Raw genomic sequence first — 88,017 nt, 5'->3', positions numbered from 1 at the left:
ACACGGGTTCGAATCCCGTACGGGTCATACAAAAAAGAGTCAGCATTATGCTGGCTCTTTTTTATTTTGTTAATCCTTTTTATTGCGTTACTTTCCAGAAATAAATAAAGGAATTTTGGAAAAGCTATGGTATGTATAAAAAGGAGGAAATAAATAATGACACGAGTTAGAGACTTAATGAGTACCCATATTGTACATTGTACACCGCTAGACAATGTATATGAGGCAGCTGTTAAAATGAAGGAAGAATCAGTTGGATTAATTCCAGTTGTTGAAAATGAGCAAGTTGTTGGGCTTGTTACTGATCGTGATTTAGTCGTTCGAGGGATTGCTGAAAAACATCCTGGATCTAATAAAATTACAAATGTAATGACAACAAATATTATCTCAGTTTCTCCAAATGATTCTATTGAAAAAGCTACAGAGCTAATGGCACAGCATCAAATTAGACGATTACCAGTAGTTGATAGTGGTCAACTTATTGGCATGTTAGCACTAGGAGATTTAGCTATAAGGGAATCAGCAGATGATCAAGCTGGATTTGCCTTGAGCGAAATCTCAGAGCATACAGAGTAAATTGAAACTTTTATTAACCGAGAGTCTAATGGTCACTCATAAAGAGCTAAATTATATATAAAGTTCAGATACATTATTCTAGTATATATGGATTAAACTAATATGTTAGCGTGATGTATCTGAGACATTATATAATAAGGATACGGTTAATAATTTCGACAGTTTTTTTTAATTTGTTATTCTTTATTTTTAATAAGAGAAAAGATGATATACTGATAGATATAAGTATTATGAGGGATTTTGAATATAACAATATTAATTTTTAGTGGTGCGATAATAAATTAATATTTCCTACATAGATGAAAAGGGAAGGGGAATTATATGAAGGCTGTACAGGGCGATCCAAATTGGAATTTGGTTACAGATACATATATAGAACCAAATAATTTCGCTGAATTATTTTCTTTGCTTGTACCTTGTCACCCAAAAGGTCAGGGGAAAGAACGAACTATATTAGTATGGAAAGAAAAAGAATTTTATAAAGAAGAAAATTTAGCGGCATTTATCGTATATGGCATGAATAAAGCAAAGAAATTACCGCAGTTTCATAAAGATGAAATTCCAACTTTAGTGCGTATCCTTCGCTTATGCCAAGAGATTGGTTGGTATGAAGAGGCAAATGATTTTATGATAGCGCAAGGATTAGCTGAGTTTGTTCATACTTCATTGGAATATGAAACATGGGATCTTTTGACGCAATCAGTTGCTTTAAATTATTTAATTATTAAATATCGTATAGGTGAATTGACAGATAGGGATATTGAAATTTGGGATAGAGTTAAATTTAATGAGAAGTGTATAACCGATTGTAAACATTTATTATCTCATAAAGAAGTATTGGAATTTACATTCTTTTATATGTGCAAGAGAGCGAAATCATTATCAAAAGAGCAATTAAATAGTGATATGATGAGTTTAGCAATGTATTGTAATACTTTTGTATATGATTTGTATACACATGATTTATTACGGAAATATCGTAAGTGTACAGATTTCCTATCATATTATGGACCTAGTCAGGCAGTTTTAGCATGTCAAAGAGCTGTATTATCTCAAATTTCCGATCGCTTAGACCCATTAAAGACAACGCATGTAGATGATTATTTATATGTGATGAAAGAAATGATGGAGCATATGACGATAGGAGTAATGGATCGATACGGTCATTTTATTGGAAAGCTACTATCTTATGTGCCATTTTTCGAAATGATACAAGTTCCACAGCATGCATATTATTGTGAAGAATTACTGTATATTTGTAAGGGAATTGAATATAAAGAAGAAACACTACGCAATTATATATTTATACAATTACATGATTGTTTACCATCATTCTTTAGGCTATTTCTTAAAAATAAGCGTTACGCAACGATTCATGATATTCTTTTCTATTGGTGCGATGACGAACAACGAATGAGCTTAGAGAAAAAATATAATCTGAGCTTTATTTATGAAAAATATGCTTGTGGATAAACAATATTTTCGATATGAAAAATTAATATAAATTAAAAAGGATCTCCAGTTTATGTGAGATCCTTTTTTGTTAGTAAAACAAGGAGAAAGTGATTAAGACAAGAAACAACATTCCATATAGGAGAAGTTGTTCAGTATAACTTCCTTGTATACCAAAAAAATTATTGGCTTTCTTATACAAATTCAATATGTATTTTATTGGAGTATCTTTGAAAGATTGGTACACAGTGTCTCCTCTTTCTAAGCTTCTTGTTCTTGTTTTTGTTTATAAGGGACATTAATATATCTAGCTACAAATAATAAAACAGCCATAAAGAATACTGGAAATACAGTAGATAAATAAAAGCCATTACTAATTATATTTGTTATGAGAGCACTCAAAAGAAATATAGCATTATAAATATGGGCAATTTTTTGTTTTAGTTGCACTTGAAATGATTCCATCATAATTTCTAATGCAACAAAAGCAATAATAATAGATAAAAATACAATGTTTGTATTGTAAATGATTAAACAGCAGATTAAACCTAAAAAGGCTACGTATTCAATTATAAGAGGTATATTGCGTGGCATACAATTTACCTAACTAAATATGGCAGTGGATTTACTGCATTTGTTTTTTCAAAATTCCATTCTCCATTATGTAATTCAAAATGAAGATGTTGCCCGTATGAATGACCTGTGTTTCCCATATGACCTATTAATTGTCCAGTTTGTACTTGATCACCAGCTTGTACAGTGCGATCCTTCATATGAGCATAAACAGTTGTATATAATTTCCCATTGATTTGATGCGCAATGAAAACAACATTGCCATAGCTAGCTGAATAATAAGATTTCACAACTTTACCTGCAGCAGCAGCTTGGATAGAGACGTTTCCTGGAGCAGCAATATCTATACCATAATGCATTTGTTCCCAGCGTATATCAAAGGTTGAGCTAATTCTTCCTTGAGCAGGGAATTTGAAAGCAGCTGGAATTGATGAAGGTTGATCTGTTTTAGCTTGTGGTTGATTTTGTACTACATAGTGTTTTGCTACATATCCGTATCCTGTGCCAAAACGAATTTTATACCAAGTTCCTACAGTTTCTACTACTTGTACTTGTGTACCGTTTTGTAATGAACCGAGTAGAGCGCTACTTGTACTAGCGTTGCTACGTACATTTAGATTAGGTGTTGCAACAGTATATTTTGTATTATTTTGAACGGTGATTCCTTTTACTAAGGGTTGTGAACCATTAGAGATGAATGCTTTTTGTACGTAACCTGTTTGGCCATTATGCGATATTTTATACCATTCGCCTTGATCTTCTTGAACGGTAATAAACTTGCCATTTGGTAATACATCTAAAATGGAAGATTCTAAATTAGGTTCAGAGCGAACGTTTAATGCATTAGCATTAACGATGTATTGATCATTAGAATGAAGTTTGTTTTTTAGTAAAATAGTATCTTTTTGTACATAACCTACTTTATTATGAACAGATACTTTATACCACTCATTAGTTGTTTCAAGGATGTTCACTTTTGTATTAAAGCGAATTGTATCAATTGATGTGCTTTTTACGTTATCTTCTGTATGTAATGCTACTTGATCGACTTTGACATACCCAGTTTTAATATTAGATAATTGTTCAGCGTTTGCTTTTTGTACATTTGTTTCACCCATAGAAGGAAGTAAAGAAGCAATCGCTACAGTAGTTGCTGTTAAAGCAGTAGCTTTCATATTCATGGAATAGAGACCTCCTCTAGTTGTATAGTTGTAATTTTATTATAGTATAAAGATATAATATAGTGGGTGTATTCACATAAATGTAATATGAAATCAATATAAAAATAAATTTTTTGAGGATAATGATTCCTTCTTATGCAATTAATTGGGGTTTTATTTTCTAAAATAGAATGTATGTATTGTATAACTTTGATATTATGTTGATAATTAAGAAAATTAAAAAAGTTGATGATGTCTTATTAGGGTGTTATACTGACAGTGATAATTTTATAGTTTGCTAGGAGAGCTGGTGTTGCCAGCTGAGAGTAGGCCGTAAGCCTTTGATCCTTTTTATTACCTGATCTAGATTATGCTAGCGTAGGGAAGCAATTCGGACACTAACAATGAGTCCCCGTTTCTTTGCGTATAGAAACGGGGCTTTTTTATTTAAAAATTTCATATTGAAACCACTAGGGGTGCTTGATTTGCTGAGAGAGGAATAATCCTTAACCCTTACAACACCTGATCTAGGTAATACTAGCGAAGGGAAGTGGAACATCGAATAAATGTATAACTTTATTTGCTGTAACCACTTCTTATATATAGAAGTGGTTTTTTATTTAGATACATATATTGAAAGGGGATAGAGAAATGAAATTTTGCGATAGATTATTAGAAACTGTGCAACCGGTTTGGGAGATGAGTCATAATCATCCGTTTGTAGTGGGTATGGGAGATGGCACGTTAGAAAAAGATAAATTCCAGTATTATATTATTCAAGATTATTTATATCTGCTAGATTATGCAAAGTTATATGCGATTGGTGTTGTAAAAGCAACGAATCCACAAGTAATGGGAAAGTTCGCTGAACAAATTGATGGAATATTAAATGGCGAAATGACAATCCATAAACAATATGCAAAAAGACTTGGAATTTCTATAGAGGAGATAGAGTCTGCGAAACCATCTGCTAAAAATTTAGCTTATACAAATTACATGATGTCTGTATCTCAAAATGGCACACTTGCGGAATTAATAGCAGCGCTTCTTCCATGTATGTGGAGCTATTGGGAAATTGGAAAGCGTTTAAATGATATTCCTGGAGCAAGAGATCATGAGTTTTTTGGTGAGTGGATTCAAGGATATAGTTCGGAAGAATACGGTAATCTGTGTATTTGGTTAATAGATTTATTAAATAAAATGGCAGTTGGAAAGTCTGAGACAGAACTAGAAAGATTAGAGGAGATTTTCTTATATTCCAGTCGATTTGAATATTTATTCTGGGATATGTCCTATCGTAAGGAGATGTGGGGATTTGAGGAGCAAGAACATACTACAGTTTCATAATGTTTCTTTTCATTACGATGAGAAACCAATCATCCATGAATTAAATGCTTCTATACATGAGAAAGAGTTTGTCAGTATTATCGGACCGAGTGGATGTGGGAAAAGTACTTTATTTCGCCTTATTACAGGTCTAGAAAAGGTAAGTACTGGACAGATAGAACTGACAGAAACAAAGCACCATCCTGTAGGATATATGCCGCAAAAAGATATGCTTTTGCCGTGGAGAACAATTATTGAGAATGCTGCCCTGCCGCTAGAGTGCCAAGGTGTACAGAAGAAAGAAGCACAAGTAAAGGCAAAGGAACTGTTACATAAATTTGGTTTGCAAGGGTATGAGAAAAAATATCCGAAAGATTTATCTGGTGGTATGAGACAACGTGTATCTTTTATTCGAACTTTATTAACAGGCGGGGAAATATTGCTGTTAGATGAACCATTTAGTGCGTTGGATGCTTTAACGAAGACCTCTTTGCAAGAATGGTTGTTTGAACAATGGCAAGAGTGGGAAAAAACAATTTTATTCATTACTCATGATGTTGAAGAAGCGTTATTTCTTTCAAACCGAGTTTTAGTAGTGGAACAGCAGCCGATAACGACTTTGACTGAGCGGACTGTACCGCTTGATCATAACAGAACACGAAAAGATTTATATAAACCGGAAGTATTAGCGCTGAAAGATGAGCTTCTTAGTATGTTACAAAGGCAGGTACTTGTGTGATGAACCGATTGAAAGAATTAGTTCCTGCTATTACACTTTCTAGTATTTTACTAGCAGTGTGGGAAATAGGAGCAAGAATTGTAGATGAGATGTACATTTTACCGTCACCTTCTGCGATTGTAATGAAGATATGGAAACTAAAAGACATATTATTTACAGTTCATTTACCTGCAACGTTATACGTCGTTTTAATAGGTGTTGTTATCTCTATCGTATTAGGTGTAGGGCTAGCGATGTTAATGAATGCGAGTACATGGATGGAGAGAGCATTTTATCCATTATTAGTTGCTTCACAAACGATTCCGATTACTGCGCTTGCTCCGCTATTTGTTTTATGGTTTGGATACACAATTTGGAGTAAGGTTGTTGTCACAGTTTTAATTACGTTTTTCCCAATTGCGGTCAATACGTATGATGGACTGCGTAGTACGAAAAAAGAATGGGAGGAGCTCTTAGTTACATATGGAGCAACAAAAAGAGATATTTTTCTCAAATTAAAGTTGCCATCTGCTCTTCCTTATTTTTTCTCAGCTTTAAAAATTGCAGTTCCGCTTAGTGTTATCGGAGCAGCAATTGGAGAATGGCTCGGTGCACAAGCTGGGCTTGGATATTTCAGTAAGAGAATGATGACGCAGTTAGATGGAGCTGGCGTATTTGCACCTATTGTATTGTTATCATTATTAGCTATTTTCTTCGTCGTAATTATTTCCATATTAGAAAAGAAATTCATTAGTTGGAGGAAGTATTCATGAAATTTTTAAAGCGCATCTTTGTGTTTACATTATTAATTGCAATAATTGCAGGATGTTCGAGTAATTCAGCATCAGACAAAAGTAAAAAAGAGAAAGAAATAACAGTCATGTTAGATTGGTATCCAAATGCGGTACATAGCTTTATCTATGCAGCAATTGAAAAAGGATACTTTAAAGAAGAAGGTGTAAAGGTAAATATTAAATTCCCTTCTAATCCGACTGATCCATTAACGCTGGCAGCAGCAGGGAAGGTGACAGTTGGCTTGTATTATCAGCCAGATGTTGTTATGGCGAGAGCGAATGAGCAAATTCCAGTGAAATCAATTGGAGCTGTCGTACGTTCACCATTAAATCATGTTGTATCACTTAAATCAGCGGGCATTCGATCACCGAAAGATTTAGAAGGAAAAACAGTAGGATACTCTGGAACACCTTTAAGTGAGATGTATTTAAAAACGATGGTAAAAGAAGCTGGTGGTAATCCTGATACAGTGAAAGTAGTTGATGTTGGCTTTGATTTAGTACCAGCATTAATTACGAAGAAAGTAGATGCGGTAACAGGGGCATACATTAACCATGAAGTACCTGTTATGCGTCATGAAGGCCATGAACCAGCGTACTTTAATCCAGCTGATTACGGAGTACCAAACTACCATGAGCTTGTGTTTGTAACAGGTGATAAAACGTTGAAAAAAGATAAAGAAGCGTTGCAAGCTTTCTTACGTGGTACGAAAAAGGGCTATGATTTCATGAAGAAAAACCCAGATGAAGCATTGAATATTTTATTAAATCATCAAGAAAAAGAAAACTTCCCACTTGTGCCAGAAGTTGAAAAGGAAAGTATGAAAATTTTATTAGAGAAGATGGAAACGAAAGATGAGCCATTTTTATCAGATTCAAAAGAATCTTGGGAGAAACAAAATAAGTGGCTGAAGGACAAAGGAATGACGAAAGAAACCGTCCCAGCCGATGAACTATTCGAAAATATTTTAAAGTAGGCGAATGAATATGAAAAATGAGCTCCACGTAATCTCAAATGGCCATATGCCATTCGAAGAGTTAGTGAATGTAGCGATGCAAATTGAGAGTGAGATTGATTATTTGCATATTCGTGAGCGTGAGAAGAGTACGAAGGAATTATATGAAGGTGTGGAAAGTCTATTAATGGAGGGCTTTCCGGCTTCTAAAATTGTCATAAACGATCGAATTGATATTGCAATTTTATTAAATATACCTCGTGTTCAACTAGGATATCGAAGTACAGATGTAAAGTCAGTGAAAGAAAAGTTTTCGTATTTGCATGTCGGTTATTCTGTGCATTCGCTAGATGAAGCAATAGTAGCTTTTAAAAATGGAGCGGATTCACTCGTTTATGGCCATGTATTTCCGACAGATTGTAAAAAAGGTGTGCCAGCGAGAGGGCTTGAAGAAATTTCAGACATTGCAAGGTGTTTATCTATACCGATTACAGCAATTGGAGGAATTACCCCAGAAAACACAGTGGATGTTCTTACTAACGGTGTAAGTGGTATAGCAGTTATGTCTGGGATTATAAGTAGTAGTAACCCGTATAGCAAAGCGAAATCTTATAAGGAATCAATAAGAAAGTGGGCGGAAAAACATGTGTAAGAAGTATGATGTAGCGATAATTGGCGGTGGTGTAATTGGTAGTTCAGTTGCACATTTTCTAGCAGAAAGAGGACATAAAGTAGCGATTGTAGAGAAGCAACAGATTGCATCTGAAGCCTCGAAAGCAGCCGCTGGTTTACTTGGGGTGCAGGCAGAATGGGATGAATATGACCCGCTATTTGACCTTGCTAGAGAAAGCCGTGCTATATTTCCACAACTTGCAGCAGTTTTACGTGAAAAGACGGGTATTGATATTGGATATGAAGAAAAAGGAATTTATCGTATTGCTCAAAATGCAGATGAGAAGGAAAGAATTCTTCACATTATGGATTGGCAGCAGAAAACAGGTGAAGATTCTTATTTTCTAACGGGAGACCATGTGCGGGAAAAAGAGCCATATCTATCCGAATCTATTATAGGAGCAGTATATTATCCGAAAGACGGTCATGTTATTGCACCAGAGCTTACGAAAGCATTCGCACATTCTGCGGCAATTTCCGGTGCTGATATATATGAACAGGCAGAAGTATTTGATATCCGTATTGAAAATAATAAAGTGACTGGAGTTATTACAAGTGAAGGTATTGTCACATGTGAGAAAGTCGTTATTGCAGGTGGTTCATGGAGCACGAAGTTACTAGGTTATTTTCACCGTGATTGGGGTACATATCCAGTTAAGGGAGAAGTGGTTGCGGTAAGAAGTAGAAAACAACTTTTAAAAGCACCTATTTTTCAAGAAAGATTTTACATTACTCCAAAGCGCGGTGGACGTTACGTAATTGGGGCAACAATGAAGCCACATACGTTCAATAAAACTGTGCAGCCAGAAAGTATAACTTCTATATTAGAGCGTGCTTATACAATATTGCCAGCTTTAAAAGAAGCAGAATGGGAAAGCACGTGGGCAGGATTACGACCACAATCGAATCATGAAGCTCCTTATATGGGAGAGCATGAAGAAATAAAAGGTTTATATGCTTGCACGGGCCATTATCGAAACGGTATTTTATTAAGTCCTATTTCTGGTCAATATATGGCCGATTTAATAGAAGGAAAGCAAGAGAATCATTTGCTAGATTCATTGCTTTCTAGAAGCGTTTAGAAAGGGGATGGAAGTTTGAATTTAAAAATTAATGGTAACCAAATTGAAGTGCCAGCGAGTGTAAAAACAGTAGCTGAGCTACTTACACATTTAGAGTTAGATAACAGAATTGTTGTAGTAGAGCGTAATAAAGATATTTTACAAAAAGATGATCATACAGATACATCTGTTTTTGATGGAGACCAAATTGAGATTGTAACTTTCGTAGGAGGCGGTTGATTATGTTAAACATTGGACCATTTTCATTTCATTCTAGACTTTTATTAGGAACAGGTAAATTCCCTGATTTTGACGTACAGCAAAAGGCAATTGACGTTTCTGAAGCTGAAATTTTAACGTTTGCAGTGCGTCGTATGGATATCTTTGATGCAAAGCAACCTAATTTATTAGAGAAACTTGATGTGAAAAAATATACGTTATTACCAAATACAGCAGGAGCAAAAAACGCTGAAGAGGCTGTTCGTATTGCAAAATTAGCAAAAGCCTCTGGGCTTTGTGACATGATAAAGGTAGAAGTTATTGGTGATGATAGAACGTTATTACCTGATCCGGTAGAAACGTTAAAGGCATCTGAAATGTTACTGGAAGAAGGATTTATCGTACTTCCGTATACATCTGATGATGTTGTATTAGCACGTAAATTACAAGAGCTTGGCGTGCATGCGATTATGCCAGGAGCATCTCCAATCGGATCAGGACTTGGTATTGTAAATCCATTAAATTTGAGCTTCATTATTGAACAAGCAACAGTACCAGTTATCGTTGATGCCGGTATTGGTAGCCCAGCTGATGCAGCATTTGCAATGGAATTAGGAGCAGATGGCGTGTTATTAAATACAGCTGTATCAGGAGCAAAAGATCCTATTAAAATGGCACAAGCAATGAAATTAAGTATTGAAGCAGGTCGTTTAGGATTTGAAGCAGGTCGTATTGCACGCAAGCGTTGTGCAACGGCAAGTAGTCCTTTAGAAGGAATGAGCGTAGTTGAATAATCGATATTCTCGCCAAGAACTATTTTCTCCAATTGGAGAAGAAGGACAGCAAAAGATAAGAGAAAAGCATGTGCTTATTATCGGTGCAGGTGCATTAGGTAGTGCAAATGCAGAGATGTTTGTAAGAGCAGGTGTTGGCAAGATAACAATTGTTGACCGTGATTATGTAGATTGGAGTAATTTACAAAGACAACAATTGTATGCAGAGAGCGACGTAAAGAATAATCTTCCAAAAGCTATAGCGGCTAAAAAACGTTTAGAAGAGATTAATAGTGATGTAACAATAGAAGCTCTCGTTCAAGATGTAACAGCTGAAGAGCTAGAAGAACTTGTTACAAATGTTGATGTAATTATTGATGCGACTGATAATTTTGAAACACGCTTTATTGTGAATGATATAGCACAAAAATATTCTATTCCATGGATTTACGGTGCATGTGTAGGTAGTTACGGTCTTTCTTACACAATCCTTCCTAGTAAAACACCATGTTTATCATGTTTATTACAGTCGATTCCGCTTGGCGGGGCAACATGTGATACAGCGGGTATTATATCACCTGCTGTATCTCTTGTCGTTTCTCATCAAGTAACAGAAGCTCTTAAACTGTTAGTAGAAGATTACGAATCACTTCGAGATGGGCTTGTATCGTTTGATATGTGGAAGAATGAGTATTCATGTATGAATGTGCAAAAGCTTCGCCAGCATAATTGTCCTTCATGCGGAGAGAATGCATTATATCCGTATTTAAATAAAGAGAACACATCAAAAACAGCAGTTTTATGCGGGCGAAATACAGTTCAAATTAGACCACCTCATAAAGAGGAAATGAATTTTGAACAATATAAAGAGTTGTTGGAAGGTCGTGTGAATGATTTAAATATAAATCCATATTTACTATCATTTTCTATTGAAGACAAGAGGTTAGTCGCCTTTAAAGATGGCCGTGTGCTCGTACATGGAACGAAAGATATAAGCGAAGCAAAAACGATTTATCATCGCTATTTTGGATAGAAAAGGATGAGTGGGATGAAAGTGAATAAAGCTTTAACAATTGCAGGGTCTGATAGCGGCGGCGGTGCTGGAATTCAGGCAGATTTAAAAACATTCCAAGAGCTTGGTGTATACGGAATGACGGCTATTACGGCAATTACTGCTCAAAACACGCTTGGCGTTCAAGGGGTATATCCTGTTCCGTTAGAAGGTATTACAGAACAGTTGAATTCAATTGGTACGGATTTAACACCAGATGCAGTGAAACTAGGAATGTTATTTAGTAGTGAAATAATTCAAATTGTTGCAGAACAAATTAAAAAGTTTGGCTGGAATAATATTGTGCTAGATCCCGTTATGATTGCAAAAGGCGGTGCATCATTATTACAGCAAGAAGCAGTTCAAGCATTAAAAGAATATTTATTACCAGTAGCAACTGTTATAACACCGAATGTCCCAGAAGCAGAAGTGTTAACTGGGATGGAGATTCATAATGTTGAAGATAGTAAGGAAGCTGCAAAAGTATTGCACGAATTAGGTGCTAAATATGTGCTTATGAAGGGCGGACATGCAGAATATCAAGGTAATGAAGTAATTGATTTCCTCTTTGATGGAGAAGAAATTATTGAGTTTAGAAGCGAGCGAATTCCTTCAAAGCAAACGCATGGAAGTGGGTGTACATTTGCTTCAGCGGTTACAGCAGGACTTGCGAAAGGATACTCAATTCAAGATGCTGTTCAAGAAGCAAAACGATTTATTAGTATAGCAATTGAAGAGCCATTGAATATTGGTAGTGGCCATGGACCGACGAATCATTTTGCATATAAAGTGAATAGAACGCGTGCATAGGTAAGTGAAAAGCCAGTTTTATAACTGGCTTTTTTTCTGTTTACTTTTTCAAAATACAGGAGTAATATATCAGCCAGAATACATTTTTTTGTAAACGCTGAGTCCAATTATATGGAGCGGAGGAACCAATTTGTGCGTAGGCACTAGGGGTGAATCTTTCAAGTTTGAAAGTAGGGCTACTCTCAAAGTCCGAATCCGACAGCTAACTTCGTAAGCGTCTTGAGAGAGGACGGTGCCATGATGGATACATCACTTCATCGATCTGATTAGTATAGGGGAATATCAATCTATGTTTGATTTCTTTTATACTAAGGAGGATGAGGTACATGGAACTAACACTTATTTGTGTTGGAGAAGAAAGTAAGGTAGATAGTTTAAGAGATCTAGTATCATTTCAACATGAGTTAATTATTTTTACAGCAAATGAAGAGATAGCGGCTGAAGTTAGGAATTGTGGGTTTGATTGGACTTATAGCTGCAGTAAGGAGCAGGACTTTACTAGTATTTGTGAGTGTATTAAGAAGGTGATTTTACTAGGGGATGAGCTTCCAATCGTTAGTTTTTTCACAGAACACATTCGCTTTTCTTTTCAAGCACCTATTACTGTTGTTACAAGGAATAAACGATATCCAGCGAGGCTCTATGAAACAATTGGAGCTAAGTTTGTCGTGTTTACAAATTGTGATAATATTTCTTTTTTATTTTTTGAATAGGGCGGGGGAAGAAATGATGAAGGTATTATTACTTGGAGATATAGCAAATCGTTGGGCAGTATCGGTAGAGCGAGTTCAAGAATTGGTTCAGATCGATCCCCTTTTTCCAGGGCCGTATATTATATTACCATCAAAAGATGCTTTGTATTTAGAGGTGGATATTACCGAGTATGAGCAGCTACATGCAGAATTGACACAAGTTTATATTCGCGGGAGAAATTTACGTGCATTTTTACGAGGAGAATAAAGGTTGAATAAAAAGAGCGAATGCTGAGTGCAACAAGCTATGCACTTCATCTCATTCGCTCTTTTTATTTCATATTTAAAAGGTCATTTTTAAGAAAAGAGAAGAGAAATAAAGAAAATAGATGAAATAATAGTAATAATCTTCAATGTAAGCGTTTAAATGAATGTAAATATTATTATTTTCAGTAATTTACCCCTTTACAAGTGAAATATAGAGGAGTATATTTACTCTCATAAATCATTCATAAAATTTCCAAAAAAACCTAAAATCGCTGAGTTCCAGAAATGGAGCGGGGGAACCAATTTTGTGCATCGTCACTTGGGGTGAATCTTTCAGTTTTGAAAGTAGGGCTACTCTTTAGGCCCGAATCCGACAGCTAACCTCGTAAGCGTTTAGAGAGGAGGTTTACTTTTTGTTGTTCATTTTTTGAACACTGAGTAGAGCTCAGTGTTCTTTTTTAATATTCAGATGGTAAATTTTAACAAAAACAAAGCGAGGGATAGCTATGTTAGATGTTGTAATGGTCGGGATTTTTATTTTATTAGTTGCATCAATGGCAAGTCTTGCAAGTTGGTCAGATAAAGTTGTGAAAGAAGGAAAGCAATCATGATGATTGTCTTATCAGTTATTGTCGCAGCAATTACAGTGTATTTAGTGTATGCATTATTAAATCCAGAGAAGTTTTAATTAGGGGGGAATCATTCATTATGATTTGGGTTGCAGTCATTATTACAATGCTCTTGTTTATTTTAGTAGCAAAGCCAATGGGGATTTATTTAGAAAAAGCTTTTCAAGGTAGCAAAATGCTAGATAAAGTATTCGGGCCTTTTGAAAAACTTATTTTTAAAATTACGGGTGTAAAAGAATACAATCAAACGTGGAAACAGTACGCATTATCATTAGTTTTACTCAACGGATTTATGATTGTTATTGTATATTTCATTTTCAGATTACAAGGTGTGTTGCCGCTAAATCCAGCGCATATTGAAGGGATGGAGCCTACGCTCGCTTTTAATACAGCGATTAGTTTTATGGCTGATACAAATTTACAGCATTATAGCGGTGAAAATGGTTTATCCTATTTATCACAATTAATCGGGATTACATTTTTAATGTTTGCGGCACCAGCAACGACATTAGCGCTCGTTATGGCTTTTATAAGAGGACTTGCTGGAAAAGAACTTGGTAACTTTTTCGTTGATTTTACGAGAGCGTTAACGAGAGTGTTTCTTCCTATGGCATTTATTGCGGCACTAGTTTTTGTCGCACTTGGCGTACCGCAAACGTTAGATGGAGCGGTTACAGCACAAACGATTGATGGGGCAAAACAAAGTATATTACGTGGACCTGTTGCATCATTTGTTTCCATTAAGGAACTTGGAAATAACGGCGGTGGATTTTTCGGAGCAAACTCTACGCATCCTTTTGAAAATCCAGGGCAAATGAGTAATATTTTGCAAATGATGCTTATGATGTTATTACCAACAGCACTTCCATTTACGTACGGACGAATGGTAGGAAATAAAAAACAAGGTCGCATCCTTTTCGTGTCACTATTTATGGTATTTTTACTAGGGTTTATAACGATTACGACATCTGAACTAAACGGGAACCCGGCATTAAATGGAATGAGTATCGAACATGTACAAGGAAGTACAGAAGGGAAAGAAGTACGATTTGGAACAGTATTTTCTTCACTATACGCAACAGTAACGACAGCTGCTGAAACTGGGGCTGTTAATACGATGCATGATACGTTAACACCAATTGGCGGTCTAGTTCCACTTGTAAATATGATGTTAAATACAGTGTATGGCGGCGTTGGAGCAGGCTTTGTAAACATTATTATGTATGCAATTATCGCGGTGTTTATATCTGGGTTAATGGTTGGACGGACACCAGAGTTTTTAGGTAAAAAGATTGAAGGTAAGGAAATGAAATTAATCGCGGTCACGATTTTATTTCATCCATTGCTCATTTTAGGATTTTCGGCATTAGCTCTTTCAACAAATTTAGGGACGGATGCTATCTCTCATTCCGGTTTTCATGGTTTAACGCAAGTTGTATATGAATATACATCGTCAGCTGCGAATAACGGATCTGGATTTGAAGGATTAGGAGATAATACACCGTTTTGGAATATTACGACTGGTTTAGTTATGTTTTTAGGACGCTACTTCAGTTTAATTACGATGCTAGCAGTGGCAGCTTCGCTGAAAGAAAAAACGGTAGTGCCAGAAACAGTCGGAACGTTCCGTACAGATAATAGTTTATTTGGTGGCATCTTCATCGGAACAATTGTAATTGTCGGTGCATTAACATTCTTCCCGATGTTAGTACTCGGTCCAATTGCAGAATTTCTTACATTGAAGTAATGGAGGGTAAATGATGAGACCGGTAGTAGTAAAAGAAAAACAATTAAATGAGTCACAAATACATGCTGTAGAAGATGAAGTTAGACAAGCGAAAACGATGGATCGTGATATCGTAACACATGCGATGAAGCAATCCGTTGCGAAATTGAATCCGAAAGTCATGATAAAGAATCCGATTATGTTCGTTGTGGAAATTGGATTTATCATTACGTTCATTTTATCTTTTCTTCCAAGTAGTTCTAGTAGTATACCAGGTTGGTTTAATATAACAGTTTCTCTCATTCTATTATTTACAGTTTTATTTGCGAATTTTGCAGAAGCATTAGCAGAAGGTCGTGGTAAAGCGCAAGCCGATTCTTTAAAGCAGTCGAAGAAAGATGTGTTTGCAAATGTAGTAAAAGAAAATGGAGACATTGTCCAAGTTTCAGCAACTGATCTTAGAAAAGGTGACGTTGTTATCGTAAAACAAGGAGAAATGATTCCGAATGATGGCGAAGTAATCAAAGGATTAGCATCTGTAGATGAATCTGCAATTACAGGGGAATCAGCTCCTGTTATAAAAGAAGCAGGCGGTGATTTTTGTTCCGTAACAGGTGGAACGATGGTCGTAAGTGATGAAATTACAATTGTCATTACGAGTAATCCTGGTGAATCATTTATCGACAAAATGATTTCTTTAGTAGAAGGAGCTGCTCGTCAAAAAACGCCGAATGAGATTGCTTTAAATACAGTATTAACGAGCTTAACTCTTATTTTCTTGATCGTCGTTGTGACGTTGCCGATTTTTACAAATTATTTAGGGTTTCAAATTGATACTGCTGTGCTAGTTGCATTATTAGTTTGTTTAATTCCAACGACAATTGGTGGGCTATTATCGGCAATTGGTATTGCTGGGATGGACCGTGTGACAAAGTTTAACGTGTTAGCGATGTCGGGGAAAGCAGTAGAAGCTGCTGGCGATATTAATACAATTATTTTAGATAAAACAGGTACAATTACTTTTGGGAACCGGATGGCTCATACATTATTGCCTGTAGGAAATGAAACGATTGAGCAAGTTGGAAAGTGGGCCGCTATTAGTTCTGTTTTAGATGAAACACCAGAAGGTCGATCTGTTATCGAGTATGTGCAGGGAAAATCTATATCATATAATAGAGAACTTGCAGAACAAGGTGATTTTGTTCCGTTTAAAGCAGAAACGAGAATGAGTGGTGTTGATTTACAAGACGGAACGAAAGTGAGAAAAGGTGCTGTAGGTGCCGTTATTGAATGGGTTGAGTCACAAGGCGGAATAATTCCGAAAGATGTAAATCAAAAAGCAGACTTAATTTCAAAAGAGGGCGGAACACCACTTGTAGTTGCAGTAGATAATCGTATTTACGGTTTAATTTATTTAAAGGATACAGTAAAACCGGGTATGCGTGAGCGTTTTGAACAGTTACGCCAAATGGGGATTAAAACGGTTATGTGTACAGGTGATAATCCGTTAACGGCAGCAACGATTGCAAAAGAAGCTGGAGTAGATGAATTCGTTGCTGAGTGTAAACCGGAAGATAAAATTGCTGTTATTAAAGCAGAGCAAGATAAAGGGAAACTTGTAGCGATGACAGGTGATGGTACAAATGATGCTCCGGCATTAGCGCAGGCCGACGTTGGATTAGCGATGAACAGTGGTACGACAGCAGCGAAAGAAGCGGCCAACATGATTGATCTAGACTCGAATCCAACGAAAATTATTGAGGTTGTAGGAATCGGTAAGCAATTGTTAATGACGCGAGGTGCGTTAACGACGTTTAGTATTGCGAATGATATAGCGAAATATTTTGCAATCATTCCAGCAATGTTTACACTTGCGATTCCGCAAATGGAAGCATTGAACATTATGAAATTAACATCACCATTGTCAGCGATTTTATCAGCATTAATATTTAACGCTGTTATTATTCCATTACTCATTCCGTTAGCGATGAAAGGTATTGCATATAAACCGATGAGTTCTAATGCATTGCTTAGCCGAAACTTACTTATTTATGGGCTTGGTGGAGTTATCGTTCCGTTCATTGGAATTAAGGTAATTGATATGATTGTCGGCTTGTTTATATAAGGAAGAGGGGAAAAAGATGGAGAAGAAACAAAGTATACTATCACCAATTATCCGTATTACTTTTACATTTCTAGTATTGTGTGGACTTGTATACCCACTTATTGTTACTGGTATTGCACAAGCAGTGATGAAGGATAATGCGGATGGAAGTCTAATATATAATGATAAAAATGAAGTGATTGGTTCTAAATTAATTGGTCAAAACTTCACGGATCCACGTTATTTTCAAGGGCGTGTTTCTAGTATTGAATATAAGGCTGAAGCATCTGGTTCAAATAACTATGCACCATCTAATCCAGATTTAGCAAAGCGAGTAGAGAAAAGTATTGCGGACTGGAAGGAAAAAAATCCAGCTGTTCCAGTTACAGAAGTACCGATAGATTTAGTGACAAATTCAGGTTCAGGGCTTGATCCTGATATTAGTCCAAAGGCGGCCTCGGTGCAGGTGAATCGCATCTCAAAATTAACGAATATTCCGAAAGAAAAACTTAATCAATTGATTAAAGATCAAACAGAAGGTGCTGCGCTTGGTTTATTTGGAGAGACCCGCGTAAACGTCTTAAAGCTAAATTTGGCATTACAGAAATTAATGAAATAGTAACAGTGCTACCTCAATCTAATGGATTGAGGTAGCGTTGTTTCGAATGAAAGGTAGTGTTTATTTTGTATGCAGATGATTATGAACCGAAGTTTCAAAGGCGAACGCCAGAGGAATATTTAGAATATATTCGTCAGCAAAATCGCGGAAAGTTAAAGCTATATGTCGGAGCAGCTCCAGGCGTAGGAAAAAGTTATAAAATGCTCTTTGATGCAAGAGAAATGAAAAAAGATGGAATTGATATTGTAATTGGTTTAATTGAAACGCATGGAAGAAAAGAGACGGAAGAAGCAATTGCTTATTTAGAAAAAGTTCCTTTAAAAGAAATACAGTATAAAGGAAAGGTATTTTATGAGCTTGATGTGGAAGGAATAAAAAAACGCGCGCCGCAAGTAGTCATAGTGGATGAACTTGCTCATAGTAATGTTCCTGGTTCTAAATATAAGAAACGTTATATGGATGTGCAGGAATTGTTAGAGGCTGGTATATCGGTATTATCAGCTTTTAATATTCAACATTTAGAAAGTGTTCATGATATTGTAGCTCAAATTACGAATGTAAAAGTAAGAGAACGAATTCCAGATTTTATTTTACAAAAAGCAAATGAAATTCAGCTCGTTGATGCAACGCCTGAGGTATTAAGGAAGAGACTAATAGACGGAAAGATATATAAAGAAGAAAAAATTCAGCAAAGCTTACAAAACTTCTTTACACTTAATAATTTAGGAGCACTTAGGGAATTATCACTTCGAGAAGTTGCTGATGATATGGACGAGAAAATTAGCCAAACAGTAATAGAACCAATTGGCGTAAAAGAAAAAATTCTCGTTTGTGTACAATACAGTTCAACAGCGGAGAAATTAATAAGACGGGGATGGCGCATGGCTGATCGGTTAAATGCTGAATTGTACGTATTAAACGTTGAGAGGGAAAATATAGATTCTATTTCAGCTGGAAAAAAGCAGACGATTGAAGAGTGGAAATCGTTAACCAATCAATTTGATGCGAGTTTTGTATTAGAAGAGGCGAAAGGGAGAAAACCAGCGGATGTTATTATTGAAGTCGCAAGAAGATTACAAGTGACGCAAATTTTACTTGGACAATCTGCAAGAACAAGGTGGGAAGAAATACGAAAAGGCTCTATTGTAAATGAAATTATGAGACAAACAAAGTATATTGATATTCATATTGTTGCGGATCAAAGAGGGTAAAATAGAGCCGACATTTTGGGGGCTCTATTTTAATTTTTGTACAGCATGAAAACTTAGCATTTTCATTGCATATAAGATTACAAGTAAAAACATAATTGCGCCTAGGAAGAAAATCCAAAAGTAATTTTGGTTAAATAAAAGAAATCCACCTATAAGTGGCCCTGTACCCATACCAAGATAGCGGATGAAGTTGTATATACCGATAGCTGTTGCACGTTCTTGTACGAATTCTTCTGTTAATAAAGTAGTGTGAGTTGGCATAGAAAGTCCCATACTAAAACCGTACAAAGATGTAACGATAATGATGAAGGGGATATTGATGCTATATGTGAAAGAGAATAAAACGACACATATAATATTGAAGAAACTCGTAATAAATAAAGCTTGCTTTGTTGTGAGGCGTTTTTGCAAAAACTTGTAGCAAAAACTTCCTAGCATGATAGAAAGAGACATTGGTACAAACATAAGACCAATTTTATTTACAGTTAAATGAAATGAATTTGTTAAAATACTCGGTAAAAAAACGAGAAAGCAAAAGTAAATACAAAATTGAATGAAGCCAATAAGAGTAATAGAAAATCCAGTTTTATTTTTTAAGATAAGAGAGTAATTCTTTTGTGCTTTAGACTGCTTAATTACACTTGGCTTTGTTTCTGGAAGTAGTGAAATGTTTATCATTAATAAGATAATGCCAAGTGTAGATAAAAAGAGAAATACAGATAAGTGACCATTTATACTGCCAAGATAACCACCTATGAGAGGAGCCATTGCAGGTGCGAGGGCAAGTAACATTTGGTATAGGCTCATCGCTTCTCCGCGTTCTTTTCCTTCAAATAAATCGCCGATAATCGTTGCTGAAACTACAGGTATAGCCGCTATTCCTATAGCTTGAACAGCTCTAAAAAAGAGAAATAAATAAATGTTTGCCGAAAAAGCACATCCGATTGAAGCAATCGTACTAATAATTAAACTAGGAATAAGGACAGATTTTCTCCCTTTTGTATCAATTAAAGGGCCATATATGAGCTGCATAATCGCAAGAACGAATGTAAAAAGTGAAACTGTTACATTTACAAGATAAAGAGAAGTATGAAAAGAATTTTGAATCATCGGTAAGATAGGTGTGTAAATATTTTGAGCGAAGGAACCGAATAAGGCACTAATACAGATAACATATAAAATGAAATTTAGTTTAGATTTTTTCATCTTGTTAACCCCCTTGTAATTTAGTTTCCTAGGAAACTAAATTTATTTTAACATGATTTTCTCACTTGTAAAGATGAAAAAATAATTTTAAAATGGTATATAGTTAAATTGTTTCTTCGGAAACTTAGGAGGCGAACGGATTGAAGCATGCAACGAAGCAAATGGAAATACTGTCGGACATTCGTACACTTTTGCATAAAAAAGAAGAACATTTAAAACGACAAAACGAGAAGTTTCTTCGTGAGACAGGTGTAAGTAGTATGTCTTTATCTGAGTTACATGTAATCGAATGTATCGGAAAAAATGGTTTGATGAATGTAACGGCAATTACGACAGAAATGGGCATGACGAAGGGAGCAATCTCTAAAATTTGTACAAAGTTGTTTCAAAAGCAATTCGTTGAGAAGATGCAAATGTTAGATAATCAAAAAGAAATCTTCTTCCGCTTAACGGAAAGTGGGAATGAAATATATAAAGCTCATGAAAAATTGCATAAGCAAGCTGAAGAAAAGTGGTTGTTACTTTTAGATGGATATACGAAAGAAGAGCAAGACTTTATTCAAAGGTTTATAAAGGATGTCTCCAATCATTTGGAAATATAATTGGAAGAAAAAACTCCTTCTTCTCAAGTCTTTTAAATATAATTTCTGAAAGAACTCATATATAATAGAAAAAGATACTTAACATGGTGAATAATTAAAGAGTCAATATATATAGAGGAGAGAGTAACATGCTTGAAAATACGGGGTTAGTATTAGAAGGCGGCGGTATGCGTGGTGTGTACACGGGCGGGATATTAGAATACTTTATGGAACAAGATTTATATTTTCCATATGTAATCGGTGTATCAGCTGGTGCTTGTCATGCAGCGTCGTATCTTTCCAGACAAAGAAATAGAAATAAAACGGTCAATATTGATTATGCATCACATCCGAAATATTTATCGTATAAAAACTTATGGAGAAAACGTCAGCTATTTGATATGGATTTCATTTTTCATGAAATTCCAGAAAAGTATGTGCCGTTTGATTTTGAAACATACTTTAATAGCCCGGAACGTTTCCTTGTAGGAACGACGGATTGTGAAACAGGGCAATCTGTTTATTTTGAAAAAGAAGGAACGAATGATGATGCGCTAAATTTATTACAAGCGTCTAGTTCATTGCCTTTCATTGCACCGGTAGTAAATTACCGCGGTAAACAACTGTTAGATGGCGGGATTTCTGATCCAATTCCAGTTCGTAAAGCGCAAGAGGATGGATTTAAAAAATCAGTCGTTATTTTAACGAGAAATCATGGCTACGCGAAGAAAAAATCAAGGTTTGGATGGGTTGCAGCGAAAGCTTATAAAAAATATCCGAACCTTGTTAACACGATGCTGAATCGTTATGAAGTGTATAATGAAACACTTCACTATATTGAAAAAGAAGAACAAGCTGGCAATTTATTTGTTATTCGCCCAGAAGTGCCGCTTCAAGTAGATCGTATGGAAAAAGATACAGCAAAACTACAAAATTTATACGAGCAAGGCTATGAAGATGCAAAGAGACAGTTTGCAGATTTAAAGGCGTTCTTGCAAAAATAAGTATTAGGCTGCGGAGAAGAGTTTCTCCGCAGCTTTTTTATATTGCTACTTATACGTTACTTTTTAAAAATGTATGAATGTTTAAGTGTTTAAAGAGTTTGTAAAACACCGGGGTTTCTTGTTGAGGAGAATTTATTTGAAGGATATTATGATGATGTAGCGCTACTAAACTATTAAATTTATGAGGTGATTGTTAATGAAAGGAAAAGTTTTTTCAATTACGACTTTAGTATTATTAGCAACATCAACCTCAACAAGTGCATTCTATCCAACTCTAAGCGGTAACCTACTATATTAGATGATTATACAGTTGTTGACAATGTAATGCTTCCGCTTATATATAGAAGAATTTCTCATAAGAAACGTATGCAAATATCAAAAAAAATGCTGAAAATGGTAGGGCTTGAGAGGCATATTAACAAATATCCTTACGAGTTATCAGGAGGAGAACAGCAAAGAACAGCAATAGCAAGGGCTTTAGCACAAGATACAAAAATTATACTTGCTGATGAACCGACTGGTGCTCTTGATCAAGAAAATGGGGAGAAAATTATGAGTATTTTACAAGAGATTAATAAAGAAGGAAAAACAGTGCTAGTTGTTACACATGATCAAAAGGTAGCTGCATATTGTCAGAGGACGATACGGTTACTTGATGGTTGCATGGTATAATATGGATAATGTTATGTGAAGAGGTGATACATATGGAAAATGTCTATAAAGGACTTAGGCATATTGGGTTTATTATGATGTTTATTTTTGGTAGCGTATTTTTACTTCGCTGGTTTATTCATGATGAAATGTTAATAGATCAACTTATTGGTTTTAGTGTGGGCATAGTAATGGTTATTTCATCAGTTTTCATTCAAAAGTATAGTAAAGAATTAAAGGTAGAAGAGAAGTATTAAAAGGTTATAACCTTCTTCATATTTTGAATGATTGTTGTAAAAGAAAAGTAGAGCATCGGATTTCGATGCTCTACTTTTTTAATGTGGTAAGAATATCAATTGATAAGCAAACAAAATTCCAAATACATATACAAGTGGGTGAACAGCACGGAATTTACCTTTTGCCACTTTCATAAGTGGATATGAAATAAATCCAAGTGCGATACCTGTTGCGATACTTGATGTAAGAGGCATGCTTAAGATTACTAAAAATGCTGGGAATGCTTCATCAAATGCGTCCCAATCGATGTGGCGAACTGAACCCATCATAAGACTACCAACGATAATTAATGATGGAGCAGTAATAGCTGATACACCAGAGACAGCACTTACTAATGGTCCGAAGAATGCTGCTAGTGCGAATAGAACAGCTACTGTAACAGTTGTTAAACCAGTACGACCACCAGCTGCAACACCAGCAGATGATTCAATGTAAGCTGTTGATGGTGTCGTTCCGAACATAGAACCAATAGTTGCTGAGAATGAGTCAGATAGAAGAGCTCGTCCAGCTTTTGGGAGTTTTCCGTCTTTCATAAATCCACCTTGTTGAGCTACCCCAAGTAATGTACCTGTTGTATCAAATAATGTAACAAGGAAGAATGAAAATACAACGCCGTATAATCCATAGTTAATTACGTCAGATACAGCAGTAATTGGATTTGAAACGATAATTCCTTCTGGTAATCCAGGCATTGATGTAACACCGTTTGAGAATGTTAATTGTCCTGTGAGGAAAGCGATAATACCAGTTAATAGCATACCGATAAATAGTGCGCCATTTACATTTAAAGACATAAGGATAATAGTAATTCCAAGTCCAGCTAATGCTAGTAGAACTGGAGCAGAGTGAAGATCACCAAGTCCAACTAAGTTTGCATCATTTTTTGTAACGATACCAGTTAATCGTAAACCGATAAAGGCGATAAATAACCCGATACCAGCAGTAATTGCATGTTTTAAGTTTTCAGGAATTGCTTCCATTAATTTTGTACGGAAAGATGTAAATGATAGCAAAATTAAAATCATACCTGCTACGAATACAGCAGAGAATGCAATTGCGAAAGTCATGCCTTCATGCGCTTTTACAACAGAGTAAGAGAAGTAAGCATTTAATCCCATACCTGGCGCGATTGCGATTGGTAAGTTTGTAAAGATTGCCATAAATAATGTTCCGACAACAGCAGCAATAATTGTTGCTGTAAATGCTTGTTCAAATGGAACACCTGCATCTCCAAGGATAACAGGGTTTACGACAATGATATATGCCATTGTTAAGAAGGTAATAATACCTGCCATAATTTCAGTTTTAATAGAAGTTTTATGTTTTGAAAGGTTAAACATATAAACATCCTTTCTGTTTACGAATAATTTTCACAACAGTTATATATAATATTCGTTTTTTATCTATTTTGCAATAGTTTTGCATAAAAAGTTTATAACAATTCATATTTTGTGTCTTAAATTCGAATATTAATCGTAAACCGATGTGTGAATTTCAGCTTTTTATTGTGCACATGCTAAGGAAAAGGAGTTGAAAGCAGCTATGCCACAGCAAAAAAACTTTATAACAATGCCTGCGCAACATCAAAATAAGCAGCCTGGTATTGAATCATTAATGAATCCTCTACCACAGTTTGAAGATCCCAATTATAAAGGTAGCGAAAAGTTAAAAGGAAAGAATGTATTAATTACAGGGGGAGATAGCGGAATTGGACGAGCAGTTTCCATCGCTTTTGCAAAAGAAGGAGCAAATGTTGCGATTGCTTATTTAGATGAGGAAGAAGATGCTAATGAGACGAAGCAATATGTTGAGAAAGAAGGTGTAAAGTGTGTATTGTTGCCGGGTGATTTAAGTGATGAACAGCATTGTAAAGATGTTGTTCAAGAGACCGTCCAGCAGCTAGGTAGTTTACAGGTTTTAGTAAATAATGTCGCGCAGCAATATCCGCAGCAAGGACTAGAGTATATTACAGCAGAACAGCTAGAAAAGACTTTTCGTATTAATATTTTTTCTTATTTTCACGTTGCGAAAGCAGCCCTTTCTCATTTGAAGAAAGGGGATGTCATTATAAATACGGCATCTATCGTTGCATATGAAGGAAATGAAACGTTAATTGATTATTCCGCGACGAAAGGAGCAATCGTAGCTTTTACAAGATCACTTTCTCAATCGTTAGTGCAAAAAGGGATTCGGGTAAATGGTGTTGCACCAGGACCGATTTGGACACCGCTTATTCCATCGAGCTTTGATGAGAAGAAAGTCTCTCAGTTTGGGAGCAATGTCCCAATGCAAAGGCCTGGTCAACCATATGAGTTAGCGCCGGCATACGTATATTTAGCGTCTGGTGATTCTTCTTATGTTACTGGACAAATGATACATGTAAATGGGGGCGTTATTGTAAATGGATAGTTTTCATTTATAAGAGCAAAGTAATGTTAATTCCACTTATTATAGTGAGCGCTAGGGGGGATATAGCTGAAAAAGTTATGTTTCGTCATACTATTATTTTTCATCCTACCGGTTAGTGCTTTTGCTAATACAGATCATTTAATATTAGTGAATCTTACGACAAATCAGTTGTCTTTTTTTGAGAATGGAAATTATACAAAAACATTTCCAGTAACGACTGGAAGAGATCGTACACCTACGCCTGAAGGTAACTTTTGTATTATAACTAAATTTAAAAATAAAGAATACCATCGAAAAAAAATACCTGGGGGTGCACCGAATAATCCTCTCGGTACGAGGTGGCTTGGACTAGATAAGAATGAATATGCAATTCACGGGACAAATCGGGAATGGACGATTGGAAGTAGGGAATCAAATGGTTGTATTCGCATGCATGACAGGGATATACAATGGTTATATGACAGAGTACAATTACAAACAAAAGTAATCATTTCTCGTTTTCATACGAGCCCCGAATATGAAGCGAATAAGCTTGGTTATCGCGTTGTGAGCTGGAATAGTCGGAAAATAGAAGAAGAACAAATTGGAGTACTTACGCTAGTAGACCGCGCGGATATATATTGGCAAGAACCAAATGGACAGTTAACAAAAGTGAAAACGGTATTGCCAAATGAAAGATATCCAGTGTACTCAAAACGAAAAGATGGAATATATTATATAGGAAACAATTTGTATATTATAGATGAAACAGGAGAGAAAATTCGTTACGAGCAAATTCCTTCTTCGATTTTAAGTAATATATATAAACGAGAATACAATGTTCCGTAATGGCTACCGTTTTATAGACGGTAGCTTATTTATACTTGGAGTTTAACTGCAACTATTATATTTTGCTGAATATAATACAGTACAGATAGGGGGCGGTTATATTATGAAAAGTGAATTTGCGTTTAAAGTTTTTTTAGTAACGACCTGTTTATTTATCGTGTATTTATATGCGTTTCTCGTCTTTTCTTTTTATGTTCCATATGTTGATTTAATATTGTTCTTCGGATTTATTTGGGCGTTTGTGAAAGCGAGGGAAGGAGAGAAGAGTATATATCGGCGCATTACCTTATGCGGGACGGCCGTTCTCGTTATTTTGTACTTTTTTATTATGCATGATTTTTGGAGGGGAATGTAAAAAAGCATACGATTAATCGTATGCTTTTATATCTGTTAATGATGGAAGAGAGGCAATTGCACCGTAATTTGTACATGTGATAGCACCTACTTTATTTGCAAAGGAGATAAACGCTGTTAAGTCTTTGAAATGATATGAAAGTGTATGTTCACTTTGGGCAATCTGATATAACATTGCTCCAACGAAAGCATCACCAGCACCAGTTGTATCGACTTGTTGAATGGAAATAGAAGAGACAATGGTTTGACCTTCATTTGTCGCAAGAAGTGTACCGTCTTTTCCAAGTGTAATAGCTACTACTTTTGCGCCATAATTTAATAATTTGAGTGCAGCTTGTTGTAAATCACTCTCTTTAGAGAGCATAGTAGCTTCCTCTTGACTTACTTTTACGAAGTGTGCATGTTTTATAAAGGTTAGACAATCTTGAGAGAATTGTTCTGTATTTGTAATGAGTGCACTTCGATAATTTGGATCAAAAGAAATAAAATGGCCGTTATCTTTCGCATATTGTAACAACTGAAAATACGTTTCTTTTAATGGGCTTGATAGTAAAGCTGTCGCTGAACCGAAATGTATTAAATCATTCGTTTGTATTTTTGATAAATCAATGCTATTGAATTGATATTCACCATCTGCACCACGCATAAAAGTAAAATCACGTTCCCCATCTTGATTGATGGATACGAATGCAAGTGTTGTTTGTTTATCTTTTATGAGCATGGATGTATCGACTTGCGCACGCTGTAAAGTTTGTTCAAGAAACTCACCAAATGGGTCATTTCCTACTTGCCCCATAAATGTAGCGTGTCCACCTAATTTTGTAATCGCAGCAGCAACGTTAGCGGGTGCTCCACCAGCTTTTTTTTCGAAATCTGAACCGTTTACTAAAGAAACGTTAGTATTTCGGCACACAAAATCAATTAATAGTTCACCTATACAAAAGACATTTCTCATACAATCCCTCTTTTCAGCTTATATTGTGTGATGATAAAGTTTAGTTTTGCATCTGAAAAGATTGCGATATGATGTTTCATGTCTTTTCGAGGAAAAACTCGGGACGTAAAGACTGTTGAACCATCGTATAAGAAAATTTCCACGATGCTTTTATCTACAAATATTTGTAGTTCTATCGTATCTTGAATATCGATTTTTTTACAGCGTTCAAATCCATATTCTCCGCCAAATTGATGGTAGAAGTTGCCCCTGTCTATAGAAATAGTACCTTGTGCCCGATTAAATGTAATGGGGAAACATTCCTCCTCATTGTGGAAGAGAGAAAGCCCAAAACGCTTTGCATCTTCTGTTTTAAGTGTAACAATTAATTCATAGGAGCCTTTATCATCAAGCGTTGATAATACATTTAATCCAGCTGTTATATCTCCTGAAATTTCTTTTTTTGTTGTTCGTAGTTTTGTTAATTCTGAAACTGGTTTTTGTTTTAAGATGTTATCTTCTAATGTTAATTCACGTGGAAGTGTTAGGCAATGAGCCCACATATAATCATCAGAAGGATATGTGATTTCACTTGATCCTGCCCAAGCAAACAATAGGCGACGACTAGTAGAGTCTTCTAAAGTTTGAGGGGCATAAAAATCGAATCCTTTATCAGCTTCGTAATAGGAATCAACATGGAAATATAAATTTTTAATATCGAAATGGCCTATGGCATAAACGACATTGTATATATTGTGAAAGTTTTCGCCGTCTTTTTCAATTCCTTGCGGTGAAAAGAGAAGTACATCTTTCCCTGATAATTGGAAGTAATCGGGGCATTCCCACATAAATCCGAATTCTTTTAAATTTGTTGTAATTTCACCTTGGAAATGCCAATTGTATAGGTCTTGTGATTTGTATAGTAATAGAGTTCCTGTTTTATTTTCACGTTGGGCACCGAGTAACATATAGTACATATCATTATGTTTCCAGACTTTTGGATCACGTACATGTTTTGTATATCCGTCAGGAATTATATCAATAACAGGATTATTACTATATTTCGTCACCGTATATTGTGAATCCATTGTTGCCATACATTGTTTTGCATCACGGGAATCATTAGGCTTTTTTATATTCCCTGTATAAAGTAAATGAAGAAGGCCATCTTTTACGATAGCACTACCAGAATATGCACCGTGTGATTCATAGCTTTCAGTAGGGATGATGGCTACAGGCATACGCTCCCAGTTAATAAGGTCTTTTGACTTCACATGCCCCCAATGCTTTATTCCATGAATGGGACCAAATGGATACCACTGATAAAAAACGTGATATTCATCATTGTAGTAGGATACACCGTTAGGATCATTCATTAATCCAAATGGTGGGTGGATATGATAAATTGGTTTCCATGAATCTTGGTTTGCAATTTCATATAAAGAATGTAATTCGTCTTTATTAGATTGCAGTATTGTTTTATATTTTGACATAGGTTTTCACCCCGTTATTATTTACTTTCTTTATATAAAATGAATGTGGCAACAAAAGCAGTGATAACTGCAATAGCGAAACCAATTATATAGTGAATCATGTTCATCATGCCAAGAGGTGCAACAATTGTAAGCATCGGAATACCTGTTAAACCGTATGCATTAGCCGCCACTTGCATCCAAACAACGTAAGCGCCTCCAATTGCGCCGCCAATAGCTGCTGCAATAAATGGTTTACCAAGTTTTAAATTGACACCAAAAATAGCTGGTTCTGTAATTCCTAAAAATGCTGAAGCTGCGGCCGGAATTGCAATTTCTTTCGTTTTTTTGTTTTTTGTTTTGAAATAGACAGCTAAAGTAGCACCGCCCTGTGCAACGTTCGCCATTGACCAAATAGGGAGTAAGAAATTGACACCGATATCTTTATTTGCGAGTAAGCCTGCTTCAATAGCGTGGAAGCTATGGTGTAAGCCAGTAAGAACGATTGTTGAATACAATCCGCCGAATATAAGTCCAGCTACTGGTCCTGCAAATTGATAGATTGTATTTAAAAGGTACGTAATGCCGTCACCGATTTTATATCCAATTGGTCCGATAATAATAAGTGATAAAAAGCCAGTTATAATAATTGTTAAGAATGGTGTAACTAATAAATCTAAAGAGTTCGGAACACGTTTTCGAAGTTCTTTTTCAATTGTACTCATAACATATACGCATAATAAAATAGGTAAAACAGTACCTTGATAGCCAATCATATCAATATCCATACCAAAGAAATGTAAAACAGTTGGTTTTGCATTTGAAAGAGTCCAAGGATTTGTTAAGCTTGGGTGAGTTAATATACCACCAACAACTGCACCTAAGAAAATGTTACCACCAAATTCTTTAGCGGCACTAACTCCAATTAAAATAGGTAAAATAATGAAAGCTGCACTTGAGAACATATCAAGTAATTGGATAAGTGAGTGATCTCCAGGAACTAATTTAAACGCTTTCAACATTCCGAGTAGACCCATAAGTAAACCGCTTGCGACGATAGCTGGAATAATTGGAACAAAAATATTAGATAGTGTCTTTGCTAGGCGGGCGATAGGGTTCATTTTTTTCTTAGGTATATCGTTTGATGTTGTAGAATCTAGTTCGGCTATTCCAATTAGTTTTGAGAATTCATCATATACTTTGTTTACTATGCCAGTTCCAAAAATAATTTGATATTGCTCGGTCGTTGCGAAAGCACCTTTTACTCCATCGATGCTTTCGATTTCTGCAGAGTTTATTTTCGTATCATCCTTTAATATAAGACGAAGGCGAGTCGCGCAATGTGTGGCACGAACAATGTTTTCCTTTCCACCAATGTTCTGTATTACTTGAGTTGCAATTTGCTTCATATCCATAAAAATTCCCCCTTACTATAAATTCTCTTTTATGGAACCGGTTCCGTAATGAGTTAAAATAAAAAACAGGGAAATGATGTTGAAAATCCTGTTTTTAAAATGTGGAACCGGTTTTAATTTTATTATAGAGCGCCTTTATATTTTGTCAACGCTTTCTTGGATTTTTAATGTATAACGAGAGTGTAATATTTTTGGTATAGTTTTGTTTTCAACAAGCTGTGAAAGAGAAGTGGCAGCAAGCTTTCCAGCATACTCATAGTCAAACGCAATTGTCGTTAAACTAGGGTGTACCATTTCTGAAATATCATATCCACCGAATCCTGTTACAGAAATATCACCTGGTACAGAAAGGGAGTGGGAGTGAATGACTTTCATTGCGCCAAGAGCGATGTTATCTGTAGCACATACGATAAGAGTTGGGCGATTATTATCTAAAATATGTTGTACTTGTTTCATGGCATCTTCTATGCGGAAAGTTGTTTCGTAATATGAAACGTTGCAAGTCGGTTCTAAATTTTCAATTGCTTTTTGAAAACCATTTTTTCGATGTATTCCAACAGAAATATCATCTTTTTCTATCCCTAAATAGGCAATATGTCGATGGCCTTGGGATAAAACGTATGCCCCTAACTCATAAGCTGCATCATAATCATCGTGAACGAGGCAATATTGATCTTTATATTCTTGCCCGACGAATAAAATAGGGATGTTTGAATTAGCCATAATTTTTTGATGTTCATTCGTTAATGTTTTTGTTAATAAAATAATGCCAGCTACCTTTTGTTTTATAAAGTTTTCAATTGCTTGTATTTCAGTTTCGGTTGTTTGATTTGCATTTGCTACAAGCATTTGATAGTTATTTTCCTGTAATGTTTTATCGATCCCGATAAGTGTTTTCATTGTAGCGAAGGAGTCTAATCGGGGGATGATGACACCAATTAAATTTGTTGTTTTTGCTTTTAAACTTTGAGCAAATGTATTGGGAGAGAAATTTGTTTCCTGAATAATACCTTCGATTTTAAGTTTTGTTTTATCACTTACATATCCGCCGTTTAAGTAACGAGAGACTGTGCTTTTTGCAACGCCAGCCAATTTGGCGATATCTGCAATTGTTTTAGCCATAGTATTTCACCTTCGTATTCATAAAAATGTTAACTTTATTATAGGGAGAATTAGAGATGACGTAAACAAGAAGAGAGAAAGAAAAAACCACCTCACGTATATGAGGTGGAATAATTGTTAATATTTAGGCTTAAATGTATGACAACAAGTCTCTACACTCGTTGCTACAGAACTTTCTAGCGTCTCGTTTGTTAAAACAGCAGCTGTATATGAATCATTTTCAGTTTGACCAGTTTCATCTGCATCAGGCTGAACGATGATCGCACTTGCTTGACAAAAGTTACCTTGTCCCCAAAAAGAACAGTTGGAAACAGAACATCTTACTTCTGGCATAAAACCCCCTCCTTATACATTAGTGTGGGATTTTACACCCATTTCATGTGTAGAAGGAGTTTCCTTTTCTCGTTACTTTTTCGTTTGCTCAAGCCATTCTTTTAATTTATCTTTCGGCTGTTCACCGCTAATACGGCTCACTTCTTTGCCATCTTTAAAATGAATGATTGTTGGTGTTCCTTGAATTTTATATTCATCCCAAGGAGCATCTAATTTTTCAATATCCATAACTTTCATATCAACGTTTAAGTCTTTAGCCATTGGCACTAGGACAGGAGATAATTTTTGGCAATGAACGCAAGATGTTTGATAAAAGTATACTGTTTCTTCTTTTTTCTCTTTTAAGTTCTTTTGAAGATCTGAAAGAGAGATTTTATTTGTGTAGTAGTCAGGACCGTTTGTCTTACTTTCAGTAGGATTATCAATCTTTTGGCTAGTAGCATTTTTTTCTTCCATTTGTGTGACAGCGAAAATTGCTACGAACAAGGCGATAATAATACCACCAAATATAAGCATTTTTTTCATTCTTTCATCTCCTTATTTGTTTTTGATGACAATAAAGCTACAAACAGCGATTGTAATAAAGCCGATAAGTGCTAAAAACGGGATTGTAATAAAACCAAACCAGTTTATAAATTCTCCGGTGCAGGGTACACGACCGCAAGCTGCTCCAGCAGCTGAAAACGCTGGGACTTTTTGAATTGCATAGTGATATAAAGAAATACAAGCACCAATACTTGCAATTGGTAAAGAATAACTTGCGATGCGATAATCTTTTTTTGCTACAGCGATACCGAGCCATAAAACGAATGGATACATAAAAATACGTTGATACCAACAAAGTACACAAGGCTCAAATTTCATGATTTCGGAAAAATAAAGACTTCCCAGTGTAGCGATAAAAGAAGCTCCCCATGCGGTAAGTAAAGCATATTCTTGCTTTTTTTCTCGTCCCATATTTTATACCTCTCTTATAATAGTTACATACTAAATTATAGTATGAAGTGGTATGGAAAAGAAAGAAAAAATATGTTTATCAATAAAAGTTTTATGAGGAGAAACTTTTATTGATATAAAAATTTAAAAAAAGCGCCATTCTCCGGAAGAGAATAGCGCTATAGTTTACATTTGAATTTGTTCTACTTCTTCTACATGCGACTTTTGGGATGCGTGGTCAATATATTGAAATAGGAGCTGCAATTGTTTATCAACTTCTGGCAGTTCCTTGCTGTATTGATAAGCGTGTAAAAAATGCTCAATACGCTTAGAAAATAATTGATCGTTCGTTTGAACCATGAGAACGAGTAATTTATCCCAATTACAGCAATACGTGTAATAGAGAGCTTTATCATAGTCGTTATATGTTTGCACTGTGTACCCTCCTTACCGAGAGTTATATATAGTGTGTGATAAGTAAGGAGAAATACACTTGAAAGAATTTGTTAAGAAAAAATGAGAATGAAAAGAAAAAACGAGGAATTCCCTCGTTTTTTAAGCTTTTGGCATTGGCGTAGGTGTTGGTTTGCCATAGCCTTCTTTGTATTTATTATCGATATAGTTACGAATTTCAAGCGTTGATTTTCCTTTTTGTTTCATGGAAGCAGATTCAACTGCAATTTCTAGGCAATTGACGCAAGTCGTTGCATGGGAGTCCCAAACAACTTCACCATTCTTTTTAATTTCACGAATAAAGCAGTTTTTATTATTTTTATGTCCTACACTTTCACCGCAACCACAATAGCATGGAATCCAATCTAATAGCTCTGCATTTTGTCCAGCGACGGTGTAGATATCTTTCATTTGTGGATCAAGCTTATCTAGGAAGGTTGGAAGTGTGTCGACTCCTTTTGTTTTCTCTTGAATGTCAGCTTGCTGAGTGTGCGATGCGTGGTCATGTTCTTCTTGTTTTGATTCAGAAGATTTTTGGTCATTTGTACCAGTACTTCCGCATCCAGCAAGAATTAAGCTTAGTACTGCAAGTAAAGAAAATACATACTTTTTCATTCGCTTGTCCCCTTTACAAATGTATTAATCAAATTGTATCAGAGATTACGGTGTATCGGTTGAAGATTTTTTTGACTGATTTTTGAAGCGACATCTTAGCGAATGGAATAGAAATAAAATTGGGATATAAGCGTATACAATATATAAACCCGCTTGAGATAGTACGGTATTTAATGTGTTGATACTTTCACGGTTTGTGAAAAGTAGAGAAGCTGAAAATATGATGAAAATAAAAAACGGTAATGTAAATTTAAATGAAATATGAAAGGAACGCTTCATCGTTTGACATGATGACCAAATGGTTAAGCAAAGGTTTGGTAAAATAATTAAAAACCAAACGAAAATAATAATATATTCAAAGCGCTGAATAAAAGGAACTTTAATTATTTTTAACATCGTTAAAGTAGGCCAAATAGTACGGTTTAATTGTCCCTCGCTGTAATACATAAAAGATACGATAGCTAAAACTACATAAATTAAGGTGCTAAAAGCAATTCCAGCATGGGCCCATCTTTTTAAAGATTTTCCTTTTTCAATAAAGGGATAAAAGATAAGAATTGTTTCAAACCCTAGAAATTCCAATGCAGAGTGTTTTGCAGATATAAGCATGTCAAAAGGTGAATGTGTAAAAATGGGTAAAATATTACGAAAATGTGCATACTTCATCGGATAGACTAAAAAGAATACAACGAACATAGGAAGAACAATCCCCCAAAAACATATCCCTGTCACAGAACGGAAGCCACCTTTTATAATGTAGTAAGTGACTAATAAAAACATAAGCGTAAGTTTCCATAACTTAATGGTAGGGAAAATCCAAACTTGTATCACTTCTATATATGTACGAAGAACAGTAAGGCAAAATAATAAGCAATAAAGAGTGAAAATTACAGAAAATATAGAGCCAACCCATTTTCCAAAGGTTGTTGTATGAATACTAATTAAATCTCCGTCTTTTTCAAGCATTTTTAACATACAAAACAGTACAATATGAGTTGCAATACCTGCAATAATAAGAGAAATCCAAGCATCATAACCTGCATTTTTCAAAATTACACGTTGATATCCGAGAATTCCTATACCAACCTGGAGAGAATGCAATAAAATAAATGCAAAATATGGAGATACGGTCTTTGTTTTATTCATTGTATTCATTGCTTATTTCACCTCACTATTCTCCGATTCCAGATTGTACAATATTAAGATCTAAATTTATATCTACCGCTATATTTTTATACATATTTCGAAGTTGTTTTATATTCCATTTTCTCGTATGGCTTCTAATTTCATCTCGTATTCCTAAAGGATCAATTTCTTTTTCTTGAAATTGTTTTATTAAATCTTCACAGTCTTTTTCGACATTTCGTTCAATTTGTTTTTTTATATAGTTGATATTTGTTTTTTTTCTTAGATCAATCCCATTAGGAGAGTTTTTAATTAATCCATTTAGTTTTAAATGGATTTTTACTTTTGGTATGTCGCCAGTTTGATCTATATCATACTTATTTTCCCCAGCTAAGTTTTGTATAACAACCATACCTTTATGTTTATCCTTTTTTATTGCTGCTTCGTAACGTCCATTTTTCGTAGGATTAATAAGTAATTTTGCTAAAACAGAATGTCTTTTATCCGTATACATGACGACTTTATCGCCTTTTAAAAAGGCAAGTCCTTTGACAGCGACAGAATGATTATCGTCCATTTTAATATAAGGAACATAGGCATCACATACAGAAGAGTAATAATTATATAAAAAAATGTTTAATTCAGTTTGTGGAATGTTCTCATTTCTTATATTTTGCTCGAGTAAATCAGCAATATATAAAGACCCATTTTTTTTCCCGTAATTTAAAAGCTCTTCAGCCGATCCATCTACAATTGCTAGTTGTACATCACGCCCGATATTTGGGTCACGTTGTAAGTTAGTAATAATCTCTCCCATTCCGCGTTCCCCTAGAGCCTTTCCAAATAGGACGACACGCATTTGACCTACAACAACATTGTGAGGAGATTTCGCATTTAATCGTGAAGCAATTGTTTCAAGTGAACGGGCAGATGTTGTTTGCGTCTCTGGTTTAGACTTTACACCATGTGTGTACTCTGGGAATAGAATAGTTCCTTGGAATTTTTTGTTTTTTGTGATGTCAAATCCAGCAATATGAATAATACGCTGTGCATCCACTATATACGTTTGTGTACAGCCAGTTTGTAAAACGAAGAAGATAATGATAAGGTGCAATAAAATTTTTTTCATTCATTCTCACCATCACGTTTTTGCTTCGATTTGTTTGGATTGTAGCGCCATTTTGATTTTGGTCTAAGAAAAGAAGGTCTTTGTGCCGTTTGACTAAATGGTAATCGAAGAAAACCTTCTGCTGTACCTAAACCACGAAATGGATATAAAGGTAACAAATAAGGTGATCCAAGCGATTTTAATTTAATTAAATGAGCTAAAATAAATACAAATCCGACAGCGAGGCCTAATCCTCCGAATGCACCGGCTAAGAGAATAAGCGGAAAGCGTAACAACCGGATAGTAGAAGACATCTTTACAGTCGGTGTTGTGAAAGATGCAAGGGCGGATAAAGCAACTGCAATTAATAAAATTGTACTTGTTAAAGCTGCTTCAACAGATGCTTGGCCAATTACAATCCCCCCAACAATCCCGATCGTTTGTCCGACTTTTGTTGGTAAACGCGCCCCTGCTTCACGAAGCAATTCGATTGTAATTTCTAAAAAGAGTGCTTCTAGAATAGGAGGAAAAGGTACGTTAGCTCTTGAGAAAATAATAGGACCTAGTAGATCGGCAGGGATCATTTGATAATGATATGTTAAAGCCGCTGTATAAATAGCGGAGGAAAAAAGAGAAAATATAGCTCCGAAAAAACGAATAATACGAAAGAACGATCCAATCATCCACGGTAAATAATAATCTTCTGGTGAAATGAAAAAATCCAGTAACGTTGTTGGTCCTGATAAAGCATATGGAGAGCCATCTGTTAAAATTAAAACTTCCCCGTTAATTAATGCAAATACAGCTCGATCTAATCGTTCTGTAGGTAATAGAACAGGAAAAGGTGAATTGCTATTATCACTAATAAATTGCTCAATCATAGTTGCATCAAATGGGACATCAAAGTCAATGTCTTCTAGCCGTTGAATTGCGGTGTTGACAAATTGTTCATTTGTAATTCCTTCTATATAAGCAACTGCTACTTTTGTTTTTGATATAGATCCGACGGTAACTTCTTTAAAAATGAGTTGCTCCGTTACGATATTTCGGCGTAATAAGTGGATATTTGTATCAAGGTTTTCAACGAAACCGATTTTAGGCCCGATTACGCTATACTCATTTTCTGTATCGTTATATAATCGTTTTCCTAAAACAGTACTTTCGGCACGAATTAAAGCATATTGATCAGGATTCGAATTGTTTTTTAAGCGTATTAAAATATATCCACCTAATAATTTTTCACGAATATCATCAATAGAAGGGGAGGTAATAATGTCTTCAATAGAGATAATATTACATAAATCAGAGATGTTTTGGATTTGTTCCGATTCCTTTTTTATAGGAGTTAAAATGAATTGTTTAATAATAAGTGCTTCCACGACAGATTTATAATAAAACAAGCACAACGTTTCATCTTTAAGTATGTTATAAGAGACAAAATCGCTTGATTCTTTCATGGTTTGTATAAATTCTGGGATAGAACAAAGTGTTTTTGTATTAGTCTTTTTTGATTTCTTAGATGATAAACCGAACATTTTCTCACCCCTAACTTACATCATTTACTTGTGTTAGTTTTTGGGAAAGACGGGAATTTATACTTAAAAATTGAAAGTTCATAAAGAAAAGGAAGAGTAGTGAAAGCCTCTTCCTTTTTAGCAGTTTAATTTGTTTTTTGTTCTTTAATAGACTTCACTAATTTCATCATTTCCGCTCGTATATCTTCTCTTTTTACATTTAATTTTTCGGCAATTTGTTTAATGTCCATTCCATCTTTTTTCATCTTTAATACATCATCAAGAGGGGTATTGCTTTTTTGAGAGATGATTGTTAACACAGTAAGATGACGCAATTTGATGTTATATTCTTTCATTTTTTGCTTTAGCTGATCCGGTGTGGATTTTTGCATAGTTGCTAACTGTTGTAGCAGTGCTTGCTTTGTTTCTTTATTCATATGATGCTTTTTCAGCTTACTTGGATCTACACCGAAATGCTCGGCTGTTTTCTCCCAAGATTTATTTTGCTTATAGTAAGCTAAAACATCTTTTATTTCTTTATTACTAATTCTTGCAATATGAGCAGCTTTCCAAATTTCATGTTTGTTATAGCCGAGTTTTTCTAGCGATTGCACTTCTTCTTCTGGAATTGGTTTATGGTGATGCATTGTTACTTCTTTTGGTGTGGCAGCGGATGTAGGGAAGGTGGATATCCCGCATAATAATGCTGCCATAGTCATACAAACAGCGATTTTTTTGTACATGTAAACTCCTCCTAGATGGATAATGTAGAAAACTGTACACATATCATTTCCATAAAATGTGAAATACTTGTGAACAAATCAAGTTTTTTTATTCACAGTATGAAATGACGTTTTTAGAAGTTTTCCAACATAAAACATTGATTAATAGTAAAAAACTAAGGTATAATCGAAATTGAAAATCAATATCAATGATGACGATAAACTTATACATATAGATAAAAATAAGGGAGAGATAAATATGACTACATATACTTCCATCGCTAATGTGATTAAAGAAAGACGCTCTGTTCGTACATTTACAGACAAAGCAGTAGAAAAAGATTTATTAATTGAACTATTAAACGATGCAACATGGGCACCAAATCATAAGCACCGTGAACCATGGAATTGTAAACTATACATCGGAGAAGGCCGCAAGAAATTAGTAGATGCAGTATTAAACTCTTTCACGGAAGAAGAAAGAGCGAAACGCGGTAAAATTTTATCAGATCGTTTTTTAAGCACGCCTGCACAAATTGTTGTATATATAAATGAAGATCCGCGTCAAATTCAACGTGATGAAGATTATGCTGCAACATGTGCATTCATGCAAAACTTCCAACTTCTTGCTTGGGAACGCGGATTAGGTTGCGTTTGGAAATCAGGCGGATTAAACTACAATCCATTATTTATAGAAGGAATCGGTTTAACAAGAGGCCGACGTATCGTTGGAATTCTTCATATCGGCTATTTCGATAAAGCGCCAGAAGGAAAAGCACGTACTCCGATTACGGAGAAGATGGAGATTATTGAAGGTTAATAGATGAGACATTCTCGTTTTTGCGGGGGTGTCTTTTTATTATGCAATCAATCCTCATGAAAGCTTGTTCTTCATCATACACTTTCTTAAGGGAAAGTGTAAGGAGGGAAAATAATGAGAGCAAGTGACGATAAAGCACTGCAATATGCGATTGCGGAAATTACGGAAATTGCGACTGGATTTGGGCTTGATTTTTATCCGATGCGTTATGAAATATGTCCAGCGGAAATTATTTATACATTTGGTGCATATGGGATGCCGACAAGGTTTTCACATTGGAGTTTTGGAAAACAATTTTTCAGAATGAAATTACAATACGATTTAGGACTTAGTAAAATATACGAACTCGTTATTAACTCTGATCCATGTTACGCCTTTTTATTAGATACGAACTCTTTAATTCAAAACAAATTAATTGTCGCGCACGTTTTAGCACACTGTGACTTCTTCAAAAATAATATTCGTTTTTCAAATACGAAGCGAGATATGGTAGAGAGTATGGCCGCAACAGCGGACCGTGTGAAAGCTTATGAGCATAAGTATGGAAAAGCAGAGGTAGAAACATTTTTAGATGCCGTACTTGCCATTCAAGAGCATATTGATCCGTCGCTTATGCGTCCGAAGCTCGCATGGAGTATTGATGATTTAGAAGAGGAAGAAGTAGAAAAGAAAAAGGTATCGCAATACGATGATTTATGGAATTTAGATAACCGAAATAAAAAACAAGAGCGCTCTAATATACGTAAAAAGAAGAAAATCCCACCGCAACCAGAGAAGGATTTACTTCTCTTTATTGAAGAATATAGCCGTGAGTTAGAAGATTGGCAGCGTGATATATTAACGATGATGCGCGAAGAAATGTTATATTTTTGGCCGCAGCTTGAAACGAAAATCATGAACGAAGGCTGGGCATCCTACTGGCATCAACGCATACTTCGTGAAATGGACTTAACCTCTGATGAAGCAATTGAATTTGCGAAACTAAATGCAGGTGTCGTTCAGCCATCAAAAACAAGTATTAATCCATACTACCTCGGTATTAAAATCTTTGAAGATATTGAAGAACGGTACAACAATCCGACTGAAGAAATGAAGCGACGGGGCGTAAAACCAGGATCGGGCCGTGACAAAATGTTTGAAGTACGCGAAATTGAATGGGACGTATCGTTCTTAAGAAACTACTTAAATAAAGATCTTGTTATGCGAGAAGATATGTACTTATTCCAGCGCCAAGGAAAAGAATATAAGGTAATAGATAAAGAATGGGAAAATGTACGTGATCAACTCGTAAATATGCGTACAAATGGTGGGTTCCCGTACTTAGTAGTAGAAGATGGAGACTACTTAAAGAACGGAGAATTATACATTAAACATAGTTACGAAGGAATCGAGCTCGATTTAAAATACTTAGAAAAAGTATTACCATATCTTCATCAACTATGGGGAAGAACGGTGCATATGGAGTCCATTGTGGAGAGTAAGGGCGTTGTGTTTTCTTATGATGGTAAGATGGTGCATCGGAAGTATGTGTGAGGGGAAGAACGGACATAGGATACTGTGTCCGTTCTTTTTATTTGGAACCAAGTTAAATATGCTATTCTTGAAAAAAGGGAGTTATATAGAGAAATGGAGTGATTTAAATGAGCAAAATAGGGGTATGTAAGGTTGATATTACGCCGCCTGTAGGTATTGATTTTGTCGGATATCATAGAGAGACAGGAATAAATAATATTGAAGAGCGTATTTATGGGACAGTTTTTGTATTTGAAAAAGATGAAATGAAAACTGTGTTTATAAGTATCGATAATATTGGGATGTTAGTAGAAGATACGAATATGATTCGTGAGCGAGTAGCAAGTAGGCTTCATGTGCCATTTGAGCGAATAACGGTTGTTTATACTCATACGCATTCCGGTCCAGAGACAGTCGGTGATGATCCGCTAGTGCAGTCGTATAAAATGATTTTAGTAAATAATGTAGTACATGGTGCTGTTACTGCAAATAACAATTTAAAGCGATGCGAAGTTGGATGGGGTGTTACGACAGGTGATATCGGTGTAAACCGACGAGAGAGAACATCTGATGGAAGAGCAAAGATGGGAACAAATATTGAGGGTGTTGTAGATAAACGAATTGGCATGTTGGCAATCAGAAATGCTGAAACGAAGGAGCTATCTGGGATTATAGTATTTTGTACTGCGCATCCGAATGTTTTAAAAGGTGATAGCGATGAATTATCAGCAGATTATCCTGGAATAACGAGAGAGATTCTAGAGCAGATAGTGAACTGCCCTGTTATTATTGTTCAAGGTGCCGCTGGAAATGTGAATGCGAAATATCGCGGTTCAAGGGAAGCGTTAAAACAAATGGCTTACATACTTAGTGGACATGTATTAACGATGTTACCAACAGTTACATATAGTCCAATTGTAAAATTAAGGACAGTTTCAAGTATGATGCAAATGAAGTTGAAGGATATTCCTGAAATTGATGAGATACGAAGCATGGCTCGATTAGCCGAGAAGCAGTGGGGCGTGAATACGGATGAATGGCTTGCTATCGTATTAGAGAAATATAGGCAAGGTATTCGGAAGTTACGTATAGATTTAGAAGTTCAACTGTTTCAAGTTAATGATGGTATGTTTTCAGGTATACCGATGGAACCTTTTTCAGAAACTGCCTTAGCAATGAAAGAGAGCCTTCAAAATGAATTGGCTTTCTTTGGTGGATATATGAACGGATATCTTGGTTATTTACCGACAAAAGACGAATATGCATATGGCGGATATGAAGTAGAATTAAGTCCTATTGTGTATGGAACAGTTACAAATTTGTTAATGCCACCGGGAGAGAATACTGCGGAGTTGATTGTGAAAAAGGTTATGGATTTATGTAATATGGTGAAACTTTAATGAGACAGGTTTTTGAACGCAGAGTAAAGAATATGACTTATTGTTTGATTTTGTTAAGTCAATGTAATTAATGATGATAATCATTATTAATTACATTGACTTCTAAAAAAAGAAAAACTAGAATTTATAAAGGGATCTTCAATTGTTCGCTATCATTTGTATAGGAGGTAAGTTATGTTGGATAGCTTTATTTCTATAAGATGTAGGTTGGCTCTTTATAGTTTTGGTGTTCTTTTTATCTTTTTTTGTACAGTATTTTTGGTGAATCAGAAGGTGTATGCAGAAGATGTACCGTGGACATCAGTTTCAAATGAGGGAGAACGTGTACTTTTTCAAGAACAATCTTTGTATAGTAATGATCGAAGGGGAGAAGATCTTGTTTCACCTTCATTTGAAGGGCGTAAACATGGTGGGGAAGATTGGGGATACTTATTAAGAGACAGTAATTTTAATTATCCATCTAATATCCTTACACATTCTGTAATAGGAAGAGATGATCGAATTAGAGTTACTAATACAACTTTGTATCCTTATAGGGCTATAGTACACTTAGTAATTCAATTTAATGGACAAGAGGTTTATGGGTGTACAGGAGCGCTAATTAGTAAAGATACAGTATTTACAGCTGGGCACTGTGTTTACAATAAAAAGCTTGGTGGATGGGCAAAAAATGTTATTGTGACTCCTGGTAGAAATGGAGATCAAGCACCGTATTTGCCTTATAGTTGGACAAAGCTTTATTCAGTAAGTGGATGGACTGATGATGGAGATTCAGAATTTGATTATGGAGCCATTAAATTAAATGGATCTCCTGGAGATTATACAGGTTGGTTAGGATATAGAACTACTAATGTAGAGTCTCCAAAGGGGTTACTCGCAGTAGTTCCAGGGTATCCGTGTGATAAAGTAGGAAATGAAAAATATACTATGTGGACAGATTATGGACCAATTGAAGGCACTAGTCCTAGAATTTTAACATATAGGATGGACACTTATGGATGTCAAAGTGGAGCACCTGTATATCATGACTATTCTCGTACGGGTGTAACAATAATAGCTACCCATACAGTAGGAAGTAATTCTTGGAATTCTGGAAACCGGGTGACAGACGATGTTTTTAATAATCTTAAAAAATGGTCTGAATAAATATAATAAGCTTTTATGGATTTTATTTTGTGTATTGGTCATAATCGTAATGACTAGTTATATAGTAAATAATGAAAAGAAGTTTAGTAAGGTTGTTAATTCTGTAACTTTTCACGTGAAAAATAAAGAAAAACAGCCAATAAAAGATTTTGAAATTATACTTATGAAAGACGAATCACCTGAACCCAGTAAAGAAATTGGGATCTCAATAGGGAAAACAGACGAAGAAGGAAAAGTTATTTGGAGGAATGTGAGAACGGGAAAATATATCGTATTTTTGCCAAATAACGAGACGCAGATGGTTATGATTAATGATAGAGATGCAACGAAAAAAATAAATATATCATTGTAGAAAAAGAGTCCATTGGGATTCGTTTTCTCAGGTTGTGGCATTAAAGAATTTTACGTGGAATGGATTTAACCTTATGTGAAGAAGCTATTGATTTTGAAAATTTAAATACAGGTGTATTTAAATTTTCAAAACACGTATTTATACATTGGTTTAATCGTGCAGAAAGTTATAGAACTATACGCAAAAGAACTTGGAGGTATCTAAGTTCTTTTTTATTTGTTTCAAATTTGTGAAAGAAAGACATATTGATTGAAATTAAATTTTTTATACTCTATCATATACCCGTACAGGTATAGGTTTTTGTTTAATGCATGAGGAAATTAAATAATAAATAACATGGAGGTTTGAAATATGTCTAGAAAAATTGTTGTAGTAGGCGGAGTTGCTGGCGGGGCATCAGTAGCTGCAAGGCTTCGTCGTTTAAGTGAGGAAGATGAAATTATTATGGTTGAACGCGGTGAATACATTTCGTTCGCAAACTGTGGATTGCCATATTATATTGGCGGTGTCATTACAGAAAGACAAAAGTTATTAGTACAAACTGTTGAAAGGATGTCAAAACGTTTTAATTTAGAGATACGTGTATTGAGTGAAGTTGTAAAGATTAATAAAGAAGAGAAAACAATTACGATAAAGAATGTAACTACAGATGAAACATATAACGAGGAATATGATGTTTTGATTCTTTCACCAGGGGCGAAACCAATTGTTCCACCTATTCCGGGCATTGAAGAAGCGAAGGCGTTGTTTACGTTACGAAATGTACCTGATACAGATCGTATAAAAGCGTATATTGATGAGAAGAAACCACGTCATGCGACGGTTATTGGTGGAGGATTTATTGGAGTGGAAATGGTTGAGAATTTAAGAGAACGCGGGATTGATGTTACTCTTGTAGAGATGGCGAATCAAGTAATGCCACCAATCGATTATGAAATAGCAGCATACGTACATGAACATATGAGAAATCACAATGTTGAGCTTGTTTTAGAAGATGGTGTAGATGCGTTAGAAGAAGACGGGGCTATTGTACGTTTAAAAAGTGGCTCAGTTATAAAAACAGATATGATTATTTTAGCAATTGGTGTACAACCAGAGAGTAGTTTAGCGAAAGAGGCAGGATTAGCATTGGGAGTTAGAGGAACGATAAAGGTAAATGAGAAATTTCAAACATCTGACCCATATGTATATGCAATTGGTGATGCGATTGAAGTGAAAGATTTTGTTACAGAAATAGAAACGATGATTCCTTTAGCGTGGCCAGCTAATCGTCAAGGTCGCATGTTAGCAGATATTATTCATGGTCATACGGATTCTTTATATAAAGGTACGATGGGAACTTCTGTGGCTAAAGTTTTTGATTTAACAGTTGCTTCGACTGGAGTGAATGAGAAAATATTAAAACGACTAAATATACCCTATGAGGTAGTACATGTACAGGCAAATTCTCATGCGGGATATTATCCGAATGCTACGCCTGTGCTAATAAAATTAATTTTTAATAAAGAAAGCGGAAAAATTTATGGAGCGCAGGCGTTAGGGCGTGATGGTGTAGATAAGCGTATTGATGTTATTGCAACGGCAATGAAGGCAAACTTAACTGTAATCGATTTGCCGGATTTAGAATTATCATATGCCCCGCCCTATTCTTCTGCAAAAGACCCAGTAAACATGGTGGGGTATGCGGCAAGTAATATAGTAGATGGTTTTGTGGACACAGTGCAATGGCATGAAATAGATCACATTGTTAAAAATGGTGGATATCTTATTGATGTTCGAGAGCCTAATGAACTAAAACAGGGAATGATTAAAGACTCTATTAATATTCCGTTAGATGAATTACGTGATCGATTGGATGAAGTGCCAATGGACAAAGAAATATATATCACTTGCCAACTTGGTATGAGAGGGTATGTTGCAGCGCGCATGTTAATGGAAAAAGGATATAAGGTAAAGAACTTAGATGGTGGCTTTAAATTATACGGAACAGTAGTACCAGAACGTGTTGTATATTAATATTTTTTCATCTTCCACTTCAAAATTTGGTGGAAGATGAAAGCCTATATAGTAAGGTTTCACTTCTTGTTTTGTGAACATATAAGATAAATATTAAAAATAGGGGTTTACAAAATACCCTATAGGGTATAATATATTGTCATAGGTTATAAATAGTGACATAATGGTAATGAGGTGATTATAGAATGGAATATAATCAAGATATGAAAAATAGATTGAAACGTATTGAAGGTCAAGTTCGTGGTGTACTTCGTATGATGGAAGAAGGAAAAGATTGCCGAGAGGTTATTACACAGTTAACGGCATCTCGTTCTGCACTTGATCGTACAATTGGACTTGTTGTTGGGACAAATTTAGAGCAATGTTTGCGTGAGCAGTTTGAAAGCGGTAATGCTTCAAATGAAGAGTTAATTAAAGAAGCTGTTCAATTACTTGTAAAAAGCCGATAATCTGTCAGACATAATTGTTGACAGATTTTCAAAAACATTTTAATATACCCCTATAGGTATATGTATATAAGTTGTGGAGGAATCAATTATGAGTATAAAAGTGGATATGAGTTTAGATTGTAAAGGGTTGGCTTGTCCGATGCCGATTGTGAAAACGAAGAAGGCGATAGAAGGATTAGCACCAGGGCAAGTAATTGAAGTTCAGGCAACAGATAAAGGATCTACGGTAGATATAAAAAGTTGGGCGGGTAAAGTAGGACATCAATATATCGGGACGAAACACGAGGATAATGTATTGGTGCATTATGTTAGGAAAGCAAACGAGCATGAAGTGAATGAAATTGTGAAATATCCACATACAATTACGAATGCAGAATTACAGTCTATATTGTCTCATGGAGAAGAGAGCATTGTATTAGATGTTCGCGAAGCAGCGGAATTTGCTTTTGGTCATATTCCATCCGCCATTTCGGTACCATTAGGTGAATTAGACAGCGCAGTATTAGATAAGACGAAGCAAATTTATGTTATTTGCCGAACTGGTAATCGCAGTGATATAGCTTGCCAAATGTTGAAAGAGAAAGGTTATTCAAATGTGAAAAATGTCATTCCAGGTATGTTAGAGTGGCAAGGGAATATAGAGAAATAAATTTTTTGAATAAAAATATACCTATGGGGGTAATAGAGTGAGTGTTAAACCGTTACAAGCAAAAGATGTGGCAGAGAAAGTGTTATTCGGAGAGTTATTCATTTTAGATGTTCGTAATGAGGCGGATTATGAAGATTGGAAAATTGAAGGGAAACAAGTTTCTTCTATTAATAAACCTTATTTTGACTTGTTAGATGGTGTAGATCATATTGTCAGTGAACTACCTAAAGATAAAGATGTTTTAGTAGTATGTGCAAAAGAAGGGTCTTCTATATTTGTGGCAGAGCAATTAACAGAGGCTGGATTAGAAAATATTTACTATTTATCTGGTGGTATGAAGGCTTGGAGTGAATATGTAAAGCCTATAAAAGTGGGAGATTTAAAAGATGGCGGAAGTATGTATCAGTTTAACCGTCTTGGAAAAGGTTGCTTATCATATATGGTTATTTCAAACGGTGAAGCAGCAGTTATTGATGCAGTAAGAACAGTTGAAGCGTACGAAGAGTTTGCGAAAGAGCATGGCGTTACGATTACGAATGTAATGGATACACATTTACATGCAGACCATATTTCCGGAGGACGTAAGTTAGCAGAAAAGGTAGGTGGTACGTATTGGTTACCACCAAAAGATGCAGAGGAAGTTGTTTTCTCATACGAACCGCTTGTTGAAGGATCTGTTATTACGGTGGGGGGTACTAAAATTGTAATTGACGCATTATACTCACCAGGGCATACGATTGGAAGTACGTCATTCATTGTAGATGATTCTTATTTATTATCAGGCGATATTTTATTTGTAGATTCAATTGGGCGTCCTGATCTTGCTGGTAAGGCTGAAGATTGGGTGAGTGATTTACGTAATACTTTGTATAGCCGATATAAAGAGCTATCTCAAAATTTAGTTGTGTTACCGGCTCATTATTCAAAAATAAGTGAAATGAACGAAAGTGGTATCGTTAGTGCAAAATTAAAAGATTTATTTGAGCATAATGCAGGATTAAATATTGAGGATGAGGGAGAGTTCCGTAAAGTTGTAACAGAAAACTTACCACCTCAGCCAAATGCATATGAAGAAATTCGTCAAACCAATATGGGTAAAATTCACCCAAGTGTGGATAAAGAGCGTGAAATGGAGATTGGTCCAAATCGTTGTGCAGTGCACGAATAATGAAATAAATAAAAAATGGAGGAATTGATGATGAATATAAAACAAGTGTTAGATGCGAAAGGTTTAGCATGTCCAATGCCGATTGTAAGAACAAAGAGAGCAATGGATGCTCTACAAACTGGAGAAGTGTTAGAAATACATGTAACGGATAAAGGGTCAGTTAAGGATATTCCAGCGTGGGCAAATAAAAGTGGTCATGACATCGTAAAGCATGTAGAAGAAGCTGATGTGCTGAAGTTTTGGATTAAGAAGGCGTAGGAAAAAATATTGTTATAAATGCAGAGAGGTTGGTTATATGAACACAATATTAAGTACGCTTTTCATTGTACTTGTTGCATGGTTTGTTATCTCACGATTTTTACCAGTGAAAGGTGTTCAAAACATCAGTGGAAAAGAATTAAAGAATATAGTGGAAAAAAAGGGGAAACAACTTATCGATGTTCGTACAGTTGGTGAATATAGAGGAAATCATATGAAAGGATTTCAAAATATCCCCCTAAATGATCTAGCAAGTAAGGCGAATCAATTAGATAAGAATAAGGAAGTAATCGTTATTTGCCAAAGTGGAATGAGAAGTAAGCAAGCAGCAAAGGTATTAAAGAAATTAGGATTTCAGCACGTTATCAATGTTTCAGGCGGTATGAATGGTTTGTGAGGAGGGGATTTAAAATGAAAGAAATGACAGTAAAAGAATTGGAAGAAAAATTGTTACGTAAAGAAGCAGTAAATATCGTGGACGTACGTGAAGTAGAAGAAGTAGCCGAAGGGAAAATTCCAGAAGCGTGTAATATTCCACTAGGACTATTAGAGTTTCGTATGCATGAGTTGGATAAAAAGAAAGAGTATATTATCGTTTGTCGTTCTGGCGGAAGAAGTGCACGAGCAGTTCAGTTTTTAGAGAGCTACGGTTTTCAAGCAATTAATATGGTAGGTGGTATGTTAGCATGGGAAGGTAAAGTCGTATAGTACAGAGATACATGATTTGAGCCTTTTTATAAATGATAAAATACCCCTATAGGTAATCGGAGGGAGAACAACATGGAACAACAGAAGAAAACAACAATCGTTTTATTTAGCGGAGATTATGATAAAGCAATGGCTGCTTATATTATTGCAAATGGTGCAGCGGCGTATGATCAAGAGGTAACTATTTTTCATACTTTTTGGGGATTAAATGCTTTAAGGAAAGATGAGCATGTGAAGGTAAAGAAAACTTTTATAGAAAAAGTGTTTGGAAAAATGATGCCACGCGGTGCGGATAAGATGGGATTATCAAAAATGAATTTTGCAGGTATGGGACCAAAGATGATTAAAGGTATTATGAAAAAACATAATGCGATGCCTTTACCAGATTTAATCGATTTGGCGAAAGAACAGGGGATTAAACTTGTCGCTTGTCAAATGACAGTAGATTTATTAGGGTTAAAAGAGGAAGAGATTATGGAAGGGGTAGAGTTTGCAGGAGTAGGAGCTTATTTAGCAGATGCTTCGGATGGGAATGTAAACTTATTCATTTAATTCATCTTCTTTCTAGAAGGGAGGGGATGTAAGATGAGCTTAGTCGTATTACTTTTTATAATTGGATTTATAGGATCGTTTATATCAGGAATGGTTGGAATTGGCGGTGCGATTATTAATTATCCGATGATCTTATACATTCCGGTATTGCTGGGGTTTTCTGGATATACATCACATGAAGTGAGCGGTATTACAGCGGTACAAGTATTCTTTGCAACTTTTGCAGGCGCTTGGGCATACCGGAAAAGTAATGACATGAATAAAACGTTAGTTATGTATATGGGAGCTAGTATATTAATAGGAAGCTTCATAGGGAGTTTCGGTGCTAACATATTAGAGGAACATACAGTCAATGTTGTTTATGCAGCATTAGCTACAATTGCAGCTATTATGATGTTTGTACCGAAACAAAATAATAGTGGAGATGTGAAGTATAATAAATGGTTAGCAAGCTTGTTAGCGTTCGTTGTAGGGGGAGCTTCAGGCATTATAGGAGCTGGAGGTTCGTTCCTTTTAGTTCCCATTATGCTAGTTATTTTAAAATTACCACTGCGCATGACGATCGCAACATCTATCGCTATTACGTTTATTTCCTCAATAGGGATTACTACAGGAAAAATGGTTACTGGGCAAGTAGTTATCATTCCAGCTCTAATTATTGCGGTTGCCAGTATATTTGCTGCGCCACTTGGAGCACGAGTCGGGAAGAGGCTAAATCAAAAAGTACTGCAATATGTATTGTCCACTTTAATTGTAGGCACTGCTGTTAAAATGTGGATCGATATGATATCAAAATAAAAGGATGGTGCTGCTTACAGCCCATCCTTTTATTTATTGCCCGTAAACCTAACGGATTATAGTTTTACTTTATGCCCAAATAACTTTCATTAAGTTTTTATATTCGTCATTTGCTAATTTATATAGCATTCTCGTATGTTCAAAGACAAGTGCTGGATTAAAGTTTGGTTCTGAGAATGCAAGAGATGTTGAAATATCAATTGCATTTTGCTTATTTAATGTGAATTTTGCAAAGCGATAAGATGTATTTAATTCATTGATGACATGTAAAATATCATTTGTTGATGTTGCATCAGGCACGTGAGCAACATTGAAGCAGTATATATCCACCGTAGGATGTTCGTTTTGGAAAGCAGCGATAAGTTGAATCTTTGCGCCAGCTTCAGTCTCTAATCCTACTGAAAAATGAACAGAGCCATCATTTTCATCTATATTTTCTTCCATGTATATATCGTTAGATTTTAAGTAGTCTTTAAAATCTGAGATGTTATGTTTTACTGCAGCTTTCATATGTATGAGCCCCCTGATAATTGGAATAGATTGCTACTATTTATTATAATTTAAAAATATTAAAAAAGATAGTTAGAAAGTTCTGATTTTTATATTTGGAAGAATAAAAAGAAGCGGTTCTCTACCTCCATAGAGAACCGCTTCTATATTATTCATTGTCATTAGACGATGTTTCTGTATCTTCACTGCTATTTTTGTTCTTATTTTTCACTTCATTGTTATTTGATTCGCGTTCACTTGAATTTTCAGACTTAGATTCTTTTGTCTTTTTCGAATCAGAGTTTGAGTCAGACTTTGTATATGCAGGTAGCCCAAGATGAGTACGAAGTTCATTTGTAACATTAGCTAATTCTTTTTTATCTGGATTGTAGTAGTAAGTTCGACCACCACCAGCAGATTTGCTACAAGTATCGTCACCTTTTGCCATATAGCAATCATCACCTTGGATTTGTAATTTCTCAATTTCCGAATCCGATCCATATTTATAGAATGAAAGCATATCATCAAATGTTAAGTTTGTAACGAATTGTCCGTTAATATCATCAATGATGTTGCCAACTTTTGTTACAGAACCAACACTTGTTAGTTTCTTTAAAATAGCTTCGATAACGAGTTGTTGACGTTGTCCACGCATTGCATCACTATCGATGTGTCTTGTTCTAGCAAGAGCAAGAGCTTCTTCGCCATTTAACTTTTGAACACCTTTTTCTAGGTGAATTGCCTCTGCATTATCATTGCTATCTTGCTCAGTAAATTCAACTGGTACATCAACTTCAACACCGCCCAAGTCATCGACGATTTTTATAAATGATTTAAAGTTGAATTTTACAAAATAATCGACAGGAACATTCATTAATTTTTCAACTGCATCAATGCTTGCTTGTGGTCCACCATTTTTTCCGTTTTTAGCAGAACCGAATGCATGAGCGTGTGTAATTTTATCTTTTTTCTTTTCTATTGGAATATAAGTATATGTGTCACGTGGGATACTTAATAGTTTAACAGTTTTGCTATCTTTATTAAATGTTGCAAGTAAAAGCGCGTCTGTTCTTATAGCTTCACCATATTCTTTTCCACGGACATCGCTTTCATCGACACCCATTATTAAAACAGAGACATTGTTTGTAATAGGTTTTACAGCCTTATCACGTAAATCAGATTTATCACCGCGTGCTAAATCGTGTGCGGCATTTCGAACAGCAGAAGATGCTTTATTTACTAAAAACCAAGTATAACCGCCGCCTATTAATAAAACGAATAGTATAGCGCTTATAATAATTTTTATTTTTTTCTTATTTTTTTTCGGTTTATTGCGTGTATTTTCTTGCAAAGATGGGTTTTGCTCCATTTCCTGTACTCCTTCATTTGGATTGAAATACGACACTCATATCCACTTATTATAATGAAATTTAGCGAAAAAAAACATTACAAAACATTTACATTTCGTAAAAATTCAATATATTTATAAAAAGTCAGATTTTCTATATATTATTTGTCAGATGTAGAATAAGTATAAGGGCTTTTAGTAGAAATGAAAATATATATTATGAGAAAGTGATAGGGAAGTAAGATTTGTTGAAATATAGCCAAGAAGAAATGAGTAAGCTTACTTATTTTTTCTATATAATAAGGAAGAATTTGACGGATAAAGGAGAGAGCATAATGAATCATACATTATTCCGAGCAATCGTTGTGAATGAAACGGAAAATCATCAGTTTGTAAGTAAAGTTGTTGAGAGAGAAGTAAGTAGTTTACCTGAGGGAGACGTAATCATACAAGTTCATTATTCTTCATTAAATTATAAAGATGCTCTTTCAGCTACTGGTAATAAAGGTGTTACGAGAACATATCCTCATACGCCGGGAATTGATGCTGCAGGAGAAGTTGTGAGTAGTGAAGATAACTCTTTTAAGGTAGGAGATCAAGTTATTGTAACGGGATATGACTTAGGTATGAATACCTCTGGTGGTTTCGGAGAATATATTCGCGTGCCATCATCTTGGGTCGTGCCTTTACCAGAAGGAATGTCATTAAGGGAAAGTATGATGTATGGGACAGCAGGTTTTACTGCGGCTTTGTCGGTATATAAGCTTATTGGAGCAGGAATCAAGCCTAATATGGGAGATGTTTTAGTAACGGGTGCTACAGGCGGCGTAGGGAGTGTAGCTGTTAGTATATTAAGTAAGTTAGGGTTTAACGTAGTAGGAGCGACAGGAAAAATGGAAGAGAAAGATATGCTACTACGTCTAGGAGCAAAAAAAGTAATTCATCGCGCGGAATTGAATGATGAATCAGGAAGACCGATGTTAAAAGGGATATACGCCGGAGTTATTGATACTGTAGGTGGACGTATGTTAGAAACAGCTTTAAAAACAGTAAAGTATGGTGGTTGTGTAACGACATGCGGTAATGTGGCAGGTCAGGAACTACAAACAACGGTATATCCGTTTATTTTACGGGGCATAAGCCTTTTAGGGGTAGATTCCGTGCAATGTCCAGTAGATGTGAGAAGAGATGTTTGGACGCTTTTAGCGAATGAATGGGGAAATAAAGAGTTACTGTCTTATACAGAAGAATGTACATTAGAAGAATTAGAGAAGAAGTTTACACTTATATTGCAAGGAAAGTTAAAAGGAAGAACAGTTGTTAAAATATAATAAGAAAGAGACGCTTACGTTAGCGTCTCTTTCTTATTATAATGATTGTTTTAAATTGATTTTTCCTTGTTCGCCTAAAACACCGTCAGCGATATTTACAGCGTGATCGCCAATGCGCTCTAAGTTACTTACCATATCGACGAAGATGATACTTGCATCACCTGAACAGCTGCGTTCGTTTAGACGTAATACGTGACGTTTACGAAGAACACGTTCCATTTGGTCGATTTTGCGTTCTTTTGCAATAACAGTTTGAGCTAGTTCAGTATCGAAGTTTGTTAAAGCTTCAACTGAGTCTTGCAGTGTTGAAATTGTTAACTCAAGCATTTCGTTTAATTCAGCTAATGCTTCATCTGATAGTGAAACACGGTTTGAAATTTGGAAATCTACAAGTTCTACAAGGTTTTCTACATGATCACCGACACGTTCAATATCTCCAACAACACCTGCTAAAACAGAATGTTTTTCAGAATCCGTAGGTGAAAGTGGCTTTTCTGATAGTAAAACTAAATACTCGGTAATTTTTTTATCTAAATTGTTAATAGCTCCTTCTAATTGAGTAGCCATGTTTGCGTGTTTTTTGTCTTGTGTATTTAAAAATTGATTTGCTTCTTTTAATCCATGTAATGAGAACTCAGCCATACGGATAATCTCTTTTTGAGCTTCAGTTAAAGCGATGGCTGGAGATTGTTCAATAAAGATTGGATTTAAATGTTGTGGTTTGAAGTCAATCGCTGCATCTTCACCACGAATAATTTTTGTTACGATCCATGCTAACACTGCAATGAACGGGAATTGAACGATTGTATTTGTTACGTTAAATGTTCCGTGTGCAAATGCAATAGTCATTTCTGGATTCAAGTTTAATGATGTTTGGAAATATTGAATTAAACTTGTAAATGGTACTAATAAAATTGTAAAGATAATTGTACCGATAATATTAAAGATAACGTGAACTAATGCTGCACGTCTTGCGGCAATAGAAGTACCGATTGCTGCTAATACAGCTGTAATTGTTGTACCGATGTTATCACCGAATAATACAGGAAGAGCTGCTTGTAAATCGATTGCACCTTGACCGAATAGTTCTTGTAAAATACCAATAGTTGCACTTGAACTTTGTACAATTAAAGTAAAGACTGTACCAACAACAATTCCTAAAATTGGATTATCACTCATGCTAACTGTTAATTCTTGGAATGATTCTAAAGAACGAAGAGGTTTCATACCTGCGCTCATTAATTCTAAACCGAAGAATAACATACCAAAACCGAATACAACTTGACCTACAGAATGTACTTTTTTATTTTTAAAGAAGAATAGTAAGATTGCTCCAATTGCCATAACTGGGAGAGCATATTCTCCGATTTTAATTCCGATAATAAATGCAGTAACTGTCGTACCGATGTTTGCACCCATAATAACACCGATTGCTTGTCTTAATGTCATAAATCCGGCACTTACAAGTCCGACTGTTAAAGCAGTTGTTCCTGAACTGGATTGGATTAATACCGTAACTAACATACCTGCTAGTACACCCATAAGTGGATTTGTTGTAAAACGATCTAGAATATCGCGAAGACGATCTCCAGCTGCTTGTTGCAGTCCATCGCCCATGTATTTAATCCCGAATAAGAAAATACCTAATCCACCAATGAACTGGAAGATCATATCTTGAACATTATATTCCACGCATTCCACTCCTTAAATTTCATGTACGATGTAATTATTAACTGAACCTTGAGGCACTGTAAACGGTTTGCTAGTAAAATTTACACTAAATTTACAAAGAGAAGAAAAGTTTACAATCCCTTAAAGAAACAGCTGTGTTTTATTGGTTTTCATCTTGTATAAATCTTAATTTTGTAAAGAAATCACACTTTTTAGAATAATATTGTTCAGTCGAATATTAAGGAAAGCGTCTGCGAGTTCATCGTATATTTTTTGATGAAAGTTAAAAAAATATGTAGGAAAATGCATGTAGTTTTATAACAGCAAAACGAGGGGAAATAATTCTTTTAACACGATAAAAAAGCCACTGAATTATCCAGCAGCTTTTTCCGTGTTTTTATCGCCATGCTTTTGTTTTCTTATGCTTGTAATGTAAATGAAGAGAAAAGCAATAAGTAATAGAGAGGAGTAACGATATACAGTTGCATAGTTTGTAAAATGAGCAATAAATCCAAATATAATCGCTCCAGCGCCGATTCCAAGGTCAAATGCGGAGAAGAATGTAGCCGTTGCTACGCCGCGTCGATGCGGTGCTACGCGGTCAATCATCCATGCTTGTAGTGCAGGTTGGATCGCTCCAAAACCACTTCCGTAACATGCTGCAGCAATAATTAAGCTCGGAATTGTCGTCGTATACGACAATAAAATAATGCCTGTAAAAGTTATAATAACTCCCGGAATGATGACGAATGTATGGCCTTTCGCATCATATAGCTTTCCAGAGAATGGACGCGTTACAGCGATTGCTAGTGCGTTACATAAAAAGAAGAGACTAATATCAGCTATGCCGACTTCTGTAGCAAATAGAGTGATAAAACTTCCGATTCCTCCGTACATTAATGTAATACATAATATTAATAATGAAGGAAGTAAAGCTTTACGCTCAATAAATCCATCGAGAAAAGTACTAGATGATTGTTGTGGAGGCTGTTTCGATTTTTGGATTTGAAGTAGTTTCGTTAATATTAATGAAACAATTGTGCACGATAATGCACATAAAAAAAGAATTGTGAAGTTATATGTTTGCATAAGCCATAGTCCGATAAGTGGACCGAGGGCCATTGCAATTGTTCCAGAAAGGCCAAAATATCCCATGCCTTCTCCGCGGCGAGCTGAGGGAATTAAATCAGAAACGACAGTTCCATATGTAGTCGTTGTAATACCGAAACCAGCTCCGTGTAAAATACGAACAGCAAGCAAGAGAAAGATAGTTGAGGCGAAAAGGTAACTGCCCATAGCGAGTAAACAGATAGCAGTGCCGATCATTAAAATGATTTTTTTATTGAATTTTTGCAAGGCGTTCCCAGTTAGCGGTCTAACAAAAAGTGCCGCAACGGTAAACATGCCGACAACAAATCCGATATTGGAACTTGTGCCACCAATTTCTTTCACATAAACAGGTAAGGTTGGAATTAACATTTGAAACCCTAAAAACATACATAAGTTTGCAAAAATTAAAGCAACAAACTCTTTTGTCCATAACGGTTCTCGTTTTACGAGTATTGCTTCTCCCATATATTCATCCCCTATATAAAGTTTTCTCTTTTCTTTCGAGTATATGTATTGGCCAATGCAACAGTCAAGGAAGGTGTCTTGAAAACGGATAACAATTTTTAAGATGAAAAACTGACAAATTTGTGTAAAAGCTACACAACTATGAAAAAAAGATGTAAAGTATAGATGTATAGACTTGTAGGTGTTAAGAATGATAGAAATTGTTTTTTCTTTAAAGAAAGCGGATTTAAAAGAGTAGTGAACAAGAAGGGGATATATACTTTTTCACTATATATATTTGAAAGGGTTTACAATATGATGAAGAAAGAGGCGTGTACATATGAGACGATTAGGTATTTCTATTTATCCAGAACATTCAACAGTAGAGAAAGATAAGGAGTATTTAACATTAGCAAGTAAATATGGATTTACACGTGTGTTCACATGTTTATTATCTGTGGATGGAGAAAAAGAGAAAATTATAGAAGAATTTAAAGAAACGATCTCTCATGCGAATGCATTAGGGTTCCAAGTATTAGTCGATATTAGTCCATCTGTTTTTGAACAATTAGGTATTTCGTATAATGATTTATCATTCTTCCATGAATTAGGTGCGTACGGTATTCGTTTAGATGTCGGTTTCTCAGGATTAGAAGAATCAATTATGACTTATAATCCGTATGGTTTGAAAATTGAGATTAATATGAGCAATGGTACGAAGTATGTAGATAACATTATGAGTCATAGACCAAATCGTGAAAATTTAATTGGTTGTCATAATTTTTATCCGCATCGTTATTCAGGATTATCATACGATCATTTCATTAAATGCTCGAAACAATTTAAAGATTACGGTATGAGAACGGCAGCTTTTATTTCATCATTTGATGCAACATACGGACCGTGGCCAGTAACAGAAGGGTTATGTACATTAGAGCAGCATCGTGAATTACCGATGACAACACAGGCGAAACATTTATTCGCGACGGAATTAATTGATGATGTTATTATTGCAAACGCATATGCGTCAGAAGAATTACAAGCACTAGGTGCATTAAATAAAGAGAAACAAACATTTGATATAGAAATATATGATACAACGACAGAACTAGAAAGAATTATCGTATTAAACGAACCACATTTTTATCGCGGAGATGTATCTGAATATATGATTCGTTCTACACAAAGTCGTGTGAAATATAAAAAAGAAGAGTTTAAACCTCATAATACGCGTGAAATTAAGCGTGGGGATTTATTAATTGATAATGAACAATATGGCCAGTATAAAGGCGAATTACAAATTGCATTAAAAGATATGGTGAATACAGGAAAAACAAATGTAGTTGGTCGAATTGTAGAAGAAGAGATTTTCTTACTAGACTATTTACAAGCATGGGATAAATTCGGATTCACATTAAAGAAATAGAGAGAATATAAAGGGGAAAAACTACTGATTTCAGCAGCTTTTCCCCCTTTATATATAAAGAGCGAGAGGAAGAGCTATGACAAAGGTGCATCAGCGATTAATTTCTATTTTAGAGGAATTTTTAGAAGAGAAATCGATGTTAAATCGAGCTTTTTTAGCGGGCCGTTTACATGTATCAACGAAGACGATTCAAAAGGATATAAAATTATTAAATGATATATTGGAAGAAAATGGAGCGAAAATCGAATCGCAAAGAGGGACTGGGTACGAATTAGAAATTATACAAAAGAAGAAATTTGAAGACTTTTGTGTGAGTCTATTTCAAAAACAGACGGAAAAGATCCCAACTTCTTATGAAGAAAGAATAGCGTACATTCTGCAGCGTGTTTTAATGACAGAGGGATATGTGAAGCTTTCAGAATTAGCGGAAGAGATGTATGTGAGCAAATCAACGGTCAATTTAATTATGAAAGATGTTACAGATATATGTGGTTGCTATGAATTACAAATTGAGAAGAGACCGTATTATGGTATACGTATTGTTGGAGAGGAATTTAATATTCGTTCTTGTTTATCACAATATGGTTTACCGCGTTATGACCATACTCCGTTTCATGAGCAATTTGAGCAGACGGAGACATATTTATCGCTACCTCATATATCACTCATTCGTTCAATTATATTAAAGTATATTGAAGGCGGAACAATATATTTATCTGATATAGAAATTGATAATTTAGTCATTCATATTGCAATCGCATTAAAGCGTTGTCAAAGTCAACATTATATAAAAGGACTGCATGCGGAGCAATCAGAACTTATACTAAAGAAAGAATATACAATTGCGAAGCAGATTTTAGGAGATTTAGAGAAAGAGTTGAAATTTTCATTTCCAGAAGAAGAAGTATTATATGTGACGATGCATTTATTAAGTACTGCTGTTACAACGAGAGATCGCTATGAAAATGTAGAAGAGCTATTAGGAAAAGATATATATGCATTTATGCAACATATTCTTTTTAAAGTAGCGGAAGAACGGAATCTTATTTTTTATTATGATGAAGAATTATTATTTGGATTTGGTATTCATTTAAAAACGTTATTAAATCGTTTGAAGTATAAGCTAAATACGAGAAATCCTCTTTTGGCAGAAGTGAAAAAGAATTATCCGTATGCTTTTGAAATTGCTGTTCTCGTTGGAGATATCATTGGTGAATATACGGGTGAATCGATCCCTGAAAGTGAAATTGGTTATATTGCAATTCACTTCGGCGGAGCGATGAGCCGTTTGCAGGAGCAAAATCAAAAGAAAAGATGCTTATTAGTTTGTGCGACTGGTCAAGGAAGTGCACAACTATTAAAATATAAAATTTTATCACAGTTCCGAGATAAATTAGAGATTGTAGGTATTACAGGCTATTATCAATTGAAAGTAGAAGATCTTTATAAAGAAAAAATAGATTGTATTATTAGTACGATTCATATACCGAGTGGCTTGCCTGTTCCAGTTATAAAAGTGAATTCAATATTTGATGATAAAGAGATTAAATCGATTGGTCAGCGGTTGTTTACGCATGTGAATACTAGTGTGCAGCCTTATATTAAGGAAGATTTAATCTTTTTAAATCATAATGCTTCTACGAAAGAGGATGTTATTCAGTTTTTATGTGAGAAAGCTGCTGAGAAACGCTATGTACCAGAAAACTTTTATGCTTCTGTTATGGAAAGAGAAAATACGTCTCCGACAGCGGTTGGGAATTCAGTTGCAATCCCGCATCCGATGCAGTTATTAAGTGAGGAAACTTTTCTGATGTTTTGCACACTTGAAAAGGCTGTTGATTGGGGAGATAAAAAAGTACAAGTAATTATTTTATTTAGTGTAAAGCGCAATAATAATGAAGATTTGCAAAGGCTTTATGATTTTTTATATGATATTATGTCTAGTCAAACTACGATAGAGAAACTTACTCAGACCGAGGTAATTGAAGATTTTCAAGAGATTTTATTATCATTTTGAAAAAGTATATAAAAACTTCCGTTACATAACGGAAGTTTTTTATGTTTAATTGTATGCGTTTTCATAATAAGATAAAAATATAGAAAACATATAGCTTGGGGGAATTTAAAATGGCTGATATGCAAACTCCATTTGCGTTAATTTTACATGGTGGTAATGCGAGAAGCGCGGCGCTTGAAGCAATTGCTTTTGCAAGACAAGGAGATTTCGGGAATGCCGGTGAAAAGATGAAACTTGCTAGTGAGGAAATTTCAGCAGCGCACCGTATTCAAACGGATTTAATTCAAGAAGAGGCAAGAGGAAATCATGCAGAAATTAGTTTACTGTTAGTGCACGCACAAGATCATTTAATGAATGCAATTACAGTGAAAGAACTGGCTGAAGAATTTATTGCTCTTCATAAACGAGTAGAAGAGAAAGTGACAGTATAAGATGTACATTTTATTATGTTGTGCAGCAGGTATGTCAACGAGTATGGTCGTAAGAAAAATGCAAGAAGAGGCAAAGAAACAGGGGAAGAATTATAAAATTAAGGCGGTTGATTCAGAACTTGTGAAACTTGAAATAAAGGAAGCCGATGTCGTTTTAATCGGTCCACAAGTGAAATATTTATTTCCAGCTGTAGAGTTTCTTGCGAACTCATACAACATACCAGTTGCGATTATAGACCAACGAGATTATGGTATGTGTGATGGTTTGAAAGTGCTTAAGCAAGCAGAACAATTAGTTTTAGCATAATTATATCTTTTTAAATATAAACATTATAATGTTATAAAGTTTATTTCATTCTTTTATAGTAGAGAGAAAGAGGAGGGCTATTGATGAATGGGTTTATGAGTTTTATGGAACAAAAGATTATGCCAACAACGCAAAAGATTGCAGGACAACGACATTTATTAGCAATTCGAAATGGGGTTATTTCTACATTACCGTTAACGATCGTCGGATCATTTTTCGTTATCTTTTTAAATTTACCAATTGATGCATATATGGAATGGATTGCACCGTTTCGCCATATTTTAGATATTCCATTTCGATTTACAGTAGGACTAATGGCATTATACGCAGCGTTTGGTGTAGGGGCTTCGCTCGCGAACTTTTATCAGCTCAATCAGTTAAGTGCAGGGTTATTATCTGTACTCGCCTTTTTACTAGCATCAGTTGAACCAATTCAAATTACGAAAGCTGTACCAGGTGTTATTGATGCAGGTAGATATATTTCAGTAGGAACATTAAGTGCAACGTCTTTATTTGGCGCAATTGTTACAGCATTAATTGCAGTAGAAATTTATCATTTTATGATTAAGCATAATATCTCGATTAAATTACCAGATAGTGTACCACCAGCAGTTTCAAATTCGTTTGCAGCATTAATTCCAACGTTAGCAGTTATTCTTTTATTCTGGGGCATTCGCTACGGTTTGAAATTCGATGTAAATACAACAATTACATATTTAATCGCACCATTAAAATCAGTATTAGTAGGAAATAATTTATTCGGTGGTTTATTAACAGTATTCTTAATCGTGTTTTTCTGGTCATTCGGTATACATGGACCAGCGATTTTAGGACCAATTATTCGTCCGATGTGGGATTCAGCAATTCTTGAAAATATGGAAGTATTCACGGCTACAGGAAATGCACATCAGTTACCAAACTTATTTACAGAGCAGTTCATTCAATGGTTCGTATGGATTGGCGGATCAGGCTCAACGTTAGCTTTAGTTATTATGTTTATGTTCTCTAAATCTAAGTTCTTAAAAGAGTTAGGTAGATTATCATTCGTGCCAGGCTTATTCAATATTAACGAACCAATTATTTTCGGTGCACCAATTGTAATGAACCCAATCTTAATTATTCCGTTCGTTATTACACCGTTAGTGACAACGACAGTATCATATTTCGCAGTTGTTTCAGGTATGATTCCACTTATGATGGCGAAACTGCCATTTACGATGTTAGCACCAATTGCAGCGGTGATTAGTACGGACTGGACAATTATGGCTGGTGTACTTGTACTTGTTAACTTTGTTATCTCGTTCGTTATTTACTATCCATTCTTCAAAATGTATGAGAAACAACAATTAGCAGGAGAGGAGAAAACAGAATGCTCGGAGCAATTATCATCTTAATTACATTCGTGGTCGGACAGTGTATTGCCCATTATTCGAAATGGGTACAAAGTAAATCTTTATTAGTGTTACTATTAGTATCAGTTTTATTTATCGGTTGTTCAATGGGTGCATATGTAATGTTAGGATTGCAATCACCGTACGTAATTATTGTACCGACAATTTTATGTGCAACGTGTTTATCTGCAAAATATAGATTTACGAGCATGGCATTAATACAACGTGTGAAGGAGATGCAAAAGCATGGAGCGTAAATTAGGAATTTCACTTTACCCAGAACATTCAACGAAAGAAAAAGATATGGCTTATATTTCCGCAGCGGCACGACACGGTTTTTCAAGAATATTTACTTGTTTGTTATCTGTGAATCGTCCGAAAGAAGAAATTGTAGCTGAATTTAAAGAGATTATCAATCACGCAAAAGATAACAATATGGAAGTTATTTTAGATGTAGCTCCGGCTGTGTTTGATCAGCTTGGTATTAGTTATAGCGATTTATCATTCTTCGCGGAGTTAGGCGCAGACGGTATTCGTTTAGATGTAGGCTTCGACGGGTTAACTGAAGCGAAAATGACGAATAATCCGTACGGTTTAAAAATTGAGTTAAATGTAAGTAACGATATTGCGTACTTAGAAAATATTCTTTCGCATCAAGCGAATAAATCAGCTTTAATTGGTTGCCATAATTTTTATCCGCAAAAATTCACTGGTCTTCCGTACGATTATTTCATTCGCTGTAGTGAACGCTTTAAAAAGCATGGTATTCGCAGTGCAGCTTTTATTACATCACATGCCGCAAACATCGGTCCATGGGATATTAACGACGGATTATGTACGTTAGAAGAGCATCGTAATTTACCAATTGAAGTACAAGCGAAGCATTTATGGGCAACAGGGCTAATCGATGATGTCATTATCGGAAATGCTTATGCGAGTGAGGAAGAGTTAGAGAAACTAGGAAACTTAAATCGCTACATGTTACAGCTAAAGGTACACTTTGTAGACGAAGCGACTGAAGTAGAAAAGAGAGCCACGCTGCAAGAATTACACGTAAGGCGCGGTGACATAACAGAATATATGGTACGTTCTACAGAAGTGCGTAAAAAGTACAAAGACTATGACTTCCCAGTGCGCGAAAGTGTGCTGCAGGAAAGAGGGCAAGTTGTAATTGGAAACAATTCATTTGGTAAGTATAAAGGTGAACTGCAAATCATTCTGAAAGAAATGCCGATAGATGAACGGAAAAATATCGTCGGTACAATTGCGGAAGAGGAGTTATTCTTACTAGATTATGTAGGAGCTTGGACGCAGTTTACTTGTGTGGAATAGGGAAGAGAAGGAGAGGATGCTGTGGCATTCTCTTTTTTCTGTTGATATAGTAGTCTATCGTATATAGAATGCAAAGAGATAGATTTGATTTTGACGGGAGCGAAGGAGATGGAAGAGTATATAGATGGTTTATTAAGGCGGATGGCTGATGAAGATACAGAGGTTAGGCACCGTGCTTATGATGAAGCAAAAGAGCTAGATGACCTATTAACGTTTCCTTATTTACAGCAGAAGGTAACCAAAGCAAAAAAAATAGCAATGAAGAAAGATATGTATTATGTAATGACGAAACTTGCTATTAATACGAAAGAGATCAGTATTGCTGATTATCTTATAGATTGTTTGGAATGTGAACAAAACCCGACTTTGTTAAGTGAACTGCTTAGTAATATTTATACACTGCCAGAAGTAAGTGATACAAATAAAATTATTCCGTATATTTACCATAAAAACGATAGTGTTCGTTTTTGGGCAGTTTCTTCCTTAAAGTTATGTAAATCATTAGAAGCGGAGAGTGCTTTACTAAAGTTGCTGGATACTCAAGAAAATAAAGATGAGATTACAAATATTTGTTATACCTTGCTTGAGATTGGAACAAATCAATCGATTCTGCCGTTAACAAAGCTTTTATATAGTAATAGTGCCTATGTTCGTTCAACTGTTATTGAGGTGTTAGAAAAAATAGGGGGATCGGACTTACAAATAGTTTATATTGAAGCTTTACAGGATAGAAATGTGATGGTGAAATATGAAGCTGTTCGAGCTATTTATACGTATGGCGACGAAATGGCAATGAGACCAATTTGCGAACGTGTGAATAAAATTGTTGCTAGAAGACGGAAAAATGAAGCAGAGCCTACGGATGAAGCAGAGATTATCATTGCTCTTCGTTTCTTACATAAGTTTGCTAATCATGAAGAAGTTTTAAAGATATTTGATAAAGTGTATAAAAAACGTGGAAACTTGTTTGTGTCGGAGAGGAAGTGGCTTCGAGACAATATTACTTACTTTCAAGAGAAAGAAAGAATGTAAGAATCATAAAAAAAGAGCCAGCCTCAACGATGAGACTGACTCTTTTTTACTAACTAGTTTAATACTTTAACTGTAACTGTTTTACGTCCCCAGCTACTTGATGTACCTTTATCTGGCATTAAAACGTCGATTTTATTACCTTTAATAGCTCCACCAGTATCACCAGCGATTGCTACTCCGTAACCTTCAACCCATACTTTTGAACCTAATGGAATTACACTTGGATCAACTGCAATAAGTTTCATGTTTGGATTAGCTGTTAAGTTATGACCTAAAGCTGATTTTACTTGGTCGCCTGCTTTATAACCATTTTCAAGTGGATCTGCTGTGTAAGCTGTTGCTACAACACGTAACTCACGAGAAGATGATGGTGCACTTGTTTCAGTTTCTTTTGCAACAGGTTGTTGTGTAGCTGGTTTTTGAGCTTTAGCCGCTTCACGAGCTTTAGCTGCTTCTTGAGCTTTAACTTCTGCTTGAGCTTCAGCATCTGCCTGAGCCTTAGCCGCTTCACGAGCTTTAGCTGCTTCTTGAGCTTTAGCCGCTTCACGAGCTTCAGCTGCTTCTTGAGCCTTAGCTTCTTGAGCTTTAGCCGCTTCACGAGCTTTGGCTGCTTCTTGAGCCTTAGCCGCTGCTTGAGCTTCAGCATCTGCTTGAGCCTTAGCAGCTTCACGAGCTTTAGCCGCCTCTTGAGCTTTAACTTCTGCTTGAGCTTCAGCATCTGCCTGAGCCTTAGCCGCTTCACGAGCTTTAGCTGCTTCTTGAGCTTTAACTTCTGCTTGAGCTTCAGCTGCTTCGCGAGCTTTAGTTGCTTCTTGAGCTTTAGCTTTTGCTTGAGTTTCAGCTACTTCCTGAGCTTTAGCAGCTTCACGAACTTTAGCTGTATCTTGAACTGTAGTCGTTTTTTCAACTTTAGCTACTGGTTGAACTTTAACTGGTGCTTTACCTGTTAAGTAAGGAACATGAACATAAGCTGTTTTCCCGTTATATTCAAATTGAATCCAATCATTTTGTACTTGGTGTGTTGTTTCAATTATATCATCTTTTTTCAACTTACCAAGAATCTCTGAGTCTGTGTTTGCTCCAGCACGTACGTTTAATACGTTTGCTGTTACGTAGTAAGTGTCTTTTGTATAGTCAGCGCTTATGAAAGCTTCTTTACCGCTATTCAATTGAACTTTTGACCAACCATTTTCTGTATGTAAAACATTTACTTTATATCCATCTAATAATTTTCCTACAACTTTTGATTCAGTAGTTGGGTTTTCTCGTACGTTTAGTACGTCAGTCGTTACGATTGTTTCTGCTTTAGCAGATGTTGTGAAAATCCCAAGACCAAAAACCGCTGCTGTTGCTATACCCATAAATTTTTTCATAATAGCCTCCATTGCATTTGTTTTCGTTGACCTCATTATAGCAACCATTATTTTCTTATTTGCGAAAAACATAAAATTACAAAGCTTTCGTAACGGGGCATTAATATTCTGTAACAATTCCATAAATATCCTGATAGCGCTTCCTTGTTGTTTTTTGGCGTATCAGGGCATATGAAACACAAAATGAGTAGTATTTCAATTACTGTAACGTTAATAATGTTACAGTAATATTTCTATGTGATATCTATAGTGTTGCAAAAGTAGCGTATTTTACTGTTTGAATGGAAATTTAGTTATAAAACGATAATATTTTTAGGCGTGAAAATATATAAATGAGGTGAAATTTAATAAAATATCGATATAATTGTTACAAAATCAGTCGAAGTATGGAAAAAATTACGCCTTGATTTTCGTCTGTTACATAGTATTTTTGCAATAATAGAATTAGATAATAGCCTTATTACCTATAAATAATGAAGAGTATGAGAATGATAGTTGTAACGTGAAACATATATAATAGAAGAAACTCAATTTAGTAGATAAATAAAAAACGCAGGAGTGTAAACTCCTACGTTTTTGTTTATTCATATCGTAAACATTCAATTGGATCCAGTTTGGCAGCTTTGTTAGCTGGTAGTAGTCCGAATGCAATACCGATTAGCATTGAAATACCTACTGCAAGAAGTCCAAGTTCTTTTGAGACAACGAGTGGCCATCCAGCAAAGATTGAGACGATCCAAGCGAAGAAAATACCGAGCATGAATCCGATGAAACCACCAAGTCCTGTTAAAATACAAGATTCGATTAAGAATTGTGTTAATACTTTACCACGTGTTGCACCAAGTGCTTTACGAATACCAATCTCACGTGTACGTTCTGTTACAGATACGAGCATGATGTTCATTACACCGATACCACCAACAAGTAAGGAGATAGCAGCAATACCACCAAATACCATTTTCATCATACCGATTGATTCGTCTAGTTGTTTCGTAAATTCACCTAAGTCTTGTGCTTCGAATTTGTGCTCAAATTTAGGAGCTTTCATTTCGTTTAAGACAGAAACGGCTTGTTTTTCTACACTTTTACGTTCTGTCGGAGAGGTCATTGTTAATCTTACAGAGTCATACTCATTTACTCCTGAAATGACAGGCGCATTTTCAAGTGATGTATAACCTTCAGGCATAGGCATTCCAAAGTCGTTTTTCGTTTCGTATACACCAACTATTTTATACGGCTTTCCTTTTATATCTGTGTATTGATTTGATTCCCAACCACTGCTAAATAATTTGTTGAAAGCTTCTTCATTTAATATAACAGCAGGGATTGCTTGGTTTAATTCACTGTCATTTAATTCACGACCGTGAACTAATTTTATTTTCGAATCTGTCATAAAGGCGCCTGTTCCACCTTTTAAATCAAGATTTACATCTTTTGAACCAGCAGATGCTTTTACTTTCATACTTACGTCTGGATACACATCTTTAACGCCTGGTACAGTTTGCAGACGGTTTAGCATATCAGGTGTGATTTTGGCACTATCTGTTCCGTAATCAGGATTGTTGTAGTAAATCGTTACTTCGTTATCTTTTCCTTGGCCTAATTCTTTTTTAAACTTTGCGTTTGTACCATCACCCATTGAAATGATAGTAATAATGGCACTAATACCGATAATAATACCTAACATCGTTAAAATAGAACGCATTTTATGAGCAAAGATAGAGGAAAGGGCCATGCGTATATTTTCACTCGTATTCAAAATTAACCTCTCCAATCTTGGACGATATTTCCGTCACGAATTACAATTTGACGTGCTGCAGCTTCCCCGATTTCACGGTCATGAGTAATCATAATGATTGTTGAGCCTTGTTTATTTAATTCGTAAAAGAGGTCCATAATTTGTGTGCTTGTTTTCGTATCAAGTGCTCCCGTCGGTTCATCGGCTAAAATGAATTTTGGGTTATTTACGATTGCACGTGCAACAGCGACACGCTGCTTTTGTCCACCTGATAATTCGTTCGGTAAGTGAGTAGCGCGATCAGCTAAACCGACTTTTGTTAAAGCAGCTAATGAGCGCTCGCGTCTTTCTTTTTTATCGACTCCAGCGTAAATAAGGGGTAGTTCTACATTTTGAAGCGCTGTAAGTCTCGGTAATAACATGAAGTTTTGGAATACGAATCCGATCTCTTTATTACGTACGTGTGCAAGTTCTGTTTCAGTCATGTTTGAAATATTTTGACCGGCTAGTTCGTACGTACCTGTCGTCGGTTTATCTAAGCAACCGATAATGTTCATTAATGTTGATTTACCAGAACCAGAAGGTCCCATAATAGAAGTGAATTCTCCTTGGTTCAGTGTTACGTCAATTCCGTGTAATATTTGAACGGATTCTGCACCATTTTGGAAGGATTTCGTGATGCCTTTTAAGTTAATCACTGGGCGACAACCTCCATACCATCTTTTAAGTCTTTTTCAGGTTTAGAGATAATTTCCTCTCCTTTTTTCACTCCAGAAACTTTTGCTTCGCTATCAGTCTCGAATTCAACAGTAACTGCTTGTTCTTTCGCCTTACCGTCTTTTACAACGAAGACAACATTTTTGTCACCTTTTTTCACGATACTGCTTTTCGGAACAATTGTACCAGTTGCTTCGCCAGATTTACTTGTTACGTAAACGTGGAAGCCGTTTTGTAATTCGTCACTATTATCTAATGTGACAGTGAATTGATAGTTAGAAACAGTTTTATTTTCATCCATGCTCTTTAATGGTGTAGAACCGATTTCTGTTACTTTTCCTGTCCAAGTCTTACCAGCGACAGTTTTTGATGAAACAGTTACTTCTTGCCCAACTTTCATACTAGCAAGCTCATATTCAGAAAGTTGACCTTTTACTTTAAATTGACCAGCGTGACGAAGAGTAATTCCGCTCATACCTGTTTTTTCGTCAGCAGTTTTTACGATATCATCAATTACGCCATCAGCAGGACTTGTTACAGAAAGAGTGTTTACTTTCTCTTTTGCTGCTTTAATCATTTCATCAGCTTTTTCAACTTCAAACTTTTTCATTTCAAGTTGTGATTCTAATTGCCCAACTTCAGCTTCTGATGCTTTTAATGCTTCAGCGGGAAGGCCTGCATTTTTATCTTTTTGTAATTTTTGTTTCGCCGCATCAATTTGTTTTTGGAACAACGTTACTTCTTTTTGTGCGATTTTCTTTTGCATTTCTGCTTCTGTTACACCTTGTTTAGCAGTCGGGTCATTGTATTTAAATAGAAGCTGACCTTTTTTCACTTCATCGCCTTTTTTTACAGCTAATTCATATGTTCCTTTTGTTGGATCGAATGAAATAGTTTCAATTCCATTTGGAATAACTTCGCCACCAAATTTTTGCGCGTTTTGGATTTGTTTTTCAGTTACTTTATATCCGCTATATGCCATTGCTACTTCTGAACCGCCCCCAGCAAATGCAAAGTATGATCCAGCTGCAATTCCGATTGCTACTACACTAGTAATTAACACCTTATTTTTCTTTTTCATCTATTTATCACCTTTTCGTTCGTTTTAGTATCTACATTAAGTATAGAAGAGGTGAAGAATCTGACAAATCGTTTTAGCTTACAATAACCTTACAGTTTTGTAAGGTATGAATATGTAAATGTAAGGTAGAGGTTGTCCTATTGTAAGCAAATGAATTGACTCGTTGTTTCTTTCTTACAATAATATTGTATGAAGGAGAGGAGGAAGGAAGATGGAAGCTTATTTTAGTGCGCATCCATTAAAACCGTTTATTCCATACTCAAGGCAACATGCCATTATATTATTTATTATGTTGGTGGGGATATTTTTTCTGTATCAATACCAAGATTTATTACGTCAAAATGAGTGGAATATAACGGTTCGATATGCGATTGCATTTTTATTTATAGGTAGTGAAATTGGGCTTCATATGTGGGAGTGGAAAGCGGGGATTTTTGAGCTAGCTACTTCATTACCGTTTGAGTTATGTACAATTAGTTTGTTGTTAGCGTCGATTATGATTGTAACGAAAAGTTATCGAATATATGAGATTGTATTTTTTACGGGAATTATTGGTGCATCACAAGCCATTTTAACACCAAATTTGCAATATGCTTTTCCGCATTTTCGTTTCATTGAATATTTTATCGCGCATGTATTGCTTATTTGGGCACCACTCTTTATGACTTGGGTGGAAGGCTATAGACCGACCTTGCAATCTATTAAGCGTACGATGATATTTTTAAACATATTGATTCCGCTTGTTTCGTTTGTGAATTATAAAACAGGTGGTAATTATATGTTTTTAGCTCATAAGCCAGAAACAGCTTCATTACTCGATATGTTAGGACCGCATCCTTACTATATTATTTCATTAGAACTCGCAGCGCTTATTGGGTGTTTTATTTTATATATTCCGTTTGCGAAAAGAGAAAGGCATGCGCATAAAGAATCACTAGGATCATAGCTTAGTGATTTTTTGTCTTTGAAATATTTACAATTCAGAAAATTAAGAATAAAATTAGGGGGTAAATTATAGAGAGAGAAGGGTGAAAATGGTCAAAAAGGTATTTTTGAATGGGATGGAAGTGACGATTCAATTTCTTATTTCGATTTTGGGGATTATTTGTTTAGGAGCACTGCCGAAATTATTTTATGGATTTGAGCTGCATGCATCAGAGTACATACAGAGTTTAAAAGAAGTGTTTGTGAACTTAATGGATATTTCCAATTTGCAATATGTGAAAGGTAAATTTTTATTTCCGCAGCTGTTCGTTCATTATAAAGAAACGATTATTATTTTTTTAGCTGCTTTTTTTATTTCATTATTTGTAGCATTTTGTATTGTTTATGTAATTATGAGTAGTTCACCGCGTATGCAACAGCGAATTAAATCATTTCTTATCTTCCTAGAATCCATTCCAGATATCCTTCTTATTTTAGTATCACAAATTTTAGTTGTATGGTTTTTTAAACAAACAGGTTTTTTACCTTTTCAAATTGCTTCAATTGGAGGCGAGTCGATTAGGGGGTTGCCAATATTGTGTTTGAGCATCCCGACTACGATTATGTTTGTAAAAATGGTCGTGCTTCGTTTTGAAAATGAACTAGAAAAAGATTATGTACTATTTGCTAAGGCGAAAGGGCTGGGGCGCTTTCATATTTTAAATCGTCATATTTTACGAAATGTGTTGCTTAGTACATTATTCTTTGCGAAAACGAATATCTTTTTTATGTTATCTAATTTATATATTATAGAATGGATTTTTAATACGGGTGGTATTTTTATGTTTTTGAAATCGTATTTTGGTATTAGAGTTGAGGTTTTCATCGTTAGTGTGCTTCTTATATATATCCCGATTTTTATTTTATTTAAATTGTTTCATTATCTCATTCCGGCTGCGATGAAGGAGAGATTATAATATGTGGACGTATATAAAACGTGATAAAAGATTTTGGATAAGCATTGGGTTTCTTCTCCTATTAGTTCTTTTGAGCATCGGAAATACGTTATGGAATGATGGACATATTAGACAAATTACATTGCAATATGATGCGGATGAAAATCCACAAGTGCCACCGTTTCCACCTTCATTCCAATTTTTACTCGGGACAGACCGGAAAGGGTATGACCTGTTACATTTAGTCATTGAGGGCGCGAAGTGGACGATTGGTATATCTATTTTAATTGCGGCACTTAGAATGGTAATAGGTGTGTTTTTCGGTGTCGTACTCGGAACGTATATAAAAAGAGGATTTTCAAAAATTGAGGCTTTCTTTGATAGTTTTACAGTTATTCCAACAGTTATGATTGCGTATTTTTTTCTTCAATCTGCAAATGCATTTGGAAGCGGAGAGGAGACAACAACCTTTTTTGAAAGGGCTTCGTTTCAAGTGGTATTACTTGTACTGCTTGTAATGCCAGTTATTGCACTGTATGTTGCGAAGGAAGTTCGTAAATTGCGAACGGAAGAATTTGTTGATGCCGCACGCATATTAGGTGGATCGAGAAGACATATTGTTATAAAACATATTTTTCCGCATCTCTATATGACTTTTATACTCGTATTTCTTCAGCAGTTTACGCAGACTCTTACTATTTTACTGCACTTAGGATTACTTGAAGTGTTCTTTGGTGGGACTGTTACGTTTGGTGGACCTATAAAAGAGGTGGAATCTTATACGCATGAATGGTCAGGTTTAATTGGAGTATACTTTAGGGCATTAACAGTGAATCCGTGGATTCCTCTCGTTCCGATTACATTTTTTGGGCTTACTATTTTTTCAGGAAATATGATTGTAAAAAGTATCGAAGAGGCGATGATGAAAGTAAGGTTAGGAGGAGAGCTAAAGAAGGATGTTGTAGAAGAGGAACAATCTGTTGTGCAGTCGAAAGAAGAGTTATTTACTTTTAAACATACGATGTGAAGAGAAAGAAGAAGCAAGCATGGATTTCATGCTTGCTTCTTTTCTTTATTTTGTAGAAACTTCACCTGCAGCTTCTGTTTGCGGAATAAAGTATCCAATTATACCACCGATTATTGCTGGAATGATCCAGCCAATTCCTAAGTTATAAAAAGGAATGGTGTGTACGATATTAGCGATAAAATCTGGTATCATTTCCACATTATCAAGTGCATGAATACAGCTAATAATAAACGCTGCGATCATCGCTCCAATGTAGACAGAAGGTTTACGTTTCGTATATTTATCGATAAATGATACGAAAACTAAAATGATCGTAATTGGGTACAAAATAATTAATACAGGTAAAGTAATTTTAATTAATAAGCTTAATCCTAAGTTTGAAATAACGAAACTAAAGATACAAACGTATAGTACAAGCTTTTTGTATGAAACATTTGTTAGCACTGTTGTGAAGTAATTTGCAAATGCACTTACAACACCAATTGCCGTTGTTAAACAAGCGAAGATAATGGCGATACTTAATAAAATATTACCGCTTGTCCCAAAAAATTGATACATAACAGTAGCTAATAGCTGCCCACCATTTTCGAATTGTCCTAAGTTTCCGTTTGAAGCTCCGATATAACCGAGTAAGAAGTAAACAATTGTTAAGAATAGAGCAGCGATACTTCCGCAAATGATTGTATATTTCGCGATAGATTTCTTCTCTTGTATACCGTTTTGACGAATTGCATTTACAACAATTGTTGATAGTACGAGAGCGCCAATTGCATCTAACGTTAAAAATCCTTCAAGAAATCCTTTGAAAAACGGGATGTCTTTATAGTCACCGATAGGCTCTGCAAACGTTCCTGGTGAAAGAATCGCTTTTGTTGCCATAATTGCAATAATTACAAGTAAAATTGGCGTTAATATTTTACCGATATGATCTACTAGCTTGGATGGATTTAATGATAAGAAGTAAACGACTGTAAAGAAAATCGCACTAAAAACTAACATAGAATACCATTGATCTGGGAAAAGTGGTGCAATCCCGATTTCATAAGATACAGATCCAGTTCGTGGAATAACAAATAGTGGGCCGATTGAAAGATAAATAATGATAGCGAATACTGCTGCGAATTTTGGATGAACACGGCTCGCTAAAGTGTTAAAACTACCACCAGCAAGGGCAACAGCAACGATAGCAAGTAAAGATAAACCGACGTCTGTAATAATAAACCCTGTAATGGAAACCCACATATTTTCTCCGGAAGAAAGACCGAGAAGGGGCGGGAAAATCATATTACCAGCACCGAAGAAAACTGCGAATAGTAATAAACTAATCGAAAGTATTTGCGCTGGTTTTAAAGTTGTATGCATATAAAGAAAATCCTCCTAATGAGTGTTTTTGTCGAAAATTCAAATAATTTGTCGAGTAACTGTTATTATTTTAAAGGTCTGATGACTAGAAAGCAATAGGGAATTTTGAAAATATTAAAAAATAATGCATTAAATCGAATAAATATACTATTTATATGTTTAATAGGAAGGATTTAACTTTTAACATAAAAAAACACATATCGCTAGGATACGTGTTTTAAAAAAATATTTTTTTATCGCGTTCTTCTTTTAAAATTTCAACTGCTTCTCGGAAACGTTGTGAATGGACAATTTCTCGTTCACGTAAGAAGCGTAGGCTGTCATTTATATCTGGATCATCTGATAAGTTAATGAGCCATTGATATGTTGCGCGTGCTTTTTCTTCAGCTGCAATATCCTCGTATAAATCGGCAATTGGATCACCTTTAGCCTGTATATAGGTTGCAGTAAATGGAACACCAGCAGCGTTATGGTAATGAAGAGCACTGTCATGATCAGCGTAATGAGGGTCAAGACCAGCAGCTTTCATTTGTTCAGGGGTCGCATCTTTCGTCAGCTTATAAACCATTGTAGCAATCATTTCAAGGTGAGCAAATTCTTCTGTACCAATATCAGTAAGTAGGCCAATGACTTTATCAGGAATTGTATAACGTTGATTTAAGTAACGTAGTGCAGCAGCTAATTCTCCATCTGCACCACCGTATTGCTCGATTAATAATTTTGCAAGTGCGGGATTGCAAGTTCCCACTTTAACTGGGTATTGTAATTTCTTTTCATAAATCCACATAGTTTCTCTCCTTTATATTTGCCATGGCCAAGGACCTTTGCTCCATTCCCAAGGGGCATTAGAATAGCTATTTCCAAACTGTTGGAGTGGTCCGTATTTTTCTTCCATCTTTTGTTTTAATACTCTCCGTTTATAGGAAAAATCATTAAATTGATTAATCGCAGCGGTGTCATCTGGATGTGTATCTAAATAAAGAGTGAGTTCAACTAGTACAAAGTCTAATTCTTGAAGCTCCAGTAAAAGCTGATAGTATTCTTCTGGTAGCGATTGATTCACGTCAGTAGTCACCGCCCTTTTTTATAAGGATTTTCATAATAGTCATAAAAAACAGGCCATAAAGTCCCTTTTTGTAGTGCTTCTTTTGGTGTGAATTGCGGCAAGTTTGGCGGTTGAAAGCCTAAAAATAAATTAGGAGGAGTAGAATAATATTTTTTTCCGATAGGAGGACAAGGATCGAGAGGGCTATGATAGGGCACGAATGATCTCATATATTTATTCACGAATAAACCTCCTTACATGTTCATTACTACGTATTGTATTCAGACATAATGAGCATTTATGACACATATAAAAAAGTAATAGGTACGGGGGGAATGAATGTGGAGACTGTGAAACAATTCATTGTATTGGAAGTAAAGAACTTAAAGGAAACTCTGTATTTTTATGAAGGGATTTTAGGGATAACACCTAGTTCAGAAAGGCCGCAATTAGATATTACAGGGGTTTGGTATGATACTGATTCAACGAGAATTAGTTTTGTGATGAATCGCAGTTTGGGCGGGCGTGAGAAGAGTGTTACGGACTCAGTTGATGTTCTAACCTTTTCAATTTCTAACATAGGGAATGTAAAGAAGAGGTTAGTATTTTATAAAATCGCATATACAGAAAACAAAAGTGAGAAGAGTATTGTGGTACAAGACCCGGATGGATATAAACTTCAAGTGATAGAGAAGGATGAATAGACGGAGGGGATTTAGTGGAGAGAAATTATGAAGAAAGTGCGTTGTTTGAGCATCAATTTTGGTTAAAGGTACTTACTGATCATGCACAATTTTTACTGGATGCATTAGCTCCGAAGGAAAAAGAGGATATAAAAAAAGCTACTTACTTTGTTGAAACATTTACGAATTTGTTAAATAAAGTTCGGAATGTGAATCTGATGGCATTTTCAAAAGAGGCAGAACAAGCCGCTAAGGAGATTCGGGCGTTTAAATTAAATATTATACAGAAACAGCTGGAAGGGAAAATTACTATTCATTTTACGCCAACTTTTATTAATCATATGGTAAACGAAGTGGAAGAGTATATAACAGTTTTAGAGTTTTTGAAGAAAGGGGAAGTTCCGCCTGTTTTTCATGAATTACATTATCATCTCGTTTGGTTAACGGATGCGGCTGGTCATGCAGGCTCTATTTCTGGTGGATTAGATCTTGTTGAAAAAAGATTGAAAGAGAAAAGCGAAGAATTTACGAAGCATTTTGAACAATTTTACTTAAAGGCAGTTGAAATGACAGGGTATTTACGGACAGAGCTGCATCATTTTCCTGCATTAAAGAAGTTTACGAAAGATGTTTCACTTGAATTGAAATTATTTTCGCATTTTTTACATGAAGTGGAAGAGCTCGAGTTATCTCATGAAGTATTAAGTGCATTATCAGCTAGAATGGCAGATCATATGGCAAGAGAAGAATGTTACTACTTATTAAAACTAGCTCAATCGTCTGGACTTGAAATGCCGAAATGTAATCCGCTTTAAAGAAAAAGAGGTCAATTTTATTTGGCCTCTTTTTCTGTTTTATTGTCTTTTTTTATTTTTGCTTGTTCAATGCTTGCCTGTAATGTCTCCATAATATTAATGATGTTCGGAGCTGGAGAGATTGTTTCGGTTTTTTCCTGCTGTTCAATTTTGTTTTCGATTAGTTCGGTAAGGGCTTCTTTATACTCATCTGTATACATCTCTTGTTCAAAAGGATTTGTAAGATGGTGGATTAAATTGATTGCTGCTGTGAGTTCTTGTTTTTGAATCGGATAATTTTCGTTACTTGGTAAGTTAGGTGTATTTGTTATAGCGCGAATTTCATTAGGGTAGTGAATAGTTTGCAACATAAGACCATCCTCAAAGTTACGGATAATAGCTAAATGTTGTTTTTTTCTAATAGAAATATGAATAAGCCCAAGTTTATTTGTACGTTCAAGAGCTTCTTTTAATAATAAATACGATTTTTCATGTCCTGGGGTAGGACCTATAAAATAAGAGCGATCATAAAGAACAGAATCGATTTCGTTATTTTGGACAAAAGATATAATACGAATGGATCGTGGTTCATGAGCTTGTTGTAATTCAGCTAATTCTTTTTCATCCATAATAATATATTTATGAGGTGCGTATTCATAGGCTTTTACAATATCGTTATCATCAATTTCTTCATCCGTACAATCAGGAGCAAATTTTTTATATTTAATAGGTGTTAAACATTCTTTATGGAGGCTTAAAAATTTTATATCGTTTTCTTCTACGGCACTGTATAGTTTAATTCCTATATTTAATAGTCCAAGTGAAAGTGCACCTTTCCAGACGGTATGCAAATGAAACATCTCCTTTCGTTCAAAAATGATTATGTATATTATGAGATAGTAAGAAATTTCCTATACGTTTTTTGTTTTTTACGAAAGGGATTGGGATATAAAATATATTGACAAGCCCTCTGAAATATTTTAATGTGAGTGTATAAAATTGTGTATAAAGGGGAGTAACTTATTACAGTAAAGTCGTCATTACAGGGAGAAACCCTCGGCTTTATTGGCAACGTTTCGTTGTTAGTGAGACCTTTACCAGCAATGGTAAAGGCCCCTTTCTGTCTTTTTGAGGACCCTTACCATATTTGGTAGGGTCCTTTTCGTATACAAAGAGAGGAGATATAAAAATGAAAAAACTTATTAGTAGATTAAGAGTTGTATTTCATGTTCGCCGATTTGTTCCATTCCTATTTGACTTTTTTACTTCAAAAGAGGTTTCAATAAAGAAGAAAATTTTATCTGTTGCTTTTTTAGTTGGTTATGTTGCGATGCCGCTTGATTTAATTCCAGACTTCCTACCGTTTATCGGTATTTTAGATGATATTGGAATTGTGTTATTTATTTTGAACCGAATTGTAAAAATGGCGCCAGTTCAATTACAAGAAAAGCATAACGTAAACGTAGGATAGGAGTTAAAATATGGAGCAAATGATTTTAGATATAATCGAGTTTTTAAAGCAGTTTTCTTATTTTGGAGTTGTATTGGCTTTAACGTTCGAATTTATTCCGGCAGAAGTTGTTTTGCCTATGGTTGGGTATTGGGTATACGAGGGAGATATGAATTTTTGGCTAGCTGTATTAGCTGGAACACTTGGCGGAACGACAGGACCGTTAACGTTATACGCACTTGGTTATTATGGTGGTCGTCCGCTATTAATAAAATACGGAAAATACTTCTTTATTAAAGAAGAACAAATTCAAAAAGCAGATGATTTCTTTGAGAAATATGGACCAGTTGTAGCATTTGTTGGACGCTTTGTACCAGGGGTTCGAACGCTTATTTCTGTTCCGTGTGGTATGGCGAAAATGAACATATGGAAATTTAGTATATATACATTTGTAGCAATGTTCCCGTTAACGACTTTGTATGTTTATTTTGGAATGAAATTAGGTCCGCATTGGGAAAAAGCAGCGGATGTTGTTGGACAATATATGCTACCGATATTAGGAGGCGTTATTCTTATTGTTGCTAGTATCTTTGTCTATAAATATATGAAGAAAAGAAACAAAACGGAATCTATCTAGTCATTTGAATATTTTTTGAAAATAGATGAATAGTACAGGCAAAAGACTCTGAGGGACATACACATATAGGGAATATAAAAGAGAGAGGGGAAACAACTATGTCTTGTGAGTGCTCAGGGTCAGCATTAACTTGTTGTCCAGATAAAAATTATGTGCAAGATAAAGTGTGTAGTCCGTGGTCTGCTACTGTAGTTGCAACAGCAATTGATAATGTTCTCTATACAAATAATATTAACCAAAACGTAGTTGGTACTGGTTTTGTTAAATATGATGTTGGACCAGGCCCAATTACTGTAGAAGCGCTTGATTCTGCTGGGGGTACAATTGATACACAAACATTAAACCCAGGAACGAGTATTGCTTTTACGTATCGTCGCTTTGATAGTATACAAGTTGTGTTACCTGCAACACCTGCTGGAACGTATCAGGGAGAATTTTGTATTACAACACGTTATCCACTTTCATAGCAGAATAGGAGAGGATCGAAATGGGAATGAGAAGTTCCAGTTTGTCTTGTTGTTCTAATAAAACACTTGTGCAAGACCAAGTATGTACAGACTGGTCTATTACAGGTGCTGGTACTCAAATTGTATATACAAATAATATCACGCAAGAAGTATATGGTTCAGGTTACGTGAAATATGATGTAGGTGCGAACCCGATTACAGTTGATTTTTTAGTTGGAGCTACAGTAATTGATACAATTACTGTACAACCGCAAAGTAGTGGTACTTTCACTGTCCGATATTTTACGACTGTTCGAATTACTACGACAGGAACAACTGTTAATCAAGGAGAGTTTTGTATTACTGTACGTTATCCGATTTCATAAAAAAGCATACCGTAAATGGTATGCTTTTTTATTGAGAAAGCAATGAAATTGGTATTCTATAAGCAACATGTAAATTCGCAACAGTACTTACCTTCTAAATATAGTGAAGGGTTACTTTGTATATTGATAATACTGACTGACTCTAAGTCTTTTCCTGTGTAAGATATTGTATTACCAGGAAACACAGTGAAAACATTAGTTACTGCTCCAACAATTTGAATCATAATTGCTTCCGTGCTGCTAGTACTATTGTAAACCGAGACAGTACCTGATATAAGTAGTATCCCATCACTTTGCCACAGTATCATTAATTGTGATCCATCTTTGACAGAGGGGATGGTGTTATTCGTTATGAGGAAATTTCCTGCAAATTCATTTGTTACTCGTTCACAATTTGGATTTGGAGGAGGGGGCGGTGGACAAGGGTCTGGATAAATGATAGATAAAGGAGCGAAACAGCCAATATTTTTTTTGTTCTTCAATACAACCCCTCCTTTTAAGTTGTCTTTTATTACTATTAAATGTAAAAGCATGGCCGATGTGTTAAAAAAGAAGGAAATATTAAAAATTAAGATTGTCTAATAGGCTTAAACCTTAACTTATCATTAGTGTTATAGAAAAGATTATATGTAAATGGTCATAGGAAAAGAATGATTAGACTCTTTTAGACAAAAGGTGGTTGTATACCATAGTACGAGGAATGTTGGACTTAATTTCTAATTAACTGTATATTTACAAAAATCTAATAAAGTTCATTTGTTATTTAAACGACATTAACATATATTAGATAAAATAGCCCTTGTAATGAATCAATTATTATGAGGAGGATTCACGTGGACAGAAATGCTTTAAGAAAAGTAAAAGGCCTTATTGGATTATTAATGGTTTTTGTATTAGCATTCGTATCATTTCCGTGGAGTACATCAGTCAAGGCGGAAGAGAAAAAGCAAGAAAAGGCATCAAGTGAGAAGAAGATAGTTTTTCCAGTTGTAAGTGATGTGCATATTAAAAATAGTGGAACGGATGATACGTTTCGCTGGAAAAGAGCGATTGAACAGTTTAATACATTAGCACCAAAGCAAGATGCGTTTGTTATTGTAGGTGATTTCACAGATACAGGATCAGTGCAGCAATATGATCGTTTCATGCAAGTGTATAATGAAAATGCAAATAAAGATGCAGTGCGAATGAATTCTCTCGGTAACCATGATTATTGGAACGGTTTATCCGTAGAGGGTGCACAGAAGCGTTTCTTAGAAAAAACAGGTATGGAATCAATTTATTATCATAAGGTGGTAAAAGGTTATCACTTCCTTGTTATGTCTCCAGAGAATGGAACAACACATGGTTATTATTCGGACAAGCAAATTAATTGGTTAAAAGAAGAAATGGCAAAAGCACAAAAAGATGATCCAGAAAAACCGATTTTTGTATTTTTACATCAACATATTAAAGATACAGTGTACGGTAGTCAGGAATGGGGAACACAAGATAGCGCAAAAATTAATGCAGTGTTAAAAGAATATCCACAAGTTATTACGTTTTCAGGTCATTCACATTATCCGTTAGATGATCCGAGATCGATACATCAAAAAGACTTTACATCAGTTGGTACATCTTCAGTAAGTTATATGGAAGTTGAAGGTGGTAAAGTACAAGGGAATATCCCGCCAGGAGCTAGTACGTTAAGCCAAGGCTTATTAGTAGAAGTAGATGAAGAAGAAGTGACGATTAATCGCCGTGATTTCCATACGAATTCTTGGACAGGCGAGCCTTGGAAAATTAAATTACCAGCAAAGAAAGAAACATTTACACATGTAGAAGATCGTGATAAAGAAAAGCCTTACTTTGCTAAAGATGCAAAGCTTGCTGTATCAAATGTAACAGAAAATGCGGCAACAGTAACATTCCCGCAAGCATTGGACAACCTCCTTGTTCACTCTTACCGTGTGCAGGCTAGAGATAAGCAAACGGGTGAAATAAAAAATAAATTGTTAGCATTCTCAGAGTTTTATCGTGATCCAGTGCCGAAAGATCTTACGTTTACGCTTGCAGGGTTAGATGGCGGGAAAGCATATACACTTGAAGTAGTTGCGATTGATTCATTTGGCAATGAAACCGCACAGCCGTTAACTGCGGAAATTACTACGAAAAAAGATAATATTGACCCGAATGTGAAAGTACCAAAAGCTGATGTTTTCGATGTAAACTTTGCAGATGGTACATTTAAAGACAATTCACCATTTGGTACAAAAGGTGATGTGAAGGGCAATGTGACTATTGAATATGATAAAGCATTGAAGAAGAATGTTATGAAGTTAAACGGAAAAGCAAATACATTTGGATACCTTCCATTTTCAGCAGCACAAAAAGAGAAAATAGTAAATACGTTTACATTAGAAACTGTATTTTCAATGAATGAAATTCGCGGACAAGGTATTTTGCAAAATACAGAGAGCGGCGGAATTGGATTTGAGTCTACAGGAAGTGGATATGTTGAATTATGGGCTCACATTGGAGGTAGCTATAAACGTGTTGGTGTTCAATTAGAAGCGAACAAAACGTATCATTTAACAGGAACGTATAACGGAAGCGAATTGGCAATTTACGTAGATGGTAAAAAAGTAAATAGTCAGCCAGCTCAAGGAAAAGTTTATAACCCGAACGTACCATTTGCATTTGGAGCGGATCCTGATAGTAACGGAAATGGTGGTATTCCGTTAAATGGACAAATCGCGTTAGCAAAATTATATAGTAAAGCTTTAAGTTCTTCAGAAGTATTAGCATCATACAATGAGTTTTCTAACCGTACGAAGTTAGAGCAAGTAAATGCGTTATTTGAAGAGCTTGGAAAAGTAAAAGAAGTGTTAGTTAGTACGTATGAATTTGGTGATAAGCCAGGTCAATATTCAAAGGAAGCCTTTCAAGAATTAGAGAAAAGCTATAACATTGCACAGCAAGCATTTGAAAATGTAGGAAGTACTGGGGAACAAATTATTCAAACATATACCGAATTAAAATCAGCTAATGTAACATTCGTACAATCAAAAGTGGCAGAAGAACAACCAAAAACAACGAAAGAAAAATTACAGATCAATATTGAATCTGCAAAAGCAGTAGTGAAGAAAGCGCAAGCTGTAAATGTAACAGATGGTTCAGTGAAATCATTGCAACAAAAAATTACAGTTGCAGAAGCTGTATTACAAGATGTGCAAGTAAAAGATGCACAGGTAGAAACGATGAATCGTACATTAGAGTATGCGATTTCACTTGTTGAAAAAAGTATGAACAAATAAGAGAGAAGAAAAGAAGCTTATCATGATAGGCTTCTTTTTTGTTATACTAAAAGTAGCATAGAAAGAAGGAGCGAATAATTTGGAACAGAAAAAGCTAAAAAGAATTCTTGAATATGTATGGATCGCGGTTGTGCTCCTTGTAGGATATTATTTATTAAAAGATAAAAGTATTTGGGTTTTATTCTTAATGACGTTTTTATTAGCAGGATTAGGAACGTTATTTATTAACTTCTTCTTTGATAGTTTGAATGCCTGGAAGAAGAAAAAGAAGGGGACGAAGTAAAGGAGGGAATATATGCAAAAGTGGAAGCTCATATATCAGGTGATTATTTTCTTAGTGCTTGTGGGTATTGGAATGATCAAATACTCGACACCAATAGGAAATTGGGCATGGTTTACAGCTTGCATCGGCATATTTTTCATTTTACAATCGTTAACGAAAAAATATAATAGTACAGAAAGATAGCTCGCCGTTTTATCGGCGAGCTATTTTGTTATGCTTTTTTCTGTTCATCATTTGTTTTTTCAATAGCTAAATGACTATGCTTTCTAGAGTAGAAGAAATAGAAGCATAAGCCGACTATAAGCCAAACTGCAAAGCTAATCCATGTTGTTTTAGACAAATTGATCATTAAATATAAGCAGCAAAGAATCGCAACAACTGGTAATACAGGTACGAAAGGTGTACGGAATCCGCGTTTTAAATCAGGGTGTGTTTTTCGTAAAATAAGTACTGCGCAGCAAACGAATGTAAAGGCTGTTAATGTGCCGATGTTTACTAAATTCGCTAGCAAATGTAAGTCTAAAAGGCCTGCTAATAAAGCAGCAACAACGCCAGTAATCCACGTATTTAATAAAGGGATTTTTACTCTTTTATTTACACGTGCTAACGCTTTTGGAAGTAGACCGTCACGGCTCATTGCATACGAAACGCGAACTTGTCCATACATAACGACTAAGAGGACGGTTGTCATTCCAGTCATCGCTCCAACAGCGAGTAGTCCTGCAATTGTATCCTCACCAACGAAATGCAATGCAAATGCAACTGGATCAGAAACGTCTAATTGCGTATAAGGAACCATACCTGTTAAAACGAAAGATACAATCATATATAAAACAGTACAAATAAGAAGAGAACCGATAATACCAATTGGTAAATCACGCTGCGGTTTTTTCGTTTCTTCTGCAGCGGTTGCGATTGCATCAAATCCTAAGAAGGCGAAGAACACAGTGGCAGCGCCAGTAATAATACCGTCGTATCCGAATGGAATGAACGGTGTCCAGTTTTCAGGTTTTACATATTTTGCGCCTGCTACGATAAAAGCGATAATAACTGCTAGCTTGATAAGAACCATAATATTATTAATGCGAGCGCTTTCGCGTATACCGAAGCTTAAAAGACCGGTAATGATTAGTAAAATACAAACAGCGGGTAAATCGATGAGGCCACCTTTTCCTACGCCAGGGGCCGAGGCGATTATGGCGGGCAGGTGTATATTGAAACCTTGTAGTAATGATTGTAAATAACCAGACCAACCGACAGCTACTGCTGCAACGGCAAGTAAATATTCGAGCATTAAACACCATCCGACGATGAAGGCGACGACTTCTCCGACTGTCATATATGCGTAAGTATACACACTTCCTGAGACAGGAATAGAAGAAGCAAATTCAGCGTAACAAAAGGCTACACAAGCACAAGTAAATGCAGCAATAAGGAATGATAGCATAATACCAGGACCAGAATGTTTTGCTGCAACAATACCTGTTAATACAAAGATCCCTGTCCCAATTACGGCGCCGATTCCTAAAAACGTTAAATCGAGTGCAGTTAATGTTCTATCTAGCTGCTTTGGTGATTCAGTACTAAGCGCTTTTTTTCGTAATAATGACTTCACTTTGGACTCTCCCCCCGTTTTTTCATTTCCATAACTGCGACTATAGTATGAGCCCATTAAAAAAGAGTAAGTAAGGAAGTGGAGGTGCAGTTATGGTATGTAGTTTTTTAAAATTGCTGGATTAATCTTAATATAATTCAGAATATTTTGTCAAATAAAAATATGACAAATAAAATGCGGATCAATAGGGGAAACTACTTGCAGAAATGGACGAGGGTTAACGACCCACTGATTAAAGTTAAAGTAGGAGCAGATGCTATGTTATTTTATTTTGAACTTGTCGTCATTTTACTTTGTACGAAATTAGCTGGTGACATTAGTGTGAGACTTGGTCAGCCTTCTGTACTTGGTAAGTTAATTGTCGGTATTATTATCGGTCCGGCTGTACTCGGTATTATTAATAGTTCTGAACTGATTGATGAACTGAGTGAGATTGGTGTTTTGTTACTTATGTTTATGGCGGGACTTGAAACGGATTTAGAAGAGTTAAATCGGAATTTGAAATCGTCATTTGCAGTAGCGGCTGGTGGAATTATTTTTCCTTTCATCGGTGGTTATGTAACAGGATTGCTGTTTGGATTAATACAATCCCATGCCATTTTTTTAGGGTTATTACTTTGCGCGACATCGGTTAGTATTACGGTGCAGACGCTACGTGATCTAGGAAAAATGAATACGAGAGAAAGTACAACAATTTTAGGTGCTGCCGTATTTGATGATGTCATTGTCGTTATTTTATTAGCATTTGTAATGAGTTTTTTAGGAACACAAGATGTGAATATAACACTTGTCATTGTAAAGAAAATTATTTTCTTTGTAAGTATTGTTTTTATTGCTTGGAAAGTCGTTCCTTGGATTATGAAAATGCTTGTCCCGCTTCGTGTAACAGAAGCGTTAATTAGCGCGGCTCTTATTATTTGCTTCTCTTTTTCTTATTACAGTGAAATGATGGGAATTGCAGGCATTATTGGAGCATTTGCAGCAGGAATTGCTATTTCTCAAACAGAGTATAAGCATGAGGTGGAACATAAAATTGAACCGATTGCTTATGCAATATTTGTTCCAGTATTCTTCGTAAGTATCGGAATGGAAATTACATTTCAAGGCATTGGAAGCCAGCTTTGGTTCATTATTATTATGACTCTCATTGCAATTTTCACAAAGTTAATCGGATCAGGTTTAGGAGCGAGACTGACAGGATTTAATCTCCAATCTTCTATTAGTATTGGCGCGGGGATGGTATCACGTGGTGAAGTAGCGCTTATCATCGCTGCAAATGGACTTACGGCGAATTTATTAGCGAAAGAAAATTTCACAGCGATTGTTATTGTTGTTATATTGACGACGATTATTACACCGCCACTTTTGAAGAAATATTTTGTATAGAGAGGAAGGGCTTATCTGATGTAGGTAAGCTCTTTTTTTATTCCCAAAAGCAATGATCATATAGCATGAAGGGTTTGTAATTATGGTAAAATCTATGTATGTGATATGACAAGGAGAGGGAAGTGTGAAGATTACGAAGGAGAAGGTTATCGGTGTAATCGTACTTATTGCAGTATGTATACCATTTACGGCATGGAAAGAATCAAAAGTGAAAGATTTTCCGGTTTCTATTTTTTCTGAAGAAGCAGATGGTGAGTACGGTCAGAAGCTGAAATATACTGCTTTTTTACCTGATGTTGCGATTTGGATGAACGGTTGGGAAAAGAAGTGGACAGAAGGGGAAAGAACTGTTTATCAAAAAGGGAATCGCATTGTAAATGTGTTTCATCCTCCTGGCGATGATGGTTATTACCTTCTTGAAGCAAGAGAAAATAAGTGAACGCAACCGTAAGAAGTGGAGGTTAAATAGTGAAAGCTTCAACATTACTATTTAAAATTGAAAGTAATATGGATCAATTTTCACCAGCTGAGAAGAAGGTTGCCATGTACATAATGGAGAATGCAGAGATTGTTCCGAACTTAACGACGAAAGAAGTGTCAACGAATGCAGGCGCAAGTGAGGCGAGTGTCGTTCGTTTTTGTAAGTCGATTGGGATTGGGAGCTTTAAAGCATTTAAGATAGCACTCGTTCGTGAATTAACGATTGCTGATTATAATATTAACGATTTTTCAGTGATGAATACAGAAGATGGACCGTACGATTTATTTAATAAAGTTACTTATGTGAATAAAGCTGCAATTGAGGCGAGCGTGACGGCGATAGATAAAAAAGAACTTGAAAAAGCTGCAGATCGTATTGTAAATGCCGATAAAATTATCTTTTATGGAGTAGGCGGATCAGCTACTCCGGCGATGGACGGAGCTTATAAATTTACAAGGCTCGGATTTACAGCGATGATGCTATCTGATTTTCATATGATGCTGCCGCTTGTGACGAATTTAAAAGAAGGCGATATATTTGTTGCGATTTCAACATCTGGTCGAACGAAAGATGTGCTTGAAATGGCGCAGTATGCAAAGAGACAAGGTGCAACTGTTATTGGAATTACGAAACTAGATCAATCATCACCGTTATATAAAGAAGCGGATATTCGCCTTTGTATGCCAGATGTAGAACAAGATCATCGTATTGCGAGTATTGCTTCGAGAATGACGCAATTGAATATGATCGATGCTTTATATGTGATTACTTTCAATCGAATTGGTAATAAAGTATTGAATCAATTTATGGAGACACGAGAAGAAGCGTTGCGGTTACGGAAGTTAAAGTAGAAGAAAAGATGAGGAGACTCATCTTTTTTTATCCCGCTATTTGCCGTGCAGTAAGACCCTCACTTCAAAATTCAGCGGAAGCAAAGAAAGTTAGGTGGGGATCAACTGCCCGTTAATGCCCGATTGGTGCGGGCTAATAATCAGTGGGGATGAACAAAACCCCCACTGATTAAAGTTTCACTTTATGATCTTTGACAAAAATATGTCATGTTGTGAAATTTTATTTCATAAAATAAGAAAGAGTCATTGATTTTTAGTTTCTTAAAGTTATAATAAAAGTGTGAAATATAATTTCAAAGAGGGTGGCAATATGTTAGAAAATTTATCGACAGAACATCGTAATGAGAAAACAATGAATTTGGATGAGATGAGCATAAAAGAAGTGTTGCAAAGTATGAATGAAGAAGATCGAACTGTTGCGTTAGCAGTTGAAAAAGAGATAGAACAAATTGAAAAGGTTGTACAGACTGTTATTAAATCTTTTGAAGAAGAGGGACGTTTAATTTACATTGGTGCTGGTACGAGTGGTCGTTTAGGTATTCTAGATGCAGTGGAATGTCCGCCGACATTTGGCACGGATGATAAAATGGTGCAAGGATTTATAGCCGGTGGATTAAAAGCGTTTACTAAAGCGGTGGAAGGTGCTGAAGATCGCGAAGAGTTAGCAGAAGAAGATTTAAAAAGTATTGGATTAAATGAGAAAGATACAGTGATTGGAATTGCTGCAAGTGGTAGAACTCCTTACGTAATTGGCGGCTTGAAATACGCACAGAGCGTAGGAGCGAGTACAGCGAGTATTTCTTGTAATAAAAATGCTGAAATAAGTAAATATGCAAAGTTAAATGTGGAAGTAGAGACAGG

The 88,017-nt window shown here is 35.5% G+C and carries 97 protein-coding genes, 1 pseudogene and 4 riboswitches (1 of these 102 cut by a window edge); of the genes and pseudogenes, 66 read left to right on the top strand and 32 right to left on the bottom strand.

Features of this window, described 5'->3' with window-relative positions; all coding sequences use genetic code 11:
• Positions 1-156: 156 nt before the first annotated feature.
• Together HMPREF2590_RS25035 and HMPREF2590_RS25030 are read left to right on the top strand one after the other, a co-directional pair.
• Positions 157-576 carry a CBS domain-containing protein gene (locus HMPREF2590_RS25035; RefSeq protein WP_000199010.1) on the top strand — a complete coding sequence of 140 codons (420 nt, stop codon included), beginning with the start codon at positions 157-159 and terminating at the stop codon, positions 574-576.
• 321 nt (positions 577-897) lie between these two features.
• Positions 898-2,049, top strand: a complete 1,152-nt coding sequence (locus HMPREF2590_RS25030) for a DUF3965 domain-containing protein (protein ID WP_000648920.1) — start codon at positions 898-900, stop codon at positions 2,047-2,049.
• Between the two features lie 240 nt (positions 2,050-2,289).
• Here the strand turns inward: HMPREF2590_RS25030 and HMPREF2590_RS25020 are convergent, their stop codons facing one another.
• Both HMPREF2590_RS25020 and HMPREF2590_RS25015 read right to left on the bottom strand, forming a co-directional pair.
• A complete protein-coding gene (locus HMPREF2590_RS25020; protein WP_001137821.1) occupies positions 2,290-2,622 on the bottom strand; it encodes a hypothetical protein in 333 nt (110 codons plus the stop codon).
• A 5-nt stretch (positions 2,623-2,627) separates the two neighbouring features.
• A complete protein-coding gene (locus tag HMPREF2590_RS25015; RefSeq protein WP_001056034.1) occupies positions 2,628-3,782 on the bottom strand; it encodes an SH3 domain-containing protein in 1,155 nt (384 codons plus the stop codon).
• 269 nt (positions 3,783-4,051) lie between these two features.
• Positions 4,052-4,163: riboswitch (TPP riboswitch) on the top strand.
• A 60-nt stretch (positions 4,164-4,223) separates the two neighbouring features.
• A riboswitch (TPP riboswitch) is annotated at positions 4,224-4,327 on the top strand.
• An 85-nt stretch (positions 4,328-4,412) separates the two neighbouring features.
• On the opposite strand from HMPREF2590_RS25015, the gene tenA reads away from it, so the two are divergent.
• From tenA to kdpDN, 18 genes are all read left to right on the top strand, one after another.
• The gene (gene tenA, locus HMPREF2590_RS25010; RefSeq protein ID WP_000666830.1) at positions 4,413-5,108 is read left to right on the top strand and encodes a thiaminase II; all 696 of its coding nucleotides are present in this window, start codon (positions 4,413-4,415) and stop codon (positions 5,106-5,108) included.
• On the top strand, positions 5,077-5,826 hold the full coding sequence (locus tag HMPREF2590_RS25005) for an ABC transporter ATP-binding protein (RefSeq protein ID WP_001256793.1): 750 nt from the start codon (positions 5,077-5,079) through the stop codon (positions 5,824-5,826). Before tenA ends, HMPREF2590_RS25005 begins: the two co-directional genes overlap by 32 nt.
• A complete protein-coding gene (locus HMPREF2590_RS25000) occupies positions 5,826-6,578 on the top strand; it encodes an ABC transporter permease (protein ID WP_001080856.1) in 753 nt (250 codons plus the stop codon). Before HMPREF2590_RS25005 ends, HMPREF2590_RS25000 begins: the two co-directional genes overlap by 1 nt.
• Positions 6,575-7,576, top strand: a complete 1,002-nt coding sequence (locus HMPREF2590_RS24995; RefSeq protein ID WP_000670418.1) for an ABC transporter substrate-binding protein — start codon at positions 6,575-6,577, stop codon at positions 7,574-7,576. Before HMPREF2590_RS25000 ends, HMPREF2590_RS24995 begins: the two co-directional genes overlap by 4 nt.
• A gap of 10 nt (positions 7,577-7,586) precedes the next feature.
• Positions 7,587-8,207: a thiazole tautomerase TenI gene (gene tenI, locus HMPREF2590_RS24990; protein WP_000787169.1), complete on the top strand. Its 621-nt coding sequence runs from the start codon at positions 7,587-7,589 to the stop codon at positions 8,205-8,207.
• The gene (gene thiO, locus HMPREF2590_RS24985) at positions 8,200-9,309 is read left to right on the top strand and encodes a glycine oxidase ThiO (RefSeq protein WP_000335182.1); all 1,110 of its coding nucleotides are present in this window, start codon (positions 8,200-8,202) and stop codon (positions 9,307-9,309) included. Before tenI ends, thiO begins: the two co-directional genes overlap by 8 nt.
• A 15-nt stretch (positions 9,310-9,324) precedes the next feature.
• Positions 9,325-9,528 (top strand): sulfur carrier protein ThiS, encoded by a 204-nt coding sequence (gene thiS / locus HMPREF2590_RS24980; protein ID WP_001049502.1) that lies wholly within the window; start codon positions 9,325-9,327, stop codon positions 9,526-9,528.
• 2 nt (positions 9,529-9,530) lie between these two features.
• Positions 9,531-10,301 (top strand): thiazole synthase, encoded by a 771-nt coding sequence (thiG, locus tag HMPREF2590_RS24975; protein ID WP_000931981.1) that lies wholly within the window; start codon positions 9,531-9,533, stop codon positions 10,299-10,301.
• The gene (thiF, locus tag HMPREF2590_RS24970) at positions 10,294-11,313 is read left to right on the top strand and encodes a thiazole biosynthesis adenylyltransferase ThiF (RefSeq protein ID WP_001065422.1); all 1,020 of its coding nucleotides are present in this window, start codon (positions 10,294-10,296) and stop codon (positions 11,311-11,313) included. The genes thiG and thiF overlap by 8 nt, the downstream gene beginning before the upstream one ends.
• 15 nt (positions 11,314-11,328) lie before the next feature.
• The gene (thiD, locus tag HMPREF2590_RS24965) at positions 11,329-12,141 is read left to right on the top strand and encodes a bifunctional hydroxymethylpyrimidine kinase/phosphomethylpyrimidine kinase (RefSeq protein WP_050821632.1); all 813 of its coding nucleotides are present in this window, start codon (positions 11,329-11,331) and stop codon (positions 12,139-12,141) included.
• Between the two features lie 85 nt (positions 12,142-12,226).
• Positions 12,227-12,374, top strand: a riboswitch (cyclic di-AMP (ydaO/yuaA leader).
• A 93-nt stretch (positions 12,375-12,467) separates the two neighbouring features.
• Positions 12,468-12,854: a hypothetical protein gene (locus HMPREF2590_RS24960; protein ID WP_000424067.1), complete on the top strand. Its 387-nt coding sequence runs from the start codon at positions 12,468-12,470 to the stop codon at positions 12,852-12,854.
• 13 nt (positions 12,855-12,867) lie between these two features.
• Complete coding sequence (locus HMPREF2590_RS24955) at positions 12,868-13,101, top strand: hypothetical protein (protein WP_001985933.1); 234 nt, start codon at positions 12,868-12,870, stop codon at positions 13,099-13,101.
• A 259-nt stretch (positions 13,102-13,360) separates the two neighbouring features.
• Positions 13,361-13,506, top strand: a riboswitch (cyclic di-AMP (ydaO/yuaA leader).
• A 100-nt stretch (positions 13,507-13,606) separates the two neighbouring features.
• Positions 13,607-13,711 carry a SipW-dependent-type signal peptide-containing protein gene (locus HMPREF2590_RS24950; protein ID WP_000887894.1) on the top strand — a complete coding sequence of 35 codons (105 nt, stop codon included), beginning with the start codon at positions 13,607-13,609 and terminating at the stop codon, positions 13,709-13,711.
• A complete protein-coding gene (kdpF, locus tag HMPREF2590_RS24945; protein ID WP_000973728.1) occupies positions 13,708-13,788 on the top strand; it encodes a K(+)-transporting ATPase subunit F in 81 nt (26 codons plus the stop codon). Before HMPREF2590_RS24950 ends, kdpF begins: the two co-directional genes overlap by 4 nt.
• A gap of 20 nt (positions 13,789-13,808) precedes the next feature.
• Entirely contained in the window at positions 13,809-15,476 is a 1,668-nt protein-coding gene (gene kdpA / locus HMPREF2590_RS24940; protein ID WP_050821633.1) for a potassium-transporting ATPase subunit KdpA, read from the top strand.
• A gap of 13 nt (positions 15,477-15,489) precedes the next feature.
• Complete coding sequence (kdpB, locus tag HMPREF2590_RS24935; protein ID WP_050821635.1) at positions 15,490-17,580, top strand: potassium-transporting ATPase subunit KdpB; 2,091 nt, start codon at positions 15,490-15,492, stop codon at positions 17,578-17,580.
• 16 nt (positions 17,581-17,596) lie between these two features.
• Positions 17,597-18,178, top strand: coding sequence for a K(+)-transporting ATPase subunit C (kdpC, locus tag HMPREF2590_RS24930; protein WP_000412596.1), 582 nt, complete (start codon positions 17,597-17,599; stop codon positions 18,176-18,178).
• Positions 18,179-18,234: 56 nt separating this feature from the next.
• Positions 18,235-19,389 carry a KdpD-like non-kinase potassium sensor gene (gene kdpDN / locus HMPREF2590_RS24925; RefSeq protein WP_080989179.1) on the top strand — a complete coding sequence of 385 codons (1,155 nt, stop codon included), beginning with the start codon at positions 18,235-18,237 and terminating at the stop codon, positions 19,387-19,389.
• A 24-nt stretch (positions 19,390-19,413) separates the two neighbouring features.
• On the opposite strand, the gene HMPREF2590_RS24920 is transcribed toward kdpDN, so the two are convergent.
• Positions 19,414-20,595, bottom strand: a complete 1,182-nt coding sequence (locus HMPREF2590_RS24920; RefSeq protein ID WP_000748711.1) for an MFS transporter — start codon at positions 20,593-20,595, stop codon at positions 19,414-19,416.
• A gap of 140 nt (positions 20,596-20,735) precedes the next feature.
• Between HMPREF2590_RS24920 and HMPREF2590_RS24915 the strand changes: the two genes are divergently transcribed.
• The 4 genes and pseudogenes from HMPREF2590_RS24915 (at position 20,736) to HMPREF2590_RS24900 (ending at position 23,088) form a co-directional block, all read left to right on the top strand.
• Positions 20,736-21,197 (top strand): MarR family transcriptional regulator, encoded by a 462-nt coding sequence (locus HMPREF2590_RS24915; RefSeq protein ID WP_000679679.1) that lies wholly within the window; start codon positions 20,736-20,738, stop codon positions 21,195-21,197.
• A gap of 128 nt (positions 21,198-21,325) precedes the next feature.
• Positions 21,326-22,180: a patatin-like phospholipase family protein gene (locus HMPREF2590_RS24910; RefSeq protein ID WP_000892691.1), complete on the top strand. Its 855-nt coding sequence runs from the start codon at positions 21,326-21,328 to the stop codon at positions 22,178-22,180.
• A gap of 288 nt (positions 22,181-22,468) precedes the next feature.
• A pseudogene (locus HMPREF2590_RS24905) lies at positions 22,469-22,852 on the top strand (ABC transporter ATP-binding protein); the annotation flags it as partial.
• A gap of 32 nt (positions 22,853-22,884) precedes the next feature.
• Positions 22,885-23,088: a hypothetical protein gene (locus HMPREF2590_RS24900; RefSeq protein WP_000432804.1), complete on the top strand. Its 204-nt coding sequence runs from the start codon at positions 22,885-22,887 to the stop codon at positions 23,086-23,088.
• Positions 23,089-23,166: 78 nt separating this feature from the next.
• Here HMPREF2590_RS24900 and HMPREF2590_RS24895 read toward each other — a convergent pair whose 3' ends face one another.
• Positions 23,167-24,468: an NCS2 family permease gene (locus tag HMPREF2590_RS24895; RefSeq protein WP_000482712.1), complete on the bottom strand. Its 1,302-nt coding sequence runs from the start codon at positions 24,466-24,468 to the stop codon at positions 23,167-23,169.
• A 202-nt stretch (positions 24,469-24,670) separates the two neighbouring features.
• Here HMPREF2590_RS24895 and HMPREF2590_RS24890 point away from each other — a divergent pair, with 202 nt between their 5' ends.
• From HMPREF2590_RS24890 to HMPREF2590_RS24880, 3 genes are all read left to right on the top strand, one after another.
• Complete coding sequence (locus tag HMPREF2590_RS24890; RefSeq protein ID WP_001136259.1) at positions 24,671-25,537, top strand: SDR family oxidoreductase; 867 nt, start codon at positions 24,671-24,673, stop codon at positions 25,535-25,537.
• A gap of 66 nt (positions 25,538-25,603) precedes the next feature.
• Complete coding sequence (locus HMPREF2590_RS24885; protein ID WP_044584150.1) at positions 25,604-26,365, top strand: L,D-transpeptidase; 762 nt, start codon at positions 25,604-25,606, stop codon at positions 26,363-26,365.
• Positions 26,366-26,468: 103 nt separating this feature from the next.
• On the top strand, positions 26,469-26,720 hold the full coding sequence (locus HMPREF2590_RS24880) for a hypothetical protein (RefSeq protein ID WP_000834195.1): 252 nt from the start codon (positions 26,469-26,471) through the stop codon (positions 26,718-26,720).
• Positions 26,721-26,732: 12 nt separating this feature from the next.
• Here the strand turns inward: HMPREF2590_RS24880 and HMPREF2590_RS24875 are convergent, their stop codons facing one another.
• The 13 genes from HMPREF2590_RS24875 to HMPREF2590_RS24815 form a co-directional block, all read right to left on the bottom strand.
• Positions 26,733-27,674, bottom strand: coding sequence for a carbohydrate kinase family protein (locus tag HMPREF2590_RS24875; RefSeq protein ID WP_001246644.1), 942 nt, complete (start codon positions 27,672-27,674; stop codon positions 26,733-26,735).
• The gene (gene scrB / locus HMPREF2590_RS24870; RefSeq protein WP_000049734.1) at positions 27,671-29,146 is read right to left on the bottom strand and encodes a beta-fructofuranosidase; all 1,476 of its coding nucleotides are present in this window, start codon (positions 29,144-29,146) and stop codon (positions 27,671-27,673) included. Before scrB ends, HMPREF2590_RS24875 begins: the two co-directional genes overlap by 4 nt.
• Before the next feature lie 17 nt (positions 29,147-29,163).
• Positions 29,164-30,540, bottom strand: a complete 1,377-nt coding sequence (locus HMPREF2590_RS24865) for a sucrose-specific PTS transporter subunit IIBC (RefSeq protein ID WP_000367323.1) — start codon at positions 30,538-30,540, stop codon at positions 29,164-29,166.
• 135 nt (positions 30,541-30,675) lie between these two features.
• On the bottom strand, positions 30,676-31,662 hold the full coding sequence (locus HMPREF2590_RS24860) for a LacI family DNA-binding transcriptional regulator (RefSeq protein ID WP_001140396.1): 987 nt from the start codon (positions 31,660-31,662) through the stop codon (positions 30,676-30,678).
• Between the two features lie 117 nt (positions 31,663-31,779).
• On the bottom strand, positions 31,780-31,995 hold the full coding sequence (locus tag HMPREF2590_RS24855) for a DUF1540 domain-containing protein (protein ID WP_001115481.1): 216 nt from the start codon (positions 31,993-31,995) through the stop codon (positions 31,780-31,782).
• A 72-nt stretch (positions 31,996-32,067) separates the two neighbouring features.
• Entirely contained in the window at positions 32,068-32,520 is a 453-nt protein-coding gene (locus tag HMPREF2590_RS24850) for a thioredoxin family protein (RefSeq protein ID WP_000738450.1), read from the bottom strand.
• 12 nt (positions 32,521-32,532) lie between these two features.
• The gene (locus tag HMPREF2590_RS24845) at positions 32,533-32,952 is read right to left on the bottom strand and encodes a disulfide formation protein C (RefSeq protein ID WP_000532264.1); all 420 of its coding nucleotides are present in this window, start codon (positions 32,950-32,952) and stop codon (positions 32,533-32,535) included.
• Positions 32,953-33,117: 165 nt separating this feature from the next.
• Positions 33,118-33,366 carry a YhdB family protein gene (locus HMPREF2590_RS24840; protein WP_001195459.1) on the bottom strand — a complete coding sequence of 83 codons (249 nt, stop codon included), beginning with the start codon at positions 33,364-33,366 and terminating at the stop codon, positions 33,118-33,120.
• A 120-nt stretch (positions 33,367-33,486) separates the two neighbouring features.
• The gene (locus HMPREF2590_RS24835) at positions 33,487-33,999 is read right to left on the bottom strand and encodes a PCYCGC domain-containing protein (RefSeq protein WP_000761029.1); all 513 of its coding nucleotides are present in this window, start codon (positions 33,997-33,999) and stop codon (positions 33,487-33,489) included.
• Between the two features lie 45 nt (positions 34,000-34,044).
• Positions 34,045-35,154 (bottom strand): GerAB/ArcD/ProY family transporter, encoded by a 1,110-nt coding sequence (locus HMPREF2590_RS24830; protein WP_001095044.1) that lies wholly within the window; start codon positions 35,152-35,154, stop codon positions 34,045-34,047.
• Positions 35,155-35,170: 16 nt separating this feature from the next.
• Positions 35,171-36,253 (bottom strand): Ger(x)C family spore germination protein, encoded by a 1,083-nt coding sequence (locus tag HMPREF2590_RS24825; protein ID WP_050821641.1) that lies wholly within the window; start codon positions 36,251-36,253, stop codon positions 35,171-35,173.
• Positions 36,250-37,767 carry a spore germination protein gene (locus HMPREF2590_RS24820; RefSeq protein WP_000467488.1) on the bottom strand — a complete coding sequence of 506 codons (1,518 nt, stop codon included), beginning with the start codon at positions 37,765-37,767 and terminating at the stop codon, positions 36,250-36,252. Before HMPREF2590_RS24820 ends, HMPREF2590_RS24825 begins: the two co-directional genes overlap by 4 nt.
• A gap of 125 nt (positions 37,768-37,892) precedes the next feature.
• Positions 37,893-38,489, bottom strand: coding sequence for a hypothetical protein (locus tag HMPREF2590_RS24815; protein ID WP_000276968.1), 597 nt, complete (start codon positions 38,487-38,489; stop codon positions 37,893-37,895).
• A 238-nt stretch (positions 38,490-38,727) separates the two neighbouring features.
• Between HMPREF2590_RS24815 and HMPREF2590_RS24810 the strand changes: the two genes are divergently transcribed.
• From HMPREF2590_RS24810 to HMPREF2590_RS24745, 14 genes are all read left to right on the top strand, one after another.
• On the top strand, positions 38,728-39,288 hold the full coding sequence (locus HMPREF2590_RS24810) for a nitroreductase family protein (protein ID WP_050821643.1): 561 nt from the start codon (positions 38,728-38,730) through the stop codon (positions 39,286-39,288).
• Positions 39,289-39,402: 114 nt separating this feature from the next.
• Positions 39,403-40,821, top strand: a complete 1,419-nt coding sequence (spoVR, locus tag HMPREF2590_RS24805; protein WP_001202701.1) for a stage V sporulation protein SpoVR — start codon at positions 39,403-39,405, stop codon at positions 40,819-40,821.
• A gap of 107 nt (positions 40,822-40,928) precedes the next feature.
• On the top strand, positions 40,929-42,200 hold the full coding sequence (locus HMPREF2590_RS24800) for a neutral/alkaline non-lysosomal ceramidase N-terminal domain-containing protein (RefSeq protein WP_000034547.1): 1,272 nt from the start codon (positions 40,929-40,931) through the stop codon (positions 42,198-42,200).
• Positions 42,201-42,374: 174 nt separating this feature from the next.
• Positions 42,375-43,346, top strand: coding sequence for a trypsin-like serine peptidase (locus HMPREF2590_RS24795; protein WP_000887282.1), 972 nt, complete (start codon positions 42,375-42,377; stop codon positions 43,344-43,346).
• The gene (locus HMPREF2590_RS24790; protein ID WP_000478588.1) at positions 43,312-43,698 is read left to right on the top strand and encodes a YbfJ family protein; all 387 of its coding nucleotides are present in this window, start codon (positions 43,312-43,314) and stop codon (positions 43,696-43,698) included. Before HMPREF2590_RS24795 ends, HMPREF2590_RS24790 begins: the two co-directional genes overlap by 35 nt.
• Positions 43,699-44,049: 351 nt before the next feature.
• Positions 44,050-45,714 carry a CoA-disulfide reductase gene (gene cdr / locus HMPREF2590_RS24785; RefSeq protein WP_050821646.1) on the top strand — a complete coding sequence of 555 codons (1,665 nt, stop codon included), beginning with the start codon at positions 44,050-44,052 and terminating at the stop codon, positions 45,712-45,714.
• 185 nt (positions 45,715-45,899) lie between these two features.
• On the top strand, positions 45,900-46,163 hold the full coding sequence (locus HMPREF2590_RS24780; protein WP_000456205.1) for a metal-sensitive transcriptional regulator: 264 nt from the start codon (positions 45,900-45,902) through the stop codon (positions 46,161-46,163).
• A gap of 88 nt (positions 46,164-46,251) precedes the next feature.
• Positions 46,252-46,812, top strand: coding sequence for a sulfurtransferase TusA family protein (locus HMPREF2590_RS24775; RefSeq protein WP_050821648.1), 561 nt, complete (start codon positions 46,252-46,254; stop codon positions 46,810-46,812).
• Between the two features lie 37 nt (positions 46,813-46,849).
• Complete coding sequence (locus tag HMPREF2590_RS24770; protein WP_000114053.1) at positions 46,850-47,980, top strand: MBL fold metallo-hydrolase; 1,131 nt, start codon at positions 46,850-46,852, stop codon at positions 47,978-47,980.
• A gap of 27 nt (positions 47,981-48,007) precedes the next feature.
• Positions 48,008-48,238 carry a sulfurtransferase TusA family protein gene (locus HMPREF2590_RS24765; protein WP_050821650.1) on the top strand — a complete coding sequence of 77 codons (231 nt, stop codon included), beginning with the start codon at positions 48,008-48,010 and terminating at the stop codon, positions 48,236-48,238.
• A gap of 37 nt (positions 48,239-48,275) precedes the next feature.
• Complete coding sequence (locus HMPREF2590_RS24760; protein ID WP_050821652.1) at positions 48,276-48,635, top strand: rhodanese-like domain-containing protein; 360 nt, start codon at positions 48,276-48,278, stop codon at positions 48,633-48,635.
• A gap of 14 nt (positions 48,636-48,649) precedes the next feature.
• Complete coding sequence (locus HMPREF2590_RS24755) at positions 48,650-48,946, top strand: rhodanese-like domain-containing protein (RefSeq protein WP_000661816.1); 297 nt, start codon at positions 48,650-48,652, stop codon at positions 48,944-48,946.
• 72 nt (positions 48,947-49,018) lie between these two features.
• A complete protein-coding gene (locus tag HMPREF2590_RS24750; RefSeq protein WP_000437728.1) occupies positions 49,019-49,498 on the top strand; it encodes a DsrE/DsrF/DrsH-like family protein in 480 nt (159 codons plus the stop codon).
• Positions 49,499-49,531: 33 nt separating this feature from the next.
• Entirely contained in the window at positions 49,532-50,296 is a 765-nt protein-coding gene (locus HMPREF2590_RS24745) for a sulfite exporter TauE/SafE family protein (protein ID WP_000060715.1), read from the top strand.
• Positions 50,297-50,365: 69 nt separating this feature from the next.
• Here HMPREF2590_RS24745 and HMPREF2590_RS24740 read toward each other — a convergent pair whose 3' ends face one another.
• A complete protein-coding gene (locus HMPREF2590_RS24740) occupies positions 50,366-50,806 on the bottom strand; it encodes a hypothetical protein (protein ID WP_000642362.1) in 441 nt (146 codons plus the stop codon).
• Between the two features lie 148 nt (positions 50,807-50,954).
• Positions 50,955-52,154 (bottom strand): LCP family protein, encoded by a 1,200-nt coding sequence (locus tag HMPREF2590_RS24735; RefSeq protein ID WP_000437392.1) that lies wholly within the window; start codon positions 52,152-52,154, stop codon positions 50,955-50,957.
• A gap of 314 nt (positions 52,155-52,468) precedes the next feature.
• Between HMPREF2590_RS24735 and HMPREF2590_RS24730 the strand changes: the two genes are divergently transcribed.
• Entirely contained in the window at positions 52,469-53,464 is a 996-nt protein-coding gene (locus tag HMPREF2590_RS24730) for a YhdH/YhfP family quinone oxidoreductase (protein ID WP_050821654.1), read from the top strand.
• Between the two features lie 36 nt (positions 53,465-53,500).
• On the opposite strand, the gene HMPREF2590_RS24725 is transcribed toward HMPREF2590_RS24730, so the two are convergent.
• Together HMPREF2590_RS24725 and HMPREF2590_RS24720 are read right to left on the bottom strand one after the other, a co-directional pair.
• A complete protein-coding gene (locus HMPREF2590_RS24725) occupies positions 53,501-55,156 on the bottom strand; it encodes a Na/Pi cotransporter family protein (protein WP_050821656.1) in 1,656 nt (551 codons plus the stop codon).
• 351 nt (positions 55,157-55,507) lie between these two features.
• A complete protein-coding gene (locus HMPREF2590_RS24720) occupies positions 55,508-56,710 on the bottom strand; it encodes an MFS transporter (RefSeq protein ID WP_000503237.1) in 1,203 nt (400 codons plus the stop codon).
• A 319-nt stretch (positions 56,711-57,029) separates the two neighbouring features.
• Between HMPREF2590_RS24720 and HMPREF2590_RS24715 the strand changes: the two genes are divergently transcribed.
• The 8 genes from HMPREF2590_RS24715 to HMPREF2590_RS24680 all read left to right on the top strand — a co-directional run bounded on the left by HMPREF2590_RS24715 (position 57,030) and on the right by HMPREF2590_RS24680 (position 64,625).
• A complete protein-coding gene (locus HMPREF2590_RS24715) occupies positions 57,030-58,115 on the top strand; it encodes a DUF871 domain-containing protein (protein WP_050821658.1) in 1,086 nt (361 codons plus the stop codon).
• A gap of 76 nt (positions 58,116-58,191) precedes the next feature.
• Positions 58,192-60,132: a BglG family transcription antiterminator gene (locus HMPREF2590_RS24710; RefSeq protein ID WP_000169793.1), complete on the top strand. Its 1,941-nt coding sequence runs from the start codon at positions 58,192-58,194 to the stop codon at positions 60,130-60,132.
• Positions 60,133-60,242: 110 nt separating this feature from the next.
• Complete coding sequence (locus tag HMPREF2590_RS24705; RefSeq protein WP_000774631.1) at positions 60,243-60,563, top strand: PTS lactose/cellobiose transporter subunit IIA; 321 nt, start codon at positions 60,243-60,245, stop codon at positions 60,561-60,563.
• A 1-nt stretch (position 60,564) separates the two neighbouring features.
• A complete protein-coding gene (locus tag HMPREF2590_RS24700; RefSeq protein WP_000275642.1) occupies positions 60,565-60,870 on the top strand; it encodes a PTS sugar transporter subunit IIB in 306 nt (101 codons plus the stop codon).
• A gap of 83 nt (positions 60,871-60,953) precedes the next feature.
• Positions 60,954-62,264, top strand: coding sequence for a PTS sugar transporter subunit IIC (locus HMPREF2590_RS24695; RefSeq protein WP_001013053.1), 1,311 nt, complete (start codon positions 60,954-60,956; stop codon positions 62,262-62,264).
• A complete protein-coding gene (locus tag HMPREF2590_RS24690) occupies positions 62,240-62,518 on the top strand; it encodes a hypothetical protein (protein WP_000900048.1) in 279 nt (92 codons plus the stop codon). Before HMPREF2590_RS24695 ends, HMPREF2590_RS24690 begins: the two co-directional genes overlap by 25 nt.
• Positions 62,508-63,593: a DUF871 domain-containing protein gene (locus tag HMPREF2590_RS24685; RefSeq protein WP_044584158.1), complete on the top strand. Its 1,086-nt coding sequence runs from the start codon at positions 62,508-62,510 to the stop codon at positions 63,591-63,593. Before HMPREF2590_RS24690 ends, HMPREF2590_RS24685 begins: the two co-directional genes overlap by 11 nt.
• 108 nt (positions 63,594-63,701) lie before the next feature.
• Positions 63,702-64,625, top strand: coding sequence for a HEAT repeat domain-containing protein (locus HMPREF2590_RS24680; protein ID WP_000393389.1), 924 nt, complete (start codon positions 63,702-63,704; stop codon positions 64,623-64,625).
• Positions 64,626-64,678: 53 nt separating this feature from the next.
• Here the strand turns inward: HMPREF2590_RS24680 and entC are convergent, their stop codons facing one another.
• The 4 genes from entC to HMPREF2590_RS24660 all read right to left on the bottom strand — a co-directional run bounded on the left by entC (position 64,679) and on the right by HMPREF2590_RS24660 (position 69,534).
• Positions 64,679-66,121 carry a cell wall-binding protein EntC gene (entC, locus tag HMPREF2590_RS24675; protein WP_070861605.1) on the bottom strand — a complete coding sequence of 481 codons (1,443 nt, stop codon included), beginning with the start codon at positions 66,119-66,121 and terminating at the stop codon, positions 64,679-64,681.
• Between the two features lie 457 nt (positions 66,122-66,578).
• Positions 66,579-67,733 (bottom strand): ABC transporter permease, encoded by a 1,155-nt coding sequence (locus HMPREF2590_RS24670; protein ID WP_406741370.1) that lies wholly within the window; start codon positions 67,731-67,733, stop codon positions 66,579-66,581.
• A gap of 26 nt (positions 67,734-67,759) precedes the next feature.
• The gene (locus HMPREF2590_RS24665) at positions 67,760-68,434 is read right to left on the bottom strand and encodes an ABC transporter ATP-binding protein (protein ID WP_000609104.1); all 675 of its coding nucleotides are present in this window, start codon (positions 68,432-68,434) and stop codon (positions 67,760-67,762) included.
• Positions 68,431-69,534, bottom strand: a complete 1,104-nt coding sequence (locus HMPREF2590_RS24660; RefSeq protein WP_000728828.1) for an efflux RND transporter periplasmic adaptor subunit — start codon at positions 69,532-69,534, stop codon at positions 68,431-68,433. Before HMPREF2590_RS24660 ends, HMPREF2590_RS24665 begins: the two co-directional genes overlap by 4 nt.
• A 211-nt stretch (positions 69,535-69,745) precedes the next feature.
• On the opposite strand from HMPREF2590_RS24660, the gene HMPREF2590_RS24655 reads away from it, so the two are divergent.
• The 3 genes from HMPREF2590_RS24655 to HMPREF2590_RS24645 all read left to right on the top strand — a co-directional run bounded on the left by HMPREF2590_RS24655 (position 69,746) and on the right by HMPREF2590_RS24645 (position 72,441).
• Positions 69,746-70,480 (top strand): YwaF family protein, encoded by a 735-nt coding sequence (locus tag HMPREF2590_RS24655; RefSeq protein WP_000388679.1) that lies wholly within the window; start codon positions 69,746-69,748, stop codon positions 70,478-70,480.
• 88 nt (positions 70,481-70,568) lie between these two features.
• On the top strand, positions 70,569-71,435 hold the full coding sequence (locus tag HMPREF2590_RS24650) for an ABC transporter permease subunit (protein ID WP_000239676.1): 867 nt from the start codon (positions 70,569-70,571) through the stop codon (positions 71,433-71,435).
• A gap of 1 nt (position 71,436) precedes the next feature.
• Entirely contained in the window at positions 71,437-72,441 is a 1,005-nt protein-coding gene (locus tag HMPREF2590_RS24645) for an ABC transporter permease (protein ID WP_000269946.1), read from the top strand.
• A 45-nt stretch (positions 72,442-72,486) separates the two neighbouring features.
• On the opposite strand, the gene brnQ2 is transcribed toward HMPREF2590_RS24645, so the two are convergent.
• The 4 genes from brnQ2 to HMPREF2590_RS24625 all read right to left on the bottom strand — a co-directional run bounded on the left by brnQ2 (position 72,487) and on the right by HMPREF2590_RS24625 (position 75,090).
• On the bottom strand, positions 72,487-73,803 hold the full coding sequence (gene brnQ2 / locus HMPREF2590_RS24640) for a branched-chain amino acid transport system II carrier protein BrnQ2 (protein ID WP_000557553.1): 1,317 nt from the start codon (positions 73,801-73,803) through the stop codon (positions 72,487-72,489).
• A gap of 217 nt (positions 73,804-74,020) precedes the next feature.
• A complete protein-coding gene (cotJC, locus tag HMPREF2590_RS24635; protein ID WP_000265273.1) occupies positions 74,021-74,590 on the bottom strand; it encodes a spore coat protein CotJC in 570 nt (189 codons plus the stop codon).
• 12 nt (positions 74,591-74,602) lie between these two features.
• Positions 74,603-74,866 (bottom strand): spore coat protein CotJB, encoded by a 264-nt coding sequence (locus tag HMPREF2590_RS24630; protein WP_001076510.1) that lies wholly within the window; start codon positions 74,864-74,866, stop codon positions 74,603-74,605.
• 8 nt (positions 74,867-74,874) lie between these two features.
• Positions 74,875-75,090 (bottom strand): spore coat associated protein CotJA, encoded by a 216-nt coding sequence (locus HMPREF2590_RS24625; RefSeq protein ID WP_001046257.1) that lies wholly within the window; start codon positions 75,088-75,090, stop codon positions 74,875-74,877.
• Between the two features lie 48 nt (positions 75,091-75,138).
• Between HMPREF2590_RS24625 and HMPREF2590_RS24620 the strand changes: the two genes are divergently transcribed.
• Both HMPREF2590_RS24620 and HMPREF2590_RS24615 read left to right on the top strand, forming a co-directional pair.
• The gene (locus HMPREF2590_RS24620; RefSeq protein WP_001986206.1) at positions 75,139-75,552 is read left to right on the top strand and encodes a VOC family protein; all 414 of its coding nucleotides are present in this window, start codon (positions 75,139-75,141) and stop codon (positions 75,550-75,552) included.
• A gap of 14 nt (positions 75,553-75,566) precedes the next feature.
• Positions 75,567-76,346, top strand: coding sequence for a DUF2935 domain-containing protein (locus HMPREF2590_RS24615; protein ID WP_000440975.1), 780 nt, complete (start codon positions 75,567-75,569; stop codon positions 76,344-76,346).
• Between the two features lie 17 nt (positions 76,347-76,363).
• Here the strand turns inward: HMPREF2590_RS24615 and ku are convergent, their stop codons facing one another.
• Positions 76,364-77,176 (bottom strand): non-homologous end joining protein Ku, encoded by an 813-nt coding sequence (gene ku, locus HMPREF2590_RS24610; RefSeq protein ID WP_003311213.1) that lies wholly within the window; start codon positions 77,174-77,176, stop codon positions 76,364-76,366.
• A gap of 338 nt (positions 77,177-77,514) precedes the next feature.
• Between ku and HMPREF2590_RS24605 the strand changes: the two genes are divergently transcribed.
• From HMPREF2590_RS24605 to HMPREF2590_RS24590, 4 genes are all read left to right on the top strand, one after another.
• Positions 77,515-77,796, top strand: coding sequence for a YkvA family protein (locus HMPREF2590_RS24605; protein WP_000733852.1), 282 nt, complete (start codon positions 77,515-77,517; stop codon positions 77,794-77,796).
• 10 nt (positions 77,797-77,806) lie between these two features.
• Positions 77,807-78,412, top strand: a complete 606-nt coding sequence (locus HMPREF2590_RS24600) for a DedA family protein (RefSeq protein WP_000437066.1) — start codon at positions 77,807-77,809, stop codon at positions 78,410-78,412.
• Between the two features lie 98 nt (positions 78,413-78,510).
• Entirely contained in the window at positions 78,511-78,879 is a 369-nt protein-coding gene (locus tag HMPREF2590_RS24595; protein WP_001277540.1) for a DUF3992 domain-containing protein, read from the top strand.
• Between the two features lie 20 nt (positions 78,880-78,899).
• On the top strand, positions 78,900-79,244 hold the full coding sequence (locus HMPREF2590_RS24590; protein WP_000525814.1) for a DUF3992 domain-containing protein: 345 nt from the start codon (positions 78,900-78,902) through the stop codon (positions 79,242-79,244).
• 56 nt (positions 79,245-79,300) lie between these two features.
• Here the strand turns inward: HMPREF2590_RS24590 and HMPREF2590_RS24585 are convergent, their stop codons facing one another.
• Positions 79,301-79,726 (bottom strand): S-Ena type endospore appendage, encoded by a 426-nt coding sequence (locus HMPREF2590_RS24585; RefSeq protein WP_000791330.1) that lies wholly within the window; start codon positions 79,724-79,726, stop codon positions 79,301-79,303.
• A gap of 351 nt (positions 79,727-80,077) precedes the next feature.
• Here HMPREF2590_RS24585 and HMPREF2590_RS24580 point away from each other — a divergent pair, with 351 nt between their 5' ends.
• From HMPREF2590_RS24580 to HMPREF2590_RS30510, 3 genes are all read left to right on the top strand, one after another.
• Positions 80,078-82,540 carry a LamG-like jellyroll fold domain-containing protein gene (locus HMPREF2590_RS24580; protein WP_003311218.1) on the top strand — a complete coding sequence of 821 codons (2,463 nt, stop codon included), beginning with the start codon at positions 80,078-80,080 and terminating at the stop codon, positions 82,538-82,540.
• A gap of 79 nt (positions 82,541-82,619) precedes the next feature.
• A complete protein-coding gene (locus tag HMPREF2590_RS24575; RefSeq protein ID WP_000435800.1) occupies positions 82,620-82,823 on the top strand; it encodes a hypothetical protein in 204 nt (67 codons plus the stop codon).
• A gap of 12 nt (positions 82,824-82,835) precedes the next feature.
• Entirely contained in the window at positions 82,836-83,006 is a 171-nt protein-coding gene (locus HMPREF2590_RS30510; RefSeq protein WP_001174850.1) for a hypothetical protein, read from the top strand.
• A 28-nt stretch (positions 83,007-83,034) separates the two neighbouring features.
• Here the strand turns inward: HMPREF2590_RS30510 and bcaP are convergent, their stop codons facing one another.
• Complete coding sequence (gene bcaP, locus HMPREF2590_RS24565) at positions 83,035-84,438, bottom strand: branched-chain amino acid transporter BcaP (protein WP_000838711.1); 1,404 nt, start codon at positions 84,436-84,438, stop codon at positions 83,035-83,037.
• Positions 84,439-84,600: 162 nt separating this feature from the next.
• Here bcaP and HMPREF2590_RS24560 point away from each other — a divergent pair, with 162 nt between their 5' ends.
• The 4 genes from HMPREF2590_RS24560 to murQ form a co-directional block, all read left to right on the top strand.
• A complete protein-coding gene (locus HMPREF2590_RS24560; RefSeq protein WP_370940894.1) occupies positions 84,601-85,824 on the top strand; it encodes a cation:proton antiporter in 1,224 nt (407 codons plus the stop codon).
• Between the two features lie 124 nt (positions 85,825-85,948).
• The gene (locus tag HMPREF2590_RS24555) at positions 85,949-86,263 is read left to right on the top strand and encodes a hypothetical protein (RefSeq protein ID WP_000704958.1); all 315 of its coding nucleotides are present in this window, start codon (positions 85,949-85,951) and stop codon (positions 86,261-86,263) included.
• Between the two features lie 29 nt (positions 86,264-86,292).
• A complete protein-coding gene (locus HMPREF2590_RS24550) occupies positions 86,293-87,156 on the top strand; it encodes a MurR/RpiR family transcriptional regulator (protein WP_000648164.1) in 864 nt (287 codons plus the stop codon).
• 310 nt (positions 87,157-87,466) lie between these two features.
• Positions 87,467-88,017, top strand: partial view of an N-acetylmuramic acid 6-phosphate etherase gene (gene murQ, locus HMPREF2590_RS24545; RefSeq protein ID WP_000892344.1) — the 5' portion only. Its footprint extends 334 nt past the window's final position; 551 of the gene's 885 nt are visible here — the first part of the coding sequence; the start codon lies at positions 87,467-87,469; the stop codon falls past the right edge of the window.

The organism is Bacillus sp. HMSC036E02, from assembly GCF_001836235.1.
In the GTDB taxonomy this organism is placed as follows: Bacteria; Bacillota; Bacilli; order Bacillales; family Bacillaceae_G; genus Bacillus_A; species Bacillus_A cereus.
The sequence above is the reverse complement of the archived record's forward strand: the minus strand, read 5'-3'. Positions and strand labels throughout refer to the sequence as shown.

What these genes read in the sequence shown, in the direction of transcription:
- HMPREF2590_RS25035 (WP_000199010.1), top strand. Translation starts at nt 157, where the DNA reads ATGACACGAGTTAGAGACTTAATGAGTACCCATATTGTACATTGTACA.
- HMPREF2590_RS25030 (WP_000648920.1), top strand. Translation starts at nt 898, where the DNA reads ATGAAGGCTGTACAGGGCGATCCAAATTGGAATTTGGTTACAGATACA.
- HMPREF2590_RS25020 (WP_001137821.1), bottom strand. Translation starts at nt 2,622, where the DNA reads ATGCCACGCAATATACCTCTTATAATTGAATACGTAGCCTTTTTAGGT.
- HMPREF2590_RS25015 (WP_001056034.1), bottom strand. Translation starts at nt 3,782, where the DNA reads ATGAATATGAAAGCTACTGCTTTAACAGCAACTACTGTAGCGATTGCT.
- tenA (WP_000666830.1), top strand. Translation starts at nt 4,413, where the DNA reads ATGAAATTTTGCGATAGATTATTAGAAACTGTGCAACCGGTTTGGGAG.
- HMPREF2590_RS25000 (WP_001080856.1), top strand. Translation starts at nt 5,826, where the DNA reads ATGAACCGATTGAAAGAATTAGTTCCTGCTATTACACTTTCTAGTATT.
- HMPREF2590_RS24995 (WP_000670418.1), top strand. Translation starts at nt 6,575, where the DNA reads ATGAAATTTTTAAAGCGCATCTTTGTGTTTACATTATTAATTGCAATA.
- tenI (WP_000787169.1), top strand. Translation starts at nt 7,587, where the DNA reads ATGAAAAATGAGCTCCACGTAATCTCAAATGGCCATATGCCATTCGAA.
- thiO (WP_000335182.1), top strand. Translation starts at nt 8,200, where the DNA reads ATGTGTAAGAAGTATGATGTAGCGATAATTGGCGGTGGTGTAATTGGT.
- thiG (WP_000931981.1), top strand. Translation starts at nt 9,531, where the DNA reads ATGTTAAACATTGGACCATTTTCATTTCATTCTAGACTTTTATTAGGA.
- thiD (WP_050821632.1), top strand. Translation starts at nt 11,329, where the DNA reads ATGAAAGTGAATAAAGCTTTAACAATTGCAGGGTCTGATAGCGGCGGC.
- HMPREF2590_RS24960 (WP_000424067.1), top strand. Translation starts at nt 12,468, where the DNA reads ATGGAACTAACACTTATTTGTGTTGGAGAAGAAAGTAAGGTAGATAGT.
- HMPREF2590_RS24955 (WP_001985933.1), top strand. Translation starts at nt 12,868, where the DNA reads ATGATGAAGGTATTATTACTTGGAGATATAGCAAATCGTTGGGCAGTA.
- HMPREF2590_RS24950 (WP_000887894.1), top strand. Translation starts at nt 13,607, where the DNA reads ATGTTAGATGTTGTAATGGTCGGGATTTTTATTTTATTAGTTGCATCA.
- kdpF (WP_000973728.1), top strand. Translation starts at nt 13,708, where the DNA reads ATGATGATTGTCTTATCAGTTATTGTCGCAGCAATTACAGTGTATTTA.
- kdpA (WP_050821633.1), top strand. Translation starts at nt 13,809, where the DNA reads ATGATTTGGGTTGCAGTCATTATTACAATGCTCTTGTTTATTTTAGTA.
- kdpB (WP_050821635.1), top strand. Translation starts at nt 15,490, where the DNA reads ATGAGACCGGTAGTAGTAAAAGAAAAACAATTAAATGAGTCACAAATA.
- kdpC (WP_000412596.1), top strand. Translation starts at nt 17,597, where the DNA reads ATGGAGAAGAAACAAAGTATACTATCACCAATTATCCGTATTACTTTT.
- HMPREF2590_RS24920 (WP_000748711.1), bottom strand. Translation starts at nt 20,595, where the DNA reads ATGAAAAAATCTAAACTAAATTTCATTTTATATGTTATCTGTATTAGT.
- HMPREF2590_RS24910 (WP_000892691.1), top strand. Translation starts at nt 21,326, where the DNA reads ATGCTTGAAAATACGGGGTTAGTATTAGAAGGCGGCGGTATGCGTGGT.
- HMPREF2590_RS24900 (WP_000432804.1), top strand. Translation starts at nt 22,885, where the DNA reads ATGGAAAATGTCTATAAAGGACTTAGGCATATTGGGTTTATTATGATG.
- HMPREF2590_RS24895 (WP_000482712.1), bottom strand. Translation starts at nt 24,468, where the DNA reads ATGTTTAACCTTTCAAAACATAAAACTTCTATTAAAACTGAAATTATG.
- HMPREF2590_RS24890 (WP_001136259.1), top strand. Translation starts at nt 24,671, where the DNA reads ATGCCACAGCAAAAAAACTTTATAACAATGCCTGCGCAACATCAAAAT.
- HMPREF2590_RS24880 (WP_000834195.1), top strand. Translation starts at nt 26,469, where the DNA reads ATGAAAAGTGAATTTGCGTTTAAAGTTTTTTTAGTAACGACCTGTTTA.
- HMPREF2590_RS24875 (WP_001246644.1), bottom strand. Translation starts at nt 27,674, where the DNA reads ATGAGAAATGTCTTTTGTATAGGTGAACTATTAATTGATTTTGTGTGC.
- scrB (WP_000049734.1), bottom strand. Translation starts at nt 29,146, where the DNA reads ATGTCAAAATATAAAACAATACTGCAATCTAATAAAGACGAATTACAT.
- HMPREF2590_RS24865 (WP_000367323.1), bottom strand. Translation starts at nt 30,540, where the DNA reads ATGGATATGAAGCAAATTGCAACTCAAGTAATACAGAACATTGGTGGA.
- HMPREF2590_RS24860 (WP_001140396.1), bottom strand. Translation starts at nt 31,662, where the DNA reads ATGGCTAAAACAATTGCAGATATCGCCAAATTGGCTGGCGTTGCAAAA.
- HMPREF2590_RS24855 (WP_001115481.1), bottom strand. Translation starts at nt 31,995, where the DNA reads ATGCCAGAAGTAAGATGTTCTGTTTCCAACTGTTCTTTTTGGGGACAA.
- HMPREF2590_RS24850 (WP_000738450.1), bottom strand. Translation starts at nt 32,520, where the DNA reads ATGAAAAAAATGCTTATATTTGGTGGTATTATTATCGCCTTGTTCGTA.
- HMPREF2590_RS24845 (WP_000532264.1), bottom strand. Translation starts at nt 32,952, where the DNA reads ATGGGACGAGAAAAAAAGCAAGAATATGCTTTACTTACCGCATGGGGA.
- HMPREF2590_RS24835 (WP_000761029.1), bottom strand. Translation starts at nt 33,999, where the DNA reads ATGAAAAAGTATGTATTTTCTTTACTTGCAGTACTAAGCTTAATTCTT.
- HMPREF2590_RS24830 (WP_001095044.1), bottom strand. Translation starts at nt 35,154, where the DNA reads ATGAATACAATGAATAAAACAAAGACCGTATCTCCATATTTTGCATTT.
- HMPREF2590_RS24825 (WP_050821641.1), bottom strand. Translation starts at nt 36,253, where the DNA reads ATGAAAAAAATTTTATTGCACCTTATCATTATCTTCTTCGTTTTACAA.
- HMPREF2590_RS24820 (WP_000467488.1), bottom strand. Translation starts at nt 37,767, where the DNA reads ATGTTCGGTTTATCATCTAAGAAATCAAAAAAGACTAATACAAAAACA.
- HMPREF2590_RS24815 (WP_000276968.1), bottom strand. Translation starts at nt 38,489, where the DNA reads ATGTACAAAAAAATCGCTGTTTGTATGACTATGGCAGCATTATTATGC.
- HMPREF2590_RS24810 (WP_050821643.1), top strand. Translation starts at nt 38,728, where the DNA reads ATGACTACATATACTTCCATCGCTAATGTGATTAAAGAAAGACGCTCT.
- spoVR (WP_001202701.1), top strand. Translation starts at nt 39,403, where the DNA reads ATGAGAGCAAGTGACGATAAAGCACTGCAATATGCGATTGCGGAAATT.
- HMPREF2590_RS24800 (WP_000034547.1), top strand. Translation starts at nt 40,929, where the DNA reads ATGAGCAAAATAGGGGTATGTAAGGTTGATATTACGCCGCCTGTAGGT.
- HMPREF2590_RS24795 (WP_000887282.1), top strand. Translation starts at nt 42,375, where the DNA reads ATGTTGGATAGCTTTATTTCTATAAGATGTAGGTTGGCTCTTTATAGT.
- HMPREF2590_RS24790 (WP_000478588.1), top strand. Translation starts at nt 43,312, where the DNA reads ATGTTTTTAATAATCTTAAAAAATGGTCTGAATAAATATAATAAGCTT.
- cdr (WP_050821646.1), top strand. Translation starts at nt 44,050, where the DNA reads ATGTCTAGAAAAATTGTTGTAGTAGGCGGAGTTGCTGGCGGGGCATCA.
- HMPREF2590_RS24780 (WP_000456205.1), top strand. Translation starts at nt 45,900, where the DNA reads ATGGAATATAATCAAGATATGAAAAATAGATTGAAACGTATTGAAGGT.
- HMPREF2590_RS24775 (WP_050821648.1), top strand. Translation starts at nt 46,252, where the DNA reads ATGAGTATAAAAGTGGATATGAGTTTAGATTGTAAAGGGTTGGCTTGT.
- HMPREF2590_RS24765 (WP_050821650.1), top strand. Translation starts at nt 48,008, where the DNA reads ATGATGAATATAAAACAAGTGTTAGATGCGAAAGGTTTAGCATGTCCA.
- HMPREF2590_RS24760 (WP_050821652.1), top strand. Translation starts at nt 48,276, where the DNA reads ATGAACACAATATTAAGTACGCTTTTCATTGTACTTGTTGCATGGTTT.
- HMPREF2590_RS24755 (WP_000661816.1), top strand. Translation starts at nt 48,650, where the DNA reads ATGAAAGAAATGACAGTAAAAGAATTGGAAGAAAAATTGTTACGTAAA.
- HMPREF2590_RS24750 (WP_000437728.1), top strand. Translation starts at nt 49,019, where the DNA reads ATGGAACAACAGAAGAAAACAACAATCGTTTTATTTAGCGGAGATTAT.
- HMPREF2590_RS24745 (WP_000060715.1), top strand. Translation starts at nt 49,532, where the DNA reads ATGAGCTTAGTCGTATTACTTTTTATAATTGGATTTATAGGATCGTTT.
- HMPREF2590_RS24740 (WP_000642362.1), bottom strand. Translation starts at nt 50,806, where the DNA reads ATGAAAGCTGCAGTAAAACATAACATCTCAGATTTTAAAGACTACTTA.
- HMPREF2590_RS24735 (WP_000437392.1), bottom strand. Translation starts at nt 52,154, where the DNA reads ATGGAGCAAAACCCATCTTTGCAAGAAAATACACGCAATAAACCGAAA.
- HMPREF2590_RS24730 (WP_050821654.1), top strand. Translation starts at nt 52,469, where the DNA reads ATGAATCATACATTATTCCGAGCAATCGTTGTGAATGAAACGGAAAAT.
- HMPREF2590_RS24720 (WP_000503237.1), bottom strand. Translation starts at nt 56,710, where the DNA reads ATGGGAGAAGCAATACTCGTAAAACGAGAACCGTTATGGACAAAAGAG.
- HMPREF2590_RS24715 (WP_050821658.1), top strand. Translation starts at nt 57,030, where the DNA reads ATGAGACGATTAGGTATTTCTATTTATCCAGAACATTCAACAGTAGAG.
- HMPREF2590_RS24710 (WP_000169793.1), top strand. Translation starts at nt 58,192, where the DNA reads ATGACAAAGGTGCATCAGCGATTAATTTCTATTTTAGAGGAATTTTTA.
- HMPREF2590_RS24705 (WP_000774631.1), top strand. Translation starts at nt 60,243, where the DNA reads ATGGCTGATATGCAAACTCCATTTGCGTTAATTTTACATGGTGGTAAT.
- HMPREF2590_RS24700 (WP_000275642.1), top strand. Translation starts at nt 60,565, where the DNA reads ATGTACATTTTATTATGTTGTGCAGCAGGTATGTCAACGAGTATGGTC.
- HMPREF2590_RS24695 (WP_001013053.1), top strand. Translation starts at nt 60,954, where the DNA reads ATGAATGGGTTTATGAGTTTTATGGAACAAAAGATTATGCCAACAACG.
- HMPREF2590_RS24690 (WP_000900048.1), top strand. Translation starts at nt 62,240, where the DNA reads ATGCTCGGAGCAATTATCATCTTAATTACATTCGTGGTCGGACAGTGT.
- HMPREF2590_RS24685 (WP_044584158.1), top strand. Translation starts at nt 62,508, where the DNA reads ATGGAGCGTAAATTAGGAATTTCACTTTACCCAGAACATTCAACGAAA.
- HMPREF2590_RS24680 (WP_000393389.1), top strand. Translation starts at nt 63,702, where the DNA reads ATGGAAGAGTATATAGATGGTTTATTAAGGCGGATGGCTGATGAAGAT.
- entC (WP_070861605.1), bottom strand. Translation starts at nt 66,121, where the DNA reads ATGGAATTGTTACAGAATATTAATGCCCCGTTACGAAAGCTTTGTAAT.
- HMPREF2590_RS24670 (WP_406741370.1), bottom strand. Translation starts at nt 67,733, where the DNA reads ATGGCCCTTTCCTCTATCTTTGCTCATAAAATGCGTTCTATTTTAACG.
- HMPREF2590_RS24660 (WP_000728828.1), bottom strand. Translation starts at nt 69,534, where the DNA reads ATGAAAAAGAAAAATAAGGTGTTAATTACTAGTGTAGTAGCAATCGGA.
- HMPREF2590_RS24655 (WP_000388679.1), top strand. Translation starts at nt 69,746, where the DNA reads ATGGAAGCTTATTTTAGTGCGCATCCATTAAAACCGTTTATTCCATAC.
- HMPREF2590_RS24650 (WP_000239676.1), top strand. Translation starts at nt 70,569, where the DNA reads ATGGTCAAAAAGGTATTTTTGAATGGGATGGAAGTGACGATTCAATTT.
- HMPREF2590_RS24645 (WP_000269946.1), top strand. Translation starts at nt 71,437, where the DNA reads ATGTGGACGTATATAAAACGTGATAAAAGATTTTGGATAAGCATTGGG.
- brnQ2 (WP_000557553.1), bottom strand. Translation starts at nt 73,803, where the DNA reads ATGCATACAACTTTAAAACCAGCGCAAATACTTTCGATTAGTTTATTA.
- cotJC (WP_000265273.1), bottom strand. Translation starts at nt 74,590, where the DNA reads ATGTGGATTTATGAAAAGAAATTACAATACCCAGTTAAAGTGGGAACT.
- HMPREF2590_RS24620 (WP_001986206.1), top strand. Translation starts at nt 75,139, where the DNA reads ATGAGCATTTATGACACATATAAAAAAGTAATAGGTACGGGGGGAATG.
- HMPREF2590_RS24605 (WP_000733852.1), top strand. Translation starts at nt 77,515, where the DNA reads ATGAAAAAACTTATTAGTAGATTAAGAGTTGTATTTCATGTTCGCCGA.
- HMPREF2590_RS24600 (WP_000437066.1), top strand. Translation starts at nt 77,807, where the DNA reads ATGGAGCAAATGATTTTAGATATAATCGAGTTTTTAAAGCAGTTTTCT.
- HMPREF2590_RS24595 (WP_001277540.1), top strand. Translation starts at nt 78,511, where the DNA reads ATGTCTTGTGAGTGCTCAGGGTCAGCATTAACTTGTTGTCCAGATAAA.
- HMPREF2590_RS24590 (WP_000525814.1), top strand. Translation starts at nt 78,900, where the DNA reads ATGGGAATGAGAAGTTCCAGTTTGTCTTGTTGTTCTAATAAAACACTT.
- HMPREF2590_RS30510 (WP_001174850.1), top strand. Translation starts at nt 82,836, where the DNA reads ATGCAAAAGTGGAAGCTCATATATCAGGTGATTATTTTCTTAGTGCTT.
- HMPREF2590_RS24560 (WP_370940894.1), top strand. Translation starts at nt 84,601, where the DNA reads ATGACAAATAAAATGCGGATCAATAGGGGAAACTACTTGCAGAAATGG.